The organism is Kineococcus gypseus, assembly GCF_050871305.1.
GTDB classification, from domain to species: domain Bacteria; phylum Actinomycetota; class Actinomycetes; order Actinomycetales; family Kineococcaceae; genus Kineococcus; species Kineococcus gypseus.
In genome coordinates this window covers 1-90,950 of sequence record NZ_JBJLRD010000013.1, presented here as the reverse complement: position 1 = coordinate 90,950, position 90,950 = coordinate 1, and the positions used below count along the sequence as shown (strand labels likewise).

Sequence of the window (90,950 nt, the reverse complement as noted above, 5' to 3'; positions counted from 1 at the left end):
CCGCTACGACCAAGACGCGCTCGATGCCATCGCCGAGCTCCTCAACGGCAGGCCTCGACAGACCCTGGGATGGAAGACACCCTCAGAAGCTCTGGACGAGGTGTTGCGTTGACCCCTTGAGACCGCCGTCAGTGGTGAGACGCCAAGCCGTCACCACACAACGTCACGACGGACTTGATGATCTTCCGCTCAGGCCGAGGTGCGGATGATCGGAGCGCGGGTCGGGTCAGCCTTGTCGTGTCGGTCGGATGGTGAGGTCACCGATCTCGACGTCCTCGGGCTGATCGATGGCGAAGGCGATCGCACGGGCCACCGCGGCGGGGTCGATGCCCAGGTCGGCCATGTTCTGCTCGGCCTGCGCGCGGAGCGCCGGATCCTCGACGGCGGTGTCGATGAACTCGGTGCGCACGTAACCCGGGGAGATGGACGTGGTGCGCAGGACCCCGTCGGTGCTCTCCTGCCGCAGAGCCTCCAGCAGCGTGCGCACCGCGTTCTTCGTCCCGGCGTACACGGCCTGGGTGGGGACGATCTTCAAGCCGGAGGTGGAGACCACCGTGATGAGGTGACCGCTGCCCTGGGCGCGGAACACCGGCAGCGCTGCGGTGATCCCGTGCAGGACACCCTTGACGTTCACGTCGATCATGGCCGACCAGCCGCTGAGGTCCAGGTCGGCGACGGGGCCGATCCTGCTGATCCCGGCGTTCCCCACCAGGACGTCGAGACGTCCGAAGCGCTCGAGCGCGAGGTCGACGAGGGAGCGCAGGTCGTTCGGCTCGGTGACGTCGACGCGGGTGGCGACCGCCCGGCCCCCGGCGGCGGTGATCTGCTCGACCACCCGCTCCAGCCGGTCGGTGCGGCGGGCGCCGAGGACGACGGCAGCCCCCCGGGCGGCGAGGTGGTGGGCGGTGGCCTCACCGATCCCGCTGCTGGCGCCGGTGATGGCGACGACCTTGTCCTGGATGGTCATGAACGCTCCTGGGGGACGGCCGCAGCGGTGCAGCGAGTGGTCCTCGTGCGACGCAGCAGTAAGGTGGACATATGTCCGGATATGTCGACGACCCTAGCGGACAACTGTCCGCTTCTGTCAAGGACGACGTCCCCGCCGGCAGCGCCCGCCGCGCAGACGCCCGCCGCAACCGCGAGCTGATCCTCGACGCCGCACGCGAGCAGGTGCGCCAGCCCGGGGAGCTGAAGCTGCACGCCGTGGCCAAGGCCTGCGGCATCGGGCAAGGAACCCTCTACCGGCACTTCCCCACCCGCGAGGACCTGTTGGCCGAGGTCTACCGCCACGACGTCGAAGAGCTCGTCGCCGCCGCCACGGAGCTGCTGTCCACCCGGGGGCCCGTCGAGGCTCTGGCGGCCTGGTTCGAACGGGTCGCGGCGTACGCCCGGGTGAAGAACCACGTCTTCGCCGCCGTGGAGGCGGCGACGTGGCGCGACCTCGCCGCCCACAGCCTGGGCCCCATCGGGCAGGCGGTGGAACTGCTGCTCGCCGCCGGCCGCACCGAGGGCAGCCTGCGCCCCGACGTGGAGGCCCGCGACGTCATCGTGCTGATCAGCTGGCTCTCCCGCCTGAACGACGCCGAGCTCGACGAACGCGGCCCACGACTGCTCTCGATCCTGCTCGACGGACTGCGTACGCACCCGAGCTAGCCGACCCGGCTGGACGCGCTCGTGCCGCGGTGCGGGACGCACGGTCGTGCCGCCGTCCGGGCGTGATCGCCGTCTCGGAGAAGGTCGGTCCTGAGGTGGCTCAGCCAGGCGCCGGCCGCACGCTCGTGTCGATGTCCGGGTGCGAGCCGAGCCGGTCAGGCGAGCAGCTGCTCGCTGACGTCCCACAGCCGTCGGGCGTCGTCGGGGTCGAGCATGGCCGAGTTGGCGTCGGACGGGATGTCGTCCGCGGTCAGGGGGCGCTCTTCGTCGTCGAGCACGGCGACGTCGCTGTCCTTCAGGTAGACCCCGCCGATGCCGTCCAGCCACGGGCTGGCCGCACCGAACACGAGCGTGGCGGCGCCCTGCTCGACGGTCTTCTTGCCCGCCCGCGGGTCGATGACCGTGGCGCCGTGCTCGTCGACGAGACCCTGCGCCCGGTAGGACTCCAGACGTCCTGGAGCGTGCGGGCCGGCTCCGATGACGACCCCGGGGTGGGCGGCGAAGGCCCGGACGCCGTCGGTGGCGTACCGGCGGTCGAGCTCGACGGTGAACAGCACGTTCGCCCGCTTGGACTGCGCGTAGGCGGCCACCGGGTCGTAGCCGGTGGCGAAGTCGAGGTCGTCCCAGCGGATCCCACCGAAGCGGGCCGCACCGGACGTCACCGTCACCACGCGCGCACCACCGGCAGCACGGAGGGCCGGCAGCAGCGCCCGGGTGAGCTGGAAGTGACCGAGGTGGGAGGTGGAGAACGCCAGCTCGTGACCACGCGCGTCCAGACGCAGCTGCGGACCGAACAGCACCGCGGCGTTGTTCACCAGGACGTGCACGGGACGACCGGACCCGGTCCAGCGCGCGGCGAAGGCGTCGACGGAAGCCGGGTCGGTGAGGTCGAGCTGCTCGACCCGGACGTCGTCCATCCCGTCGACGGCCTCGGCCGCTCGAGAGGTGTCGCGCGCCGCGACGGTCACGGACGCGCCGGCGCTGGTGAGGGCGCGGGTGACTTCACGGCCGAGCCGGCTGTGCCCACCGGTGACGACGGCGGCGCGCCCGCTGAGGTCGACGCCCGCCAGGACGTCGTGCGCGGTGGAGGCCGGGGTGAACGGGGTGTGCAGAGGAGCCTGGTGCGTCGTCATGCCTGCAGCATGAACCGGCGCCCACGGACGCGGAATGGTTGGCAGTCCGTCCTTCCTTCGTCAGAGTACGGAGGTGACCGGTGGAGCCGTGACCGATGCCCTCTCCGACGTCTTCGAGCAGATCGACGTCCGGGGCGTGGTGACCGGCGGCTTCGCAGTCCGGGGACCGTGGTCCTCCCGGGTCGCGGTGTCGCGGCCGCTGAAGCTCGTCGCGCTGGTCGCCGGGTCCGCGCACGTCAGCGTCGACGGCCCCGGTGGGCCGCAGGGCCCGATCGAGCTGGCTCCCGGCGACGTGGTGCTCCTGAACCACCGCACCCACCTGGAGGTCCGAGGCGGTGCCGACGGCGCGGCACCGGCGGACCTCGTGCCCGCGAGCGACTTCGACGCGATGGACCTGGCCGCGGCGGACCTCTCCAGCGACGACGTCCTCATCGGTGGGTGGATCCAGGTCGATCCGGCTGGGCTGGCTCTGCTCGGCTCCGCACTGCCCGGTCTCGTCCACGTCCGCGGCGGGACACCGGCGGCGTCCCGCCTGTCGGTCCTGGTCGCGCAGGTCTTCACCGAGGCCTCCAGCGCCCGGCTCGGCTCGGCCTTCGCCGTCCGGCAGAACGGCCAGCTCATCCTCCTGGAGGTGCTGCGGGCCTACCTGGAGCAGGACCGGCCACCCGTGGGGTGGCTGCGGTTGCTCGCCGACGAGCCGCTCGCACCGGCCCTGCAGCTCATGCACGCGGACCCCGCCACGGCGTGGGGCCTGATCGAGCTGGCCCGCGCCAGCGGCATGTCCCGCACCAGCTTCGCCGAGCGGTTCCGCACGATCGCGGGCACCACACCCGGGGCCTACCTCTCACGCTGGCGGATGGCCCTGGCCCAGCGGGCGTTGCGCGACCCCGACCTGCGCATCGGCGCGCTCGCCACCGAGCTCGGCTACGCCTCCGAGAGCGCCTTCAGCACCGCCTTCAAGCGCGAGGTGGGCGAAGCTCCGTCGCACTACCGCCGGCGGCTGCGCACCGCGGGGTGAACGACCACCGCGATCGACGTCGTCAAGTCGGCCTTGACGACCCCGGGACGTCAAGGCACCATTGACGAGTGACCACGCGCATCCCCGAACCGAAGCCCTGGCTGGTCCTCGCCCCCTGCCTGGCGTCCCTGGCCGTCCTCCTCCTCGTCACCAGCACCGATCCCGGACCCCTGCAGGCCGCTCTCGCACTGGTCGTCGCCGGCGCCGGTGGCTACCTCGGTGGACTCGCCATCAGGTCCCGGCGCCGACACACCCAGACCCTGCAACGCGACCAGGAGGTCCTCGACGGTCTCGAGCCCCTCGGCGGACCCGACCGGGGATCCTCCCGGTGAGCGTCACCGACGACCTCGACGAGGCCGTGACCGCGCGCCTGCACGAACGCATCGCCGCGGCCGTGCTGGAGGCCGCGGGGGCCAGCGGCGATCCGAGCCACGACCCCGCCACCACCCTGCAGCTCGTGGCAGCCAGCAGAGCGGCCGCCGAGGAGACGAGCCGGCTGCTGCGCGCCTCCATCGACGGCGCCCGGTCCGCCGGCCACCGCTGGGACACCATCGGCAGCCTGCTGGGCGTCAGCAAGCAGGCCGCCCAGCAGCGTTTCGGCACCCCGGCCGGCAAGACGGCCGCCGACGGCGGGGTCGGGGCGGACGGTCGCCCCCGGCGCGTCCTGACCCCGCTGACCGCCTTCGACGAGATGGCCGTGCTCGAACGCGAGGGTCGTCGCGGCTGGCACGTCGTCGACTACGGCACCCTCTACCACCTCGTCGAAGCTTCCGACCAGCAGTGGGAGCACCTCCGCCAACCCTGGAACCCGACCGCTCGCCGGCGGCTGGAGAAGGAGGGGTGGACGTTGATCAGGACCGCGACGTTCCCGTGGGGGTACTACAAGCGCCCCCTCGGCCTCCCGGCGGAACCCTGAGAACCCTCCCGGATCGTCGGCTGCGAACAGGTCCAGCGACGTCACCGCACCGACCCGCCGGACGCGGCCAGCGGCGGCGGTGGCGCGGTGGGTCAGGGGACGAGTCGCTGCGCGCGGTAGGCGTCGACGCGGCGCAGGAGGGCGCGCTCGGTGCTCACCCAGCCCGTGTAGCCCAGCAGGCGGCTGCGGGTCATGTCCGCGACGACCTCCATCGGGCGGCCGAGGTCGGCGTCGGTGTGCCACCAGGACGCGACCCGCGCCAGGTCGGGCTCGGTCAGGCCGTGCTCGGCGACGAGGTCGGCCCACACATCTTGGGCCCCGGCCATCTGAACCTCCAGCGGCTGCGGCTGCTCGCCCGGGCCCTGCGGCTCGAGACCCAGGTGCGCGGCCAGCGCCGGCCACAGGCGCCGCCAGCGGACGACGTCGCCGTCGACGACGTTGAAGGCGGTGTTCGCGGCCGCCGGGGTGGTCGCGGCCCACACCTGGTGGTCGGCCAGCAGGTCGGCGTCGGTGATGTCGACCACGCCGTCCCACTGCTCGCGCGAGCCGGGGAAGACGAACGGCCGACCGAGGTGGCGCTGCACCCCGGCGTAGGCGCCCAGGGTCGAGGCCATGTTCATCGCGTTGCCCACGGCGTGGCCGAGGACGGTGTGCGAGCGGTGCACGCTCCAGGAGAAGCCGTGGAGAGCGGCGGCGGCGAACAGCTCGTCCTCCTGCGCGTAGTAGAAGTTGTCCACGGGCAGGCGCGCGGAGTCCTCGAGGAAGGGCGTGTCGGGCATCTCACCGCGGCCGTAGGCCTCGAAGGGCCCGAGGTAGTGCTTGAGCCCGGTGACCAGCGCGGCGTGCCGCACCGAGCCCTGCGGCCCGAGGACGGCGAGCAGGTCGCGGACCATCCCGCCGTTGACGCGGATGTTCTCGGCCTCGGTGTCCTGCCGGGCCCACGCGCCGATGAACACGTGCGTCGGGCGCAGGCCGGCCAACGCCTGCTCCAGCGACGACCGCGAGGTCAGGTCGGCCGCTGCGTGCGCAGCGCGCTCGTCGGCGGGCGGGCGGCGCGAGAGGCCCGTCGTGCGCCACCCGGCGTCCACGAGCTGGCGCACCAGCGCCGAGCCGGTGATGCCCGTGGCGCCGACCACCAGGGCGTGCGCGCCCTCCGGCGGCGTGCGCACCGGCGTCGGGGCGCGGTCGCTCCCGGTGTCGCCCGGCCAGGAGGCGCCGAGGTCGACGGGCGCTGCGGGGGTGCCGGGCGAGGTGGTGCCGTCGTGGGTGCTCACACCCGAGGTCAGCACCCGCGGGCGCGACGGTGTTCCGAGCGACGGGAGAGCGCTCCGGCACCGCGGTCGGGCGCGGCCGTCGCGGAGGCGGGTGACGACCGGCCTGTGGCGCCGAGTCGAGCGGGCTCGGGTCGAGCGGGCCCGGGCACCGAGCGCGTCAGGGCGTCTCGGCCCAGTCGCGGCTGAGGGCCCACGCCGCGGCGCGCAGCCGCGGGTCGTGGACCGCCGCCGGGGCGGGCGCCGGGGTGCTGCGCCTGCAGTACAGGCCCGTGCCGGTCACCTCGGGATCGGTGGCCAGGCGCAGGGTGGAGGCGGCGCCCTGCTCGGGCGTCAGCAGGACCCGGTGCAGCAGCGGGCGCAGCGGGCGCAGCCAGGTGGGCACCAGGTCGTCGACGATGCCGGTGCTGACGATGCCGGGGTGCACGCAGTTCACGGCGACGCCGTCAGCGGCCAGGCGGTGGGCGAACTCCAGCGCGCACATGGTGGTGAGCAGCTTGGCGCGCGCGTAGGCCTCGAAGGCGACGAAGCCCTCGGCGGGGTTGATCCGCCTCAGGTCGACCAGCTGCGCTGGATCCAGGCGCACCGGGCGGGGCGAGCCGCCCAGCTTGAGGGTGCGGGTGTCGTTGACGGTGTCGGAGACGACGTCGACGACGCGGGCGCCGACGCCGCCAGCCGCCACGCCGTGGGCCGGGCCGGTGCCCGCCGCGGCGGCTGCGCGCAGCTGGTCCTGCAGCAGGTACGTCAAGGTGAAGCCGGCGAGGTGGTTCACGGCCACGTGGCGTTCGACGCCGTCGGCGCTCAGGCCGCGGGTGCGGTAGTGCGCACCGGCGTTGTTGACCAGCAGGTGCAGCTCGGGGTGCTCGGCCTTGACGCGCTCGGCGAGGGCGTGCAGGTCCGCCCGCACGGACAGGTCCCCGGTGAGGACCTGCACGCGGTCGGCGCCGACCTCGCGGGCGATCTGCTCGCGCAGGTGCCGGCCCCTGCTCGCATCGCGCGAGACGGTCAGCACGTGCGCTCCGGCGCGGGCCAGCTCGGTGACGACCACCCGGCCCATGCCGCCGGTGCCGCCGGTGACCAGCGCCGTGCGCCCGCGCAGGTCGACGCGCACCCGGTGCCCCGCGGCACCGGCGGCGCGGGACGACGGGGCGGAGCGGTCGGCGTTCACGCCGCGATCCGAGGGGTGCGGTGCACGAAGGCGCCTGCGGCCGCCTCGTGCACGAGGAAGTCGGCCAGGTCCGCTCGGGTGATCGAGGAGGTCAGCGTGATGCGCAGGTCCTCACCGGTGCGGTAGCGGCCGGTGGGGGCCCCGTCCTTCAGGGCGGGCGGGCGCACGACGGTCCACTCGACGCCCGAGGCGCGCACCAGCTCCTCCATCGACTCCTTGTCGCGCATCTTGTGCGCCTCGACCGCCCACAGCGCCAGGCAGTACGGCGAGCGGTCCCGGCTCTCGGCCGCGCCGTGGGCGCTGACCACGATCAGCCGGCGCGCACCGGTGCGGGCCATCGACGCCAGCGCCGAGCCCACCACGTCGGTGCACGCGGTGCTCGGCCCGCGCCCGGTGGGTCCCAGCACGCTGACGACCGCGTCGAGGGGCCCGATCACGGCGTCCAGCGCTCCGCGGGCGCCGGGGTCGGCGACGACGACGTGCCGCACGCCCCGCTGCCCGTCCTCCGGCCCGTCCTGCGGCACGTCCCCCCGCACGCCGGTGCGCGGCGGCGGCGCCGCGGCTCGGCGCACGACCGCGGTGACGGCGCGACCGCGTCGAGCGGCCACCTCCAGCACCGCGCGGCCCGTGCGCCCACCGGCACCGAGGAGGACGATGCGCCCCACTTTTGAGTCACTTTGTCTCATAGAAGGAGCATGGCGCTCGCCCACTTACGAGTCAAGATGTCTCATACGCTGGCGGGGTGAGCGCCCCGACCGATCCGCGCGCCCGGCGCAGCCGCCAGGTGATGCTGGGAGCCGCCCGGGACCTGCTGCGCGAGCACGGACCCACCGCGGTCACCCACCAGCGCGTGGCCGAGCGGGCGGGCGTGGGCCGCGCCACGGTCTACCGCCACTGGCCCACCGCGCAGGCGATGCTCGCCGAGACCATGGCCGGCGCGTCGCTGCCCTTCTTCGCCGATCCGCAGGTGCCGGTGCGCCCCTGGCTGCTGGCCCGGCTGCGCGTGCTGGCCGACGAGCTGCTGCTGCCCGAGGTCGTGGCCGTCACCGTCACCCTCGTCCACGGCGCCGTCTGGGACGAGCACGGCGCGCAGCGGCGCGACGCCTCGGCCGCGGCCGCCTCCCGCCAGCTGCGCGCGGCGCTGCAGCTCGCGGTCGACTCCGGCGAGCTGCGACCGGCCCTCGACCTGGCCGACGCCGCGGCCCTCGTGCTGGGCCCGCTGCTCTACCGCAGCGTCCTCGAACCCGGCCGGCTCTCGGATGCGGCCCTGGAGCGCCTCGCCGACGCCCCGGGCACCTGGCGCACCGACCCGCGGGAGTGACCCCGCACCGAGCCGCTCGCACCCGCGCGCGACGTCGCAGCGCCCCGGTTCGGCAGGCGGCCCCGGTCGCCGCCCCGGCCGGGAGCCGCGGGCGCGCCGGTCAGCGCCCGGGCAGGGGCAGGTCCTCGGGCACGCGGTGCGGGCCGGCCACCGCCGGGCGCGGGCCGTCCTGGGGGTGCAGGTGCACCGCCACCAGCGCCACGTCGTCCTCCGGCTCCGGCGGCAGGAGGCGGTCCAGGATGCCGTCGCACAGGTCGTCGAGGTCGGCGCCGGCCAGCTCCGCGACGACCGAGCGCAGGCGCGCCAGGCCCTCGTCGAGGTCCTGCCCGCGCCGCTCGACGAGGCCGTCGGTGAACAGCAGCACCGTGCTGCCGCGCGCCAGCTCCGCCCGCTCGTCGCGGCGCGGCACCTGCGGGTCGATGCCCAGCAGCAGGTCCGGCTCCTCGCCGTCCAGCTCCACCACCGAGCCGTCCGGGCGCAGCAGCACCGGCGGCGGGTGGCCGGCGTTGGACCAGCGCAGCCGCGTCACCCCGCGCTCGGCGTCGGCCGGGCCCTGCTCCAGGCGCGCCACGACGGCCGTGGCGGTGGTGGCCACCGCCAGCCCGCGCATGGTGGCGTCCAGGGTGGACAGCACCGCCGCCGGGGAACCGCCGCTGGAGTAGGCGATGCCGCGCAGCAGGCTGCGCACCTGGCTCATCGCGGCGGCGGCGTCCACGTCGTGGCCCATGACGTCGCCGATGACGAGGACGGTGCCGCCGTCGGGCTGCAGGAAGGAGTCGTACCAGTCGCCGCCCACCTGCACCGCGCGCGCCGCCGGCCGGTAGCGCACCCGCACCTCCAGGTGGTCCGGCTCGACCGGCGCGGTCAGCAGGCTGCGCTGCAGCCCCTCGGCGACGTGCTGCTGCTGCGCGTACAGCCGGGCGTTGTCCAGCGCCAGGCCCGCGCGGTCGGCGACCTGCTCGGCGGTGCGGCGGTCGGCCTCGTCCAGGGGACCGGCGGCCGCGTCGCGGTACAGCGTCAGCAGCCCCAGCAGCCGCCCGCGGGCGCGCAGCGGCAGCATGTACGTCGACTCCGGCGCCAGCCGCTGCAGCAGCGAGCGGGCCGGCTCGGCCAGCACCCCGCTCAGCCGCTGCGTCGCGCCGGCGGGGATGGCCACGGCCTGCTGCTGCGGCAGCGCCCGCAGCAGCGGGGAGTCCGGGTGCAGCCCCTCCAGGCGCACGCGGCGGTACTGCTCGGCGACCCCGCGCAGCGCCGGGTCGCCGTGCCAGGAACCGACGTCGCCCAGGGCCCCGGTGTCGTCGACGAGCGTGACGACGCACCAGGTGCCGAGCACGGGCACGACGTGGCGGGCCAGGCGGGCCACCGCCTCGCGGGCGTCCAGGGTGGAGCTCAGCTCGGCGCTGACCCCGGCCAGCAGCTCCAGGCGCCGCGCGGTGGCCTCGGCCTCGCGCTGGGCGGCGCGGCGGGCGCCGACGTCGAGGAAGTACACCGACAGCCCGTCCGGGTCGGGCCAGGCGCGCAGCTCGTACCAGCCGTCCAGCGGCGGCGGGTAGTGCGCCTCGAACGTCACCGGCTCACCGGTGGCCGCCGCGCGGCGGTACTCGCGCTCGAAGGCCGTGCCCGCCGCGTCGGGGAACAGCTCCCACAGCACCCCGCCCAGCAGGTCCTCGCGGCGGCGGCCCAGCAGCCGCTCGGCCTGGGCGTTGACGTAGGTGAAGCGCCACTCGCGGTCCAGGGAGTAGAACGCCGCGGGCATCGTCTCCAGCACGCGCGCCACGCGCGCGTCGCTGCCGCGCTCGACGGTGGTGTCGTAGGAGGCGCCCACCAGCCGCAGCGGCGTGCCGGCCGCGTCGCGCACCACCTGCCCGCGGGCCTTGACCCAGCGGGTGCCGGCGGGGTGCAGCACCCGGTACTCCACGTCCAGCAGGCCGTCGCCGGCCACCGCCGCGGCCACCGCCTCGCGCAGGCGCGGTACGTCGTCGGGGTGCACGCGCGCCTCGAAGGCCTCGACGCTGCCGTCGAACTCGGCCGCGGCGTACCCGACCATCTCGAGCATCCGCTCGTCCCACGTGAGCAGGCCGGTGAGCAGGTCCAGCTCGAAGCTGCCGACGCCGCCGGCGGCCACGCCCATGCGCCAGCGCACCCGGTCGGCCTCGTGCTGCACCGACAGCGCCGACAGCTGCAGCTCGCCGACGGCCACGGCCGCCAGGTCTTGCAGCAGCTCGACGTCGGAGCGGCTCCAGCAGCGCGGCAGGGGGTCGAAGACGGCCAGCACGCCCACCGCGCGCCCGTCGGTGCCGGTCATGGGCACGCCGAGGTAGGCGCCGAGCACGCCGGAGGCGACCGCCGGCAGGTCAGCCCAGCGCGCGTCGGCGCGCGCGCCGGCGACCACGAGCGGCTCGCCGGCGCGCGCGGTGGCGCTCAGCAGCTCCTCGACGGGGGCCTGCAGGCCGGCGGCGCCGCCCGCGCCGGTGGGTGCGCCGTCGCGGGTCAGCTCGGCGCGGCCGGAGGCGGCCGACAGGGCGCGCGCGGCCAGGGTGGCCAGGCGCTGCAGCGCCGGGTGCGGCGCGGGGGCGCGCAGCACGGGCGCGACCGACCCGCCGGCAGGGGGGTCGGCGTCCCGGCCCGTCGCGGGCGTCGCCTGCATCCAGCACACCTTCGAGCGCGCGCCGGGCCCTCCCCGACGCTCCGACCGTGCACGGTGCCGACAGCGGTCGTCACCCGTCGTCACAGGATAGGGGGACGCGGCGCCCGGGCGCGGGTGTCCGGGACGACTCCTACCCTGACGGGCGCAGGACCCGCACCGGCGGGCCCCGCCGAGCGGAGGTGGGAGCGTGCGAGGTGACCCCAGCCGGGACCCCTTCCGGCCGGGCCGGGCCGAGCCGCCCGCCGCGCGCCCGCAGCGCGAGGAGGTCCTGCGCGTGCTGCGGCTGTTCCGCCCGCACGTGCGCACCCTGTCGGTGGTCGGCGCGCTCATCGCGCTGGCCGCGCTGGCCGGGGTGGCGGCCCCGTTCCTGCTGCGCGAGGTCGTCGACGTCGCCCTGCCCCGCCAGGACCTCGGGCTGCTCGCGGCGCTGACCGGCGGGCTGGTGGCGATCGCCGCGGTGAGCACCGCCCTGGACGTGGTGCAGGGGCTGCTGACCACCCGCGTCGGGCAGGCCGTCATGCACGGGCTGCGCACCTCCCTGTACGCGCACCTGCAGCGCATGTCGCTGGGCTTCTTCGCCCGCACCCGCACCGGCGAGGTGCAGTCGCGCATCGCCAACGACATCGGCGCCATGCAGACCGTGGTCACCAGCACCGGCGCCGAGCTGGTGCAGAACCTGGCCACCGTGGTCGTCACGGCCGTGGCCATGCTCGCCCTGGACTGGCGCCTGGCGCTGTTCTCCTTCGCGGTGCTGCCGCTGTCGGTGTGGCTGAACCGGCGCGTGGGCCGGCTGCGCCGGCGCATCACGGCCCAGCGCCAGCGCCGGCTGGCGGAGATGTCCGCCACCGTGGAGGAGACCCTGTCGGTCTCGGGGATCCTGCTCACGCGCACCACCGGGCGCACCCGCGAGGTCGTCGAGCGCTTCACCGGCCAGTCCGAGGGGGTGGCGCGCCTGGAGGTCGGCTCCGAGATGGCCGGGCGCTGGCAGTGGTCCCTCATCACGCTGACGATGGCCGCGGTGCCGGCGCTGACGTACCTGCTGGGCGGCTGGCTGCGCGGCACGGGCACCGCGCTGAGCATCGGCACCCTCGTGGCGCTGGTGACCCTGCAGGCGCAGCTCTTCCGGCCGCTGGGGGCGCTGCTGCGCATCCTGGTGCGCCTGCACGCCTCGATGGCGCTGTTCACCCGCGTCTTCGAGTACCTCGACACGCCCCCCGAGGTGGTCGAGCGGCCCGGCGCGGTGGAGCTGGTGCGCCCGCGCGGGCGGGTGGAGCTGCGCGGGGTGGGCTTCCGCTACCCCGGCGCCGAGCGCCCCGCGCTGAGCGGCGTGGACCTCGTGGTGCCCGCGGGCACCTCGCTGGCGGTCGTGGGGGCCACCGGCTCGGGCAAGACCACCCTGGGCTACCTGCTGGCGCGCCTGTACGACGTCGACGCCGGGGCGGTGCTGATCGACGGGCACGACGTGCGCGACCTCACCGCCCGCTCGCTGGCCGAGGCGGTGGGCGTGGTCACCCAGGAGACGTTCCTGCTGCACGCGAGCATCGCGGAGAACCTGCGCTTCGCCGCGCCCGGCGCCACCGACGAGGAGCTGCGCCGCGCGCTGCGCACCGCGCAGGTCGACGCCGTCGTCGACGCGCTGCCCGAGGGCCTGGACACCGTGGTCGGCGAGCGCGGCTACCGCTTCTCCGGCGGTGAGAAGCAGCGCCTGGCGCTGGCGCGCGCGGTGCTGCGCGACCCGCCGGTGCTGCTGCTGGACGAGGCGACCAGCGCCCTGGACACCCGCACCGAGCGGGCCGCGGCCGCCGCGCTGCGCGACGTCACCCGCGGGCGCACCACCGTGACCATCGCGCACCGCCTCTCCACGGTGCGCGACGCCGACCAGGTCGTGGTCCTGGAGCAGGGGCGCGTCGTCGAGCGCGGCACGCACGAGGAGCTGCTCGCGCTCGGCGGGCGCTACGCCGAGCTCGTGGCCGCCGACGCCTCGCTCGCGGCGGTGGAGGAGCCCTCGGCCTGAGCCCCGGCGCGGGTCCCGGCGCGGGTCCCGGCGCGGGTCCCGGCGCGGGTCAGGGCGCGGGGTCGCGCGGGCCTCAGCGCCGGCGGGCGGCGTCGAGCAGTCGGGTGGTGGCCGCGACGACGTCGTCGACGTCGGCGGGCACCTCGCCGATGGACGAGCCCGCCCACAGCCCGTCGCCGACGAGCTGCACCACGCGCGAGAGGACGCGGTCGCCGACCTCCTCCTCGATGGCCGCGCGCCAGTCCTCGGTGGCCGCGGCGAAGACGGCCGCCGCGCGCGCGTCGCCGACCTGCGCCAGGTGCAGCACGGCCACGCCGGTGCGCGAGAGCGGGTCGTCCTGCTGCACGGCGGAGGTGCGCAGGTAGTAGTCGACGGCGCCGCCGGGGGCGGCGCGCATGCCGCGCACGTCCTCGGCGGCCAGGGCGCGGAAGCGCTCCAGCAGGCCCTCGACGAGCGCGTCCTTGGTGCCGAAGTGGTAGAGCAGCCCGCCCTTGGACACGCCCGCGGCGGCGGCGACGGCGTCGAGGGTGGCGGCGCGCACACCGGCGGTGACGAGCAGCTCGCTGAAGGCGTCCAGCAGCTTCTCGCGCGTGGTGGGAAGGCTCGGCACGTCCCGGAGGTTAACCGGAGGCGGGCTGTTCCGGGGGGGCGGGTCAGGGGGCGGGCGGGCCGCCCCCGCGCCCCGGCGCCCCCCGGGCGCCCCCCCCCCCGCCCGCCCCCGCCCCGCCCCCCCCGGCCAGGAGGAGCGGTGGCGCCGGTAGGCGGCCACCGCCAGGTCGCGCGGGTCCAGGCCGGTGGCGTCCACCACGCTCCACAGCACCGCCTGCAGCAGGTCGTCGAGCACGTCGCGGCGCGCGGCGCGGCGCTCGGCGCGCCAGCGCCGCACCGCCTGCACCGCGGTGGTGGCCACCGCCAGCAGCGCGGTGAGCACCACGAGCGCCGTCACGAGCGCGGGACCGGCGTCCCACAGCCGGGCCCGCTCCAGCGCCAGCAGCGCCCCGGCCGCGGCGGCCAGCACCGCCAGCCCCACGTCCACCAGGAACCGCCGCACGCGCCCCTCCACCCCGTCGAGCGCCCGCGCGGGTTCGGGGCGTGCGCGCCACCCTAGGCAGCGGCCCGGACAGGTCCCCGCCCGCGGGCGGGGGGTGCTCAGACCACCGCGAGGCGGCGCCCGGCGCCGGGCCCGGCGGTCAGTTCGACAGAGGGGCGCCGGGGGCTGCGCAGGACCCCGCGGGCCGCGCGGTCCCGCTCCACCTCGGCCAGCACCCGGCGCCAGGTGCCCCAGTGCAGCCGGCGCCCGGGCAGGTGCAGGTTGTACGGCGCGTCGAAGTACACCCGCGTCCACGCCGCGTCGGCGTCGCGCACGGCACCGACCACGTCGGGCTTGTCGTCGATGAGCACGTCCGCCGCGGCCGACAGCAGCGTCTTGTCGCGGGTGAGGACCACGCGGTCCGTCCAGCCCGCCCCGAGGTGCTCCTCGACCCACTCGAACTTCTCCAGCACGCAGTGCCGGTAGGCGCGCAGCGGAGCGGTGCAGATGCGCACGTCGTGGCCGTCGGCCAGCATCGCGTGCAAGGCCTGCACGGCTCCGGGGATCACCGGCAGGTGGCGGAAGAAGCCGGGGGCGGCCGAGACGGCGCGCACCCGTTCGTGCCACTCGGGCGCGTAGTCGTCCTCGATCCAGTACGACGTGGCGCGCGTGCGCGGGTGGTGCGGCGCACCGGGGTGGGCGGCGGTGAAGCCGGCGTCGAAGCCGCGGCCGAAGTCGGCGAGCACCTGGTCCTGGTCCACGAGCACGAGCACGCGTGGTCCCCCCTCCGGGACGTGTCCGGGTGGTGCGGGCCGTGGCGGCCCCCCGCAGGCTCATCGGCACGTCGGGCGCCGCGGTGGAGCCCGTCCGGGCGGCCGCGCCGACAGGCTGCGCCCGTCACCGGTTCCCCTCGCGCCGCCCGTCACGGCTCACCTGGTCGCGATAACCACAACTTACGTGCGAAGGCTGATGACCGCTCCCCGGCGACGCCCCGCAGCGCTGGTCACCCTGCCTCGGCGCGCACCCGGGTCGGGCTGCGCCTCGCGGGGGTGGCGCTCAGCATGGGGCGGTGGCGCGCCCGTCCTGGGGCGGCCGGTCGGGAGGCGGGGCGTGGACCAGCAGGACGAGCACGAGCGGAGCGGGCGGGGCGCGCCCGGCGCGGGCGAGGGCGCGGAGGTCCCCGGACCGGGGCACCCCTCCCCGCCGGCGGCCGCGGCCGGCGTGGATCCGCTCTCCGCGCCCGGTCCCGCGCGCCGCGCCCACGCCGCCGGGGGCGGGCCCGACGTGCCGGGCGAGGAGGACTTCGCGCCGCTGCTCGCCGACGCCGGCGAGTCGCTCGCCGGGGCGCTGCCCGGGCACGAGGACCCCACCGCCCGCGAAGCGGTCCCCCTGATCGGCACCGACTACGGCACGGCGGCCACCGGGGTGCCCGCCGAGGAGGACCTCGCACCGGAGGTGGCCGAGGAGGCCGAGCGGCGCCTGGCGCGCGAGACCGGACGCACCGAGCCCTGAGAGGACCGGCCGGGGGCGCCGGGCCGGCTCACGGCGCCGCGGGCAGCACCGCCCACACGCCCAGCGCGTAGCGCACGCCGGGGCCGACCGTCACGCTGACCCGGCGCGGCACGCCGGTCCGCTCGACCTGGTAGCCGCCGCTGGCCGCCTCGCCGCCGGCGGTGCACCTGGAGGCGACGCCGTACTCGCGCTCCTCGGGCGGGGCGACGGGCCGCGCGACGGGCGGCGCGTCCAGCGCCTCCCCCGGCGCCTCCCCCGGCGCCTCCTCGACGTCCTCCCCCGGCGCCTGCCCGAACTCCTCCTCCGGCGCCTCCTCCGCGAGATCCCCCGGCGGTTCCTCCGGCAGCAGCCCGGAGGGCCCGGCGCCGGGGGCGGCGTGCAGGGCGACGATCCACTGCTGACCGAAGTCCTCGCCGCCGCGGAAGCCCCGCCTGGTGACGGTGGGCGCGTCCAGCTGACGGCACGACAGCGCGACGACCACGGAGGTGGCGCCGGTCAGGTCGGGCAGGTCCAGCTCGAGCGGGCCGGTGCGCAGCTCGTCGAGCACCGCGGTGGCCTCCCGCACCAGCTCCGGGGCCTCCTCGGGGTGCTCCTGCCAGCGCGCGACGACCGACGTGACGGGCGCAGCGGGCGCAGCGGGCGCGCGCCCCGCTGCGGCGGGCGGGCCGGCGAACGAGGGGGTGCAGGCGGCGACGACCAGGACGGTGAGCGCCGCTCCGGCCGGCGCGAGCGGCCGGCCGGTCCCGCGCGGGCGCGGCACGCGCGGGTCCGTGCTCGCGGTCCGGTGCCCGGGGCGGGGGTGCGAGCCCGGGCGGCGCCGGCGCTGGCGGTGCATGCCACGTCATCCTGCCAGCGCACGAGGCCGCGGCGCGGGAGGACCGCGCGACGCGCCGCAGCGGCCGCGGGGCGGGTGCGCCGCTACGGGACGGGTGCGCCGGTCGGCAGCAGGCCCATCGCGCGCGCGGTGCGCACCGCCACGAGGCGGTCACCCACCCCGATCTTGCGGTAGAGGTGCTCCAGGTGCTTGTGGACGGTGCGCGGGGAGGTACCGAGCCGGTGGGCGATGGCCCGGGCGGTCAGCCCGTCGGCCAGCAGCGCGAGCACGGCCGTCTCCCGGGCCGTCAGGCCTGCGGCGGCAGCACCGTCGGCACCGGGCGGTGCCGCCCTCGCGAGCACGTCGTGCTGCGCGAACAGCGCGCTCAGCGCGGGCTGCACCAGGTGCGCGAGCGCCCACTCCCGCTCGTCGTAGTCGTGCCCCGGGCGGGTGAGCACGTACGCCCTGGCCCCGTCCGCGTCCAGCAGCACCGGCAGGGAGAGCTGGGCGCTCAGGCCGAAGGGGCGCAGCACGTCCTGCCACGACGCCTGCAGCCGGCGGTCGGCGACGCCGGGGGGCACGCGGCCGAGGGTCTGCGGCCCGGTGCTGAGCGTGAGCGCGTACCAGCGCAGCAGGGGCTGGCGGGTGGCGTCCGGCGGTCCGCCCGGTGGCGCGTCCGGCAGGCGGCCGACGGGCCAGCACCGCTCGACGCGGTCGACCCAGGTGGGACCGACCGCGTGGAAGGTGCAGCACTCGGCCTCGAAGGAGCTGCGCAGGAGGGCGACGACGTCCTCGTGGGGGAAGCCGCGCGGTCGCGGCGCGCGCTCGAGCAGGGCGTGGACCAGGTCGACCCACGCCGCCAGGGAGTCGTGCTCGACGCCCACGGCGGGATGCTACGCACTACGCAGGGTTGCGCATACCTCTCGGCGGGCACCGGCAGCAGGATGTGGCGCTCGGGGGGCACCGGGCTCGCGGGGTCGGTCGGGGGGCGGCGCGGCCTGGCGGGCCGGGCCCCACCGCAGGCACCGGGCTCGCGGTGCCGGTCGCCGGGCCGCGACGAGGAGGCCCGGGCCGCCGCAGGCACCGGGCAGGACCGCGAGGACGCGAGGGGGACGTCGTGCGCGCACCAGGGAGCGGACCGGGCACCGCGAGCCGGCGGGGTGGGACCGTGCGCGCTGACGAGGTCGACGGCCTGCCCCGCGACACCCCCGCCGAGGTGGTGCGGTACGCCGCCGGACCGGGGCGCACGCCGCCCGGCGACCCGGCGCTGGGCACGCGCGTCGAGCGCACCCGGCGCGGCACGCCGCGGCACTGGCTGGTGGCGATCGGCGACTCCCTCACGCACGGGTTCCAGAGCGGGGCGGTGTGCACCACCGACCTGTCGTACCCGGCCGTCATCGCCCACGAGCTGGGCTGGGAGGGTTTCCGCAGCCCGCAGTACCCCGCCCACGGCGGGCTGCCGCTGAACCTGGAACTGCTCCTGCGCGACCTGGAGCAGCGCTTCGGCGCCGACCTGGACCTGTGGGAGGTGCCGCTGGCGCTGTTCCGCGCCCACGACCTGCTCGACGAGATCGAGGACCACTGGGAGCGCGGGCCGGGGCGCGATCCCGCGCCGGCGGGGCGGCCGCTCCAGCACGCGCTGGCCGTGTACGGCTGGAACCTGCACGACGCCCTCACCCGCACCGCCGGCACGTGCGCCGCGGAACTGGCCGAGCCGCGGGACGACGTGCTGCGCCAGGTCGTCCAGTCGCACGCGCAGCGCGCGGCGCTGCGCGTGTACCCCGGCGACCCGGCGTCGGCGGGCAAGACGTTCTTCGACGTCGCCCGGGAGCTGGGTGCCGAGCACGACGAGGACACCGACGCCGGCATCGAGACGCTCGTGGTGATGCTCGGCTCCAACAACGCGCTGCGCACCGTGTGCGACCTGCGCCTGCGCTGGACCGGCGAGGACGGCGCGCCACCGGTGGACGAGGACGCCTGCACGATGTGGGCGCCCAGCCGCTTCGGCCGCGACCTGGAGCGGGTCGCCGAGCAGGTCGGCTCCATCGAGGCGCGGCACGTGGTGTGGAGCACCGTCCCGCACGTCACCATCGCGCCGCTCGCGCGAGGCCTCGGCACCAAGGTGGCCCCGGGGTCGCGCTGCTTCCCCCACTACGCGCGCCCGTGGACGAGCCCGCAGCGCTTCGACCCGCAGCGCCACCGCCACCTGACCGCCGCGCAGGTGCGCGCCGTCGACCACGGCGTGGACATGTTCAACGAGCGCATCGAGCAGGTGGTCGAGCGCGGCCGGCGCGGCGGCTGCGACTGGTACCTGTTCGACCTGTGCACCCTGCTGGACCGGCTGGCCAGCAGGCGCTACGTCGAGGACCCCGACGCCCGGCCGCCCTGGTGGAGCCCGTACCCGCTGCCGGCGGAACTGGCCCGCCTCGACCCGCCGCCGGACACGAGGTTCCTGTCCGGCGACGGCCGCGGGGGCAGGGCGACGGGCGGGTTGTTCTCCCTCGACGGGGTGCACCCGACCACGGTCGGGTACGGCCTGATCGCCCAGGGGATCGTCGACGTGATGCGCCTGGCCGGGGTGGAGTTCCACCGGCCCGACGGCAGCGTGCGCCCCGACCCGGTCACCGTCGACTTCGCCCGGCTGCTGCGCCGGGACACCCTGGTCACCCACCCCCCGCAGCTCGTGCCCCCGGCGCTGGGGGCGCTGGAGTGGGCGGACACCGCCCTGGACGCCTTCCGCAGGGCGCTGCCGCTCTGAGCAGGGGGGCGACGCCCCCCGTGGGGCACCGCCAGGGGCCCCCGACCCGAGGAACACCGGAACCGCCACCCGTGAGGAGAGCACCGTGAGCGTCCAGGACCGCACGTCCACCGACGGGGCCACGCCCCCGCCCACCCCGCCCACCCCGCCGAGCACGACACCCACGTCGCTGCACCGGCACGCGCGCACCCACCGGGGCCTGGCGACCACGCCGAGCTCGTCCACGCGCTCGGGGCGCTTCGGGCGGATGTTCCGGCACCTGCCGGTCTTCACCCCCGAGCCGGCGCACCTGAAGCAGCTCGCCGAGAGGATGGTCGTCTCACCCGGGGGGCCGCGCGAGGGCGTGATCCCCGCCGGGTACACCTACCTGGGGCAGTTCGTCGACCACGACATCACCTTCGACCCGGTCTCCAGCCTGCAGCGGCAGAACGACCCCGACGGGCTGCGCAACTTCCGCACGCCCCGCTTCGACCTGGACTGCCTCTACGGGCGCGGGCCGGCCGACCAGCCGTACCTCTACGAGCAGACCGACGGCGTCACGACGTTCCTGCTCGGCGACGCGGTGGGCACCGGACCGGGCGGGGACCTCGCGCTCGGCCGGGACCTGCCGCGCAACGGACCCCGCGAGAGGGGCGGCAGCCCGAACTTCTTCTCCCGCGCGCTCATCGGCGACCCCCGCAACGACGAGAACCTGCTGGTCTCGCAGTTCCACCTGACGATGCTGCAGTTCCACAACCGCGTCATCACCGACCTCGCCGCGACGTCCGGCCTGACGGGCGACGACCTGTTCAAGGAGGCGCAGCGACAGGTCCGATGGCACTACCAGTGGGCCGTCGTGCACGACTTCCTGCCGCGCATCGTCGGCCAGGACGTCGTCGACGACGTGCTGCGCACGGAGGGCTTCGTCGCCGGCGGGCAGACCTTCGCGTTGACCAGGCCGCACCTGCTGTTCTACCGGCCCGGTCACGACGCGTACGTGCCGGTGGAGTTCGCCGTCGCCGCCTACCGCTTCGGGCACTCGATGGTGCGCGGGCGCTACCACATCAACGACTTCGTCAAGCAGGCGCGCGAGGGTGCCGGCCAGGGCCCCATCCCGACGTTCGGCCCCGAACCCACGAGCGAGCAGGACGAGCTGAACACCCTCAACGGGTTCCGGCGGCTGCCCCCGTTCTGGGGGGTGGAGTGGCACCACCTCTTCGACGGCCTGCCGGGATCGGCCGAGCAGCGCCAGCTCAGCCTGGCCGTCGACACGAACCTGGCGCCGCTGCTCGGCCAGCTGCCGTCCCGGGTCACCGACGGCGAGCCGCGCTCGCTGGCCGAGCGCAACCTCCTGCGCGGGGCGAGCATGGCCCTGCCCGACGGGGCCACCGTGGCCGAGGCCATGGGCATCCCGGCGCTGTCCCCGTCGGACCTGGGCATCGACGACCTGCCGGCGGACGTGCGGGCGCACCCGCCGCTGTGGTTCTACGTGCTCAAGGAGGCCGAGCTCGGCGGCGGCGAGCGCCTGGGCCCCGTGGGCGGCCGCATCGTCGCCGAGGTGCTGCTCGGGCTGCTCGTGGCCGACCCCACGTCCTACCTCGACGTCGCCCCCACCTGGCAGCCCACGCTGCCCCGGCTGGCGACCAGCACGACGTTCGACGTGCCGTCGGTGCTGGCGCACGCGAAGGGCCTGAGCGACGGGGGCTGAGGGGCTGCGCGCGGCCCGGGAGCGGGAGCCGGGGACGGCCGTGGTGGCCGGCTCGCACGTGCGGGCCCGCGCGCGCGGATCCCCGGGACCCCGTCCCGGGACCGCCGTCCTCACCCCGGACCGATCCGGTGACGGCCACGTCGACGCAGGAGGCACCGCCATGTCCCACGAGCGCGTCCCCCACCCGGACGGCGACGACCCGGTCGCAGCGCAGGCCGGTGACGAGCGGGGAGGAGCCGCTCCCGGGGGCGACGTGGCGACCGTCGACAGCAGGGCCGTGGTGGGTAGCGCCGCCACCGCGGGCAGCGCGGCCGTCGTCGGCAGCGCCGCGGTGATCGGCAGTGCCGGCGTCGCGCTCAGCCTCGGCGTCGTGGGCAGCGCCGGCATCGTCGCCGGCCTGGCCGACGTCGGCTGCACCGCGTGCGTCGCCTGCGTCGGGTGCGTCGACTGCGTGGGGTGCGTCGGGTGCATCGGCTGCTCGGGTCTGCGCGGAGCCGTGGGTGCCGTCGGGGTGCGGCGGCGGTAGCCGGGGCGGCGGGGCCCCGCCCGCCACCACGGGCGAGGAGGACCGGCGCTCGACCGTCCTGGCGCCCGCCCGCGCGGAGGGGCTGCCGGTGCGTCCGCCCGCCCGGCGCGGGACGGGGACGCGACCGGCGCCGCCTCGATCGACACCTCCCGCGCCGTGGCCGCCGACCGCTGCGACCTCGTGCTCGTGGCCCCGCCCGGCCGTGGCGGGCGTTCCAGCGACGACGGCTCGCGAGCCGGGGCGGGTGGTCGGCCACGCGTCGTCCCACGGGGCTCGGCACGGCAGCCGGCAAGAGCGAAGGCCCAGGTCAGAGACCTGGGCCGACGTGTCCGAGGGGGGACTTGAACCCCCACCCTCTATACGAGGACTAGCACCTCAAGCTAGCGCGTCTGCCTATTCCGCCACCCGGACGAGTGGTCCTCGCACGCCGCTCGCGGTGTGCTCGGAACGCTGGAAACCGTAGCACGGCGAGGGCCCCGGACGAGCACGGGCCCGCGCCGCCGGGACCGAGCGCGCGGCGGGGCCGGAGCCCCGAGGAGCCGGCGGCGCGGCGGGCGGCGGAGCGGGCGGCGGAGCGGGCGGCGCGGCGCGCGGCGCACCGTCGGGAGGCGCCGCCGCCCAGGACCGTTAACCTGATCCCTCGCCGCGACAGCCGAGCCGGCCGGCCCGCCCGGGCCGCTCCCGGTCCGGCCCACCGCGCGGCTCGGGACCGAGGATGCGGGGAAGCCCTTGAACGACACCACAGGCCGGGACTCGCTGGGCAACTCGACCTTCCGTCCGGCCAACGCAGCCCTGCTGTCGGTGTCGCACGTGGAGGCGCCGGTGGTCGTGCCCTCCTCCCGCTTCGACGAGGAGCTGGCGCCGACCCTGGAGCGGCTGCGGCTGCAGCCGGGGCTGCTGGAGAAGGTGGCCGGGGTCAGCGAGCGCCGCTGGTGGGCCGAGGGCCAGAACGCCGCCGACGTGGCCGCCGAGTGCGGGGTCAAGGCGCTGTCGGAGGCGGGGGTGGACGCCGCGGACGTCGGCCTGGTGATCAGCACCACGGTCACGCGCCCGCACCTGGAGCCGGCCATCGCCACCGCCGTGCACCACGGGATGGACCTGCCGGCCTCGGCGATGAACTTCGACCTGACCAACGCCTGCCTGGCGTGGGTCAACGGCGTGCAGGTGGCCTCGGCCATGATCGACGCCGGGGCGATCCGCTACGCGGTCGTCCTGGGCGCGGAGGACGTGCGCAGCATGCACCGCGGCACGATCGCCCGGCTGCAGCGCGAGGGCGTGACCCGCAAGGACTTCCTCAACGAGTTCGCCACGATGACGCTGGGCTGCGGCGCGGCCGCCGCCGTGATCGGCCGGGCGGACGAGCACCCGGAGGCGCACCGCGTGCTCGGCGGGGTCACCCGCGCCGGCACCGCGCACCACGAGCTGTGCATCGGCGACGCGGACCACATGCGCACCGACGCCAAGCTCATGCTCACCGAGGGCATCGAGATCGTCGCCGACGCCTTCGCGGGCGGGGACCGGCTGTGGGGCTGGCGCGACGCGGACCGCTTCGTGATCCACCAGATCTCCAAGGTGCACACCCAGACGCTCGTGGAGCGGGTGGGCATCGACCCGGCGAAGGTGCCCATGACCTTCCCGCGCTGGGGCAACGTGGGCCCCATCTCGCTGCCGATGACGCTGGCGGCGACGGCCCCGGAGCTCAGCCGCGGCGACCGCGTGATCGCCATGGGCGTCGGCTCCGGCCTGAACACCGCGATGCTCGAGCTGGCCTGGTGAGCGCCCCGGCCGGCCCGCACCGCCGGACCTGCGCGCCGCGGCGCCCGTGGTGAGCGCCGTCGCGCGCCCGGCCTCGCTGCCGCCGGCGGGGCTGCCCGGCCTGGACCCGCGCTGGTCGCGGCTGGTGCAGGCCCCCGACGCCACGGGCGTGCCGCGCACCTGGCACCTGCTGGACACCGCGCCCGGCGCCGGGGCCGGCGAGGTGGCCGGCACGCTGGTGTGCGTCCACGGCAACCCCACCTGGTCGTACCTGTGGCGGCACCTGGCCGCGGCGGCCGGGGCCGCCGAGGTGCCCTGGCGCGTGGTGGCCGTGGACCAGCTGGAGATGGGCTTCTCCGAGCGCACCGGCGTGCACCGCACCCTGGCGCAGCGCACCGCGGACCTGACCGCGCTGCTGGAGGTGCTCGAGCTGAGCGGGCCGGTGGTGGCCGTCGGCCAGGACTGGGGCGGCATCGTCGCCACCGGCTGGGCCGCCGGGGAGCTGGAGCGCGAGCAGGCCGGCGGGCGCCACCGCGCGGACGGCGCGGGCGGGCGCCTGGCCGGGCTCGTGGTGGCCAACACCGCGGCCTCGTACCCGGCCGACGCCCCACCGCCGGGCGCGCTGCGCGCCGCGCTGCTGCCGGGCGTGCTGCCGCTGGTCACGCGCTCCACGGACCTGTTCCTGCGCACGACGCTGTCCCTGCCGCGCCCGCCGCTGCCCGCGGACGTGGTGGCCGCCTACCGGGCGCCGTACCGCACGGCCGCCGACCGCGCCGGCGTGCACGGCTTCGTCGCCGACGTGCCGGTGGGCCCGGACCACCCCAGCCGGCCCGCGCTGGACGCGGTGACCGACGGCGTGGAGCGGCTGCGCGCGGCCGCGGTGCCCGCGCTGGTGCTGTGGGGCCCGCGCGACCCGGTCTTCGGCGAGGCGTTCCTGCGCGACTGGCGCCGCCGCCTGCCGGGGGCGGACGTGCACCGCCTGGCCGGGGCCAGCCACCTGTCGCCGGAGGACCCGCGCTTCGCGCCGGCGGTGCTGCGCTGGCTGGGTGAGCGCGCCGTCGGCGGCGCGCCCGCACCGGCCGCCGAGCACGCCGAGCACGCCGAGCACGCCGAGCACGCCGAGCACGCCGAGGACGCGCAGCGGGCGGCGCCCGAGCACGCGCAGCCCGCTCCCCCGCCCTGGCGGGCGCTGGAGGAGCGCGCGGGCGACGACGGCCCGGCGATCGTGGAGATGCGCGCGCACGGCGCCGGGCGCACCGTGCCGTGGTCGCTGCTGGCGCGGCGCACCCGCGAGATCGCCGCGGGCCTGGACGAGCTGGGCGTGCGCCCGGGCCAGCGCGTCTCGCTGCTGGTGCCGCCGGGCGCGGACCTGACCGCGGCGCTGTACGCGGTGCTGCGCGTGGGCGCGGTGGCCGTCATCGCCGACGCCGGCCTGGGCGTGCGGGGGCTGACGCGCGCGGTCACGGCCAGCGGCGTGGACTGGGTGGTCGGGGTGCCGAAGGCGCTGGCGGCCGCGCGGGTGCTGCGCTGGCCGGGCCGGCGCGTGGCCGCCGGCCCGGTCGACGACGCGGTGCTGCGCGCGGTGGGGGCGGCCACGACGCTCGTGCAGGTCGCCGAGCGCGGCGCGCACCGCCTGGCCGCCGGGGCGGGCCTGCCGCCGGAGCCCGGACCCGCCGCGGAGGCGGCGGTGCTGTTCACCTCCGGCTCCACGGGCCCGGCCAAGGGCGTGGTGTACACCCACGAGCAGTTCGCGCGGGTGGCCGCCGCGCTGGCCCCGGCCACGCGCACCGGCCCGGGTGCACCGCTGGTGACGGCCTTCGCGCCGTTCGCGCTGCTGGGCCCGGCGGTGGGCGCCACCTGCGTCGTGCCGGCGATGGACGTGACGAAGCCGGCCACGCTGACGGCGGCGGCGCTGGCCGACGCGGTCCTGGCCAGCGGAGCCACCTCGGCGTTCCTGTCCCCCACGGCGGTCGTGAACGTGCTGGCCACGGCCGGCGGGCTCGACGAGCGCCGGCGCGAGGCGCTGGCCGGGGTGCGCGAGCTGTCCTCGGCCGGGGCGCCGGTGCCGGCCGCGCTGCTGCGGCGGGTGCGCGAGCTGATGCCGCTGACGGACCCGCGCACCCCCTACGGCGCCACGGAGGTGCTGCCGGCCACCGACGTCGGCCTCTCGGAGGTGCTGGCCGCCGGCGAGGGCGAGGGCGTGTGCGTGGGGCACCCCGTGGCCGGCGTGGTGGTGGGGGTGGCCCCGCTGGACGCCGACGGGCGCGCCGGGCAGGACGTGCTGGCCGAGCCGGGGGTGACCGGCGAGGTCGTCGTGGGCGCCGAGCACGTCAAGGACCACTACGACCAGCTGTGGGCCACGAACGCCGACAGCGTGCGGGTGCGCCCGTCCGCGGAGCTGGCCGCCGCGCTGGGCGCGGGCCGCTGGCACCGCACCGGCGACGTCGGGCACCTGGACGCCGAGGGCCGGCTGTGGGTCGAGGGGCGCCTGGCGCACGTGGTGGTCACCGCCGACGAGGTCGTCACCCCCGTGGGCGTCGAGCAGCGCGCGGAGTCCGTCGACGGGATCGCGCGCGCGGCGCTCGTGGGCGTCGGCCCGCGCGCGGCGCGCCAGCTCGTCGTGGTCGCCGAGGCGGAGGAGGCCGTGACGGGCCCGGTGCGGCGCACCACCGTCGCCGCGCCGCCGCTGGCGCGCGCGGTGCGCGCGGCGACCGGGCGCAACCTCGCCGCGGTGCTGCTCGTGCCGGCCCTGCCCACCGACGTGCGGCACAACTCCAAGATCGACAGGGCGCGGGTGGCCGCCTGGGCCGAGCGGGTCCTGGCCGGCGAGCGCGCGGGGAGGCTGGCGTGAAGGTCCTCGTCACCGGGGCCAGCGGCATGCTGGGCCGCGAGACCGCCCTGGCCCTGGCGCGCCGCCGCGACGCCGTGCGCGTCCTGCAGCGCCGCCCGGCGGGGCTGCAGGGGCTGGAGGAGGTGCTGGGCTCCGTCAGCGACCCCGCGGCGCTGGAGCGCGCCTGCGAGGGCGTGGACGCCGTGGTGCACCTGGCGGCGAAGGTGTCCATCACCGGCCCGCACCGCGAGTACGTCGAGACGAACGTGCGCGGCACCGAGCGGCTGCTGGCCGCCGCCCGCGCCGCCGGGGCGCGGCGCTTCGTGATGGTCAGCTCCCCGTCGGTGGCGCACGGCGGCTCGGCGCTGGTGGGCGAGGGCACCACCCCCGCCGACCCGGCCGCCGCGCACGGCTCCTACGCGATCACCAAGGCGCAGGCGGAGCTGGCGGCGCTGGCCGCCGACGCCCCCGGCTTCGCGGTCGTCGCGGTGCGCCCGCACGTCGTGCTGGGCCCGGGCGACACGCAGCTCGTGCAGCGCATCGCCGACCGCGCCCGCGCCGGCCGCCTGCCGCTGCTGGACGACGGCACCGCCCTGCTGGACACCACGTACGTGGACAACGCCGTCGACGCGCTGGTGGCGGCGCTGGACCGCGCCGAGGACGTGCACGGGCAGGCGTTCGTCGTCACCAACGGCGAGCCGCGCACGGTCGCGGAGTGGCTGGCCAGCGTCTGCGAGGCCGCCGGGGTGCCCGCGCCGAGCCGGCGGGTGCCCTCCGCGGTGGCGAAGGTCGCCGGCAGCGTCGTGCAGCGCGTCTGGACGGGCCTGCGGTTGGCCGACGAGCCGCCCATGACGCGCTTCCTGGCCGAGCAGCTGTCCACGGCGCACTGGTTCGACCAGCGCCGCACGCGCGAGGCCCTGGGCTGGGCGCCGCGGGTGCCGCTGGAGGAGGGCTTCCGCCGCCTCGCAGCGGGGTTCGAGCCCCGTTAGCGTGGGACCCGTGATCACCCACGGGGCGACGAGCGCGACGCGGCTGCGACGGCGCGAGGAGGCGCTGCGCGACCTGGAGCGCCTGCGCGAGCTGGACCTGACCGCGCGGCCCGACGAGCACGGCCTGCACCGCGCCGCGCGCGTCGAGGACGCCGTCAAGGGGGTGCTCGGGGCCGGGCTGCGCCGCCGCGGCTACCACGCCCGCGCGGTGGCCTTCCCCTGCTACGGCGGGCCGGGCTGGGTGCGGGTGCTGGGCCGGGTGCTGCTGGGCCGCACCGGCGAGGTGCGCGACGAGCCGGAGCGCAGCGTGCGCGGCTGGCGCAACTTCATGTCGGTGCCGGTGGCGGACGTGGAGGTCACCGCCCACCTGGACGGGCGGCGGGTGCGCCTGCGCACCGACCGCGGCGGGTACGTCGACGAGGTCGTCGAGGCGGACCTGCCGCCGGGCGAGCACTCGGTGACGCTGACCGTGGACCCCGACGGCGAGGGCCCTCGCGAGGAGCCCGGCGCGCCGGACGGCACGGGCACCGGCACCGCCCGCCTGGTGGTGGTCGGCCCGCAGCCGCAGCTGGGGCTGCTGTCCGACATCGACGACACGGTCGTCGTCACGCGCCTGCCCCGGCCGCTGCTGGCGGCCTGGAACAGCTTCGTGCTCACGGAGAAGGCGCGCGTGCCGGTCAACGGCATGGCGGAGATGTACCAGCAGTTCGTCGCCGAGAACCCCGGCTCACCGGTGCTGTACCTGTCGACCGGGGCGTGGAACGTGGCCCCGACCATGACGCGCTTCCTGCGCCGCTCGGGCTACCCGGAGGGCCCCCTGCTGCTGACGGACTGGGGCCCGACGAACACCGGCTGGTTCCGCGACGGCAGCGCCCACAAGCGCGGCACCCTGGCGCGCCTGGCGCGCGAGCTGCCGCAGGTGACGTGGCTGCTGGTGGGCGACGACGGCCAGCACGACCCGCAGCTGTACGCGGAGTTCGTCGCGGCCGCCCCCGAGCGCGTGGCGGGGGTGGCGATCCGGCGCCTGACCCCGGCCGAGCAGCTGCTGGCCGGCGGGCACCCGCTGACCTCCAGCGCCGCGCCGCGCGAGAGCGCCGTGCCGTGGGTCAGCGGCGACAACGGCTTCGAGCTGATGCACCGCTGGCACCGCGCGGGGCTGCTGCACGACGCCTGAGCGCTCCGGCGCCACGGCCCGAGCGCTCCGGCGCCGCACGCGCGCGGGGCCGGCCCCGCCGCGGCGGGACCGGCCCCGGTGGCCGGCGCGGTGCCTCAGAGGCGCACGCGCCGCGGGTTGGCGACGGTGACCAGCTCGACGCCGTCGCGCAGGTCGATGACGACGTCGGCGTTCTCCACGGGGGTGTTCTGGTCCATCTCGTACCTCCTGGTCTCGGACGGTGAACGGCACGGGTGCCGCTCGTCTGCTCCTCGAACCGCGGACAGCACTGTCCTCACACCGTGAGGTGGCGGATCTCCACCGGCACCGCGGGCGGGCCGGCGGGGATCATCATAGGCGGGCGGGCCGGTCGCTGCCGAGCGCCGGACGGGCGTGACGCGCGCCACGTCCCGTCAGGACACCGCCGGACACGGCACCGCCGGGCCCGCGGTCCGGTGCGCGCACCGGGGCGCGGGGGGCGCGGCGTTCAGGCGCCGGTGCGGCGCACCAGGTCCTGCAGGGCGCTGACGGCCTCCTCGCTGGCCGAGGCCGCGGCGGCGTTGGCCTCGCGCACGGCCTCGTACACCTCCTGGCGGTGCACCTGCACGTCGCGCGGGGCCTCGATGCCCACACGGACGACGTCACCGCGCACCTCCAGCACGCGCACGACCACCTCGTCGCCGATGACGACGGACTCCCCCGGCTTGCGCGTCAGGACCAGCATGGCCCCAGCATAGGTGACGATGCGTCGCGAACAGCTTCCGCGGCGTCACGTCTACGTTTCGTGGCGCACGCGCGAGCGCCCGCCCCCGCGCGGCGGAGACGGGCGCGGCGGGTGCAGCGGGGGGCGGCGCCTCAGGCGTCGTCGCGCCGGCGGCCCGGCCCGCGCGGGCCGTCGGGCTCGCCGTCGGCCACCTCGGCCAGCTCGGCCTCGGCCTGGTAGCGCACGACGAGCGTGCGCACGACGCGCCCGGCCACGGCCGAGACCAGCAGGGCCAGGGCCAGGTGCAGCAGGGCCGTGTCGACGCTGCCGGTGCCCCGCAGGGCGCTGACGATCGACGGGCCGGCCAGCAGCAGGCTGGCGGCGAGGACGATCGGGGTCACGGTTCCTCCCGGCGGCGGTTGCGGATCTGCACCTGCATGACGTGGCGGCGCAGCCGGTCGGCGGCCGCCACGGGTTCGACGAAGACGAGGACGAGGTCGTCGTGCTCGCCGGCGCCCCCCGCGCCGGGCGCGGCGCGCACGACCTCCGCGAGCTGGTCGACGGGGCCGCCGTCGAGGTCGAAGACGGCCCGCACCAGCCGGCCGGGGGCCGGCCAGGCCCCGCGGCGCAGCCGCACGCACGCACCGCCCTCGCTGAGGTCGATGAACGCGGCGGCCGCGGGCTCCTCCGGGGCGGGTGGCTCGCCCGCCGGGGCGGCCACCGCGGGAGCGGCCGGGTCGCCGGGCACGGGCAGCAGGCGCAGCCCGCCGCTCAGCGGCACGCGCACGTAGCGGCGGCGCTGCTGGACGGTCAGCTCGCCGACGGGGACGAGGTCCCAGCAGGCCACCCGGCGCCGCACGACCTCGCCGACCACGAAGTCCTGGCGCAGCCGACCGCGCTCGCTGGCCCACGAGACCGTCACCGCCAGCCCGGGACCCACCAGGTGCAGGTCGCCGGTGAAGCTGGGGGCGGCCACGACGAGCCGGTCCTCACCGCTGTCCTCCACGCGGGTGGGCAGCTCCAGCAGCTGCCCGCCCAGGGAGTCGGGCAGCTGCACGTGCACGCTCACCCGGCCGTTGAGCGCGGGCCACTGCGCCGGGGCCGGAGCGGTCGCCACCCCGGCGGTCGTCCGCCTGGCCACGGCGTCAGCGCGCCGTGCCGCCGTGCTCGGACGTCGCGTCGAGCAGCAGACCGGCCCAGGCGCCGGAGGTGGCCGGGCGCCCGTCCAGGAAGCCGACGGGGACGTCGAGCGACAGCACGTCGAGGGGGTCGGGACTCTCGGCGGCGCGGTGCACCGCCAGGCGGCGGGCCGGCACGCCGGCGCCCTCCAGGGCGCGCAGCTGGGCGGCGACGGCGTGGCTGCGGCGGGTGGCGTCCACGCAGACGACGACGGCGGAGGCGCCGATCCCGGCGGCCAGGCGCGCGGCGCGCTCGGCGTCGGCACCGGTGGGGCGGGCGGGGATCGCCACGGTCAGCGGGGCGCTCCAGCGGCGGGCCTGCTCCTGGCGGGCCGGCAGCTCGTCGGCAGTGACGGTGTTCTGCACGTCGGCGCGGCCCAGCACCAGGGGCGCCTCGGAGCCGACCTCGTCGGCCACGAGCAGGGCGGCGGCCACGACGGCGTCGGCCTCGCCGACGACCACGACGAGCTCGCCGGAGCCGACGCGCAGCGGGGCCGGCACCTCGATCTCGCGGGCCAGGCGCAGCACGTCGCCGGAGTCGTGGCTCTCGCGGTAGGGCGCACGGCCGGCCGACGGGCGATCGCTGTAAGTGGTCATCGAATCACGGTAGGTCAGGTCCATGTCAGCCGCCTCGTTGTCGTCCCCGTCGCGGGCGGCGCGCTCGCCGGCCGCGCTGTGCGTGCGCTCGGGCGCCAGCGGCGCCCGGTCCTCGTGGCGCACCTCGCCGCGCCCCGCACGGGGCTCGGCGTAGTCGTCCGCGACCTCGCGCAGGGCGCCCTGGTGGCGCTCCCCCGCGGGCTCGAACGGCGCGTCGTACTCGTCCTCGTACCGGTCCTCGAACGCGCCGGCACCGCGCGGCGCCGGCTCCTCGTCCACGAAGCGGTCGCCGAAGTGGTCCTCCACCGGCGCCGGCCGGCGCAGCTCGGGACGCCGCGGCGCACCGCGGCGCGCCTCGAAGCCCTCGGCCGCGAGGTCGCCGCGCTCGAGGCGGCGGGGGGCGGCGACGCCGTTGGCGGCGCCGAACTGGTCGGCAGTCACGCGAACCTCCGGGGTGCGAGCGGGCAGACCACCGACCGGGGCGTCGGCACCTGCGGCGGCAGCCGGCCGGACCGGACGGGTCCCCGCGGGTCGCGACGACTGCTCAGTGACCGAGCGTACATCAGAGGTCACGTTCGGTCGGGTCGAACGATCACCGCCGCCCAGCGTGCGCACGGCCGCCATGGTGGCCGCGAAACCGGCGCCCTCGGTGGACAGCGGGCGGTGCGGCGGCAGCGCGCGCACCGGCGCCGGCTCCGGGCGGCGCACCTGGCGGCCGCCGCGCCCGGCGGCCAGCATCGCGCGCAGGCGGTCGGCCCCGTCGGAGGCGTCCGCCGCGGCCAGCAGGTCGCCCAGGCTGCGCTCGGCGGGCCGGGCCTGCCCCGGCACCGCCGGCGCGCCGGCGCGCTCGACGCGCTCGGCCTGGCGCCGGCGCACCTCGCGGCGCGCGAGCTCACGGCGCTCGGCCTCGGCCCGATCGGCCTCCCGCTGCGCCCGCTCGCGCCGCTCCGCCTCCCGGCGCTCGGCCACCACCCGCTCCTGCTGCACCCGCTCCTGCTGCACCCGCTCCTGCTGCACCCGCTCCGCCTCCCGACGCTCCGACTCCGCACGGGCGGCCGCTCGCCGCTCCGCCTCCACACGCTCCAACTCCAGGCGCTCCGCCTCGACGCGCTGCGCCTCCAGACGCTCGGCCTCGACGCGCTCGGCCTCGACGCGCTGCGCCTCCAGGCGCTCCGCCTCCAGGCGCTCCGCCTCCAGACGCTCCGCCTCCAGACGCTCCGCCTCCAGGCGCTCCGCCTCGACGCGCTCCGCCTCGACGCGCTCGGCCTCCAGCCGGCGCTCCTCCTGCAGGCGAGCGGCCTCGGCCAGCGCCCCGGCGAGGTCGACCAGCTCGACGACCTCGCGCTCGGCGTCGTCAGCGTCGTCGGCGCCACCGGTGGCGTCGTCGTCGAGCAGGCCGGCGGCGCGGGCGCTGCTGACCGCGCCGGAGGCGGTGAGCATCTGCACCAGGCCCTGGCGGGCCTCCTCGAAGCCGTCGCCGGCCGCCGCGGCGGGGGCCGGGGCGGGGGCGGCGTGCCGGCCGGCGGGCGCCGGCTCGGCGCCCTGCGCGCTCCCGGTGGCGGCCGCGGACTCGGCGCGGTCGGCGGCGGCCAGCAGCGCCTCGAAGTCGGGGGCCGCACCGGCCTCGTCGGCCGCACCGGGGGCGGCGGGCGCCGCGTCCGGCGCGCCGGGGGCGGTGCCGTCGTCGTTCATCTCGACCGTCACTTCGTAGCGCTCCTTGGTGAAGAATCCGGCGACGCCTCCAGAACGGATGCGCTCGGCGCGGACGACGCGGGCGGCGTCTCCGTGGTCGTCGCGGACCTGCGCGAGCAGGTCCTGCAGGTCGGGCCCCTCAAGAAGCAAGTGCGTGGACACCGCTCACCGCTCCAACCGTCTCGATCCGGGGGTGGTTGCTGACCTCGTCGTAGGAGAGGACGTGCAGGCGGCCCACGGCCACCTTGAGCAGCCGGCGCAGCGGGGCCCGCAGGGGCGGGGCGCACACCAGGACCGCGGAGATGCCCTGCTGTTCGGCACGTTCCAGGCAGGAACTTGAGGCGGTCACCAGGTGCTCGGCGGTGGCGGCGTCCAGCGCCAGGCTGGCGCCGTGCTCACCCGGGCGCAGCGACTCCGCCAGGGAGTGCTCCAGCAGCGGGTCCAGCGTGATGACGTGCAGGACGCCGTCCTGCTCGTGCACGGCGGCCACCGCCGGGCCCAGCGCGCTGCGCGAGGCCTCCACGAGGCCGTCCAGGTCCGAGCCCTGCTTGGCCTTCAGGCTCAGCGCCTCGAAGACGCGGGCCAGGTCGCGAATCGGCACCGCCTCCTCCAGCAGGGCCTGCAGCACGCGCTGCACCTCCCCCAGCGTCAGGACGCTGGGCGTCAGCTCGTCGACGACGACCGGGTGGGTGCGCTTGAGCGCGTCCACCAGCGAGCGCACGTCCTCGCGGCCCAGCAGGCGCGGGGCGTGGGTGCGCACGAGCTCGCCGAGGTGGGTGATGAGCACGCTGGCGCGGTCGACGACGGTGGCGCCGGTCAGCTGGGCCTGGTGGCGCAGCTCGGCGGGGATCCACTTGCCGTTCAGGCCGAAGACGGGCTCGACGGTGGCGCGGCCGGGCAGGGCGTCGAGGTTGTCGCCCAGGGCCAGGACCTGCCCGGGCGGGGCGCTGCCGCGGGCGACCTCGACGCCGGAGATGCGCACCGCGTAGGTGGACACCGGCAGGTCGAGGGAGTCGCGGGTGCGCACCGGCGGCACGACCAGGCCGACCTCCAGGGCGATCTTGCGGCGCAGGGCCCGCACCCGCTCCAGCAGGTCCCCGCCGGCGCCGGTGTCGACCAGGTCCACCAGGTCCGGGGCCAGGACGACCTCCAGCGGGTCGACGCGCATCTCCTCCAGCAGCGACTCGGCGGCCTCGGCCGGGTTGACCGCGGCGGGGGCCAGCTCGGCGAGCTGCGCGGCCTTCGCCTCGGCGGCGTCGCGCTTGCCGATGCGGCTGGCGGCCAGGAAGCACAGCCCGGCGACGAGGAAGAAGGGCAGCTTGGGCATGGCCGGGACGAGCGCCAGCACGATCGCGGCGCCGCCGGCGATCTGCAGGACCATCTTGCTCTGCCCGAGCTGGGCGATGGCCTGCGAACCCATGTCGCCCGTGCCGGTGGCGCGGGTGACGATCAGGCCGGTGCCGACGCTGAGCAGCAGCGCGGGCACCTGCGAGGCCAGGCCGTCGCCGATGCTCAGCAGCGCGTACTGCTGGATGGCCTCGCCCGGGCCCAGGCCGTGCTGGACCATCCCGATGGCGAAGCCGCCGATGAGGTTGATGAGCACGATGACGATGCCGGCGATGGCGTCGCCCTTGACGAACTTCGAGCCACCGTCCATGGCGCCGTAGAAGTCGGCCTCGGCGGTGACGTCGGCGCGCCGCCGGCGCGCCTCGTCCTCGTCGATCAGGCCGGCGTTGAGGTCGGCGTCGATGGCCATCTGCTTGCCGGGCATCGCGTCGAGGGTGAAGCGCGCGCCGACCTCGGCGACGCGCTCGGCGCCCTTGGTGATGACGACGAACTGGATGACCACGAGGATCATGAAGATCACCAGGCCGATGACCAGCGAGCCGGAGATCACGAAGTGGCCGAAGGCCTCGATGACCTTGCCGGCGTAGCCGTTGGAGAGCACCAGGCGCGTGGTGGCGACGTTCAGGCCCAGCCGGAACAGCGTGAGCACGAGGATGAGGGAGGGGAAGACGGCGAAGTCCAGCGGCCGCTTGACGACCATCGTCACCAGCAGCGCGATGAGCGAGCAGGTGATGTTGACCGCGATCAGCAGGTCCAGCAGCGGGGCGGGCAGCGGCACGACCAGCAGCAGGATGATGCCGACGACGCCCACGGGCACCGCCAGCTGCGAGAGGTTGCGAGAACGCACTGCACCGCCTGTCGTCCTGGTCACCCGTTCGGGTGCCCTCGTCCGGGGGCCCGTCCGTGGCCCTGCTGCGCCGTCCTGGCTACTGCCTCCTTCGGCACGCCGGGTCCGGAGCTTGAGCGCCCGCCCGGTGGAGCCCGACCGCGCCCACCCGGGACGCGAGCGCCCCCGCCCGCGCGGCGCGTGCGGGGACGGGGGCGGGACGAGCGGGCGGTCGGGCCGGGCGGTCAGGCGGGGACGGTGTGGGCCTCGCCGCCCAGGGCGGCGGTGGCGCCGCGGGTGCGCAGGTTCATCACGAACGCCAGCACCTTGGCCACGGCGGCGAAGAGCTCGGCGGGGATCTCCTGGCCGATCTTGACGTCCTTGTACATGGAGCGGGCCAGCTCCACGTCCTTCACGAGGGGCACGCCGTTCTCGCGGGCGCGCTCGCGGATCTTCGCGGCGATCACGCCGGCGCCCTTGGCGACGACCTTGGGCGCGCCGGTGCCCGGCTCGTAGCGCAGCGCGACGGCGATGTGGGTGGGGTTGACGACCACCACGTCGGCGTCGGCGACGGCGGCCATCATGCGGTTGCGCGAGGCGGCCATCTGCTTGGAGCGGATGGCGCCCTTGAGCAGCGGGTCGCCCTCGGCGTTCTTGTGCTCCTGCTTGATGTCCTGCTTGCTCATGCGCAGCTTCTTCATGACGCGCCGCCGGCTCATCGCGTAGTCGGCGGCGGCGATGAGCAGGCCGACGAGGATCGTCACGACGAGCATGGAGCTGACGGCCGCGCCGGTGACGGCCAGCACCGACGACAGCGGCAGGAGGCCCTGCCCGACGAGCTGGGGGGTCAGGCCCCGGGCCACGACCCACAGGGCGGTGCCGATGAGCGCGGTCTTCAGCAACGACTTGGTGCCCTCCCACAGCGCCTGCGGCCCCCAGTGCTGCTTGAAGCCGTTGACGGGGTTGAGCGACTTGACGCTGGGCTTGAGCTTCTTGGTGGCCGGGCGCAGGGTGCCCTGCACCCCGCCGGAGACGACCACGGCGAGCACCGTGACCACCAGGATGGGCCCCAGGACCCCCGGCAGCGCCCCGAAGGCGCCCACCAGGGCGCCCAGGGCGCGGCCGGGCTCGGGGTCGGCGGCGACCTCCGCCACGCGGCGCAGGGCCTGCCGGCCGGCCTCGCCGGCGGCCTCGATCGTGCGCGGGACGACCAGCGCGCCGGCGGCGGTGGTCAGCCAGGCGGCGATGTCGCGCGACTGCGGGGTGTTGCCCTCCTGGCGCGCCTCCTTCAGGCGCTTGGGGGTGGGCTTCTCGGTCTTCTCCCCGCTCACGTCCCACCCCCCGCCAGGCGCACGAGCGTGTCGCGCACGGTCCCGGCGGCGTCGTCCACCACGCCGGGCAGGACGGCGAAGGCGAAGCCGCCCAGGGTCAGGGTGACGAGGATCTTCAGCGGGAAGCTCATGGCGAAGACGTTCAGCGCCGGGGCGACGCGCGAGAGCAGGCCCAGGCCGATGTCGGCGACGAAGAGCACCGCGACCAGCGGGGCGGCGATCTGCAGGGCGGAGAGCACGAGCTGGCCCGCGCCGGTGGTGAAGACCTCCGCGACCGTCGCGACGGACACGCCCGCGTCCAGCGGCAGCACCTCGTACGTGCGCAGGAACCCCTGGAGCACCAGCAGGTGCCCGCCGGAGACCACCAGCAGGGCGGTGGCCGTCATGTTGTAGAACTTGCCGAAGATCGCCGTCTGGTTCTGGCTGAGCGGGTCGTAGGCGCTGGCGAGCTGGAAGCCGCCGAAGAGGTCGATGAGGTCGCCGGCGGCCTGCACCGCGGCGAAGACCAGCGCGCAGAAGGCGCCCAGCACGGCCCCGACGAGGACCTGCTGGACCACGGCGGTGGCCAGGGCCGCGGGCTCGGCGGCGGGCACCTGCTCGCGCAGCCGGTCCGCCAGCGGCAGGGACAGCGCCACGGCCAGCATCGCCTTGACCCGGCCGTTGACGGCGCGGGAGGCGAACGGCGGCGCCAGCACCAGGAACGCCACGGCGCGCACCGAGGCCAGCAGCAGGGCCAGCAGCAGGTCGAGCCCGACGGTGGTGCCGAGGGCGGCGGGCAGTCCCGGCACGGCTCAGCCGCCGGCGACGAGCAGCTGCGGGATCTGCTCGTACAGCCCGGCGGTGAAGCCGGTCAGCTCGTGCAGCATCCACTTGCCGCACACCACGATCGCGACGCCCACGGCCAGCAGCTTGGGCACGAAGGAGATCGTCTGCTCCTGCAGCTGGGTGACGGACTGGAAGAGGGAGATGCCGAAGCCGACGGCCAGGGCGGTCAGCAGCATGGGGGCGCAGAGCTTGGCGGCCAGGACGAGAGCGGTCATCCCCAGGTGGATGACGGTCACGTCGGACATCGCGGGGCCTTCCGGTCGAGGGGTGCGTCGGCCGGTGCATCGGCCGTTCGGGGCGAGGGCTTGAGCCGTCCGGGTGAGGCGCGGGCCGGCGCGGGGTGCGCGCGCGGCGGGGTGGGCGCGGCGGGGGCTCAGCCGCCGTAGCTGCCGACGAGCGCCTTCACGACCAGGCCCCAGCCGTCGACCATGACGAACAGCAGCAGCTTGAAGGGCAGCGCGACCGTGACGGGCGGCAGCATCATCATGCCCAGGCTCATCAGGGCCCCGGAGACGACGATGTCGATCACCAGGAACGGGATGAAGATCACGAAGCCGATGATGAACGCCGAGCGCAGCTCGGAGAGCGAGAACGCGGGCACCAGGGTGGTCAGCGGGGTCTCGGCGCAGTTCTTCGGCTTCTCGCGGTCGGCGGCCTTCGTCATGAGGGCCAGTTCCTCGGGGCGCGTCTGCTTGCACATGAACTCGCGCAGCGGCTGCGAGCCGTCCTGGAAGGCGACGGTGGTGGTCTTCTCGCCCTTGAGGTAGGGCTGGATCGCCACGTCGTTGATCGCGCTGAACGTGGGCGCCATGACGAACATCGTCAGGAACAGCGCCAGGCCGGCGAGGACCTGGTTGGGCGGGGTGCCCATGAGGCCCAGCGCGTTGCGGGTCAGGCCCAGCACCACGAGGATCTTGGTGAAGGCCGTGGTCAGCAGCAGCAGCGCCGGGGCCACGGAGAGCACCGTCAGGGCGATGAGGATCGTGACCGACTGGCTGGGCTTGCCGTCCACGCCGGCGACCCCGGCGATGTCCACGCTCACCGAGCCGGCCGGGGCGGCCGGGTCGGCCGGCGCCTGCGGGGCCACGGGCGCGGCCGCCGCGGGCAGCGCGACGACGGCGGCGGGGGCCGTGGCGGCGGGGGTGGTCGCGGCGGGGGCCGCCGAGGCGCCTGCGGTCAGCAGGCCGGCGCTCAGCAGCGCGGCGGCCGCGATCCTGCGGGCGGTGCGGGTGCTCACCGGCGGGTCGTCCTCTCTCGCAGCACGTCGACCGCCTTGCTCCAGGTGGCCGGCGACAGCGCCGAGCCGCCGACGGCGGTGGCGCGGGGGGTGGGGAGGTGGGTGGTGCGGGGGGTGCCGGCGGTGCTCGCGGTCGTGCCGGCGGCCGGCTCGCGGTCGGGCTCGGGCTCGGGGGCGGGCTCGGGCAGCAGCTCCTCGACGGGCGCCTCGGTCAGCAGGGTGACCCGCTGCTCGGTGACGCCCACGACGAGGGCCCGCTCGCCCACGCGCACCACGGCCACGCCGGCCTTGGCGCCCACGCCGACGCGGCTGAGCACCTCCACGCCCTCGCGGGCCGCGCCGGCCGCGCGCGAGCGGCGCAGCCAGCGGGCGATGAGCCACAGCAGCCCGAGGACCGCGACGAGGGAGACGGAGGTGCGCAGCAGCGCGGCGAGGGCGTCCATCAGGCGCCGGCCTCCGTGCCGGGGGTGACGATCTCGGTGATGCGGATGGCGTAGTCCTCGTCGACGACGACGACCTCGCCGCGGGCGATGAGCTGGCCGTTGACCAGCACGTCGGCGGGGCTGCCGGCGGCGCGGTCGAGCTCGACGACCGAGCCGGGGGTCAGGGCCAGCAGGTCCTGCACCGTCATGCTGGTGCGGCCCAGCTCGACGGTGACGTCCATCTGCACGTCGCGCAGCAGGTCCATCGTGCGGCGCGGCCCGGCCGGGGCGCTGCTGGTGCCGGGGGTGGCCATGACGGGCGCGGCGACCTGCGGGGCCTCGGCGGAGAACGTCATGCCGATCAGGGCCAGCGTCTCCCCGCCGGAGCCGACGACGGCGACCGCGCCGCCCGACAGGGCCGCGAGCGCCTCCGCCGGGTCGCCCTCGACGCCGACGTCGAGCGTGCACTGGCCCAGGCTGGCGACGACGGTCTCCAGCGCGGGGCGCAGGGCGTCGACCGGGTCCAGGGCGCCCTCGGGGCTCATCAGCAGGGTGTTGAGGGTCTCCTCCCCCACGATGACGGTGACGCGGCCGCTGGAGGCGCCGGCGAAGTTCGCCGAGACGGCGGTGCCCTCGTCGCCCAGGTCGGGGGCGGCGGCGGCGTCGACCAGACCGGTGATCGCGCCCGGCGCGGACAGCGGGAGGACGTCCAGGGCGGCCTGGGCGGCCTCGCCGAGCAGGGCCTGCAGGTCGGCGTGGGTCACGGTGCTCATCGGGAGGTCTCCTCGGGGGTCGGGACGATCAGGCAGGCGAGGCGGCTGCCGCGGCTGCCGGCCACGGCGGAGGCGACGAGGGTGTCGGAGGCGACGACCTCGAGGGGGGCGTCGGCCGCGTGCGGCAGGCGCAGCACGTCACCGGGCACCAGGGCGAGGATCTCGTCGGGGCGCAGGTGGGCGGCGTTCAGGCGCACGGAGACCTCGACGGGGATGTGCTCGAGGTGGTCGTCGAGGCGGTCGCGCATCAGGCGGCGGATGCGCAGCTCCTCGGGGCTGGCCACGCGCAGCTCCGCGGCGCTCAGGGCCGCGGACAGCGGGTCCAGCGGCAGGGCCAGGGTGGCGGTGCCCTCGGCCTGCTCCACCCGCAGGTGGAAGGAGGCGACGATCATGACGTCGGTGGCGGCGGCGGCCTGGGCGAACTGCGGGTTCTGCTCGATGCTCGTCAGGCGCGGCGCGAGGTTGACGATCGAGGTCAGCGAGGCGGACAGCTCCGCGAGGGTGCGCTCGACCAGGCCCCGGCACAGGACGGCCTCGATGTCGGTGAGCACCCGGCGCGGCTGGTCCTGGGCGCCGGTGCCGCCGAGCATGCGCTCGACGCAGCTGAGCAGCAGCGGGGTGTCCAGGTGCAGCACGCCGGCGCCGACCAGCGGCTCGGGGTCGAAGACCGTCATGATCGACGGGGTGGGCAGCGTGGCGGCGTACTCGTCGTAGGAGTACTGCTGCACGCCGTCCAGCTCGACCTGCACGCTGGTGCGCAGGGTGGAGGACAGCAGCGTGGCCCACTGGCGGCAGAAGGTCTCGTAGGTGATCTCCAGCACGCGGGCGTGCTGGCGCGACAGCTTGGTGGGCCGCCGGAAGTCGTACGGGACGGGGACGCCGCGCCGCCGCGAGCGTCGCCCGCCCGTGCGCTCTGCGCTGGTGGAGGTCTCGGGTGCCACGCTGCACCTATCGGCACGAGGGGGCGTCACCCTTTAGCGCGCACCTGAACGGGTGACGGGCGCCGTCCCCGTCACGGCGCGTGGCGCGCCGGCGGGGGCGGCGCGTGGCGCACCGCCGGGGGCTCAGCCGCGCACGACCCCGCGGATCCCGCCGCCGACCAGCGCGGCCACGTCCACCGCGGCCCGGGGCAGGGCGAGCCCGCCGGGCGCGGCGACGTAGCAGGTGCGCCAGCTGGGGGCGAAGCCCTGCTTGAAGGTGCGCAGGCCCCTGAAGTTGTAGAAGCGCTCGCCGTGGGTCCACAGCAGGTGCCCGAGGCGGTCCCACAGGGGTGCGGCGGCGCCGGTCTGCAGCCCGGACAGCGGCGCCATGCCCAGGCTGAACGAGGTGAAGCCGTTGTCCTTGGCCCACAGCACGCACTCGAGGAACAGGAAGGTCATCACGGTGCGCGGCCCGTCGGGCAGGCGGCGCATGAGGTCCACCTGCACCTCGCGCCCGTCCCCGTCGACCCACAGGGTCGCGAAGGCGATGATCCGCTGGTCCTGGCGCACCACGACCAGCGGGAAGCGGCGCACGTACTCCTCGTCGAAGGCGCCCAGGGAGAAGCGCTTCTCCTTGCCGTTGCGCCGGGTCAGCCAGGCGTCGGAGACCTCGCGCAGGGCGGGCAGCAGCGGTGCGACGTCCCGCGGCGCGACGAACTCGACCTCCAGGCCCAGGCGCCGGGACTTGTTGCGGCAGTTGCGCAGGTTCAGCCGGGCGCGGCCGGTGAGGTGGAAGTCGGCCAGCGGGACGACGGCCTCCTCGCCGAGCTTGGCCAGGCTCAGCCCGTGCTCGCGGTACAGGTGGGCGTGCTCGGGCAGCACGTTGTAGAAGACCGGCCGGCCGCCGTGGCGGTCGACCTCCTCCACGAAGCCGCGCACCAGGTCGCGGAAGTCGCCCGGGTCGCCGACGGGGTCGCCCATGACCACCCAGCTGCGCCCCTGGACCTGGTACATGAGGAAGGCGTCGCCGGTGGGGCTGAGGTGGAAGCGCTTGTCGCCGGTGAAGGCCAGGTGCGAGGTGCACCGGCCCGCGCGGGCGACGAGGTCCGCCACGCGCGCCATCTGCTCCTCGCACACGACCTGCGGGCCGGGCCTGAGCCGCGCGAAGGTGCGGCGCCCGCCGAGGAGGACGCCGACGGCGCCGGCGGCCATGGCGAGCCGGTCGGCCCCCGGCGTGTCGCCGGAGACCGAGGCGACCAGCAGGGGCGCGTCGACGGCACCGCCCAGACCGCTGAACTCGTGCCACCACACCGCCGCCCCGACCAGCACGAGCGCGGTGGCCGGGCGCAGCGGGTTGCGCGGGCGCGCCAGGAGGGCGCCGCGGTGGAACGCCGGGCGCGCCGGCACCAGCAGGGCGGTGAGCACGGCGGTCACCGCGGACAGGACGAGGTCGCCGTGGGCGGCCGCCAGGACCGTCACGCCGGCCAGCAGCGCCAGGGTGGCCGCCCAGGCGGCCCTCAGGCGCCGGTGCAGGCCGCGGGCGGTGAGCAGGGCGGCCAGCCCGGCCAGGCTGATGGTGACGGCGGACAGGTCCAGCTCCCGCGAGCCGGGCAGGTCCCCCACCACCACCATGAACACCCCGGCCGCGGCGACGCCCAGCGCGAGCACCGCGGGCGTGCGCGCCGCGGCCGCAGCGACGGGCGCGGCGGGGGCGGCGGGGGTGGCGGGCGCCGCCGGTGCCGCCGGTGCGGGAGCTGCGGGGGCCGCGGCGCGCGCGGCGCGCAGCGCCCCCGCGGCGCGGGAGACCTCGTGCGCGGCGAGGAGCCCGGCGGCCAGCAGCAGCGGCAGCACGAAGTAGCACAGCCGGTAGGCCACCAGCGCCACCGCGAGCGCGGCGGGCGGGGTGCTCGCCCCGAGCAGCACCACCAGCGCCGACTCGAAGACGCCCAGCCCGCCGGGCACGCCGCTGAGCAGCCCGGCGAGGGTGGCGATGGAGAAGGCGACGGCGAAGGTCAGGAACGGGGGCCTGCTGCCGGCGGGCAGCAGGACGTGCAGGGCAGCGGCCATGGTCAGCCACTCGAACGTCGACAGCACGACCTGCGCCAGCGCCAGGCGGCGCGAGGGCCGCTCGAGGCGCCGGCCGCGCAGGACGAGCGGGCGCCCCGGGCCCGCCCACAGCAGGTGCGCCACCACCGAGGCCAGCAGCAGCGAGCCCAGGACCGCCGTCGCGGCGGCGGGCAGGCGCAGCGCCGCCCCGGCGGCGGCCGGGTCGTGCACCATGCCGCCGCCGGCCAGCACCGCCGCCCCCAGCGCCAGCGTCAGCGCGTTGAAGCCGACGATGCGGGTGATCGCCGGGCCGGGGACCTGCCAGCTGGAGTAGGCGCGGGCGCGCAGCGCCGCCCCCACCACCGCGGAGGCGCCCAGGTTGTTGCCGAACGCGGTGGCCACGAACGAGGCCGGGCCGTAGCGGCGGTACGGCAGGGGGTGCGCGACGTAGCGCAGCGCCAGCGCGTCGTAGCCGGTCATGGCCAGGTACGAGACCGCGGTCGCGGCCAGGGCGGCGAGCACCGCGCCGGGGCCCAGCGCCAGCAGGTCGCCGCCCAGCTCCGCCCAGGAGTGCTCGCGGAAGGTGCGGTGCAGCAGCACCAGCGCGGCGACGAGCAGGCCCACCACGAGCAGGGGGGCGAGCAGGTGGCGCGCGCGCGGGGCCGGCCGGCGGGAGGAGGAGCTCACCCCGAGAAGGTCGGCCGTCCGGGGGCTGCCCTTGACGGGGTGGGGCGAGCACGCGGACGACGGGCGCGCGCCGGGGGGGGGTCGCCGGGGCGGGACGCACGAGAGCGCGGCGGGCCGTGGTGGCCCGCCGCGCTCCCGGGGCGGTCGATCCGTCGTGCTCAGCTCGTCACCGCACGACGTGCCGGCTCGTCACTGCATGACGAACTGGGTGAGGTAGATGCCCATGACCGTCTTGTGGGGGGCCTCGCCCTCCTCGGCCGGCTCCTCGGTGTAGGCCTCGACGATCTTGTGCTCGAGCTCGGTCTTGTGGTGCAGGCGCTGCTCGGGGTTGGACAGGTCCGCCATGGACAGCCCGCTGAAGGTGGCGATGGCCAGGTCCAGGGCCTTGCTGCCGTCGGGGCCGGAGGAACCGCCGTGGCCGCCGCCCTCGGTGGCCACGGCCTGCAGGGCCAGGCCGATCTTCAGGTAGTGCCCGTCGGCGAGGTTGAGGCTGATGGGGTCCAGGGCGACGACCTCACCGGGGGTGAGGTGCTCCTCGACGGGCGCCTCGGCGGCCGCGGCGCTCTCGCCCTTGGTCAGCAGGAACACGCCACCGCCGGTGCCGCCGGCCAGCAGCACGGCGCCGAGGGCGGCGACGATGATGAGCTTCTTCTTGCCGCCGGGGGCGGTCGCCTCGCCCTCGGCCTTCGGCTTCTTGGCCATGGTGTGCTCCGGTCCTTCGGGTCGGTCGGTCTACGGGTGGTGTCGGGTCAGTGCGCGGCGGCGGCGCTCACGCCGCCGATGCCGGCGCCCAGGTCGGGCGCGATGCCGACGGGCGCGGCTCCCCCGCCGCCCGCCGGTGCGGTGGCCGTCTCGGCGTGCGCCTCGTCGGCCGGGGTGTGCAGCTCGGCGGGGCCGTCGGTCGGCGTGGTGGCGGCGACCTCGGGCAGCAGGGCCTTGACGGCGTCGGAGGACGGCGAGGCGACGACGAGGTCGACGCGCCGGTTCCCGGCCAGGGCCTTGGGGTCCTCGTGCGGGTACAGCGGCCGGCTGTCGGCGTAGCCGGTGCCGGACAGGCGCTGCGGGCTGACGCCGTCGGCGGCGATGAACCGGGTGACGACCGTGTTGGCGCGCGCCGACGACAGGTCCCAGTTGTCCCGGTAGCGGGTCGTGGCCGACAGCGGCAGGGAGTTGGTGTGGCCCTGCACGGCCAGGTCGTTGGGCAGCGCGGCCAGGATCGGGCCGATCGCGGCCAGCACCCGCTGGCCGGTGGGCTCGACGTCGGCGCTGGCGTTGGCGAAGAACACCTTGTCGGCCACCAGGCCGACGATCAGGCCGTCGGCGGTGATGCGGTAGGTGACCTGGTCCTGGTCGCCGTTGGCGGCCAGCGCCTGGTCGATGCGCTCGATGACCTCGCGGTAGTCCTGCACCTCGTCGCGCGCGGCCTCGAGGTCGGCCTGCGACTGCGCCCGCTGGGCGCTGTCGAGGACCTGCTGCGCCTGCGCCGGCTCCATCGGGTCGCCGCCGGAGAGCAGCTTGAGGTTGACCGGGTCCGCGCCGTTGTCCACCTCGTTGATGCCCTGGTTGCCGGAGAGCACCAGGTTCGTCGAGGCGCTGCCCTCCTGCAGGCCGGCCTTGAACTGCGCGAACTTCAGCTGGTCGACCTGGCTGAGGGCGAACAGCACGATGAACAGCGCCATGAGGACCGTGAGCATGTCGGCGTAGGAGACCAGCCAGCGCTCGTGGTTGACGTGCTCGTCGTGCTCCTCGTGCTTGTGGCGCCGCTTCCCGGCCGACATCAGGCGGCCTTCTTGTCCGGCACCGCGGTGCCGGGCGGCAGCAGGCTCTCCAGCTTCTTGGCGACCGAGCGCGGGTTGGAGCCGGCCTGGATGGCCAGGATGCCCTCGACGACCAGCTCCATGCGGGCGACCTCCAGGCCGGACAGGCGCATCAGGCGGCTCTGCACGGGCAGGAAGAAGAAGTTGGCGCTGGCCACGCCCCACAGCGTCGCGACGAACGCGGCGCCGATCATCGGGCCCAGGGCCGCGGCGTCGGAGAGGTTCGCGAGCACGACGGTCAGCGAGATGACGGTGCCGCAGATGCCGACGGTGGGCGCGTAACCGCCCATGTCGCCCCAGATCTTCGCGGCCTGCTTGTCCGCGGCCTTCTTGGCCTGGATCTGGGCGGTGAGGATCTCGTAGAGCTCGTCGGGGTCGGTGCCGTCGATGGCCGTCTGCAGGCCGTCGCGCAGGAACTCGTCGTCGACGGCCTTGATGGCGTCCTCGAGGGCCAGCAGGCCCTCGCGGCGGGCGCGCTCGGCCATCTTCACCAGGGTGGCGACGGTGTCGCCGGGGGCGGCCGGCTTGCCGAGGAAGGCCTTCTTCAGCGTGGCGATCGAGCCCAGGCCGTCCTTCATGGTGCCGCCCATGAGGCCCACGCCCAGCGTGCCGACGAAGACGAGCACGAGCGGGCCGGGCAGGAGGATGTCGCCGAGGCTGCCGCCCTCGTGGTTCTGCGCCCACAGGACGGCCGCGGCCGCGATGACGAGCCCGGCGATGCTGGCGAAGTCCATGGTCACGGCCTCCTGCGGTGCAGCGGGACCGGGGCGGGCAGGTCCCCGTCGGTGTCGCTGGTGGTGGTGTGGGTGTCGGGGTGCGCCGGCAGCTCGAGGACGTCGGCCGTCCCGGTCTCCTCCAGGGCGTGCGCGGTGGCGACCACGCGGGCGCGGAACGCCATCACGCGCTCGACCACCTCGGTCAGCGGCTCGGTGACGACGAACTTGGCGCCGTCCACGAGGGTCAGGACCGTGTCGGGCGTGGCGTCGACGCGCTGGATCAGGTCGGGGTTCACGGCGAACACCGACCCGTTGAGGCGGGTCACGAGGATCACGGGCTTCCGTCCTTGGCGGTGGGGAGTGGCCCGTCCGTGGGCCGGTTGCACCCTTACCATCGGCGTCGCGGGACGGGACCTGAGTGGGGGTTGCCTCGTGCACCCGTTCGTGCTAATGGCACGGCTGGAGGTGACGCAGGGTGAGGCCGGCGCCCCTGCAGTGCAACGGCGACGCACGACGCGGGGCGGGCGCGGGCGGGCGCGGAACGCGCGACGCCCTCCTGGGCCGCGCGGTGCGCGGCCCGGGAGGGCGTCCGTCGTCAGCGCGAGGGTCAGCGCTTGAGGTTCACGAGGTCCTGGAGGATCTCGTCGGAGGCGGAGATGATGCGCGAGTTGGCCTGGAAACCGCGCTGGGCGAGGATCAGGTTGGTGAACTCCGAGGAGAGGTCCACGTTGGACATCTCCAGCGAGCCGGACAGGATGGCGCCGCGCCCGTTCTGCCCGGGCAGGCCGATGATGGGCGTGCCGGAGTTCGCCGAGACGGTGTACATCGAGCCGCCGGCCTTCTGCAGGCCGGCGTAGTTGTTGAACGACGCCACGGCGATCTGGCCGATGCTGCGCTTGAGGCCGTTGGAGTAGCTGCCGGTGATCACGCCGTCGGCGCCGACGGCGAAGGAGTTCAGCGTGCCGATCGCCGAGCCGTTGGCCGTGGAGATGAGGTTGCTGACGCCGGTGGGGCTGACGAAACCGGTCATCGTGGACATGTCCACCACGACGCCGGTCGCGCCGCCGACGTCGACCGGCGTGGTCGGCGCCGCACCGGTGACCTTGCCGTCGGCGCCGAACGTGATCGTCCCGCCGGGCACGGGGGCCGTGGCACCGGGCCAGTTGTAGGTGATGGTCCAGGAGTCACCCGGCTTAACGCCCGCCGCGGAGGTGTTGACGCTGCCGGCCGCGGGGTTGTTGACGAACGTCGCGGTGACGCGGGTGGCCTTGCCCTGCGCGTCGAAGACGTCGAAGGACGACGTCTGGTCGGGGGTCTTCCAGGTGGTCGCGCCGCCGGCCGTCGTCGCGATCGGGGCGGCGGACTTGTCGATGTTGCCCTTGACGCCCAGCGTGGAGGTGACCGTCGCCGGCAGCACGTTGTCGCTGTTGATGATGATGCGCTCGACCGGGCCGTTGATGTTGACCTGCCCGGCCGCGTCGGCGCGCCAGCCCTGCACGTACCCGCCCTCGACGGTGACCAGCGAGCCCTGGCTGTCCAGCTCGAAGTTGCCGGCGCGCGTGTAGACCGTCGCGTCGCCCTTCTGGATGACGAACATGCCGTCGTTGTCCAGCATGAGGTTCGTCGCCTTGCCGGTGGCCTGGGCCGAGCCGGTGGTGAAGTTCTGCGAGATGCCCTGCACCCGCACGCCCAGACCGACCTGGGAGGGGTTGGTGCCACCGGTGCCGCCCTGCGGCGCACCGGAGGTCTGGGTCAACTGGCTGAGCGTGTCGGCGAAGACGACGCTGGAGCTCTTGTAACCGGTGGTGTTGACGTTGGCGATGTTGTTGCCGACGACGTCCATCATCGTCTGGTGCGAGCGGAGGCCGCTGACGCCGGAGAACATGGAGCGGAGCATGCTTCAGACCTTTCGGAGGGCTGGCGGGGTCGAGGGGTGTGCGGGGGTCAGGCGGTCGTCGGCGAGGAGCCGGGCGCGGCGGCCGGGGCGGTGCCCGCGTCGCCGAAGGCGGTGACCTTGGACAGGACGACCTTGGCGCCGTTGACGTCGAGCACGGGCTCACCGCCCGTCCCGCCGGCGGAGGAGGTCGTGAACGACGCGGACCGCACCACGCCGGAGACGGTCTCCCCGTCGGGGCCGGCGTAGGAGACCGTCTGGCCGATCAGCGCGCTGGCCTGCAGCTTGTCCTGCCCGGAGAGCATCTGCGCGTAGCTCTTGGCCAGGTCCTGCATGGTCTCCAGCGACGAGAACTGCGCGGTCTGCGCGATGAACTGCGTGGAGTCCACCGGCTTGGACGGGTCCTGGTAGCGCAGCTGGGCGACGAGCAGCTTGAGGAAGGTGTCCTTGTCCTCCGCGGTCTTCGCGGCCGCCTTGGCGCTGGTGTCGGCGTTGCCGGCGTTCCTCGCCGCCGACGTCTGCGCGAGGGCGTCGGAGTTCGCCACGAGGGACGCGTAGGGGTTCGCCCCGCTGGCCGCATCGATGGTCATGCTCTTCCTTCGGTCGTTCGGGTGGTCGGCTGTAGCCCGTCCGGGTCGTTCCCCGCCGCGCGGTGCGGCACCCGGGTGAGCCGGCTTCAGACGCGCAGGTCCAGGCGTCCCGAGGCGGCGGCCGCAGCCGCCTGCCGGACCGAGCGCGGCTCGTCCGCGCCGAAGAGGGCCCCGCGGCGCGCGGGGGCGCTGGAGCCGTGCTGCTGCCCGGTGCCGGCGCGGTCCCCGCCCTGGCCGCCGGCGTGCGCCTCGCTCCCCTGCCGCTGCTGCGCGGCGCCGGAGTCGGCGCGCACGTCGACGGTGGTGGAGGTGAAGGACGTGCCGGCGAGCTCGCGCTGCAGGTCTCCGACGGCCTGGCGCAGCGCGTGGCGCGCCGCGTCGGTGGCGCCGCTCAGCTGCACGCTCAGGGCCCCGTCGAGGACCTCGGCGGTGACCTGCACCGGACCAAGGCCCAGCGGGTTGACCTCCACCGACATGCGGTGCACCGCGTCGGTGGCCGCCGGCAGCTGCTCCAGGCGGGCGCTGAGCCCGTGGGCGAAGGCGGCCGGGTTGGTCAGCGGCAGCGGGGCCGGGGGCGTGGAGGTGGGCGCCACGGCCGGCGCGGGGCCCGCAGCAGCGGTGGCGGGCGCCACGGGCGCGCCCACGACGGCTCCCGCCGAGGCGCTCGGGTCCTGGGCGGCGGTGGCCGCCGCCGGCACGAGGGGCGCGCTGCTCGGCTGCGGCACGACGGGGCTCGCGGCCAGGACCACCGGCTGCGGCGCGCCCGCCGCGGAGGGCGCGGCAGCGTCGGGGCGCTGGGCCGCCGGGGGGGTCCCCGGCTGCGCGCCCGGCTGGCCACCGGGCTGGCCACCGGGCTGACCGCTGCCGCTGTCCGCGGCGCCCTGGGCGCTGGCGGCCGCGGCCGCCGCGAGCAGGGGGGCACCCGGCGCGGCGGCACCGGCCGCCTCGGCGGCGGGTGCACCGCTCGCCGGCGACGCCGCGCGCTGGCCGTTGAGGGCGGCCGGCCGCAGCGCGGCGCTCGCCACGACCACCGGCGCGGCAGCCGGAGCCGTCTGCGGTGCCACTCCCGGTGCCGTGGGCGCCGCGCTCCCCGGTGCCGCGACAGCGGCCGGCTCGCTCGTCGGGGCCGACGGCGCGGCAGCGGCCACCGCGGCGGGCGACCCGGGGACCGGCCCGGCCGCACCGGCCGCCGCGGGGGTGGCCGCCGCGGCAGCGGGGGTCGTCGCAGCGGGGGTCGTCGCAGCGGGGGTCGTCGCAGCGGGGGTCGTCGCAGCGGGGGTCGTCGCAGCGGGGGTCGTCGCGGCGGGGGTCGTCGCGGCGGGGGTCGTCGCGGCGGGAACGGCCGGGGCGGTGGCCCGCACCGCGCCGTCGGCGGGCGACCCGGCGGCGAGGGGGCCCCCGGCCTGCGCGGACGGGGCCGCGAGCGCGGGCAGCGGGGTGCCGACCGGCGTGCCGACGGGCAGCGGCGCGCCGCCGGCAGCCGCCTCGGCGGTGCCGGTCGCCGCCGCGCCCGCGGGCGGGGACGGCTGCACGGGGGCTGCGCCCACGGGGGCGGCGAGCAGCGGCGCCAGCCCGAGCAGCGCAGGGTCCGTGGGAACGGGCTGGTGCGCCCGCACCGTGCCGCGCTCGGCGGGGTCCCCGGCGCCGCTCGTGCCCCCCCGCGCGGGCGCCTCACCCGCGCCGTGCTGCGCGACCCCGGCGGCGCGCCCCTCGGTGGCCTCCGCGCGGCGGCGCTCGACCGGTCGCCGCAGCGCCTCGGGGCGCTGGTGCTCGCGGCGCAGCGGCTCGGCGCAGCGCCGGGCGTCGTCCGCGCCGCGCTGGACGGGGCGCTCGTGGTCGTGACCGTGCTCGGGGCTGCGCTCGCGGGCGCGCTCCGCAGCGCGCTCGCCGCTGCGCGCGGCGGGGCGCTCGCGCTCGGGCAGGCGCCGCTCGGGCGCCTCGGCGGCGCGCTGGTCCATCTCGTCGACGGCGCGGCCGAAGGAGCGCGCGAAGTCCGCGCCGCCGTCGGCGGAGCCGCGGCGGTCCTCGCGCACCGGGACGGGCAGCGCCGACGTCACGGACAGGGTGGTCGAGGTGCTCACGCGGCGCTCCCGGTGCTCTGGAGGGTGGCCATGATCTTCCTGACGTAGTTCTGGGTCTCCGCGAACGGCGGCACGCCGCCGTGCTTGCGCACGTTGCCCGGCCCGGCGTTGTAGGCGGCCAGGGCCAGCTGCACCGAGCCGAAGCTCTTCAGGTGCGAGGCGAGCAGGCGCCCGGCGCCGTCGATGGCCTGGAACGGGTCGCGCGGGTCGATGCCCATCTCGCGGGCGGTGCCGGGCATGAACTGCATGAGCCCGACGGCGCCGGCGGGGCTCTTCGCCGACGCGTCGTAGCCGGACTCCTGCTTGGCGACGGCGGACAGCAGCCCGGCGGGCAGGCCGTTGGCGCGCTCGGCGGCGGCGAAGGCGGCGTCGTAGGGCGCCGACTTCGCCGAGGTGGTCAGCGCGGGGGGCCGCACGTACCCGGCGGGGGCGCTGCTCGCGGTGCTGGTGGCCGCGCCGGTCAGCAGCGCCGCCCCGGCCAGGCCCGCCGCGGCGGTGGTGGCCGCGGCGGTGGTGGCCGCGGCGGTGCCGAGGCGGCGGATGGTCGTGGGGGTCTCCCAGACCTTGGAGATCTTCACGACGTCGCCCGTCTTCGGGGCGTGCAGCATGCGCCCGTCCCCGACGTAGATGCCGATGTGGGAGCCGCCCTCGAGCACGACGAGGTCGCCCGGCTCCGCCTCGGCGAGGCTGGGCACGGCGGTGCCGACCTTGGCCTGCTGGGCGGCGGTGCGGGGCAGCGTGACGCCGATCTGCTTCGCGGCGTACTGGATGAGGCCGGAGCAGTCGAAGCCGGCCGGGGTGGTGCCGCCCCACAGGTAGGGCACGCCGGTGTGCTTCGAGGCCGCGGCGAGCAGCCGCTCGCCCGTGGTGCCGCCGGTGCTGCCGGTGACGCCGCCGGGACCGCTGGTGCCCGTGGTGCCCGTGGTGCCGGCCGGGCCCCTCCAGGTCGTGTCGACCGCGCGCGCGCCGCGGGCGACGGCGCCGCCGGCGAGGACCTGCGCGAAGTCGGCGCCGGCCGTGGCCGACGCGGCGGGCGCGGCGGGCGCGGCGGGCGCCTGGCGCGGGGAGCGCACCTGCGTCCCGGACAGGGCGGCGATGCGGGACTCGATGTCGGCCACGCGGGCCTGGACCTCGGCGATGCCGCTCACGGGGTGCCCCCTTCGATCTCGGCGCGCCGGCGGGCGCGGGCGGCGAACTCGGCGACCGTGCGGTCGTCGAGGGCGCGCTGGTCGGCGGCGGCCGCCGCGCGCTCCTGCGCGATCTCGTGTCGCTCCACGACGCGCTCGAGCGAGCGCTCGGCGCGGCGGGCGCGCGCCCAGGCGGCCTGCTTGGCGCCGACGTCGAGCTCGAGGCGCTGGGTCAGGGCGCGGGCGGAGTCCAGGTCGGAGACCAGCGCGGCGCGGCGGGCCACCGAGGCGGTCCAGGCGGCCATGGTCTCGTCGCTGACGTGGGCCTCGCCGAGGTCGCGGCGCACGCGGGCGGCGCGGTGCTGCTCGCGGCGCAGCAGCGCGTTGGCGGCGGCCAGCTCGCCCTTGGCCTCCTCCTGCTGGGCGCGGCGCAGCTTCAGCAGGGCCAGGATGGCGCGCGCGCTCACCGGGCACCGCCCAGGGAGGTGACGAGACGGCCCAGGCGGGCCCACGCCTCGGGGGCGGGGGTGCTCTCGTGCACGTCCTGGCGCAGGAAGGCGTCGATGGCGGGCATGCCGGTGACCGCGGCGTCGACGAGGGCGTTGGCGCCGGGCTGGTAGGCGCCGACGTCGATGAGCTCCTTGGCGTCGCGGTGCGCGGCCAGCACGCGCCGCAGGGCGGTGGCCTGCGCGCGCTGCTCGGGCGTGGTGACGCGCCCGGCGACGCGGGAGACGGACTCCAGCACGTCGATCGTGGGGAAGTGCCCGGCGGTGGCCAGCCGGCGGTCCAGCACGACGTGCCCGTCGAGGATGGAGCGGGCGGCGTCGGCGACGGGCTCGTTGTGGTCGTCGCCGTCCACGAGCACGGTGTAGATGCCGGTGATGGAGCCCACGACGCCCGGCCCGGCGCGCTCGAGCAGGCGCGGCAGCAGCGCGAAGACGCTCGGCGGGTAGCCGCGCGTGGCGGGCGGCTCCCCCACCGACAGGCCCACCTCGCGCTGGGCCATGGCGGTGCGGGTGAGGGAATCCATCATCAGCACGCAGTCGGCGCCGGCGTCGCGGAAGGACTCGGCGACCGCGGTGGCGGTGAAGGCGGCGCGCAGGCGCAGCACGGGCGCCTCGTCGGAGGTGGAGACCACGACGACGGAGCGCGCCAGGCCCTCCGGGCCCAGGTCGTCCTCGAGGAACTCGCGCACCTCGCGGCCGCGCTCGCCGACCAGGGCGAGCACGGAGACGTCGGCGGAGGTGCCGCGCGCGATCATCGACAGCAGCGAGGACTTGCCGACGCCGGAGCCGGCGAAGATGCCGAAGCGCTGCCCGCGCCCGGCGGGCACGAGGGTGTCCAGGGCGCGCACGCCCAGGCTCAGGGGGGTGTCCACCCGCCCGCGCGACAGCGCCGGCGGCGGGGTGGCGTGCAGCGCGGTGCGCGGGGCGGCGTGCAGGGGGGCGCCGCCGTCGAGGGGGTTGCCCAGCGCGTCGACGACGCGGCCGAGCAGCGCGGCGCCCACCGGCACGGTGGGGGCGCGGCGGGTGGCCACGGCGGGGGCGCCGGCGGCCAGGCCCGTCAGGTGGCCCAGCGGCAGGCACCGCAGGCGCCCGCCCTCGGCGGCGACGACCTCGGCGGGCACGGCGCCGGGGCCCTCGCCGAGCAGCACGCTCTCGCCGACGGCGGCCTCGAGGCCGGCGACCTCCACGGACAGGCCCACGATGGCGCTGACGCGCCCGCGCACCAGGGGCCGGGCCGCCTCGGCGGCGCGCCGCACCTGCGGGCGCAGCAGCTCGCGCACGCCGTCGGCCAGGCGGGAGCTGACCAGGGGCGCGCTCACGCCGGCTGCCCGGCGCTCCCGGCGCTCCCGGCGCCCGCGGCGGCCGCGGCGTCCGGGGACACCAGGGCCTCCAGGGCGCGCGCCACGCTGGCGCGCAGGCCCGCGTCGACGTCGGTGTCGCCCTGGCGGGCGATCGCGTCGCCCGGGGTGACGGTGGGGTCCGGCAGGAAGCTCACGCGCCCTGCATCGGCAGCGCCGTCGGCGCCCTTGAGGTCGCCGACGGTGCCGGCGCCACCCGGACGGCCGTCGCCCGTCAGGGCGAGCAGGTCGTCCGGGTGCACGCGCACGGTGACGGGCAGGCGGGCGTCCAGGGGGCGCAGGGCCCGCTGGACGGCCTCGCCGACCGGGGAGGCCATGAGGGAGACCTCGCGGTCCAGCACGGCGCCGGCCAGGTCCAGGGCGAGCTCGAGCACCGTGTCGGCCAGGGCCGCCACGGCGGGCTCGCGCTCGGCGCGCAACGCGGCGGCCGCGGCCGCGAGCGCGGACTCGGCGCGCGCCAGCGCCGCGGCCCGCGCGGTCTCGGCCGCGCGGGCGGCCTCCTGCGCGGCGTGCCGGGCGGCCAGGCGCTCGGCGGCGGCCTCCTCGGCGGCCCGGCGCATGCCGGCCGCCCAGCCGGCCGCCCAGCCGGCGGTGCGGGCGGACTCGCGCTCGGCGCGCAGGGCCGCCTCGTCCGCCGCGCTGCGCGGCAGCTGCAGGCCGGTGAAGGGGCGCGGCTGCCCGCCGGTGCGGGCACCGGCGCCGGGCACGGGCGCGAACGCCGGCCCGGGGGCGGTGCCGGAGCCCGCACCGCGCGCGGGGCGGAAGCCGCGGGCGCCGGCCTCAGGCGACGAAGTCATCGTCACCGCCGCGGGTCAGCACGATCTGGCCGGACTCCTCGAGCTGGCGGATGACCTGCACGACCTTCTGCTGCGACTCCTCCACGGCCGAGGTGCGCACGGGCCCGAGCATCTCGATCTCGTCGACGAGGTTCTCGCGGGCGCGCTCGGAGACGTTGCGCAGGATCTTGTCGCGCACGCTGTCCTTGACGCCCTTGAGGGCGGTGGCCAGGTCGGCCGTCTCCACCCCGCGCAGGACGAGCTGGATGGCGCGGTCGTCGAGGGTGGTGATGTCCTCGAAGACGAACATGAGGGCGCGGATCTCCTCGGCCAGCGGGGCGTCCTTGGCGGCCAGGCCCTCCAGGATGCTGCGCTCGGTGCCGCGGTCGGCGCGGTTGATGATGTCGACCAGGGGCTGCACGCCGCCGACGGCGGTGTTCTGCTTGGCCTGCAGCACCGTGGAGGTGCGGCGCTGGACGACGTCCTCGATGAGGCGCACGTACTCGGTGCTGGTGGCCTCCATCGTGGCGATGCGGTAGGCGATGTCGGCCTGCATCTCCGGGGAGAGCCCGCCGAGGATCATCGAGGACTGGTCCGGGCGCAGGTGCGCCACGACCAGGGCGATGGTCTGCGGGTGCTCGCCGGTCAGGAAGGTGAGGATCTGCTGCGGGTCGGCCTGGTGCAGGAACTGGAACGGCTGCACGACCTGCGACTCCGCGACGCGGCCGAGGACCTCGGCGGCCCCGTCGGCGCCCAGGGCGCCCTCGAGCAGGGCCTGGGCGAAGTCCATGCCGCCGGCGCCGCCGCGCAGCGGCGAGGCGATCATGCCGTGGAACTCCTCGAGCACCACGCCGGCGATGTCCGGGGAGACCGAGCGCAGCCGCAGGATCTCGGCGGTCAGCTCCTCGATCTCGGCCGGGCGCATGTGGGAGAGCACCTTGGCGGCGTTCTCCTGACCGACCTGCACGAGCAGGACGGCGGCCTTCTGCGCCCCGGACAGGGGCGCGACCTCGAGCTCGGTGGACGTCACGGCTCAGGACCTCCGATCGGCGAGCCAGCCGCGGAGCAGTTCCGCGACCTCCTCGGGCTGGCGGGAGACGAGTTCGACGACCTCGGTGCGGCGGGCCGCCGCGGCCTCCAGGGCCGGGTCGACCGGCGCCGCCTCGATCGCCACTGGACGCTCGGCAGGAGCGTCGAGGACCTTGAGGCCGTCGTCGGCGGTGATGTCGCCCAGGGCGATGGGGGCGACGTCCAGGACGTCGACCTTCTCGACCTTGCGCCGGCGGAAGGCCAGCAGGACGACCACCAGCATGACCAGCACCAGCAGCGCCAGGGCCGCGGTCTTGGCGTAGCCGACGAGCGCGTCGCGCTCCTCGGCGGCCTGCTGCTCCTCGAGGGCGGCGGCGGCGTCGTCGGCGGCGGAGGTGTCGAAGGGGATCTTCTGGACGTTGACGGTGTCGCCGCGGGCGGGGTCCAGGCCGGCGGCCTGGGTGACCAGCTGGGTGATCGCGTTGACGTCGGCCGTGCCGGCCGCCCCGGCGTCGATGACGACGGCGACGGACTGGCGCTCGACCTTGCCCGGCGCCTGCCGGGTGGTGGTCTCGATGCGGTTGATGGAGTTGTTCAGCGTCTCCGAGCGCTTCTCGTAGCCGCTGGTGCCGTTCGCCTCGTCGGCGGGGACCTGGATGTTGTCCGGGCCCAGCACGCCCGTGGCGGCACCGGCGCCGGCACCGGTGTACGTCTCGGTGTCGGTGCTGCTGACGAGCGGGTCGACCTCCTGCGGCTGGGTGTACTCCACCGAGTTCGAGGTGGTGTCGTCGAAGTTCAGCGTCGCGTTGACGGTGGCCTTGACGTTGCCCTTGCCCAGGACGCCCTCGAGCATCGCCTGCAGGTTCTGGCTCTGCGCGCTGTTGTAGTCGCCCGTCCTGGCCTGCTGCGTCGACCCGCCGGAGTCCTCGCCGGAGAGGGTGTTGCCCTCGGCGTCGACGACGGAGACGTTCTTCGGGTCCATGCCCTCCACGCCGCCGGCGACGAGGTTGACGACCGAGGTGACCTGGTCGTCGGACAGCTCCGCGCCCGGGCGCAGCTTCACCAGCACCGACGCGGTGGTGGGGTCCTGCTCGTCGAGGAAGACGTCCTTCTCGGGGATGGCGAGGTTGACCTTGGCGGTCTCGATGCCGTCGATCGAGGTGATCGTCTTCTGCAGCTCGTTGGCGAGGTCCTGCTGGTACGCCTTCTGCTGCACGAACTCCGAGGTGGTCACCCCGGACTGCTCCAGCAGCGAGAAGCCGGAGTCGGTGTCGGCCGGCAGCCCCTCGCCGGACATGGCCAGGCGCTGGTCGTAGACGACGTCCTGCGGGACCAGGACGGTGGTGCCGCCGTCGGCGAGCTCGTACTCCACGCCCTCGGCCTGCAGCTGCTCGACGATCGCCGAGGCGTCCTGGCCGGAGAGGTTCGAGAACAGCGGCGCGTAGGAGGGCGTGGCGGCCCAGCGGGAGAAGAACACCCCGCCGGCCACCAGTGCCACCAGCACCGCGATGACGACGGCCTTCTGGCCGGCGGAGAAGTCCTTGAAACCCTCGCCGAAGCGCTTGGCGCCGTCGACGATCGCCGCGGGCCCCTTGCTCTTGGCCATCAGATCTGCATCCTCATGATCTCGTTGAACGCCTCGACGGCCTTGTCCCGGACCGCCACGGTCAGCTGGGTGGCCAGCTGGGCCTCATTGCTGGCGATCATGTAGTCGTGCACGTCGGTGAGGTCACCGGTGGCCGCGCGCAGCGCCAGGCCGTCGGCGCTGGACTGCACCGCCTGCAGCTTGTCCAGCCCGCCGGCCAGCAGCGACGCGAAGTCGGTGCCGGAGGCGTCGCCCACCGCCCCGGTGCCGGTGGCGCCGGTGACGCCCGCGAGCGCCGCGGCGGCGCCGGTGCCGGCGACCTGCTGCGTGCCCGTGGTGACCCCGCGGGTCATCTGGGCGTTGTCGGTGTCCTCGATGCCCTGGCCCCAGCCGACAGCCTGGGTGCCCAGCGCGCCGCCGACGGCGCCGATCGACTCGATGCTCACGACGCTCACGCCTTCCCGAGCTGCAGGGCCGCCTGGTAGGCGTCCTTGGCGCGGTCGATGACCGACAGGTTCGACTGGTACGCGCGCTGGGCCATGATCAGGCTCGTCATCTGCGTGCTCATGTCGATGTCGGGGTACTTCACGTACCCGTCCGCGTCGGCCATGGGGTGGTCCGGCTCGTAGACCGTCCGGCCCTCGGTGCTGCCGGTGACGATGCCGGCGACCTGGGTGCCCTTGCCGTCGCCGGCCTCGGTGGCCACCACGTAGCGCGCCGCGAAGGCGTCCTCGTCGGTGCGCTTGACGGTGTTGATGTTGGCCAGGTTGTCGCTGACCGCGTCCATCCACTTGCGGTTGACCGTGACGCCGGTGCCGGCGATGCCGATCGCGTCGAAGATGCTCATGGGGTGCGGGCTCCGGGTCAGGTGGCGGGGACGGGGAGGGGGGTGGTGCGCGGGGCCGGGCGGCCGGTCCGGCGCGCGCTCACGCGCGGCCCATCGCGGTGCGCAGCAGGGAGTACTTGGAGTTCAGCGCCGACAGCACCGTCTGGTAGCTCAGGCCCGTGGAGATGTTGGAGATCGTCTCCTGGTCGAGGTTGACGTTGTTGCCGTCCTCGCGGGTGGGCTCCAGGGACTTGGCCGTGGTGATGCCCGAGGTGGCCGCGGCGCGGGCGTCGCCGGAGGCGACGGCGCGGGCCAGCGAGCGCTCGAAGGAGACCTTGTTCGCGGTGTAGTGCGGGGTGTTGACGTTCGCGATGTTGTCGGCGATGGCCCGCTGCCGCGCCTGCAGACCGTCCAGCGCTGTGTGCAGCGCGACACTGGTGAGATCGGACACGGGCCACCCTCCGCAGGCCCCGGGCGGCGCTGGCCGCCGGGGGGCGTTGAACTCGTACGCGGCCGTCCTGGCCGTCCGGTGCTTCCTGCACCCGCAGACTCGATCGGCGCACCGGGCGCTCCGCTTGAGCGCCGGGCACCGCCGCCGGGGCGATCTGGACCCGCTGCCGCGCAGCACCACCCGTTCGGCGCAACCCGGGGTGCGCGGGTGCACGCAGCGTGTCCGGCGCACCCCCCGCCCGCCCCGGGTGCGACCACCCGACGGGTGCCCGGGAGCGCACGGGCGCCACCCCCCGCGGTCCCGGCGACGAGCGCGGCCGGGCCGGCGGGCGGGTCGCGCCGGGCCCCGGGCCGGCGGGGCCGTCACCGCGCGTGCCCGCGTTGCACCCGCGGGGGCACCCGCTCGGAGCAACGCGGCGCCCCGGCGTGCTCAAGGCCGGGGCGCGCGGTGCCGAGGAGAGGTCACCGGAACCCCACCGCACCCCGGCGCGGGCCCCGGTCAGCCGCCAGCCACCCCGTGAGGCAGGACATGACGCTCCCCCAGGACAGCTCGCCGACGGAGCTCGACCGCACCGGCAGCCCCGGCGCCGGTGCGCCCGGTGCGCCCGGTGCGCCCGGTGCGCCCGGCGCCCCCGCGGACCCGGGCGCGCCCGCGCACCCCCTCGACGAGGACCTGCTGCTGCTGGCCGCCGAGGCCGGTGAGCTCGCCGCGGCCGAGGGGCGCGAGCACCGCGCGGGCGCGCTGCGCGCGCTGGGGTCGGCGCTGCGCGCGCAGGACGACCTGGGCCGCTGGGCGGACGTGGACCTCTTCGGCGTCCTGGACGTCGACGGCCCCGGCGCCGAGGTCCCCGAGCGGCGCAGCGTGCTGCGCTCGGGGGCGCTGCGCACCGTGCTGGTCTTCGCCCCCGTCATGGTCACGTGGGCGGGCCTGCTCTTCGCCGGCCGCGCGTACGGGCAGATGACGGCCGCGGGCGAGGGCGGCGAGGGGCTGTCCTTCCTGCAGCTGTGGCTGGACGGCTTCGGCGGGCGCACCTTCTTCTCCCTGGACCGCGTCGCGGAGCTGGCGGTGGCGCTGATCGCCGCCGCCATCGCCGTCAGCGTGGCCACCGACCGCCGCCACCGCGCCGACGACGTCGCCGCGGCCGCCGCGGACGCCGCCCACCGCCAGCGGCTGCGGGCGCTGGCCTCGCGCACCACGCTGGCGCTGGCCCCGCACCGCAGCAACGCCGCCGAGCAGCTGGGCGCGCACTTCGAGCGGGGGCTGACCGAGCTGGGCCGCCTGGTCGCCGAGACGATCCGCCTGCACGCGAACACCAGCACCCTCGTGGGCCACGTGCGCACCGCGAGCACCACCGCGATCCAGGCGGCGAACGCCGCGCAGGACGGCGGCGCGCAGGTGGCGCTGGCCGCCACCCGCCTGGAGAGCGCCGTGGCGGGGGCGATGAGCACCCACGCCGAGCAGATCGCCGCCGACCGCGCCCAGCACGGCGCGGCGCTGCGCGAGTCCACCGACCGCCTGGAGCGCGCGCTGGGCCAGCTGGAGCGGGCCAGCGCCGACGCGCTGCGCGAGAGCTTCGAGAGCCGCGACCGGGTCCTGGGCGCCGTGGAGGGCGTGAGCACCTCGGTGACGCTGCTGTCCACCGAGACGCGCGCGGCGATGGCGGACCTGGCGGCCTCGGCGCGCGAGATGAGCGCGCACAGCGCCGACTTCGGCGCGCAGGTCACCGGCCACCTGCAGGAGCTGAGCACCACCGCCCGCGAGTCGGTCGAGAAGATCTCCACCGCCTCCGCGGAGGTGACGGGCGAGCTGACGCGCACCGCCGCCGCGCACGTGGAGCGCCTGCAGAGCACGGTGCTGGAGTCCATCGAGAAGGTCACCGCCGTGACCGGCGACGCGTTCAGCGAGCACGTGGCCTCCTCCGCCGCGCAGGCCGCGCGCACCATCGAGACGCTGCGCGCGGACGTGCAGCGCACCTCCGAGGCGGCCGAGCGGGCCCTGGGCGCGGCCACGCGCGGGCTGGACGAGGCCGCCGGCGAGCAGCAGCGCCGCGCCCGGCACGACGAGCGCATGAGCGCGCTGCTGGAGGCTCAGAACGCGGTGCTGGAGACCTGGCGCGGGGTGGAGGCGCGCCTGGAGGCGGCCGCGCGCGACATGCGCGGCGTGCCCAGCTGGCTGGAGGCCGTGCAGCACGAGCACGCCGACGCCACGGGCCGGGCCCTGGCCAGCCTGGGCGCGGCGCTGGAGGAGGCGGTCTCGCACAACGTGCGCGAGACGCTGGCGATGGCGCAGGACGACCACGTGCGCCAGGTCAACCGCGCCTACCGCGACGCCAGCCGGATGATGCAGGAGGAGCTGACCGGCAGCATCGGGGCGCTGCTGGAGGCGGTGCCGCAGCAGGCCGCCTCGCAGGCGGCGCAGCGCGCGGCGCGCGAGGCGGCCCGCGAGGCCGCGCACCTGGCCGCCCGGGAGGCGGCCCACGAGGCCGCCCACGAGGCGGCGCACGAGGCCGCCCACGAGGCCGCCCAGCAGGCCGTGCGGCACGCGGTGCAGCAGGTCGAGCGCCAGGTCGAGCGGCACGTGGAGCGCCAGGTCGAGCGGCACGTGGAGCGCCAGGCTGAGCACCGGGCGGAGCACCGGGTGGAGCACCGCAGCGAGCGGGTGGCGACGCGGCCCGGCGCGCCCGCGCCGCAGCGCCCGGCGCGCCCGGGGACTGCGCAGCCGGTGGCGCAGCAGGCCCCGCAGCAGGTGCAGCAGCCGGCCGCGCGGCCGGTGCGCACCGCCGCGCCGGCCACGACCCCGGTGCCCGCCGCGCAGCGCCGGGTCGCCGAGCGCTACGCCGCGAACGGCTTCGGCGCGGCGGGCTCCCCCGCCGGCGCCCCGGCCCCCGGCGCGACCGCCGGCGCCCTGCCCGCCAACGGCTTCCCCGCCAACGGCTACCCCGCCAACGGCTACCCCTCCGACGGCTACCCCTCGGAGCGCCACGGCGCCGAGCAGCGCGCGGCGCGGGCCGCCGAGCGGCGCGCCGAGCGCGTCGCGGCGCAGCCCGAGGAGGCGGTGGAGGAGTTCGTGGCGCTGCCGGCGCGCACGCTGGCCGGCGCCCCGAGCGCGGGCGGGGCCCGCCGCCAGGGGGTGCGCCCGTGAGCCGCCGACCGCGCAGCTCGTCGCACTCCTTCGCCGGGTGGGTCTTCGCGGACGCGCTGCTGGCCATGACGATCATCGGCCTGGCCGCCGGCGGTGCCGTGCAGGCCGGCGCCGAGCCGCCGGCCCCGGTGGTGGTGGCCGCCCCGGTGCCGGTGCAGACCCCGCCGCCGGCTCCCCCCGCGCCCCCCGCTCCCCCGGCCCCGCCCGCGCCCCCGGCCGACGGGGTGGCGCAGGCACCGGTGGTCCTCGAGCTGCCGCTGCGCGACGCCACCGACGAGGCCGTGCGCGCGGCCGTGGCGGCCGCCGCGGCCGACCTGGCGGCGCAGGGCCGGCGGGCGGCGTTCGTGCTGACCTTCGGCACCGCCTCCACGCCGGGGGCCGGCACCGCGCTGGCGCGGCGGGTCAACGCCCAGCTCGACGCCGCGGCCGGGCCGGTCTTCGCGGGCTCGGCCAAGCGCGACTTCTGGCGCGCCGTCAACGCCGCCTCGCCCGAGGCGGGCGTGGTGCGCCTGGAGGTCTACCTGCTGCAGGCGTGACGCCGGCGCGCGCCGCGAGGGCGCTCAGCCGGCCAGCGAGCGCCAGCTCGCCGTCAGCCACGGCACGGCGATGGCCAGGGTGGGCACGCCGAGCACCCCGAGCGCGACCGCGTAGGCGGCCAGCGCCAGGCGGCGGTGCGGCGGGCGGCGGTCCTCGCCGCGGCAGCGCTCGTCGGCCAGCCGGCGCACCCGGGTCAGCGCGTCGGCGCCCACCCGCAGCTCCCCCTGGCCCCCGGCGCCCTCGCCGGGGGCGGAGGCCAGGTGCACCAGGGCCCGCGCCAGCGGCAGCGAGCCGGTGCGCCGGCGCGCGGCGTCGTCGGCGAGCATCTCCACCAGCAGCCGCACGGTGTCCAGCGCGGCGCGGGAGGAGACCACGCGCGGGAAGGCGGCGTGCAGGACGGTGAACGCCTCCAGCACCAGGTCGTGGCGCGCGCGCAGGTGCGCCTGCTCGTGGGCCAGGACGGCGCCGACCTCCTGGGAGCTGAGCTCGCGCAGGACGGCGTCGCTGATGACCACGCGGTTGCCGCCGACGCCGGGCACGCAGTAGGCCACGCGCGCCGGGCCGGTGAGCACCCGCAGCACGCGCGCGCCGGCCTCGCCGAGCAGCGCGCGGTCCACGGCCGGGGCGGCGTCGTCGTGGTGCAGCAGGTCGACCAGGTCGCGGTGGCGCCGGCGCCGGCGGCGGGTGCGCACGGCCACGAGGACGGCCACGATCCAGAAGCGCACGGTGACCACCGCGACGAAGGCCGAGCCCAGGCCGATGAGGGTGGTCTGCGCGAGGCCGTGCCGGGCCAGGAAGGGCAGGCCGGGCTGCTCGGTGACCAGCAGGGTCAGCGAGGACAGGCCCGCGCCCAGCGTGGCCAGGACGGCCGCCAGGGCGATGGACTGCCACAGCACCAGCGCCGCCCGGGGCACCTGCCACGTCCAGCGGGCGCGCGCGAGCAGGGCGGGCACCGGCCCGCACAGCAGCACGGCCAGGGCGGCGAACCAGAAGGCCGTCACCGGGCGCTCACCGGGCGCTCACCGCGGACCGGCGCACGGCGCCTCCGCGGCCTCACGCCGGGGCGGTCTCCCCCGTGCTGCCCGCTGCCCGCGGGGACAGGGCGTCCAGCGCCTCGCGCAGGGCGGCCGCCTCGGCCGGTGAGACACCACCGACGAAGTGGACCAGGGCGGCCTGGCGCGTGTCCACGGCGTCCACGCCGCCGAGGGCGTCGAGCATGAGGTCGGCGACCATCTGCTCGCGGGTGGCGGCGGGGCTGTAGCGGAAGGCGCGGCCCTCGCGCTCCTGGCGCACCACGCCCTTCTTGGCCAGGCGGTCCAGGACCGTCATGACGGTGGTGTAGGCGATCTTGCGGTGGGCCGCGAGCTGCTCGTGGACCTCGCGGACCGTCAGCGGTGCGCCGGCCGCCCACAGCCGGTCCATCACGTCGCGCTCGAGCTCTCCCAGTCCCACGCTGCGCATGGTACGCGAGCGGGTGTGACGAACGCGACCCGTCGTACTACCCCTCGTCGTAGACGCCGGGGGGCGCCGGGTCTACGCTGGACTCGACTACGACAGGACGTAGTTGACGGCCCGGCGGCCGCCTCCCACCACCCGATCGAGGCACCGGTGGACATCGAGCACCTGACCCGGCTGCAGTTCGCCGTCACGACGCTCTACCACTACCTGTTCGTCCCGCTGTCCATCAGCCTGGCGCTGTCCGCGGCGCTGCTGCAGACCAGCGCCGCGGTGCTCTCGCGCCGCGGGGCCGCCGCGCGCGCGGACGTGCACGGGCGCCTGGCGCTGCTGACCGGCAAGCTGCTCATGGCCACCTTCGCCGTCGGCGTCGTCACCGGCCTGGTGCAGGAGTTCCAGTTCGGCCTGTCGTGGAGCGACTTCGCCCGCTTCTACGGCGACGTCTTCGGCCCCACGCTGGCCGTGGAGGGCATGCTCGCCTTCTTCCTGGAGGCCACCTTCCTGGGCCTGTGGTGGTTCGGCCGCGACCGCCTGCCCGGCGCGGTGCACCTGGCGACCATCTGGGTCGTCGCCGTGGGCACCACGATCTCCGCGTTCGTCATCCTCGCCGCGAACTCCTTCATGCAGAACCCCGTGGCCTACACGATCGACGAGACGACCGGCCGCGCCCGCCTGGGCAGCTTCCGCGACCTGCTGCTCAACGAGGTCAACCTCGCCGCGTTCCCGCACACCATGGCCGGCGCCGTGATGGCCGGCGGCGCGCTGCTCATGGCCGTGGGCGTGTGGCACCTGCTGCGCGGCGGGCACGAGCCCGGCTCGGAGCAGTTCGGCGCCTTCCGCACCCTCTCGCGCTTCGGCGCCTGGCTCACCCTGGCCGGCGGGGCGGCCACGGCCGCCTCCGGCGACCTGCTGGGCAAGGTCATCACGCAGGTGCAGCCGATGAAGATGGCCGCCGCGGAGGCGCTGTACGAGACGACCACCGCCGCGCCGTTCTCGGTGTTCGCCTACGCCCCGCCCGGCTCCGAGCGCCCCACGTTCAGCCTGGAGGTGCCCGGCCTGCTCTCGTTCCTGGCCAAGGGCTCCTTCACCGCGGAGGTCTCCGGCATGGCCGACCTGCAGGCCGCCTACACCGCGCGGTTCGGCCCCGGCGACTACACGCCCTGGGTCCCCGTGGCGTTCTGGAGCTTCCGGCTGATGATCGGCGTGGGGATGCTCGCGGCGGCCGTGGCGCTGGTGCACCTGTGGGTCACCCGCCCGGGCCGGGCGATCGCCGTGGACACGAAGCTGGCCTCGAGCGTGCTGTGGTCGGTGCCCGTGCTGCCGCTGCTGCCGCTGGCCGCGAACTCCTTCGGCTGGATCTTCACCGAGACCGGCCGCCAGCCGTGGCTGGTGCTCGGCCTCTACCGCACCTCCGACGGCGTCTCCCCCGGCCTGACCGCCGCCGAGGTCGTCGTCAGCCTCATCGCCTTCACCCTCGTCTACGGCGCGCTGGCGTGGGTGTGGACCCTGCTGGTCACCCGGCTCGTGCGCCGCGGCCTGCCCGACGCGCCACCGGTGCAGCGCGCCGCCACCGGCGCGACCGGTACCGGTGAGGCGGCCGGTGCCCGCGCCGGCTCCGGCTTCGGCTCCGACGCCGACGCCGACGACGACGCCGACGTGGCGCTCACCTACTGAGAACCCGCTGGACCCCCGCGGACCGCCCGGCCCGCGGGGACCCGCGAACGACTGGAGTGCTCGTGGACCTGCCCGTGATCTGGTTCGGCGTCGCCGTGCTGGCCTGGGTGCTGTTCTTCGTGCTGGAGGGCTTCGACTTCGGCGTCGGGTTCCTCGGGCCCCTGCTGGGGCGCAGCGACGCCGAGCGCGGGGCCGCCGTGCGCACCGTCGGTCCCGTCTGGGACGGCAACGAGGTGTGGCTGGTGGCCGCGATCGGCGTGACGTTCGCCGCGTTCCCGGACTGGTACGCCGCGCTGCTGTCGGGGCTGTACCTGCCCGTGGTCGCCGTGCTGCTGCTGCTGGCCGTGCGCGGGGTGGCGCTGGAGTTCCGCGGCAAGCACGACTCGGCGCGCTGGCACGCGCGCTGCGACGCGTTCCTGGCCTCCTCCTCGCTGCTGCTGGCCGCGCTGTGGGGGGCGGTGCTGGGCGTGCTCGTGCAGGGCCTGGCCCTGGGCGCCGACGGCGAGGTGCGCGCCGGCGACGGCGCGCTGGGCGCCCTGACGCGCTCGCTGGAGCCGCTGACCGGCCCGTGGGCGGTGCTCGGCGCCCTGGCCGGGGTGCTGCTGGCCGCGGTGCACGGGGCGGCGTTCCTGTCGCTGCGCACCACCGGCGTGCTGCGCGAGCGCGCCCGCCTGCTGGCGGTGGCCGCCGCCCCGGCGCTGGCCACCTGCGCGCTGGCGGTGTTCGCCGCCGCCGGCCACCCGGCGGTGGCCGCCGCCGCGGTGCTGCTGGCCCTGGCCGCGGTCGCGGCGTGGCGGCGCGCGGAGGCGCTGGCCTTCGCCGCCTCCAGCGCGGCCGTCGCCGTGGTGGTCGCGGCGGTCTTCACCGCCCACGCCCTGGACGGCCCGGCGGTGCTGCTGCCCAGCACCCTGGGCGCCGCCGGCGACGTCACGCTGCGCGGCGCGGCCGCCTCCCCGGCGGCGCTGGAGCTGATCTCCGTGGTCGGCGTGGTCGTCCTGCCCGGCGTGCTGGCCTACCAGGTGTGGTCGTACTGGGTCTTCCGCCGCCGCGTGGCCAGCGGCACCGGGCGCCGCGCGGCCTCGCGCGAGCCGGCACCGGCGGGCCGGTGAGCACCTCGGCCCCCGAGGCCCCCACCACCGCTGCGCCGCCCGCCACCGAGTCCGGACCCGCGGCGGCGCCGGGCGCGGCGCGCCCGCGCGGGCCGGTGGACCCGCGCCTGCTGCGCCACGCCCGTCCCGCCCGGCGCGGCGTCGCGGCCGTGGCCGCCGCCGAGACGCTGGCGGCGGGCCTGCTGGTGGCGCAGGCGTTCGCGCTGGCCGACCTCGTCGTGGCGCTGTGGCGCGGCACCGGCACCGGCGGGCCGCTGCTGGTGCTGGCCGCCGCGGTGGCCGCGCGCGCCGGCGCCGGCGCGGCCGCCACCGCGCTGGCCCAGCGCACCGCCACCGCGGTGCGCGCCGACCTGACCCGCCGCGCCGGCGAGCGCGCCCTGGCGCTGGGCCCGGACGGGGTGCAGCGCTACGGCGCCGCGCGGCTGACGGCCCTGCTCGTGCAGGGTCTGCCCGCGCTGGACGGCTGGTTCACCCGCTACCTGCCCGCGCTGGTGCCCGGGGCGCTGCTGCCGCCGGTGGTGCTGACGCTGCTGGTGCTGCTGGACCCCGGCTCGGCGCTGACCGTGGCGCTGACCCTGCCGCTGGTGCCGGTCTTCGCGGTGCTGCTGGGCCGCGCCACGCAGGCGCGCGCGCAGCGGCGCTGGCGGGCCGCGCGCACCCTGTCGGCGCACTTCCTGGACGTGGTGCGCGGGCTGCCCACGCTGCGAGCGCACCGCCGCGCCGGGCGGCAGGTGACGGCCGTGGCGGCCACCACGGACGCGCACCGGCGCGCCACGGTGGGCGTGCTGCGCCTGGCGTTCGCGTCCTCCACCGCCCTGGAGCTCGTGGGCACCCTGTCGGTGGGTCTGGTCGCGGTCACCGCCGGGGTGCGCCTGGCCGGCGGCACGCTGGACCTGCGCACCGCGCTGCTGGTGATCCTGCTGGCGCCGGAGGCGTACCGGCCGCTGCGCGAGGTCGGCGCGCGCTTCCACGACTCCGCCGACGCCGGCGCCGTGGTCGACGACATCGACGCCCTGCTGGGCGCGGCGGTGCCCGCGGCGCCGGCCGGCGGGGACGCGGCGGGCCTGCGGCTGCGCGGGGTGCGGGTGCTGCGCGACGGCTCGGGCGATGGCACGGGCGGTGGTGCGGTGCTCGACGGCGCGCACGGCCTCGGGGTGGACCTAGACGTGGCGCCGGGTGAGCTGGTGGCGCTGGCCGGGCCCAGCGGGGCCGGCAAGTCGACGCTGGCGCGGGTGGCCGCGGGCCTGCTGGTGCCCGACGCCGGCACCGTCGAGCACCCGCTGGGCGCGGCGGCCGTGGCGCACCTGCCGCAGCGCCCGACGTTCCCGTTCGCGCGCACGGTCGCCGAGGCGGTCCTGGCCGGGCGCAGCGCGCCGGCCGGGGAGGTGGCCGCCGCGCTGGCGGCGGCCGCCGCCGAGCTGGACCCGGCGCGCGAGCTGGGCGAGGGCGCGGCGGGCCTGTCGGCCGGGCAGCGCCAGCGCCTGGCGCTGGCGCGCACCCTGCTCGGGGTGCGCCTGGGCGCGCGGCGCCTGGTGCTCGACGAGCCCACCGCCCACCTGGACGCCGGGGCGGAGCGGGCCGTGCTCGCCGCGCTGCGCGAGCTGGCGCGCTCCGGGTGCGCGGTGCTCGTCGTCGCCCACCGGCCCGCGCTGCTGGCCGCCGCCGACCGCGTCGTGCGGCTGAGCCGGCCCGCCGGCAGCCGCACCGCGGCGGAGGCCGCGCCCGCGGGGCCGGTCGCGCGGCCCGTGGCGGCGCGCGCCGTCGCCCCGGACACCCCGCACACCCCGCACACCCCGCACACCCCGGACACCCCGGGAACTCCCGGCGCCTCCTCCCCGGCGCGCGGGCGGCGCTGGGCGCGGCTGCGCGCCTCGGTGCGCGCACGCGCCGGGCTGGCGGTGCTCGCCGGGGCGGCGGGCGTGCTGGCCGGCGCGGCGCTGACGGCCACGGCCACGTGGATGCTCGTCACCGCCGCGGGCCGCCCGCCGGTGCTGGCGCTGTCGGTGGCCGCGGTCGTCGTGCGCGCCAGCGCCACCGCCCGCCCGCTGCTGGTGCTGGCCGAGCGGCTGCTCTCGCACGACGCGGCCCTGTCGCGGCTGGGGCAGCGGCGCGCGGCGGTGGTGGCCGCGCTGGTGCCGCGGGTGCCCGGGCCGCTGACGCGCCGGCGCACCGGCTCCTCCGGCGACCTGCTCGTGCAGCTCGTGCACGACGTCGACGCGCGGGTGGACGCGCTGCTGCGCTGGCGGCACCCGGTGCTCGTGGCGCTGCCGGCGCTGGCCGTCGCGCTGCTGGCCGCCGCGCTGGCCGGCCCGCGCCTGGCGCTGGCCGCGCTGCCCGGCCTGCTGCTGGCGGCCGTGGCCGCGCCGGTGGCCGCCGGGGTGGCCGAGCGGCGCGCCGGGGCCCTGCGCGACGACGTCGCCGCGCTGGCGCAGGCCGGCGCGGAGACCGCCGCGGGCGTGGAGGACCTGCTCGCCACCGGCGCGCCGGACCCGCTGGAGCCGTTGCGGCGCAGCACCTCGCGCCTGGCGGCCGGTGAGCGCCGGCGGGCGCGCGCGGCGGCGGGCACCGCGGGGCTGCAGCTGCTGGGCGCGGGCCTGGCCGTGCTGGGCGCGGCGCTGGCGGCCGACGGCTCCGGCACGAGGGCTGCGTGGGCGGCGGCGGTGGTCCTGGGCGCCGCCGTGGTCGGCGAGAGCACCCGCGCTCTGCCCGACGCCGCCCGCACCCGCCACCGCGCCCGCCTGGCCGAGGAGCGCGCGGCGCGGCTGCTGTCCTCGCCGGTGCCCGCCGCCGAACCCGCCCGGCCCGCGGCGCTGCCCGCGCCCGGCCCCGGCGGGCGGCACCTGGCGCTGCGCGGGGCGGTGGCCGGCTGGGACGAGCCGGCCCTGCGCGGGGTGGACCTGGACCTGGCCCCCGGCGAGGTCGTGACCGTGCGCGGCGCCTCCGGGGCCGGCAAGTCCACCCTGGGCGCGGTGCTGATGCGCTTCCTGGACCTGCGCGCCGGCACCGCCACCGTGGACGGGGTGCCGCTGGCGGACCTGGCCGGCGACGACGTGCGCTCGGTGGTCGGCCTGGTCGCCGACGACGAGCACGTCTTCGCCACCAGCGTGCGCGAGAACCTGCTGCTGGCCGCGCCGGGCGCCGACGACGCCCGGCTGCTGGCCGCGCTGGAGCGCGTGCGGCTGGACGCGTGGCTGGCGGAGCTGCCCGCCGGCCTGGACAGCCGCCTGGGCGACGGCGGCGCGCCGCTCTCGGGCGGCGAGCGCCGCCGCCTGGCCGCGGCGCGCGCGCTGCTGGCCGACGTGGCCGTCCTCGTGCTCGACGAGCCCTCCGAGGGGCTGGACGAGGAGGCCGGCCGGGCGCTGGTGAGCGACCTGGTGCGCGCCCGGGGGCGTCGCTCGGTGCTGCTGCTCGCGCACCGCGACGAGGGCGTGGAACTGGCGGACCGGGTGCTGGAGCTGACCGGCGGGCGGCTGGTCCCGGCGCTACGGTGAGGCATGAGCGCAGCACCGCGCGTCGCAGCCCTGGTGGGCACCGCCCTGCTCGCCGCCATCGGCGCCTGCGGGACCGCCGCGGTCCCGACGGCCCCGGCCGCGCCGGGTGACGGCCCGCGGGTGACGGCCCGGGCCCGGGCGGTGGCACCGGAACCGGTCCTGCCGACCGCCCTGCCCGAGCCGCCTCCCCCGCCGGTCGCCCCGCCGCCCCCGCCGCTCGCCCCGCCGGCACCGGTGATCGCCCCGGTGAGCGCGGCGGAGCTGTCCGCGTCGTGGCGGCCGGGCTGCCCGGTGCCGCCGCAGGACCTGCGCGCGGTGACGGTGACGTTCACCGACTTCGGCGGTGCCGACCGCCAGGGGCGTCTCGTCGTGCGCGCCGACGTCGCGCAGGCGGTGGCCGACGTGTTCGCCGAGCTGCACGCGATCCGCTTCCCGATCGCCGGCGTCCAGCCGGTGGAGGCGTTCGGCGGCTCCGACGACGCCTCGATGGCCGCGAACAACACCTCGGCGTTCAACTGCCGCGCGGTCACCGGCGGCACCGGCTTCTCCGAGCACTCCTACGGCACGGCCATCGACCTCAACCCCGTGCAGAACCCCTACGTGCGCGGCACCACCGTGCTGCCCGAAGCCGGTCGCGCCCACCTGGACCGCTCCTCCGCGCCGGGCCGGGTGCTTGCCGGGGACGCGGTGGTGCGCGCCTTCGCCGCGCGGGGCTTCTCCTGGGGCGGGGACTGGAGGACCCTGAAGGACTACCAGCACTTCTCCCTCTCGGGCGGCTGACGCCACCCGGCCCGCACCGCAGGAGGACGGCCGTGGACGCGACGGCGACCCGAGCGCCCAGGACGCCCCCGGCGTGGTTCGTGCACGGCGCCTGGCGCGTGCACCGGGCGCTGCACCGGCTCAGCGGCGGGCGGTTCCTGTGGACGCCGTCGAACCGGCGCGGCTGGGGGGCGCTGCGCCTGACCACCACCGGGCGCAGGTCCGGGCGCGAGCGCGACGTGATCCTCGGCTACCTCGAGGACGGCGACGACCTGGTGGTGGTGGCGGTGAACGGCTGGGACGAGGGCCACCCGGCGTGGTGGCTGAACCTGCAGGCGCACCCCGAGGCCGTCGTGCGCGTGGCGGGCCGGACGCCGCAGCCGGTGCGGGCGCGCGAGGCCACCGGCGCCGAGCGCGAACGGCTGTGGCGGCGGTGGGGCGCGGTGGACGCGAGCCTGGACGCGCGCGCGGCGCGGCGCTCCACGCGGACGCCGGTGGTCGTGCTGGCACGGCGCGCCGACGGGCGGTGACGGGCCGCGGCAGGGTCGGGCGGCAGGGTCGGGCGGCAGGGTCAACCGAGCAGCGCCGCGACGTCGACGGTCACGGCGGCGACGCCGAAGCCCACTTCGCCGGCGGGATCACCGCGCTCCAGGACGATGCGCGGGACGAAGAGGCCGTCCTCCAGCACGTAGGCGCGGAACTCCTCGTCGCGGGGGTCGACCACCCAGTAGTGCGGCAGCCCGGCGGCGGCGTACTTGCCGGCCTTCCAGACCAGGTCGTCGCCGCGGTTCGAGGAGAGGACCTCCACCGCGAGCACCGGCGTCCCGGTGAACCGCGGCGCCGACCTGCCTAGGGACTCGTCGACCGGGTGGACCATGACGTCGGGGATGAACTCGTCGCGCCCCGGCTTCCACGCCCAGCCCGCGTTGACGTCGTAGCCGTCGGGCAGCACCTGCTCCAGGGCGGCCGCCAGGCGGAGCGAGACCTTCTGGTGCTGGCGGGTGGGGCTGGGGCTCACCACGAGCCGCCCGTCGATGTACTCGGCACGCGGGTCCTCCGGCAGGCGCTCGTACTCCTCCCACGAGAGGGAGCGCCCGATGCCGGGCGTCGTCGAGGCAGCGGTCAGCGGTTCGCTCGTCACGGCCGGCACCTCCCTCGTGTCGCGGCGAGCCTACTCGCGAGCCGGACCAGCGGGCGCGCCTGCGCGCCGGAGCCGCCGCACCACGGCGGCCCCGGCGCGAGGAGGCGCGTCAGACCTTGTCGAACACCCCGCGCTGGCGCGGCACGCTCGCGGTGGTGGTCACCGGCTGCTCCACGGTCAGCAGGCCGCTGGGCACCTCCACCAGGCCGTCCGCGGCGCGGCACACCGCGCCGGGCACCGCCTTGTGCAGCAGGCGGGCCGAGCGGTGGGTGCCGCGCACCACGTCGTCCACCCGCACCGCCAGCGCCGGGGCGTCCCCGGCGTCGCCGAGCAGGGCGCGAAGCCGGGCGGTGTCGGCGCGCACCTTCTCGCCGGGCAGCACGCACAGGGCCCACTCGGCGTCCACGTGGGCCAGCGCCGCGGCCTTGGCGCGCTCGCGGTCGTCGGCCCAGAAGCCGCTGACCACGGTGACCGACGGGTGCAGGGTGGCGTCGAAGGCGGCCGTGCCGGGGGCGACGTGGTCGGCGGTGTCGTAGACCACGACCTCGTCGACGACGCCGACGAGGTCGCGCAGGTCCGCCTCGAGCGCCGGCGGGGCGGTGGTCCCGTGCAGGACCAGGCAGGCGGCGAGGCTCGGGGTGGTGCTCGACATGTCGGCCTCCTCGGTCGGCGTGAGCGGCGTCACCCCCACCATCGGCGGGCGAGGGGGGAGGGTTACGCACCACGCGCGGTCTTTACACGGTGTTGACACGAGCTTCGCGACCGCGGAACGCACCGGACGCCTCACGGTCGCCGATCCGCACCGCCCCGGGCACCCACCGGTGCCCCCTCGCGACGACGAGGGGGCGAGCCTGGGACGGGAGTCCACCCGCGGTTCGTCCAGCTGGTCAGAGCGCCTTGTCGAAGAAGACGGGCGGACGCTCGGCGCGCTCGTCCATCCGGCCCAGGGCGCGGCGCTGTGCGCGCACCTGGATCAGCGCCTCCGCGAGGCGCTCGCTGACCTCGAGGTGGCGCTGCAGCAGCCGGCGGGCGCGGTCGCTGAACTCCATGGGGAGCGGCCCCTGCAGGCTGGGCGCGACCCAGTCGCGCGGGTCCAGCAGCTCCTCGGGGAGCTCCTCCTCGCCGTCGTGCAGGCGGGTGAGCAAGTCCTCGGCGGCCTCGACGTCGACCTCCACGTCCGCGAGGGCGGCGCTCCACGCGTCGCGCCAGCGGTCGCCGGGGACCCCCTCCACGGGACCCACCGGGGTGGTCACGGCGCGGCGGTGACCGGGGCGCCGGACAGGTTCTCCAGCGCGGCCTGGCGCCACGCCTCGGCCAGCGGCTCGGCGGTGTCGACGCGGACGGCGGCGGTGCGCTCGGCGTCACCGGTCAGGTTCGCCGCGACGAGCTCCTGCACCATCCAGGTGTAGAGGGCCATGAGGCCGGGGCCGCCGTCCCACTTCGTCACGTCGAGGCCGACCTGCAGCTCCCGGACGATGTCCTGGGCGTGGATGAGGTTGGTGTGGGCGGTCTCGCGGTCGCCGACGCGCTGGGCGTCCTCGGCGCGCTGCAGGTCGAGCACGAGGCGGTCGTAGAGCATGACGAGCAGCGCGGCGGGGCTGGCGGTGGCGAGGCTGTCGCTGAGGTAGCGGTTGGCCTGCGCGCTGCGGGACGTCATAGCGGTCATGCGAGGTTCCTCCGTGGGGTGAGGGGTCTACCCCTCCATCGGCAGGACGCCCGCTGAGTCAAGGCTCCGGCGGTCCCCCACGACGAGAGCCGGCCCAGCGCGTGCGCGCTGGACCGGCTCCCGGGTGGGGCGTCGATCAGCCCAGGCCGGCGAGCTGCCCGGCCAGCCAGGTCGACTGGCTCTGCAGCTTGCCGAGCGCAACCTCGAGCGCGCCGTAGTACTTCTGGTAGTACGCCCGCTTGTCGGCGAGGCGGGTGTCCCAGTCGCTGATGCGCTTGGTCAGGTCGGTGATCGAGGAGTTCTGCCCGTTGATCGCGGAGGTGATGGTCCCCGTGACCGAGTCGGTCGCGCTCTTCGCGACCTTGGCGAGCCGCTCGACGATCCCGTCCGGGCGCGTCGTCGCGGACGCCGATCCATCGGCGGCCTTGAGCGTCGGCAGGGACGCCGCCGAGACGAGCGCCTGGACACCGGCAGGGTCCTTGGCGTAGCTCTCCAGGAACTTCGCCTTGTCGAACGACAGGGCGATGTCCGAGGAGGTGGCCTTGGTCTTGTCGATCTGGAGACCGAAGGTCGCCGCGGACGATCCACCCCCGACGGCGCTGGTGACGGCGTCGATGACCTGCGCCTTGAGCGCTCGAAGGGCGCTGTCACCTCTCAGGGAGCCGCCACCCACCACCTTGCCGTCCGACCCGATGGTGCCCGCGCGCGTCTGGAGGGTGATGTCCTTCAACGCGGCGTTGGCGGCGTCGACCAGCGACTGCACGGCCGTCGCCACCGCGTCGGGGTTGGAGTCCACGGAGACGACGACGCCGTTGACCGGCTTCGTCACGGTGACGGAGACGCCGGGCATGACGTCCGTGAAGGTGTTCGTCGCCGAAGTCAGCGTCACCCCCGGCCCGATGGTGAGCTGAGCGTCCTTGGCGGCGCTCAGCTGCTTGAGGTCAGCCACCTCCACGAGTCCGCCGTACGTCTCCGCCCCCGTCAGCTTGAGCGGAGCACCGGCGGGGCTGTCCGCTCGTCCGGCGCTGGAGACGACCTTGAACGCTCCCTTGGCCGCACCCGTGTCCGTGGACGTGATCTGCAGCCGGTAGGTGTTCTCGTTGACGCGGATGGCGACGGCCTTGATGCCGAACTGGCTGGCTTCGCTGATCGCCGAGGCGACCTGCTCGAGGGAGCCGGCGCTCGGCTTGAGCGTCACGTACGAGCCGTCGCTGCGGACGACGTCGAGCGGGAAGCCCAGCGCCGCCACGTTGACCGTCCCGTCCGCCCCCGGCGAGAACTCCGCCGTGACGACGGAGCGCGCCGAGGCGACGGCCGAGACGTCGACCGTCATGGAGCCCGCGGCCGCCGTGCTCGAGGTGGCCACGGTGACGGACGTGTCTGAAGCGGACGCCTTGACGGGGTTCCAGGCGGTGGCCTTCTGCAGCGCCTCGGCCGCCGTCTGCAGCGCCGCCATCTTGGTGTTGACCGACTGGTAGGCGGTCACCTTGAGCTGGGCGGCGCTGACGTTGCTCTTCAACCGCGTCTGGGTCGCCCCGTCTGCGGCGACGAGCGAGTTGATGATGCTGCTGGTGTCGAGGCCGCTGACGAGACCGTCGACGGTGGACGAGATGCTGGGCATATCAGGGCCCCCCCTTTCCGGTGGGTCGATGCATCGGGACGTGACAGGCGGGGGCACCGGGGTTCCCGGTGCCCCCGCCTGGGTGAGGTCCGTTCAGCTACCGCCGGCGGGCCTCAAAGAGCTGATGCTCAGCCACGCAGCAGGGAGAGGATGTTCTGCGAGGACGAGTTCGCCTGCGCCAGCATGGAGGTGCCGGCCTGGGAGAGGATCTGGCTCTTGGTGAACTTGGACATCTCCTTGGCCATGTCGGTGTCGCGGATGGCCGACTCCGACGCGGTGATGTTCTCGATGGAGACGTTCAGGCTGTTGATCGCGTGCTCGAAGCGGTTCTGGATGGCACCGATCGAGGCGCGAGCGGTCGAGACGCCCTTCAGGGCGTTGTCGATCGCGGACAGCGCGTCACGCGCGTTGCCGGCGTTGGTGAGGCTGACGCCCGACAGCCCCAGACCCTGAGCGTCGAAGCCGGAAGCCGAAGCCAGGACCTTGTTGACACCCGGCGTGGTGATGCTGCCGGCGATGGTCGTGCGGTTGTTGTTGGGCGCGGTCACGCTCACCGCGAAGGCGGAGGTCACGCCGACCTGAGCGGAGGTCAGGACGAGAGCAGCGCCCGCACCACCCGAAGCGTTGAACTTCGAGGTGAAGTCGCTGCCGCCGTCGGCGATCAGTCGGGCGGCCAGCGTGGCGGAGTTGGTGGTGTTCGCCGTCAGGGTGACCGTGGCCGAGTTCACACCGTCGGAGATGGTGACCTTCGAGCCGGCGGTGAAGATGTAGTCGGCGTCGGTGACGCTGGTGGCGGTGAACGCGGCCTGAGTACCGGCGACCGCCGCGACCGGGCTGCCGAAGGCGGACTGTCCGAGGTTCACGTTGAGGCGGTCGTTCGCGCTGTTGTTGGCGCCGATCTGGAAGGCACCGTTGTAGTTGCCGTCGAGCAGCTTCTGGCCACCGAAGGAGGTGGTGCGGGCGATGCGGTCGAGCTCGCTCGAGAGCTGCTGGAACTCGGTGTTCGCGGCGGCCTGGGCGTCGCTGTCCTGCGAACCGGAGTTCGCCGCCTGGACGGCCAGGTCGCGCATGCGCTGCAGGATGGAGGTGGCGGTGCTCAGCGCGCCGTCGGCGGTCTGGGCCACGTTCACGCCGTCCTGGGCGTTGCGGGCGGCCTGGGTCATGCCGTTGATCTGCGAGCGCAGGCCCTCGGAGACGACCAGGCCGGCGGCGTCGTCGGCGGCCTTGTTGATGCGGAAGCCGGAGGACAGCTTCTCGAGCGAGGAGCTCTGCGCCTTGTCCGTCGCGGCCAGGTTGCGGTAGCTGTTGACGGCCGCGATGTTGTTGTTGATGCGAAGACCCATGGTGACGATTCCTCCGTGATGTGGGGTCCGACTCTGTTCTGCGTCTGGCCCTCCGTGGCCCGACACTTCATTCATCGGTCGGCTGGCGCCGAACCTGAGCAGGTTCCTCTGTGGCGAACGGGTGACGCTTCAGCCGCACCAGCGCCGCTGCCCCCTGGAGTCCCTCCAGTCACACCGGGGCTGAGGCTTCCCGCCGACCACAGGCACCTCGGCGCCGTCGGGCGCAGTGGTACCACCTGCGTCACTACTTAACCACGCAGAGTGGCCGCTCGTCACGGCGAAGCGGGAAGTCGCCGGGAACGACGAGAGCCCCGCCCGACAGGTGTCGGGCGGGGCTCTCGAGGAGGTGCGGCAGGTGGCGGTCGGCCTCAGGCGGAGCGGTACGCCGGCTGCAGACCGGCGGAGGCGAAGGCCGACAGCGCCAGGCGCGCCTTGAAGTCTGACTGCGCGCCGACGGCGGCGAAGTACGACTCCTTGCGCTTGACCGCCGCGGCCGAGCCGGTGACCCGCTGGACCATCTCCGGCGCCAGGTGCGTGTTCATGCCGTCGCGCAGCAGCGCCAGCGCCTCGGCGCGCATCTGCGAGATGCGCGACTCGGTGACCTCCAACTGCTCCGCGAGCTCCGCCATGGGGCGCTCGTGCAGGAAGTAGCCCTCCACGACGACGCGCAGGCGCTCGGGCAGGGCCGCGATCGCCGAGCGCAGGTAGCCCAGGCGCTCGCGGTGCAGCAGCTCCGCCTCGGGGCCGGGGCTGTGGGTGGGGATGTGCTCGTCGATGGAGCCGCCGTCGGCGGTGAAGCCCTGCATGGACAGCACCGCCGCGCGCTGGGCCTCGTCGCGGGTCGCGGCGAGCTCGCGCACCGACACGCCCAGCGCGCCGGCCAGCTCCTCGGGGGTGGGGGTGCGGCCCAGCTGAGCGGTGAGCCGGTCCTCGGTGGCGCTGAGCTTGCGGGCCCGCGAGCGCACGCCGCGCGAGGCCCAGTCCGCGCCGCGCAGGTCGTCGAGGATGGCGCCGCGGATGCGCGTGTTGGCGTAGCGGGCGAAGGGCACCCCCGTGGAGGGGTCGTAGCCGCGCGAGGCCTGCACCAGCGCCATGAGACCCGCGGACGTCAGCTCGTCGCGGCTCACGTGCTGCGGCAGCCGGCCGATGAACTCAGCGGTGATGTAGCCGACGATCGGCAGGTGCTTCTCGACGAGCTCGGCGCGCTCGGCGTCGGTGAGCTCAACGGGTGCGGTGGCGGCGTCTGCGGTCACACCCCCTGCTTCGGGCGTGCGCGGCGTCACCTTGAGCGCCCGGGAGGTGGACCTCGCCCGGGGCTTCCCTCCCCCTCCCAGCGGCCCCACGCGCCCCACAGGTGCGACGCTGCGTGAGCAGCGCGCGCCGAACGGGTGGCGCGGCGCCGGGTCGCTCAGCGCGCCGGGGCCGGTGGTCGATGTGCTCCCTGCAGGACGCACCGGCCGACCGGTGCGGCAGGTGATCGGCACGACAGGAGCGACACGATGGCCAAGCCGCTGTACCAGGTGCTGCAGGACCTCGAGCACGCCTCACGCAGGGGCCGGCTGACCCCGTCGTTCATCGACGACTACGCCGACAAGCACGGCGAGCGCGTCAGCGCCCTGTACGCCCTGGCGGCGAAGAACTTCCTCACCGTCGCCCACGAGGAGGGCCGCAACGACCACGTGCTGCGCGACCCGAAGGAGCGGGTGCGGGGCGTCAACGCCGTCGTCGTCGCGGCCGCCGCGGAGGACAACGCCCGCGAGATGCACCGCGAGCTGCGCAAGGCCCGCGACGACGGGCGCCCCTACGCGCTGCGCAAGCCGGGCAAGAACGCCTTCTTCGTCAGGAAGCCCGGCAGCTGATCAGGCGCTCCACAGGGCGGAGCCGTCGAACGACGCGAGCCAGCCCGTGTCGCCGGACCCCTCGGCGTAGCGGCGGCCCGGGCCGAGCTCCAGCCGGGTGAGGGTGCGCGCCTCCGGGTCGACGACCCAGTAGTGCGGCACCTTCCACTGGGCGTACAGCTCACGCTTGAGCAGCCGGTCCACCGAGCGGGTGGAGGGCGACTCGACCTCGACGACGAGCAGCACGTCCGAGGGATCGGCGTACACGCCCCCCTCAGCGACGGCTTCCTCCGCCACGACGACCACGTCGGGGATGAGCAGACGGTCCGTAGCGGCCCTGCGCAGCAGGTTGGCCCCCGGGAGCACCACCCACTCGAGGGGTGCCAGGTCGGTCAGCCGGTGCGCCAGCAGGGCGACGAGGCGCTGGTGGCGCAGGTCCCCGAGGGGCGTCACGTGCAGGCTGCCGTCGACGAGCTCCATGCGGGGACCGCCCTCGTCCTGCGGCAGGTCCTCCACGCGCAGCGGCAGGACCGACCCGATCGACACGACCACGGCGCCACCCCCCTCGCCCGCATGGTAGCGAGCGCGGCCCGCGCGGTCGCCCGTTCGGCGCCTCAGCTCCCCCACCGCCCTGCCGATGGGTCCGGCGAGGACGAGGAGCGCCGCGACGGCGCTCCCGGCGCGCCGAGCAGGCGCCGACGACGGGAAGGACACGCATGGGACTCGCCGAGGTCTCCGGCATCCTCTGGAAGGAGCGGGAGCTGATGGAGCTGCTCCTGTTCAAGCTGGAGGAGGAGCAGCTCGTGCTGGCCGCCGGCCGCACGCGCTGGCTGGCGCACGCCACCCGCGAGGTCGAGTTCGTCATGGAGCAGATCCGCACCACGGAGGTGCTGCGCGCCGCCGAGGTCGACGCGGTGGCCGCCGAGCTGGAGCTCGAGCCGGGCCCCAGCCTCAACGCCCTGGCCGCCGCGGCGCCCGAGCCATGGGGGGACCTGCTGCGCGGGCACCGCGACGCCTTCCTCACGCTCACCGCGGAGATCCAGAACCTGGCCGACGCCAACCGCGACCTGCTCGCCTCCGGCGCCCGCGCCCTGCGCGAGACGCTGCTGGGCCTGGACACCCCGCTGGACACGTACACGGCCGAGGGCAAGAACACGGTCACCGCGGCCGGCGGCTCCCGCGCCCACTTCGTCGACGAAGCCCTCTGAGACAGGACCGAGGACATGAGCACCTTCTCCGGCATCACCACCAGCTCCCGCGCGCTGACCGCCGCCCAGCGCGGCATGGAGGTCACCGGGCAGAACATCGCCAACGTCAACACCGAGGGCTACACCCGCCAGCGCCTGGAGCAGTCCGAGAGCGTCGTCGGCGGGGTCGGCATGCACGCGCGCCGCCTCGTGCCCGGCGAGGGCGTGGAGATCACCGGGATCGCCCGCGTCTCCAACGCGCTGACCGAGTCCGCGGCCCGCCAGGACGTCGCCACGGCGGCGGAGCACCGGGCCGGCACGGCGGTGTGGAGCCGGCTGGAGGCCAACCTCGGCGAGGACGGCATCTCGGGCCTGTCGACGCAGCTGAACACCATGCACAAGGCCTTCAGCGACCTGGGCAACGCCACCAGCACCGAGAACGCCCTGGCCGGGCGCACCCACGTCCTGGCCACCGCGCAGAACGTGGCCGACACCGTGCGCCGCGTGGACACCCAGGTGCAGGCGCAGTGGGCCGAGCTGGGCGGGCAGGTCTCCCTGCACGTGGAGGACGTCAACGCCACCGCCGCGCAGGTCGCCGGGCTGAACACGGCGATCCTCGACGCGGTCACCTCCGGCGTCTCGCCCAACGAGCTGCTCGACCAGCGCGAGAAGGCCCTGACCCACCTGTCCGAGGTGGCCGGCGTGCGCGTCGTGGCGCGCGACGGCGGCACGGTCGACGTCTACCTCGGCAACTCCACGATCGTGGGGGGCCGTCAGTCCTTCGCCGTGAGCGTCGTGCACGGCACCTCCCTCGCCGAGGTCAAGGCCGGCACCAGCAGCACGCGCCTGACGGTCGAGGGCGTCGAGGCGCGCCCGGCCGGCGGCGCCCTGAAGGCCACGCTCGACGCGGTGAATACCACGGTGCCGGACGTCTCCGAGGGCATCGACGCCGCCGTGCAGAAGATCGCCGCGGCCGTGAACGCCGTCTACAACCCGGCCACGGACGCGAACGGCGTCGCCGTGCCCGGCTACAGCGCGGCGAACGACTTCTTCACCTCCAGCGCCGCCTCCGTCAAGGGCGGCGGGGCCGCCGAAAGGTTCCAGGTCAACCCCGCCCTGACCCCGGCGAGCCTGCGCGACAGCAGCGCCGGCACCGTCGACCGCGCCGTGGCCAAGGCCCTGGGCGAGCTGCCCAGCGCCGCGAACAGCACCACCCGCACCTGGCGCACCACCGTCGTGGACGTCGCCGCCAGGACGCAGGCGTCCGAGGTGCGCGCCGATCTCGCCGCTCAGGTCTCGCTGAAGTCCATCGCCGCCCGCGACTCGGTCTCCGGCGTGAACATCGACGAGGAGATGACCAACCTCGTCTCCTACCAGCACGCCTACGCCGCCGCCGCGCGCGTCCTGACGACGATCGACCAGGCGCTGGACACCCTCATCAACCGCACCGGCCTCGTCGGCCGCTGACGCCCGACCCGCACCCGAGGAGATCCCCGTGATCGGCCGCATCTCGTCCCGCACCACCGCGATGAACTCGCTGGCCAACCTGCAGGCCGGCCAGCAGCGCAGCGACAGGCTGCAGCAGCAACTGAGCAGCGGCAAGGCGTACACCAAGCTGTCGGACGACCCCGTCGCCGCCAACGACGCCCTGCGCTTCCGCTCGGAGATCTCCGTCAACGAGCAGTACGGCCGCAACATCTCCGACGCGCAGCGCTGGGTCGCCACCCAGGAGAGCGCGATGGACGCCGCCACCGGCTACCTGCAGGAGGCCCGCACCGCCCTGGTGCAAGCCGGCAGCACCGGCACCCTGGACCCCCAGGGCCGCAGGGCGATCGCCGAGCAGCTGCGCCGCCTGCGCGACGACCTGATCACCACCGCCAACACCCCGCACGAGGGCCGGCCGGTGTTCGCCGGCACGGCGGACGTGGCGGCCGCCGTCAGCACCACCGCGGCCGCCGACGGCTCCTACGCGCTGCTGGGCAACGGCTCGGCGGTCAACCGCCGCGTCGCCTCCGGGCAGGACGTGCAGGTCAACGCCACCGCGGTGCAGGTCTTCGGCGGCCCCACCGCCCTGGACCCGGCCGCCAAGACGGTCTTCCAGCAGCTGGACGAGCTGGCGACCGCCGTGCAGGACGGGAACACCGCCGCGATCTCCGAGGGCCTGAGCACGATCGACGCCGCCCGCGACCGGCTGCTGTCCGCGCGCAGCGTCGTCGCGGCCCGCACCGTCCAGCTCGACGCCCTGGAGCAGAGCACCGGTGCGCGCGGCGACGCGCTGGAGGCGTCCCTGTCGGAGGTCGAGGGCGTCGACATCGCCAAGGCGATGATCGAGTTCCGCCTGCAGGACACCGCGTACCAGGCCGCGCTCGCCTCGACCGCGAAGGTCATCCAGCCGACCCTGCTGGACTTCCTGCGGTGACGGGCACGACTAGCCTGGCGGGCGTGAGCGACACCGCGCCCCACCTCGAGGTCGAGTTCATCGCCCCGCTGCCCGGCCTGCCCGAGCACACGCGCTTCACCCTGGTCGCCCTGGACGCGAACGGCGTGCTGTTCTCGCTGCGCAGCAGCACGGACCCCGCCCTGCGCCTGGTGCTCGTGGCGCCGGAGCGCTTCTTCCCCGACTACTCCCCCGTCCTGGACGCCGCCTCGGCGCAGGCGCTGGAGCTGGTCAGCGCCGAGGACGCCGCGCTGCTCGTCGTGGTCAACCCCGGGGCGGGCCTGGCGGAGGCCACCGCGAACCTGGTCGCGCCCGTGGTGCTGAACCACCGCACGGGCCGGGCGGCGCAGGTGGTGCTCACCGGCACCGACCTGCCGCTGCGCGCCCCGCTCGTCGCCGCCTGACCAGCGCGCCCGCTCAGCGCCGTCTGCTCAGCACCGCCCGAACGCCCCACCGGCCCCCGCCGGCGGGGCGTTCGCCGTCTGCCCGACTTCCCCCATCGCATGACAGAGCGCTCACCACTCGCTACTGTCGGTTCAGGCCAGTTCGCCGGGGTGGGGCACTGGCCGCGACCGGCTGGAGCGATCGCCCCAGCCCCCGCCGTACCCGATGGACGCTTCGACGAAGGGATCCACGACCATGAGCCTCGCGACCGACGCCCCCGAGATCCAGCTCATCTCCCCGCTGGTCGGCCTCAGCGAGAACACCCGCTTCGAGCTCTCGCCCCTCGACGACGACGGCATCCTCTTCTCGATGCGCTCGGTGGACGACCCAGGCCTGCGCCTCGTGCTGGCCGACCCGATGCCGTTCTACCCGGACTACGAACCCGTCATCGACGGCGAGATGGCCAAGGCCCTCGACCTCGACAGCGAGGAGGACGCCGCGGTGCTCACCGTGGTGCACCTCGGCGAGAACATCGAGGACTCCACCGTCAACCTCTTCGCCCCGCTGGTGGTCAACCACAAGTCCCACCGCGCCGCGCAGACCGTGCTGACCGGCATGGACCTGCCGATGCGCGCCCCGCTCGTCCGCTGAGTCCCCCCGGCGCCGTGCCGGGCGGGCAGCCGTCCGCCCGGCACGAGCGCCACCGGCGCGCCCCTGGCACGGCACCGCCCTACCCTGCAGCCGTGGAACCCGAAGCCCCGCTCGTCGGGCCCCGCTCGGTGGCCGGCTCCCTACCGCTGCACCCGGCCGCCGAGCACCCCGGACTGCTTCCCGGCGCGGTGCTCGCCGCGCTGCCGGCGCACGCGTGGGTGTGCGCGATCGACCCCGACGTGGCCGACACCGCCGCCCTCGTCGAGGCCGCCGGGGTGCCGCTGGAGGGCTCGGCGAACTGCGTGCTCGTCGCCGGCAAGCGCGACGGGCAGGAGCGGGTGGCGGCGTGCGTGGTGCTGGCCACCACCCGCGCCGACGTCAACGGCGCCGTCAAGCGGGCCCTGGACGTGCGCAAGGCCTCGTTCCTGCCGACCGAGCGGGCCGTGGCCGAGTCGGGCATGGAGTTCGGCGGCATCACGCCCGTCGGGCTGCCGGCAGGCTGGCGCCTGCTGGTGGACCGGGCCGTGGCCGCCTCGCCGTGGGTGCTCGTCGGCTCCGGGGTGCGCCGCTCCAAGCTCGTCGTGCGCGGCGCGGACGTCGCCGCGCTGCCGGGCGCCGAGGTCGCCGACATCGCCCTGCCGGGCTGAGGGGTGCTGCTCGTCGCCCGCGGCCGGCGCGCGGCCGCCGCCGCGTGGGAGGACTACGCGCTGCCGGCGCGCTGGCCCTCGTGGTCGCCGCAGATCAGGAGCGTCACCGCCTCGGCCCCCCGCATCGCCGCCGGCGTCACCGGCACCGTGCGCGCCCCGCTGGGCGTGCGCCTGCGGTTCCGCGTCACCGCGGTCGACGAGGCCTCGCGCACCTGGTCCTGGCGGGTGGGGGCGGGACCGCTGGGTGGGCACCTGGAGCACCGCGTGGTCGCCGTGCCCGGCGGCTGCCTGACGGAGCTGCGCCTGTCCCCCGCCTGGCTGGGCGCGCCGTACGCGCCGGCGGCCCTGCTGGCGATGCGCCGCCTGGTGCGCGGCCCCGGCGTCAGCGCGGGCGCGTCTGCCACAGCGCGACGGCGCTGGCCGCGGCGACGTTGAGGCTGTCCACGCGCGCGTCCATGGGGATGCGCACGGCCACGTCCGCGCCCGCCAGCGCGCGCCGGCTCAGCCCGTCGCCCTCGGTGCCCAGCAGCAGCGCCAGGCGCTCGGGCGCGGTGAACGCGCCGAGCTCCACCGCGCCGTCGGCCAGGGCGAGGGCGGTGACGGTGAAGCCGCTGCCGCGCAGCAGGTCCAGGTCGCCCGGCCAGGACGCCGCGCGCGCCCACGGCAGGTGCAGCACGGTGCCCATCGACACGCGCACGCTGCGCCGGTAGAGCGGGTCGGCGCAGCGCGGGCTGACGAGCACCCCGTCGACGCCGAAGGCGGCCGCCGAGCGGAACAGCGCGCCGACGTTGGTGTGGTCCACGACGTCCTCGAGCACCACCAGCCGGCGCGGGCCGGGCCCCAGGCCCGCCAGCAGCTCGGCGGTGCCGCGCTGCGCCGGGCGGTGCATCGAGGCGATGGCCCCGCGGTGCAGGTCCACCCCCGTCAGGTGCGCGAACGCCGCCGCGGGGGCGATCAGGACGGGCGCGTCGTCGTCCAGCGCGTCCAGGGCGTCGGCGAGCTCGGCGGCGCGCGCGGGGCTGAGCAGGAACGAGCGCGGCCGGTGCCCGGCGGCCAGCGCCCGGCGCACCACCTCCACGCCCTCGGCCAGGAACAGCCCCTCGGCCGGTTCGCGCCGGGCGCGCAGCTGCACGTCCTTCAGGTGCGTGTAGTCGCGCAGCAGGTGCGCCCACCGCTCGTCGGCGAGGTCGTCCAGCTCGATGCGCGGCACCCGCCGGACGCTACCGGAGGGCGCTCAGCGCACCCCGGCGTCGGGGGCGAGCACCCCGGGGGCCAGCGCGGGTCGGCGCGCCGGCACGGGGGCGTCCAGGTCGAGCACCTCGTGCAGCATCCCGGTGGTGGCCTCCGGCAGGGAGCGCAGCCGGTCCACCGCGGGGGCGGGGTGGGCCAGCAGGTAGCCCTGGGCGGCGTCGCAGCCCATGCGCCGCAGCGCCCCGAGCTGCTCGGTGGTCTCCACGCCCTCGGCGATGACGCCCACCCCCATGCTGCGGGCCATGCCGATGATCCCGGCGACGACGGCCTCGTCCTGGCGGCGCCGCCCGAGCCCGGCGACGAAGTGCCGGTCGACCTTGACGTGGTCCACGGGCATCGTCTGCAGGTGCGACAGGGACGACACGCCCCGGCCGAAGTCGTCCACGCCCACGCGCACGCCCATCATGCGCAGCGCGTGGAGGGTGGAGAAGCCGGCGTTGGCGTCGGCGACGAGCAGCTCCTCGCTGACCTCCACGAGCAGGGCGCTGCCGGCCGGGCCGGCCGGCTGCTCGGCGGCCACCGCGTCGAGCAGCTGGGCGTTGGCGAGCTGGCGGGGGGAGACGTTGACGGAGACGGTGAAGCCGCAGTCGTCGCCCTCGCGGGCGTACCACTCGCTCAGGGTGCGCCACGCCTCGCGCAGCACCCACTGCCCGATGGGAACGATCAGGCCGGTGCGCTCGGCCAGCGGCACGAACTCCGCGGGGTGCAGCAGGCCGCGGCGCGGGTGCTGCCAGCGCAGCAGCGCCTCCACGCCCTGCACGTGCCCGTCGGCGAGGTCCACGATGGGCTGGTAGTGCAGGCGCAGCTGGCCCTGCTCGACGGCCATCGCCAGGTCCACCTCGGTCTGCGAGGCGTCCACGGCCTGCGCCTGCATGCGCTCGTCGAACAGCTCCGAACGCGCCTTGCCGCCCTCCTTGGCCCGGTACAGCGCGGCGTCGGCGCGGCGCAGCAGCTTGGCGGCGTCGCCCTCGTCGCGCGCCAGGGCGATGCCCACGCTGGGGGTGATGCTCAGGCTGCGCTCGGGGCCGACGCTGATGGGCCGGTCGGCGATGGAGGAGACCACGCGCTCGGCGATGCGGCTGGCGGCCAGGTCGTCGGAGAGGTCCTCGCACAGCACCGCGAACTCGTCGCCGCCGAAGCGGGCGACGGTGTCCTCCGGGCGCACCGCGGCGCGCAGCCGGGCGGCGACCTCCACGAGCACGGCGTCGCCGGCGGCGTGGCCGTGCGTGTCGTTGACGCCCTTGAAGCCGTCCAGGTCCAGGTAGAGCACCGCGCAGCCGCGCGAGCCGCGCCGGGCCAGGGCGTGCTGGAGGTGGTCGGTGAACAGCTGGCGGTTGCCCAGGTCGGTCAGCGGGTCGTGCAGCGCCTGGCGCAGCGCGGCGTCGAGCTGGCGCTGGCGGTCGCGCGCGTCGGCGTCGACGCGCTCGGCGGCCTGCGCGGCCAGCAGGAGCAGCAGCAGGGCGCTGACCAGCCCGCCGCACAGCGCGGCCAGCAGCGTCACCAGGCTCGGCGGCCCGTCGACCAGGCGCTGCACGAGCGCGACGACGCCCACGACCACCAGCGGCGAGCCGAGCGCCCAGGGCACCACGCGGGCGCGCACGTCGTCACCGGCCTGGTGGCGAGCGGACCAGGGCCACCGCACCACAGCGCCCTCCTCTCCCGCCGGCAGCGCACCGGCCGTCCTGCGCGCCCCGGGGGGGCGCCGCCCGCGCGGGCGCGGGCAGGTCGCCGAGAAGCGTCGCGCGTGACTGCGTGTCGTGACAAGAGGAACACGCTGTGGTGAGCGACGCACCCCAGCAGCCCCTCCCGTCACCCGAACGGGCGCGCGGGCACGGCCCCTGGCGGGTCAGCGCGCCGGGTCAGCGCGCCGGGTGGGCGTGGCGGGGGGCGTGGCGAGGGGCGTGGCGAGGGGCGTGGCGAGGGGCGTGGCGAGGGGCGTGGCGAGGGGCGTGGCGGAGGGCGTGGCGGAGGGCGTGGCGGGTGCGGCGAGAGCGACGGGAGCGGCTCAGGCGACCTCGCCGCGCCGCGGCGCCGGCAGCACCGGGCACGCGGCCGGAGGTGCGAGCAGGGGCGCGAGCAGGGGTTCGGCGGTGGTCAGCGCGCGCACCGTCGCGGCGGCGGCCAGCGCGCGCCGGGTCGCGCGCAGCACCGCACCGGCGAGCAGGACCCCGGTGGCGGTGAGCGCGCCGGGCCCGGGACCGGCCGCGGCGAAGGCGCTCAGGGCGGCGGCCAGGCCGGCCGCGGGCAGGACGAGCGGGGCGAGCGGGGCGAGCGGGACCGGGGGCGCGACGGGGACCAGGGGCGCGACGGGGACCAGGGGCGCGACGGGTGCGGCCGGTGGCCGCCGGACCGCGGCGAGCGGCGGGGTCGGGGAGGTGCTCACGGTGCCGTCCCAGGAGGTCGTCGGGGTCTGCGGCGCCCCGGTGGGGCACGTCCGCCAGTGTGGGCGGCACGGACCGCGCGAACGCTGTACGTGAGCGTTCCATCACTCTGGTGGCCGTGCGTCACCCCTCCGACGGAGCACACCCCGCCCGGCGCACCCCGCTCAGAGCACTCCGCTCAGAGCACTGCGCTCGGAGCACCCGGCTCGGAGCACCCGGCTCAGAGCACCCGGCTCAGAGCACCCGGCTCAGAGCACCCGGCGCCGGTCGTCGGCGTCGCGGGCGGTCAGCTTCGCCGCGTCCAGGGCCTGCAGCAGCGGCAGCGCCACCCGGCGCGAGGTGCCCAGCGCCCGGCGGGCCTCGCCGGCGGTGAACGGCTGCGGCAGGCGCGCCAGCTCGCGCGCGGCCAGGCGCGTGGCGCCGGGGGCGAGCACGACGCCCTCGGCCAGGCGCTCCAGGCGCCCGGCGCGCACGGCGGCGGCCAGCTCGCTGCGCCCTAGGCCCAGCTCGCGCAGCCGCTCGGCGTCGGGGGCGGCGAAGGGGCTGCCGGCGACGTCGGCCAGGACGGCGGCCACCGCGCGCTCGACGCGCTCGGGCAGCTGCGCGGCGGCCGGCCCGGCCACCACGCGCCCGTCGGACACCCGCAGCGGGGGGCGCAGCGCGGCCTGCACCAGGGCCCGGTCGGGCAGGCCCAGCGCGCGGCGCGCCTCCTCCAGCGGCACGCCCGGCTGCAGCGGGCTCGCGGCGTCGTGGGCGGCCACCAGGGCGGCCAGCCGCTCCCCCAGCTGCTGCAGGAGGCCGTCCGCGACGTGCCAGTCGCCCACCACGGGCACCCCGCGCACCGGCACGCCCATGGCGCGCAGGTCCGCGCCGCGCACCACGCGGCGCCGGCGCAGCTCGGAGGCCTCGTCGGGCTCACCGTGCAGCTCGCGCAGGTCGCCGGCGCGCGCGGCGGCGGCCCCGCGCCGGCGCAGCGCCGGCGGGCGCACGTCCAGCGCGACGGCGGCGCCGAGCACCAGGTGCCGGGCCGGGTCGCGCAGCAGCAGCCGGTCGCCGAGCACCAGGGGCAGCGGGGCGGCCAGCCGCAGCCGCGCCAGCAGGTCCTGCCCGTCGGCGCCCAGCGGGCGCGGGCGCGCCGGCACCGCGGCGGCGCCGGCGTGCACGACGAGCTGCGCGGGCAGCTCGTCCACCCCGCGGCAGCGCACGTCGACGACGTCGGTGCGCACCGACCAGCCCGGGGTGAGCAGCGCGTCGCCGCGGGCGACCTCGCCGCGCTCGACGCCGCGCAGGTTCAGCGCCACGCGCGCCACGCCGCTGGCGGAGGGCACCTCGCGCTCCAGGCTCTGCAGGCCGCGCACGCGCACCCGGCGCGCGCCGGCGGCGGTGGCCAGGTCCAGCTCGTCGCCGGCGCGCACCGTGCCGGCGCCCAGGGTGCCGGTGACGACGGTGCCGGCGCCGCGGATGCTGAAGGCGCGGTCCACCCACAGGCGCACCGGCCCGTCCGCGCGCGGGGCGGGCACCGCGGCCAGCAGGTCGGCCAGGGCGCGGCGCACCTCGTCCAGGCCGGCGCCGGTCGCGGCGCTGCACGCCACGGTCGGCACCGCGCCGCCCGCGCCCAGCGAGGTGGCGGCGACCTCGGCGCGGGCGGCGGCCATCGCGGGGGCGGGGTCGGCCAGGTCCGCGCGGGTGACCACGAGCAGGGCGTGGCGCACGCCCAGGGCGTCCAGGGCGGCCAGGTGCTCGGCCGACTGCGGCATCCAGCCGCCGTCGGCGGCCACGACGAGCAGCGCCACCGGCACCGGCCCGACGCCGGCGAGCATGGTGGGTACGAAGGAGGCGTGGCCGGGCACGTCGACGAAGGCGACGGCACCGGCGCCGGGCAGGTCGGTCCAGGCGAAGCCGAGGTCGATGGTCAGCCCGCGGCGCCTCTCCTCGGCCAGGCGGTCGGGGTCGGTGCCGGTCAGGGCCCGCACCAGGGAGGACTTGCCGTGGTCGACGTGACCGGCGGTGGCGACGACGTGCACCTCAGAGCCCCTCCCCCGCCGCGCGGCGCACCGCGGCGGCCACGAGCGCGTCCTCGCCGGGGTCCAGGCAGCGCAGGTCCAGCAGCAGGCGGCCGCGCTCGACGCGCCCGACGACCGGCGGCTCGCCCTGGCGCAGGGGCGCGGCCAGCGCCGCGTCGAGGGCGAGGGCGGCGGAGGCCAGCTCCACGCCGGGCGCGCCTCCGCCGCCGACGACGGCGGGGGCCTCGACGACGTCGGCGGCGTGGCCGTGCTCGCGCAGGCGCGCCGCCAGCTGCGCGCACCGCTCGCGCAGCCCCGCGGGGTCGGCGTGCAGGGCGTCGCGGGTGGGGGTGCTCGCGCTGCGCAGGGTGGCCTCCAGGGCCGCCAGGGTCAGCTTGTCCACGCGCAGCGCGCGCGCCAGGGGGTGGCGGCGCAGCCGCTCGACGACCTCGGCGCGCCCGAGCAGCAGCCCGGCCTGCGGGCCGCCGAGCAGCTTGTCGCCGCTGGCGGTGACGAGGTCGGCGCCGGCGCTCAGGGCGGTGGTGGCGTCCGGCTCGTGCGGCAGCAGCGGCTCGGGGTGCAGCAGGCCCGAGCCGGTGTCGACCACGACGGGGACGCCCAGGCCCGTCAGCTCCGCCGGCCCCACCCCGGCGGTGAAGCCGGTGACGACGAAGTTGGAGGGGTGCACCTTCAGGAGCATCCCGGTGTCCGGGCCGACGGCGGCGGCGTAGTCGGCGCGGGTGGTGCGGTTGGTGGTGCCCACCTCGCGCAGGCGCGCCCCGGTGGAGACCAGCAGGTCCGGCAGGCGGAAGCCGTCGCCGATCTCGACCATCTCCCCGCGGCTGACGACGACCTCGCGCCCGGCGGCCAGGGCGGTGGCCGCCAGCACGAGGGCGGCGGCGCCGTTGTTGACCACGTGCACGTCGCCCGCGGCGGGCACCGCCTCGCGCAGCGCGGCCAGCGCGCCGCGCCCGCGCCGGGCGCGCCGGCCGGTGGCCAGGTCCAGCTCGACGTCGGTGGCGCCGGCGGCGGTGACCACGGCGTCCACGGCGGCCGGGGCGAGCTGGGCGCGCCCGAGGTTGGTGTGCAGGACGGTGCCGGTGCAGTTGAGGACCCGGCGCACCGCGGAGGGCGCCGGCAGCGCCGCCAGCACGGCGGGCACCACCTCCCCCGGCGCCACGAGCCCGGCGCGCACCTGCTGCTGCACCTCGCGCACCACGGCCTTGACGGCCTCGCGGCCGCGCTCGGCGACGGCGGCGGCCAGCTCGGGGGCGGCGAGGACGGCGTCGGTGCGGGGCACGGCGCGGCGCGGGTCGGGCACGGTGGCCGAACCTACCCCCGTCCCCGCGCGCGCACCCGGGCACGCAGCCGGGCGCGGGCCGGTGCGCGGCGCTGGCGGAGGCGGATGGGAATCGAACCCACCTGACCGAGGTGCTCGGTCACGTCGGTGTTGAAGACCGCGGGGGCCACCAGGCACCCGTACGCCTCCCCGTCAGCGCGCGGGCCCAGCGTGCCACAGGACCGCCCGGGACGGCGGGGCGGTGCTGGCCTAGCGTGTGCGCCGTGACGGTCACCGACGCAGTGCGCCTGACGCAGTACGCCCACGGCGGCGGCTGCGCGTGCAAGATCCCCCCCGGCGAGCTGGAGGAGATGGTGGCCGGGCTGGCGCCGCCGGCCGGCGACGACCTGCTCGTGGGGGTGGGCGACGACGCGGCGGTGGTGCGCCTGGCCGGGGGCACCGCGGTGATCGCCACGGCCGACTTCTTCACGCCCGTGGTCGACGACGCCTACACCTTCGGGCGCATCGCGGCGACCAACGCCCTGTCCGACGTGTACGCCATGGGCGGGCGGCCGCTGGTGGCGGTGAACCTGCTGGGCTGGCCGCGCGGGGTGCTGCCGGTGGAGCTGGCGCGCGAGGTGCTGCGCGGGGGCGCGGACGCGGCGGCCGCGGCCGGCTGCCACCTCGGCGGCGGGCACAGCATCGACGACCCGGAGCCGAAGTACGGCATGGCCGTGACCGGGGTGGGCGACCCCGCCCGGCTGCTGCGCGGCGACGCCGCCGTGGCCGGGCTGCCGCTGACGCTGACCAAGCCGCTGGGCCTGGGGGTGCTCAACAACCGGCACAAGCAGACCGGGGAGGTCTTCGAGGAGGCGCTGGCGGTGATGACCACCCTGAACGCCGACGCCTCCGCCGCCGCCCTGGCCGCCGGGGCGCGCTGCGCCACCGACGTGACCGGTTTCGGCCTGCTGGGCCACCTGCACGAGGTCGCCCGCGCCAGCGGCGTGACCGCGGTGCTCGACGCGGCCGCGGTGCCGTACGTGGCCGGCGCGCGCGAGTCGCTGGCGGCGGGGTTCGTGCCCGGCGGCAGCCGGCGCAACCTCGAGTGGGTGCGCCCGACCCTGGACGCCGGGCCCACCGGCGAGGACGAGCTGGTGCTGCTGGCCGACGCGCAGACCTCCGGCGGCCTGCTCGTGGCCGGCGAGGTGCCCGGCTACCCGGTGGTCGGCGAGCTGGTGCCCGCCCGCGCCGGCACCACCGTCGTCGTGCGCTGAACCCCCGCGCGCCCGGGCGTGCACCGGTGCGCAGGACGGTGCGCGCACCGGTGCGCGCCCCGGGGCGCGGGACGGTGCGGGCGCCGGTGCGCTGCCCGGGGCGGGCCCCCGGGCGGGGGTGGGGGGGGTGGCGGGGCGGGGGGTGG

At 76.5% G+C, this 90,950-nt stretch carries 84 protein-coding genes, 2 tRNA genes and 1 pseudogene; 31 read left to right on the top strand and 56 right to left on the bottom strand.

Features of this window, described 5'->3' with window-relative positions:
• Positions 1-112 (top strand): annotated as a pseudogene (locus ACRYMN_RS07225) (IS30 family transposase); the annotation flags it as partial.
• A 114-nt stretch (positions 113-226) separates the two neighbouring features.
• On the opposite strand, the gene ACRYMN_RS07220 reads toward ACRYMN_RS07225, so the two are convergent.
• Positions 227-967: an SDR family oxidoreductase gene (locus tag ACRYMN_RS07220; protein WP_432493473.1), complete on the bottom strand. Its 741-nt coding sequence runs from the start codon at positions 965-967 to the stop codon at positions 227-229.
• A gap of 71 nt (positions 968-1,038) precedes the next feature.
• On the opposite strand from ACRYMN_RS07220, the gene ACRYMN_RS07215 reads away from it, so the two are divergent.
• The gene (locus ACRYMN_RS07215) at positions 1,039-1,653 is read left to right on the top strand and encodes a TetR/AcrR family transcriptional regulator (RefSeq protein ID WP_432493471.1); all 615 of its coding nucleotides are present in this window, start codon (positions 1,039-1,041) and stop codon (positions 1,651-1,653) included.
• Between the two features lie 155 nt (positions 1,654-1,808).
• Here the strand turns inward: ACRYMN_RS07215 and ACRYMN_RS07210 are convergent, their stop codons facing one another.
• Positions 1,809-2,786, bottom strand: a complete 978-nt coding sequence (locus ACRYMN_RS07210; protein WP_432493469.1) for an SDR family NAD(P)-dependent oxidoreductase — start codon at positions 2,784-2,786, stop codon at positions 1,809-1,811.
• 34 nt (positions 2,787-2,820) lie between these two features.
• On the opposite strand from ACRYMN_RS07210, the gene ACRYMN_RS07205 reads away from it, so the two are divergent.
• The 3 genes from ACRYMN_RS07205 to ACRYMN_RS07195 all read left to right on the top strand — a co-directional run bounded on the left by ACRYMN_RS07205 (position 2,821) and on the right by ACRYMN_RS07195 (position 4,720).
• Positions 2,821-3,804 carry a helix-turn-helix transcriptional regulator gene (locus ACRYMN_RS07205; protein WP_432493467.1) on the top strand — a complete coding sequence of 328 codons (984 nt, stop codon included), beginning with the start codon at positions 2,821-2,823 and terminating at the stop codon, positions 3,802-3,804.
• Between the two features lie 68 nt (positions 3,805-3,872).
• Complete coding sequence (locus ACRYMN_RS07200) at positions 3,873-4,136, top strand: hypothetical protein (RefSeq protein WP_432493465.1); 264 nt, start codon at positions 3,873-3,875, stop codon at positions 4,134-4,136.
• Positions 4,133-4,720 (top strand): hypothetical protein, encoded by a 588-nt coding sequence (locus tag ACRYMN_RS07195; protein ID WP_432493463.1) that lies wholly within the window; start codon positions 4,133-4,135, stop codon positions 4,718-4,720. The genes ACRYMN_RS07200 and ACRYMN_RS07195 overlap by 4 nt, the downstream gene beginning before the upstream one ends.
• A gap of 92 nt (positions 4,721-4,812) precedes the next feature.
• Here ACRYMN_RS07195 and ACRYMN_RS07190 read toward each other — a convergent pair whose 3' ends face one another.
• The 3 genes from ACRYMN_RS07190 to ACRYMN_RS07180 form a co-directional block, all read right to left on the bottom strand.
• The gene (locus ACRYMN_RS07190; RefSeq protein ID WP_432493479.1) at positions 4,813-5,889 is read right to left on the bottom strand and encodes an SDR family oxidoreductase; all 1,077 of its coding nucleotides are present in this window, start codon (positions 5,887-5,889) and stop codon (positions 4,813-4,815) included.
• A gap of 262 nt (positions 5,890-6,151) precedes the next feature.
• Entirely contained in the window at positions 6,152-7,159 is a 1,008-nt protein-coding gene (locus tag ACRYMN_RS07185) for an SDR family NAD(P)-dependent oxidoreductase (protein ID WP_432493461.1), read from the bottom strand.
• A complete protein-coding gene (locus ACRYMN_RS07180; protein WP_432493459.1) occupies positions 7,156-7,845 on the bottom strand; it encodes an NAD(P)-dependent oxidoreductase in 690 nt (229 codons plus the stop codon). The genes ACRYMN_RS07185 and ACRYMN_RS07180 overlap by 4 nt, the downstream gene beginning before the upstream one ends.
• 56 nt (positions 7,846-7,901) lie before the next feature.
• Between ACRYMN_RS07180 and ACRYMN_RS07175 the strand changes: the two genes are divergently transcribed.
• A complete protein-coding gene (locus tag ACRYMN_RS07175) occupies positions 7,902-8,480 on the top strand; it encodes a TetR/AcrR family transcriptional regulator (RefSeq protein ID WP_432493457.1) in 579 nt (192 codons plus the stop codon).
• Positions 8,481-8,580: 100 nt separating this feature from the next.
• Here the strand turns inward: ACRYMN_RS07175 and ACRYMN_RS07170 are convergent, their stop codons facing one another.
• On the bottom strand, positions 8,581-11,127 hold the full coding sequence (locus tag ACRYMN_RS07170) for a SpoIIE family protein phosphatase (protein WP_432493455.1): 2,547 nt from the start codon (positions 11,125-11,127) through the stop codon (positions 8,581-8,583).
• Between the two features lie 187 nt (positions 11,128-11,314).
• On the opposite strand from ACRYMN_RS07170, the gene ACRYMN_RS07165 reads away from it, so the two are divergent.
• Positions 11,315-13,141: an ABC transporter ATP-binding protein gene (locus tag ACRYMN_RS07165; RefSeq protein WP_432493453.1), complete on the top strand. Its 1,827-nt coding sequence runs from the start codon at positions 11,315-11,317 to the stop codon at positions 13,139-13,141.
• 73 nt (positions 13,142-13,214) lie between these two features.
• Here the strand turns inward: ACRYMN_RS07165 and ACRYMN_RS07160 are convergent, their stop codons facing one another.
• Positions 13,215-14,192, bottom strand: coding sequence for a TetR/AcrR family transcriptional regulator (locus ACRYMN_RS07160; RefSeq protein WP_432493451.1), 978 nt, complete (start codon positions 14,190-14,192; stop codon positions 13,215-13,217).
• A gap of 98 nt (positions 14,193-14,290) precedes the next feature.
• Entirely contained in the window at positions 14,291-14,944 is a 654-nt protein-coding gene (locus ACRYMN_RS07155; protein WP_432493449.1) for a 5' nucleotidase, NT5C type, read from the bottom strand.
• A gap of 337 nt (positions 14,945-15,281) precedes the next feature.
• Here ACRYMN_RS07155 and ACRYMN_RS07150 point away from each other — a divergent pair, with 337 nt between their 5' ends.
• Positions 15,282-15,683 (top strand): hypothetical protein, encoded by a 402-nt coding sequence (locus ACRYMN_RS07150; RefSeq protein WP_432493447.1) that lies wholly within the window; start codon positions 15,282-15,284, stop codon positions 15,681-15,683.
• A 28-nt stretch (positions 15,684-15,711) separates the two neighbouring features.
• Here the strand turns inward: ACRYMN_RS07150 and ACRYMN_RS07145 are convergent, their stop codons facing one another.
• Together ACRYMN_RS07145 and ACRYMN_RS07140 are read right to left on the bottom strand one after the other, a co-directional pair.
• Positions 15,712-16,443, bottom strand: a complete 732-nt coding sequence (locus ACRYMN_RS07145) for a hypothetical protein (RefSeq protein ID WP_432493445.1) — start codon at positions 16,441-16,443, stop codon at positions 15,712-15,714.
• A gap of 158 nt (positions 16,444-16,601) precedes the next feature.
• Positions 16,602-17,381, bottom strand: coding sequence for a helix-turn-helix transcriptional regulator (locus ACRYMN_RS07140; RefSeq protein WP_432493443.1), 780 nt, complete (start codon positions 17,379-17,381; stop codon positions 16,602-16,604).
• Between the two features lie 284 nt (positions 17,382-17,665).
• Between ACRYMN_RS07140 and ACRYMN_RS07135 the strand changes: the two genes are divergently transcribed.
• From ACRYMN_RS07135 to ACRYMN_RS07125, 3 genes are all read left to right on the top strand, one after another.
• Positions 17,666-19,255, top strand: a complete 1,590-nt coding sequence (locus tag ACRYMN_RS07135; RefSeq protein WP_432493441.1) for an SGNH/GDSL hydrolase family protein — start codon at positions 17,666-17,668, stop codon at positions 19,253-19,255.
• Between the two features lie 85 nt (positions 19,256-19,340).
• A complete protein-coding gene (locus ACRYMN_RS07130) occupies positions 19,341-20,942 on the top strand; it encodes a peroxidase family protein (protein ID WP_432493439.1) in 1,602 nt (533 codons plus the stop codon).
• A 160-nt stretch (positions 20,943-21,102) separates the two neighbouring features.
• Positions 21,103-21,468: a hypothetical protein gene (locus tag ACRYMN_RS07125; RefSeq protein WP_432493437.1), complete on the top strand. Its 366-nt coding sequence runs from the start codon at positions 21,103-21,105 to the stop codon at positions 21,466-21,468.
• A gap of 326 nt (positions 21,469-21,794) precedes the next feature.
• On the opposite strand, the gene ACRYMN_RS07120 is transcribed toward ACRYMN_RS07125, so the two are convergent.
• Positions 21,795-21,879: transfer RNA gene (locus ACRYMN_RS07120), tRNA-Leu, on the bottom strand.
• 318 nt (positions 21,880-22,197) lie between these two features.
• Here ACRYMN_RS07120 and ACRYMN_RS07115 point away from each other — a divergent pair.
• From ACRYMN_RS07115 to ACRYMN_RS07100, 4 genes are read left to right on the top strand one after another with little or no spacing between them, the layout of a single operon-like run.
• A complete protein-coding gene (locus tag ACRYMN_RS07115; RefSeq protein ID WP_432493435.1) occupies positions 22,198-23,244 on the top strand; it encodes a 3-oxoacyl-ACP synthase III in 1,047 nt (348 codons plus the stop codon).
• Between the two features lie 49 nt (positions 23,245-23,293).
• Positions 23,294-26,074 carry an alpha/beta fold hydrolase gene (locus tag ACRYMN_RS07110; RefSeq protein WP_432493433.1) on the top strand — a complete coding sequence of 927 codons (2,781 nt, stop codon included), beginning with the start codon at positions 23,294-23,296 and terminating at the stop codon, positions 26,072-26,074.
• Positions 26,071-27,042, top strand: a complete 972-nt coding sequence (locus ACRYMN_RS07105) for an NAD-dependent epimerase/dehydratase family protein (RefSeq protein ID WP_432493431.1) — start codon at positions 26,071-26,073, stop codon at positions 27,040-27,042. Before ACRYMN_RS07110 ends, ACRYMN_RS07105 begins: the two co-directional genes overlap by 4 nt.
• A gap of 10 nt (positions 27,043-27,052) precedes the next feature.
• Positions 27,053-28,216, top strand: coding sequence for an App1 family protein phosphatidate phosphatase (locus tag ACRYMN_RS07100; protein ID WP_432493429.1), 1,164 nt, complete (start codon positions 27,053-27,055; stop codon positions 28,214-28,216).
• Between the two features lie 466 nt (positions 28,217-28,682).
• Here the strand turns inward: ACRYMN_RS07100 and csrA are convergent, their stop codons facing one another.
• The 29 genes from csrA to flgB all read right to left on the bottom strand — a co-directional run bounded on the left by csrA (position 28,683) and on the right by flgB (position 57,535).
• The gene (csrA, locus tag ACRYMN_RS07095; protein ID WP_432493427.1) at positions 28,683-28,919 is read right to left on the bottom strand and encodes a carbon storage regulator CsrA; all 237 of its coding nucleotides are present in this window, start codon (positions 28,917-28,919) and stop codon (positions 28,683-28,685) included.
• Positions 28,920-29,050: 131 nt separating this feature from the next.
• Positions 29,051-29,299 (bottom strand): hypothetical protein, encoded by a 249-nt coding sequence (locus tag ACRYMN_RS07090; RefSeq protein WP_432493425.1) that lies wholly within the window; start codon positions 29,297-29,299, stop codon positions 29,051-29,053.
• On the bottom strand, positions 29,296-30,015 hold the full coding sequence (locus tag ACRYMN_RS07085; RefSeq protein WP_432493423.1) for a PilZ domain-containing protein: 720 nt from the start codon (positions 30,013-30,015) through the stop codon (positions 29,296-29,298). Before ACRYMN_RS07085 ends, ACRYMN_RS07090 begins: the two co-directional genes overlap by 4 nt.
• A gap of 28 nt (positions 30,016-30,043) precedes the next feature.
• The gene (locus ACRYMN_RS07080) at positions 30,044-32,527 is read right to left on the bottom strand and encodes a hypothetical protein (protein ID WP_432493421.1); all 2,484 of its coding nucleotides are present in this window, start codon (positions 32,525-32,527) and stop codon (positions 30,044-30,046) included.
• Positions 32,505-34,559 (bottom strand): flagellar biosynthesis protein FlhA, encoded by a 2,055-nt coding sequence (flhA, locus tag ACRYMN_RS07075; protein WP_432493419.1) that lies wholly within the window; start codon positions 34,557-34,559, stop codon positions 32,505-32,507. The genes ACRYMN_RS07080 and flhA overlap by 23 nt, the downstream gene beginning before the upstream one ends.
• A 224-nt stretch (positions 34,560-34,783) precedes the next feature.
• The gene (locus ACRYMN_RS07070) at positions 34,784-35,869 is read right to left on the bottom strand and encodes an EscU/YscU/HrcU family type III secretion system export apparatus switch protein (protein WP_432493417.1); all 1,086 of its coding nucleotides are present in this window, start codon (positions 35,867-35,869) and stop codon (positions 34,784-34,786) included.
• Positions 35,866-36,657, bottom strand: a complete 792-nt coding sequence (locus ACRYMN_RS07065) for a flagellar biosynthetic protein FliR (protein ID WP_432493415.1) — start codon at positions 36,655-36,657, stop codon at positions 35,866-35,868. Before ACRYMN_RS07065 ends, ACRYMN_RS07070 begins: the two co-directional genes overlap by 4 nt.
• Positions 36,658-36,660: 3 nt before the next feature.
• Positions 36,661-36,939 (bottom strand): flagellar biosynthetic protein FliQ, encoded by a 279-nt coding sequence (locus ACRYMN_RS07060; RefSeq protein ID WP_432493413.1) that lies wholly within the window; start codon positions 36,937-36,939, stop codon positions 36,661-36,663.
• A gap of 128 nt (positions 36,940-37,067) precedes the next feature.
• Positions 37,068-37,931, bottom strand: a complete 864-nt coding sequence (fliP, locus tag ACRYMN_RS07055; protein ID WP_432493411.1) for a flagellar type III secretion system pore protein FliP — start codon at positions 37,929-37,931, stop codon at positions 37,068-37,070.
• The gene (gene fliO / locus ACRYMN_RS07050; protein ID WP_432493409.1) at positions 37,928-38,374 is read right to left on the bottom strand and encodes a flagellar biosynthetic protein FliO; all 447 of its coding nucleotides are present in this window, start codon (positions 38,372-38,374) and stop codon (positions 37,928-37,930) included. Before fliO ends, fliP begins: the two co-directional genes overlap by 4 nt.
• Positions 38,374-39,126, bottom strand: a complete 753-nt coding sequence (fliN, locus tag ACRYMN_RS07045) for a flagellar motor switch protein FliN (protein WP_432493407.1) — start codon at positions 39,124-39,126, stop codon at positions 38,374-38,376. The genes fliO and fliN overlap by 1 nt, the downstream gene beginning before the upstream one ends.
• Complete coding sequence (locus ACRYMN_RS07040) at positions 39,123-40,067, bottom strand: flagellar motor switch protein FliM (RefSeq protein ID WP_432493405.1); 945 nt, start codon at positions 40,065-40,067, stop codon at positions 39,123-39,125. Before ACRYMN_RS07040 ends, fliN begins: the two co-directional genes overlap by 4 nt.
• 123 nt (positions 40,068-40,190) lie before the next feature.
• A complete protein-coding gene (gene mprF, locus ACRYMN_RS07035; RefSeq protein ID WP_432493403.1) occupies positions 40,191-42,779 on the bottom strand; it encodes a bifunctional lysylphosphatidylglycerol flippase/synthetase MprF in 2,589 nt (862 codons plus the stop codon).
• Positions 42,780-42,968: 189 nt separating this feature from the next.
• Entirely contained in the window at positions 42,969-43,481 is a 513-nt protein-coding gene (locus tag ACRYMN_RS07030; protein WP_432493401.1) for a flagellar basal body-associated FliL family protein, read from the bottom strand.
• Positions 43,482-43,528: 47 nt separating this feature from the next.
• A complete protein-coding gene (locus tag ACRYMN_RS07025; protein WP_432493399.1) occupies positions 43,529-44,557 on the bottom strand; it encodes an OmpA/MotB family protein in 1,029 nt (342 codons plus the stop codon).
• Entirely contained in the window at positions 44,557-45,330 is a 774-nt protein-coding gene (locus ACRYMN_RS07020) for a motility protein A (protein ID WP_432493477.1), read from the bottom strand. The genes ACRYMN_RS07025 and ACRYMN_RS07020 overlap by 1 nt, the downstream gene beginning before the upstream one ends.
• Before the next feature lie 2 nt (positions 45,331-45,332).
• Positions 45,333-45,647, bottom strand: a complete 315-nt coding sequence (locus tag ACRYMN_RS07015; protein WP_432493397.1) for a flagellar FlbD family protein — start codon at positions 45,645-45,647, stop codon at positions 45,333-45,335.
• A 272-nt stretch (positions 45,648-45,919) separates the two neighbouring features.
• Positions 45,920-47,209 (bottom strand): flagellar hook protein FlgE, encoded by a 1,290-nt coding sequence (locus ACRYMN_RS07010; RefSeq protein WP_432493395.1) that lies wholly within the window; start codon positions 47,207-47,209, stop codon positions 45,920-45,922.
• Between the two features lie 47 nt (positions 47,210-47,256).
• Positions 47,257-47,796 (bottom strand): flagellar hook capping FlgD N-terminal domain-containing protein, encoded by a 540-nt coding sequence (locus ACRYMN_RS07005; protein ID WP_432493393.1) that lies wholly within the window; start codon positions 47,794-47,796, stop codon positions 47,257-47,259.
• An 86-nt stretch (positions 47,797-47,882) separates the two neighbouring features.
• A complete protein-coding gene (locus ACRYMN_RS07000) occupies positions 47,883-49,877 on the bottom strand; it encodes a flagellar hook-length control protein FliK (protein WP_432493391.1) in 1,995 nt (664 codons plus the stop codon).
• Complete coding sequence (locus ACRYMN_RS06995) at positions 49,874-51,025, bottom strand: NlpC/P60 family protein (RefSeq protein ID WP_432493389.1); 1,152 nt, start codon at positions 51,023-51,025, stop codon at positions 49,874-49,876. The genes ACRYMN_RS07000 and ACRYMN_RS06995 overlap by 4 nt, the downstream gene beginning before the upstream one ends.
• A complete protein-coding gene (locus tag ACRYMN_RS06990) occupies positions 51,022-51,471 on the bottom strand; it encodes a flagellar FliJ family protein (RefSeq protein ID WP_432493387.1) in 450 nt (149 codons plus the stop codon). Before ACRYMN_RS06990 ends, ACRYMN_RS06995 begins: the two co-directional genes overlap by 4 nt.
• Positions 51,468-52,790, bottom strand: a complete 1,323-nt coding sequence (locus tag ACRYMN_RS06985) for a FliI/YscN family ATPase (RefSeq protein WP_432493475.1) — start codon at positions 52,788-52,790, stop codon at positions 51,468-51,470. Before ACRYMN_RS06985 ends, ACRYMN_RS06990 begins: the two co-directional genes overlap by 4 nt.
• A gap of 35 nt (positions 52,791-52,825) precedes the next feature.
• The gene (locus ACRYMN_RS06980) at positions 52,826-53,665 is read right to left on the bottom strand and encodes a FliH/SctL family protein (protein WP_432493385.1); all 840 of its coding nucleotides are present in this window, start codon (positions 53,663-53,665) and stop codon (positions 52,826-52,828) included.
• Positions 53,649-54,674 (bottom strand): flagellar motor switch protein FliG, encoded by a 1,026-nt coding sequence (fliG, locus tag ACRYMN_RS06975; protein ID WP_432493383.1) that lies wholly within the window; start codon positions 54,672-54,674, stop codon positions 53,649-53,651. The genes ACRYMN_RS06980 and fliG overlap by 17 nt, the downstream gene beginning before the upstream one ends.
• Positions 54,675-54,677: 3 nt before the next feature.
• Entirely contained in the window at positions 54,678-56,279 is a 1,602-nt protein-coding gene (gene fliF / locus ACRYMN_RS06970) for a flagellar basal-body MS-ring/collar protein FliF (protein WP_432493381.1), read from the bottom strand.
• Positions 56,279-56,611, bottom strand: coding sequence for a flagellar hook-basal body complex protein FliE (fliE, locus tag ACRYMN_RS06965; RefSeq protein ID WP_490054838.1), 333 nt, complete (start codon positions 56,609-56,611; stop codon positions 56,279-56,281). Before fliE ends, fliF begins: the two co-directional genes overlap by 1 nt.
• Before the next feature lie 98 nt (positions 56,612-56,709).
• Positions 56,710-57,105: a flagellar basal body rod protein FlgC gene (gene flgC, locus ACRYMN_RS06960; RefSeq protein ID WP_432493377.1), complete on the bottom strand. Its 396-nt coding sequence runs from the start codon at positions 57,103-57,105 to the stop codon at positions 56,710-56,712.
• A gap of 79 nt (positions 57,106-57,184) precedes the next feature.
• Positions 57,185-57,535: a flagellar basal body rod protein FlgB gene (gene flgB, locus ACRYMN_RS06955; protein WP_432493375.1), complete on the bottom strand. Its 351-nt coding sequence runs from the start codon at positions 57,533-57,535 to the stop codon at positions 57,185-57,187.
• Positions 57,536-58,063: 528 nt separating this feature from the next.
• On the opposite strand from flgB, the gene ACRYMN_RS06950 reads away from it, so the two are divergent.
• Positions 58,064-60,676 carry a coiled-coil domain-containing protein gene (locus ACRYMN_RS06950; RefSeq protein ID WP_432493373.1) on the top strand — a complete coding sequence of 871 codons (2,613 nt, stop codon included), beginning with the start codon at positions 58,064-58,066 and terminating at the stop codon, positions 60,674-60,676.
• Complete coding sequence (locus tag ACRYMN_RS06945) at positions 60,673-61,212, top strand: hypothetical protein (protein WP_432493371.1); 540 nt, start codon at positions 60,673-60,675, stop codon at positions 61,210-61,212. Before ACRYMN_RS06950 ends, ACRYMN_RS06945 begins: the two co-directional genes overlap by 4 nt.
• A 24-nt stretch (positions 61,213-61,236) precedes the next feature.
• Here ACRYMN_RS06945 and ACRYMN_RS06940 read toward each other — a convergent pair whose 3' ends face one another.
• Both ACRYMN_RS06940 and ACRYMN_RS06935 read right to left on the bottom strand, forming a co-directional pair.
• On the bottom strand, positions 61,237-62,214 hold the full coding sequence (locus ACRYMN_RS06940) for a M56 family metallopeptidase (protein WP_432493369.1): 978 nt from the start codon (positions 62,212-62,214) through the stop codon (positions 61,237-61,239).
• Positions 62,215-62,266: 52 nt separating this feature from the next.
• On the bottom strand, positions 62,267-62,674 hold the full coding sequence (locus ACRYMN_RS06935; RefSeq protein WP_432493367.1) for a BlaI/MecI/CopY family transcriptional regulator: 408 nt from the start codon (positions 62,672-62,674) through the stop codon (positions 62,267-62,269).
• 147 nt (positions 62,675-62,821) lie between these two features.
• On the opposite strand from ACRYMN_RS06935, the gene ACRYMN_RS06930 reads away from it, so the two are divergent.
• The 5 genes from ACRYMN_RS06930 to ACRYMN_RS06910 all read left to right on the top strand — a co-directional run bounded on the left by ACRYMN_RS06930 (position 62,822) and on the right by ACRYMN_RS06910 (position 70,231).
• The gene (locus ACRYMN_RS06930; RefSeq protein WP_432493365.1) at positions 62,822-64,342 is read left to right on the top strand and encodes a cytochrome ubiquinol oxidase subunit I; all 1,521 of its coding nucleotides are present in this window, start codon (positions 62,822-62,824) and stop codon (positions 64,340-64,342) included.
• 62 nt (positions 64,343-64,404) lie between these two features.
• Positions 64,405-65,451 carry a cytochrome d ubiquinol oxidase subunit II gene (gene cydB / locus ACRYMN_RS06925; protein ID WP_432493363.1) on the top strand — a complete coding sequence of 349 codons (1,047 nt, stop codon included), beginning with the start codon at positions 64,405-64,407 and terminating at the stop codon, positions 65,449-65,451.
• Complete coding sequence (cydC, locus tag ACRYMN_RS06920; protein WP_432493361.1) at positions 65,448-68,942, top strand: thiol reductant ABC exporter subunit CydC; 3,495 nt, start codon at positions 65,448-65,450, stop codon at positions 68,940-68,942. The genes cydB and cydC overlap by 4 nt, the downstream gene beginning before the upstream one ends.
• A 3-nt stretch (positions 68,943-68,945) precedes the next feature.
• Complete coding sequence (locus tag ACRYMN_RS06915; protein ID WP_432493359.1) at positions 68,946-69,722, top strand: M15 family metallopeptidase; 777 nt, start codon at positions 68,946-68,948, stop codon at positions 69,720-69,722.
• 32 nt (positions 69,723-69,754) lie between these two features.
• Positions 69,755-70,231, top strand: a complete 477-nt coding sequence (locus tag ACRYMN_RS06910; protein WP_432493357.1) for a nitroreductase/quinone reductase family protein — start codon at positions 69,755-69,757, stop codon at positions 70,229-70,231.
• A gap of 41 nt (positions 70,232-70,272) precedes the next feature.
• Here ACRYMN_RS06910 and ACRYMN_RS06905 read toward each other — a convergent pair whose 3' ends face one another.
• From ACRYMN_RS06905 to ACRYMN_RS06875, 7 genes are all read right to left on the bottom strand, one after another.
• Positions 70,273-70,842: a Uma2 family endonuclease gene (locus ACRYMN_RS06905; protein WP_432493355.1), complete on the bottom strand. Its 570-nt coding sequence runs from the start codon at positions 70,840-70,842 to the stop codon at positions 70,273-70,275.
• Between the two features lie 109 nt (positions 70,843-70,951).
• Positions 70,952-71,494 carry a hypothetical protein gene (locus tag ACRYMN_RS06900; protein ID WP_432493353.1) on the bottom strand — a complete coding sequence of 181 codons (543 nt, stop codon included), beginning with the start codon at positions 71,492-71,494 and terminating at the stop codon, positions 70,952-70,954.
• A 235-nt stretch (positions 71,495-71,729) separates the two neighbouring features.
• Positions 71,730-72,095, bottom strand: coding sequence for a hypothetical protein (locus tag ACRYMN_RS06895; protein WP_432493351.1), 366 nt, complete (start codon positions 72,093-72,095; stop codon positions 71,730-71,732).
• The gene (fliS, locus tag ACRYMN_RS06890) at positions 72,092-72,508 is read right to left on the bottom strand and encodes a flagellar export chaperone FliS (RefSeq protein WP_432493349.1); all 417 of its coding nucleotides are present in this window, start codon (positions 72,506-72,508) and stop codon (positions 72,092-72,094) included. The genes ACRYMN_RS06895 and fliS overlap by 4 nt, the downstream gene beginning before the upstream one ends.
• Positions 72,509-72,644: 136 nt before the next feature.
• Positions 72,645-74,129 carry a flagellar filament capping protein FliD gene (gene fliD, locus ACRYMN_RS06885; protein ID WP_432493347.1) on the bottom strand — a complete coding sequence of 495 codons (1,485 nt, stop codon included), beginning with the start codon at positions 74,127-74,129 and terminating at the stop codon, positions 72,645-72,647.
• 128 nt (positions 74,130-74,257) lie between these two features.
• Positions 74,258-75,472: a flagellin N-terminal helical domain-containing protein gene (locus ACRYMN_RS06880; protein ID WP_432493345.1), complete on the bottom strand. Its 1,215-nt coding sequence runs from the start codon at positions 75,470-75,472 to the stop codon at positions 74,258-74,260.
• A gap of 368 nt (positions 75,473-75,840) precedes the next feature.
• Complete coding sequence (locus ACRYMN_RS06875) at positions 75,841-76,725, bottom strand: sigma-70 family RNA polymerase sigma factor (RefSeq protein ID WP_432493343.1); 885 nt, start codon at positions 76,723-76,725, stop codon at positions 75,841-75,843.
• Between the two features lie 246 nt (positions 76,726-76,971).
• On the opposite strand from ACRYMN_RS06875, the gene ACRYMN_RS06870 reads away from it, so the two are divergent.
• Complete coding sequence (locus ACRYMN_RS06870) at positions 76,972-77,331, top strand: hypothetical protein (protein ID WP_432493341.1); 360 nt, start codon at positions 76,972-76,974, stop codon at positions 77,329-77,331.
• Here the strand turns inward: ACRYMN_RS06870 and ACRYMN_RS06865 are convergent, their stop codons facing one another.
• The gene (locus tag ACRYMN_RS06865; protein ID WP_432493339.1) at positions 77,332-77,862 is read right to left on the bottom strand and encodes a Uma2 family endonuclease; all 531 of its coding nucleotides are present in this window, start codon (positions 77,860-77,862) and stop codon (positions 77,332-77,334) included.
• A 164-nt stretch (positions 77,863-78,026) separates the two neighbouring features.
• On the opposite strand from ACRYMN_RS06865, the gene flgN reads away from it, so the two are divergent.
• The 7 genes from flgN to ACRYMN_RS06830 all read left to right on the top strand — a co-directional run bounded on the left by flgN (position 78,027) and on the right by ACRYMN_RS06830 (position 83,051).
• Positions 78,027-78,518 carry a flagellar export chaperone FlgN gene (flgN, locus tag ACRYMN_RS06860; RefSeq protein WP_432493337.1) on the top strand — a complete coding sequence of 164 codons (492 nt, stop codon included), beginning with the start codon at positions 78,027-78,029 and terminating at the stop codon, positions 78,516-78,518.
• 15 nt (positions 78,519-78,533) lie between these two features.
• The gene (flgK, locus tag ACRYMN_RS06855; RefSeq protein WP_432493335.1) at positions 78,534-79,964 is read left to right on the top strand and encodes a flagellar hook-associated protein FlgK; all 1,431 of its coding nucleotides are present in this window, start codon (positions 78,534-78,536) and stop codon (positions 79,962-79,964) included.
• Positions 79,965-79,992: 28 nt separating this feature from the next.
• Positions 79,993-80,916 (top strand): flagellar hook-associated protein FlgL, encoded by a 924-nt coding sequence (gene flgL / locus ACRYMN_RS06850; RefSeq protein ID WP_432493333.1) that lies wholly within the window; start codon positions 79,993-79,995, stop codon positions 80,914-80,916.
• A gap of 23 nt (positions 80,917-80,939) precedes the next feature.
• Complete coding sequence (gene fliW / locus ACRYMN_RS06845) at positions 80,940-81,338, top strand: flagellar assembly protein FliW (protein ID WP_432493331.1); 399 nt, start codon at positions 80,940-80,942, stop codon at positions 81,336-81,338.
• A gap of 235 nt (positions 81,339-81,573) precedes the next feature.
• Entirely contained in the window at positions 81,574-81,969 is a 396-nt protein-coding gene (locus tag ACRYMN_RS06840) for a flagellar assembly protein FliW (RefSeq protein ID WP_432493329.1), read from the top strand.
• Positions 81,970-82,061: 92 nt separating this feature from the next.
• Complete coding sequence (locus tag ACRYMN_RS06835) at positions 82,062-82,616, top strand: YbaK/EbsC family protein (RefSeq protein ID WP_432493327.1); 555 nt, start codon at positions 82,062-82,064, stop codon at positions 82,614-82,616.
• A gap of 3 nt (positions 82,617-82,619) precedes the next feature.
• On the top strand, positions 82,620-83,051 hold the full coding sequence (locus ACRYMN_RS06830) for an SRPBCC family protein (protein ID WP_432493325.1): 432 nt from the start codon (positions 82,620-82,622) through the stop codon (positions 83,049-83,051).
• Here ACRYMN_RS06830 and ACRYMN_RS06825 read toward each other — a convergent pair.
• The 6 genes from ACRYMN_RS06825 to ACRYMN_RS06800 all read right to left on the bottom strand — a co-directional run bounded on the left by ACRYMN_RS06825 (position 82,999) and on the right by ACRYMN_RS06800 (position 89,740).
• Positions 82,999-83,826 (bottom strand): TrmH family RNA methyltransferase, encoded by an 828-nt coding sequence (locus tag ACRYMN_RS06825; RefSeq protein WP_432493323.1) that lies wholly within the window; start codon positions 83,824-83,826, stop codon positions 82,999-83,001. The genes ACRYMN_RS06830 and ACRYMN_RS06825 overlap by 53 nt on opposite strands.
• Before the next feature lie 24 nt (positions 83,827-83,850).
• Complete coding sequence (locus ACRYMN_RS06820; protein ID WP_432493321.1) at positions 83,851-85,512, bottom strand: putative bifunctional diguanylate cyclase/phosphodiesterase; 1,662 nt, start codon at positions 85,510-85,512, stop codon at positions 83,851-83,853.
• 360 nt (positions 85,513-85,872) lie between these two features.
• The gene (locus ACRYMN_RS06815) at positions 85,873-86,250 is read right to left on the bottom strand and encodes a hypothetical protein (protein ID WP_432493319.1); all 378 of its coding nucleotides are present in this window, start codon (positions 86,248-86,250) and stop codon (positions 85,873-85,875) included.
• A 246-nt stretch (positions 86,251-86,496) separates the two neighbouring features.
• Positions 86,497-88,272, bottom strand: coding sequence for a selenocysteine-specific translation elongation factor (gene selB / locus ACRYMN_RS06810; RefSeq protein WP_432493317.1), 1,776 nt, complete (start codon positions 88,270-88,272; stop codon positions 86,497-86,499).
• A 1-nt stretch (position 88,273) separates the two neighbouring features.
• Positions 88,274-89,572, bottom strand: a complete 1,299-nt coding sequence (gene selA / locus ACRYMN_RS06805) for an L-seryl-tRNA(Sec) selenium transferase (RefSeq protein WP_432493315.1) — start codon at positions 89,570-89,572, stop codon at positions 88,274-88,276.
• 72 nt (positions 89,573-89,644) lie between these two features.
• A tRNA-Sec gene (locus tag ACRYMN_RS06800) sits at positions 89,645-89,740 on the bottom strand.
• Between the two features lie 74 nt (positions 89,741-89,814).
• Between ACRYMN_RS06800 and selD the strand changes: the two genes are divergently transcribed.
• The gene (gene selD / locus ACRYMN_RS06795; RefSeq protein WP_432493313.1) at positions 89,815-90,804 is read left to right on the top strand and encodes a selenide, water dikinase SelD; all 990 of its coding nucleotides are present in this window, start codon (positions 89,815-89,817) and stop codon (positions 90,802-90,804) included.
• Positions 90,805-90,950 lie beyond the last annotated feature (146 nt).

Bases quoted from the DNA above. Each gene is read 5' to 3' on its own strand.
- ACRYMN_RS06900 (WP_432493353.1), bottom strand. From the start codon at position 71,494: ATGTCGAGCACCACCCCGAGCCTCGCCGCCTGCCTGGTCCTGCACGGG.
- ACRYMN_RS07010 (WP_432493395.1), bottom strand. From the start codon at position 47,209: ATGCTCCGCTCCATGTTCTCCGGCGTCAGCGGCCTCCGCTCGCACCAG.
- fliF (WP_432493381.1), bottom strand. From the start codon at position 56,279: ATGGCCAAGAGCAAGGGGCCCGCGGCGATCGTCGACGGCGCCAAGCGC.
- fliS (WP_432493349.1), bottom strand. From the start codon at position 72,508: ATGACCGCTATGACGTCCCGCAGCGCGCAGGCCAACCGCTACCTCAGC.
- fliE (WP_490054838.1), bottom strand. From the start codon at position 56,611: ATGACCCGCGGGGTCACCACGGGCACGCAGCAGGTCGCCGGCACCGGC.
- ACRYMN_RS07220 (WP_432493473.1), bottom strand. From the start codon at position 967: ATGACCATCCAGGACAAGGTCGTCGCCATCACCGGCGCCAGCAGCGGG.
- fliD (WP_432493347.1), bottom strand. From the start codon at position 74,129: ATGCCCAGCATCTCGTCCACCGTCGACGGTCTCGTCAGCGGCCTCGAC.
- ACRYMN_RS07125 (WP_432493437.1), top strand. From the start codon at position 21,103: ATGTCCCACGAGCGCGTCCCCCACCCGGACGGCGACGACCCGGTCGCA.
- fliO (WP_432493409.1), bottom strand. From the start codon at position 38,374: ATGGACGCCCTCGCCGCGCTGCTGCGCACCTCCGTCTCCCTCGTCGCG.
- ACRYMN_RS07030 (WP_432493401.1), bottom strand. From the start codon at position 43,481: ATGGCCAAGAAGCCGAAGGCCGAGGGCGAGGCGACCGCCCCCGGCGGC.
- flgK (WP_432493335.1), top strand. From the start codon at position 78,534: ATGAGCACCTTCTCCGGCATCACCACCAGCTCCCGCGCGCTGACCGCC.
- ACRYMN_RS06980 (WP_432493385.1), bottom strand. From the start codon at position 53,665: ATGACTTCGTCGCCTGAGGCCGGCGCCCGCGGCTTCCGCCCCGCGCGC.
- ACRYMN_RS06840 (WP_432493329.1), top strand. From the start codon at position 81,574: ATGAGCCTCGCGACCGACGCCCCCGAGATCCAGCTCATCTCCCCGCTG.
- ACRYMN_RS07020 (WP_432493477.1), bottom strand. From the start codon at position 45,330: ATGGACTTCGCCAGCATCGCCGGGCTCGTCATCGCGGCCGCGGCCGTC.
- ACRYMN_RS06915 (WP_432493359.1), top strand. From the start codon at position 68,946: ATGAGCGCAGCACCGCGCGTCGCAGCCCTGGTGGGCACCGCCCTGCTC.
- ACRYMN_RS07180 (WP_432493459.1), bottom strand. From the start codon at position 7,845: ATGAGACAAAGTGACTCAAAAGTGGGGCGCATCGTCCTCCTCGGTGCC.
- fliN (WP_432493407.1), bottom strand. From the start codon at position 39,126: ATGAGCACCGTGACCCACGCCGACCTGCAGGCCCTGCTCGGCGAGGCC.
- ACRYMN_RS06870 (WP_432493341.1), top strand. From the start codon at position 76,972: ATGGCCAAGCCGCTGTACCAGGTGCTGCAGGACCTCGAGCACGCCTCA.
- flgN (WP_432493337.1), top strand. From the start codon at position 78,027: ATGGGACTCGCCGAGGTCTCCGGCATCCTCTGGAAGGAGCGGGAGCTG.
- flgC (WP_432493377.1), bottom strand. From the start codon at position 57,105: ATGAGCATCTTCGACGCGATCGGCATCGCCGGCACCGGCGTCACGGTC.
- ACRYMN_RS07060 (WP_432493413.1), bottom strand. From the start codon at position 36,939: ATGTCCGACGTGACCGTCATCCACCTGGGGATGACCGCTCTCGTCCTG.
- ACRYMN_RS06950 (WP_432493373.1), top strand. From the start codon at position 58,064: ATGACGCTCCCCCAGGACAGCTCGCCGACGGAGCTCGACCGCACCGGC.
- ACRYMN_RS07205 (WP_432493467.1), top strand. From the start codon at position 2,821: ATGGTTGGCAGTCCGTCCTTCCTTCGTCAGAGTACGGAGGTGACCGGT.
- ACRYMN_RS07005 (WP_432493393.1), bottom strand. From the start codon at position 47,796: ATGACCATCGATGCGGCCAGCGGGGCGAACCCCTACGCGTCCCTCGTG.
- csrA (WP_432493427.1), bottom strand. From the start codon at position 28,919: ATGCTGGTCCTGACGCGCAAGCCGGGGGAGTCCGTCGTCATCGGCGAC.
- ACRYMN_RS07170 (WP_432493455.1), bottom strand. From the start codon at position 11,127: ATGCAGGCGACGCCCGCGACGGGCCGGGACGCCGACCCCCCTGCCGGC.
- ACRYMN_RS06880 (WP_432493345.1), bottom strand. From the start codon at position 75,472: ATGGGTCTTCGCATCAACAACAACATCGCGGCCGTCAACAGCTACCGC.
- ACRYMN_RS07210 (WP_432493469.1), bottom strand. From the start codon at position 2,786: ATGACGACGCACCAGGCTCCTCTGCACACCCCGTTCACCCCGGCCTCC.
- ACRYMN_RS06935 (WP_432493367.1), bottom strand. From the start codon at position 62,674: ATGCGCAGCGTGGGACTGGGAGAGCTCGAGCGCGACGTGATGGACCGG.
- ACRYMN_RS07215 (WP_432493471.1), top strand. From the start codon at position 1,039: ATGTCCGGATATGTCGACGACCCTAGCGGACAACTGTCCGCTTCTGTC.
- ACRYMN_RS07025 (WP_432493399.1), bottom strand. From the start codon at position 44,557: ATGTCGGCCGGGAAGCGGCGCCACAAGCACGAGGAGCACGACGAGCAC.